Genomic DNA, 115,343 nt, shown 5'->3' with positions numbered 1-115,343 from the left:
TCTTCGCTGATCTCCACCTGCAGGTGGCCGTGGCGGAAGGCCTCGCGCATCTCGGTGAGTTTTTCCTCGCTCACCGGGTAGTAGCGGACCTGATCGAAAAACTTCAGCAACCAGGGCTCACCACTGTGGAACTGGGCGTTCTTCAGATGTTTGTTCCAGATCGGCAGGGTGCGACCCACCAGCTGGTAACCGCCGGGGGAATCCATGCCGTAGATGCACATGTAGACGCCGCCGATACCCACGGTGCCTTCGGCGGTATAGGTGCGCGCCGGGTTGTACTTGGAGGTCATCAGGCGGTGGCGCGGATCAATGGGCACCGCACAGGGGGCCCCCAGATACACATCTCCCAGGCCCAACACCAGATAGCTAGCACTGAAAATAATGTCGCGCACCTGGTCGGTGGATTGCAGGCCGTTGATGCGGCGAATGAATTCCACGTTGTTGGGCAGCCAGGGGGCATCCTGGCGAATGGTTTCCTGGTAACGGGTGACCGCATCCAGGGTGGCGCTGTCTTCGAAGGCCATGGGCAGATGCAGGACCCGGGAAGTCACGACCATGTCGTCCACACTGCCGATGGTCTGTTCACGGTCCAGCAGTGTGTTGACCAGGCGGTCCTGATCAAGGCGGCGGGAATCGTAATGGACCTGCAGGCTGCGTACCCCCGGAGACAATTCCAGAATGCCCTCCACCGGTGACGCCTTCAGGTTTTCCATCAGCGCATGGACACGCATGCGCAGGGCAAGGTCGAGCACGTTGTCGCCGTACTCGATAAGGATGTACTTGTCGCCGGCCTGCCGGTAGACGATCCGCGGTACATGACCGTTGGCATCTATCTCCGCCAGCATGGTGGAAGAGGTAAAGGTGTGGCTGTGATCGGTCACCGCCGGGTTGACCAGCGGAATCACACCCAGGTTTTCAATGGACGCATCCTGGGCGTCTTCCATGGCCTTGGCCTCGGCGAAGCTGATTGGCGAGAAGCGGATGCTGTCCCCGGGTTTCAACTGGCCCACTTTCCACAGCTCGGCCTTGGCGATGGTCACCGGGCAGACGAACCCCCCAAGGCTCGGGCCATCCTTGGTCAGGATGACCGGGAAATCACCGGTGAAATTGATGGAGCCGATGGCGTACTCGTTGTCGTGAACATTGGACGGGTGCAGCCCGGCTTCGCCGCCATCGGTACGGGTCCAGCTCGGCTTCGGACCCACCAGGCGAATGCCCAGTCGGTTGGAGTTGTAATGCACCTGCCAGTCGGCGTTGAAGAATTCTTCAATGGCATCTTCGCTAAAGAAATCCGGCGCCCCATGGGGGCCGTACAGCACCTTGATGTCCCATTGTTGCGGGTAGTCCGGGATCAATCCGTTCTCGACCGGGTGCGGCTCGGCCACCGGCGCCGGGGTGGGGCACCCCTCCAGCTGCGGCTGACAGATCGACAACACGTCACCCTTGCGCAGGGTGCGCCCACCGTGGCCGCCAAACTTGCCGAGTACGAAGGTGGATTTACTGCCCAGGTAGTCGGGGACATCAATGCCGTTGCGCACGGCAATATAGGTGCGGCAACCGTTTTCTACCTTGCCGGTGGTGAGGGTCTGGCCGGCCTTGACGGTGATGGGTTCCCACAAGGGTACGCTGACACCATCCAGTTGCGCCGGGCAGGGCGCACCGGTAAGTGCTACCACGGTATCGCAATGGAAGGTGAGCGAGGGCCCCACCAGGGTGGCTTCCAGGCCGGCGGCGCTGTCATGGTTGCCGACGATGCGATTGGCCAGACGAAAGGCAAAGTCGTCCATGGGCCCGGACGGCGGCACACCGATATCCCAGTAGCCGGCCCGGCCAGGATAATCCTGCACCGTGGTGTAGGTGCCTGGCTCGACAACGTCGAAGGCCCTGGGCGTATAGGTAAAGGTTTCCAGATAGCGAGTGGAAACGGTGCCGGCAATGACATTGTCGTCGCGCAGAATCTGGCGCAGATAGTCCAGGTTGGTGGCGATGCCCGAGAGGCGGGTTTGTGCCAGGGCGGTCTGCATCTTCTTCAGGGCGTCGGCACGATCACTGCCATGGACGATGACTTTGGCCAGCATGGGATCATAGTGAGGGCTGACCACGGTGCCGGTGTCCACCCAGCCATCCAGGCGGATATTGTCCGGGAAGCGCACCTCGGTGAGTTCGCCCGGGCTGGGCTGGAAATCTTTCAGCGCATCTTCGGCGTAGATGCGCACTTCCATGGAAGACCCCTGGCTGGTGTAGCTGTCATCCAGTGGCGGACGTTCGCCGCCGGCCAGTTGCAACATCCACTGAACCAGGTCCACGCCGAAGACGGATTCGGTGACGCCGTGCTCCACCTGCAGGCGGGTATTCACTTCCAGGAAATAGAATTCATCACGCTCGTCGTCGTAAATGTATTCCACCGTGCCCGCAGAGCGGTATTTCACGGTCTGGCCCAACCGCACCGCACTGGCGTGCAGTTGTTCCCGGGTCGCCTGTGGCAGATTGGGCGCCGGGGTTTCTTCCACCACTTTCTGGTTACGACGCTGCAGGGAACATTCGCGCTCGCCCAGGGCCAGCACGGTACCGTTACCGTCACCGAAGATCTGCACTTCCACATGGCGGGCCCGGGCCACAAAACGTTCGATAAAAACGCCGCTGTCAGAAAAGAAACTTTCCCCGAGCCGCTTTACCGACTCAAAGGCAGCGACCAGTTCGTCTTCGTTGTTGCAGCGGGACAGGCCGATGCCGCCACCACCGGCGGTGCTTTTCAGCATCACCGGGTAGCCGATCTGCAGTGCGGCCTGTTTGGCGTCGTCCAGGCTTTGCAGCAGGTCGGTACCGGGGGCCAGTGGCACGCCGGCTTTTTCGGCGATGGCACGGGCTTCATGCTTGAGGCCGAACTCGCGCAGTTGTTGCGGGGTCGGGCCCACAAAAGCGATGCCGTTGGCGGCGCAGGCTTCAGCAAACTCGGCGTTTTCGGAAAGAAATCCGTAGCCGGGAATAATAGCCTCGGCGCCTGTGTCTTTGGCGGCCTGCAGAATCAGGTCGGTTTTCAGATAACTGTCTGCGGCGGTCTGGCCGCCCAGGGATACCGCTTCATCCGCCACGCTGACGTGCTGGCTGTTGCGATCCGCCTCTGAATAGACCGCCACCGAGGCAATGCCCATCTGCTTCAGGGTGCGACAGATACGCACCGCAATTTCACCCCGGTTGGCGATCAGCACTTTCGTTAACATCAGAGGGACTCCTTCTTGTTCAGCGCGGCGATGTAGTTTCTCCAGCCGCCCAGTTCGGTAATGTCGGTGGCTTCGTCGATGGCCCAGGGCTCGCAGATAAATCCTTTCACCCAGCGGCCATCCACGGTTTCCAGGCTGCCAATGCCAAGGGGTGCAGGAATCAGCCCGACAAAGCTGCCGAAGTGTTCGATAGGCATTTGCCACAGTTCGATGGGAATGCTGTCTCCGCCGTCTTTTTCGTTGCGGATCAGCCCGGGTTTGGGAGGCACCGTGTTGGCCAGGGCATAGAGGCGATAGCAGGGAGCGGTGTGGGTGGCTTCCAGCAGCACCGCGTCGCGTTCCACCAGCTGACTGTTCAGTGGCATGCCGGTCAGGTGGGCACCGACCACCGCCACGGTGATGGAATCATCATGGTTATCGCTGGCGGCATTTTTTTCCGGTGCCGGCAGTGCCTGACCGGTGGCGCCGGCCTGCCAGGGCTGGTGCTGTTGCCAGCGCTGGCCGAATTCCGCCAGGGCATGGTCTTGCCAGGCGGGGGCAATCAGGGTGATGCCGCCGGGCAGGCCGTCGTCCCGAAAACCGCCGGGAAGGGCCAGGGCACACAGGTCCAGCAGGTTGACGAAGTTGGTCCAGGTACCCAGTTGGCTGTTCAGGGTGATGGGATCGTTGCGTACCGCGTCGCGGGTATAGATGCCCGGGGTGGTGGGTAGCAGCAGGGCATCCACACCGGCCAGCAGGTTGTCTGACTGACGTTTGAGTTCGGCCAGACGATATTGGGCGCGGAAACTGTCAACGGCGCTGATCTGTGCCGCCGGTTCCAGGATGTCACGGATGACCGGTAACAGGGCTTGCGGTGTTTCCTGCAACAGGGTGTCAGTGACAGAGAAACGCTCGGCTATCCATGGGCCCTGATACAGCAGGGCTGCCGCATCCTGCAGCACGGTGGTATCCACGGTAACCAGCTCGGCAAGACTGCTGAGGCTCTCCAGTTGTTGTTCCCAGAGCGCCTTTGCCTTGTGGTCACCGAACCAGGGCAGATCGTGGGGAATCCCCAGCTTCGGTCGTGCAGGCAGCCCGGTTTTCTGCCGTGACGGCGCCGGACGGCTGAAAGCATCGTCGCTATCGAACTGGCCGATAAGGCGGTAAATGGTCAGGGCATCTTCCACGTTCAGCGCAAACACGCTGACGCAGTCCAGGGTTCGGCACGCGGGCACCACGCCTCGGGTGCTGATGGCACCGCGGCTGGGTTTCAGTCCGACGATATTGGTAAAGGCTGCGGGTACCCGCCCGGAGCCGGCGGTGTCGGTGCCCAGCGAGAAGGGCACCAGCCCCAGGCTGACGCTCACCGCCGAACCGGAACTGGAGCCGCCGCTGAGGTAGTCGCCGTTGAACGGGTTGGGCACTTCCCCGTAAGGGGAGCGGGTGCCGACCAGTCCGGTGGCAAACTGATCCAGATTGGTTTTGCCCACCACAATCGCGCCGGCGTCGCGCAGCAGTCTGACCACGGTGGCGTCTTCCTGCGCTGTGTAGGCAAAGGCGGGGCAGGCCGCCGTGGTCGGCATACCGGCCACATCAATATTGTCTTTCACCGCGAAGGGAATGCCGTAGAGAGGCAGGGACGGATCCGTCAGGGTCTCGGCCTGGGCGACCAGGGAGGACTCGTCCAGCAGGTGAATCCACAGGGCGCGCTCGCTGTCGTGCAGCAGTGCCGCCAGTTGTTTCATGGCCTGTAGCGGGGTGAGGTCACCGCTGCGGTAGGCCGCCTGCCATTGTTGAAGAGTCCAGCCGATCATTCGTTTAGCACACCTGTTTGTATACAAGTTGGTATGCGGACTAGTGCAAACCCGGTGCCAAACAGACAGAAAAAATTTAAGTAATTGTTTTTACATAAATTAAATGTCGAAGGGCTGACCAGGTTGGTGGGATTTGTCAGGCTGGTGTGCGTCACGCTGATGCAGCTGCGCCGTAACAGTGCAAAAGGTTGCGTTGTGCAAGATGTCGCCATGGGCGACGGCGATGGCGGGAACAGGGAGGGGTTATTTCCGCTCTCGGCCTGGCTTTGGCAAAGTGAATCAAGGTGTCAGATCAAACAGGAGACGGATATGTCCTCGCGGGCTCTGGTCGTGGAAGGGGGTGCCATGCGCGGCATTTTTGCCGCCGGGGTGCTGGATGCCTTTCTGGAGAAAGATTACCGGGAGTTTGATTTTGCGGTGGGCGTATCCGCCGGTTCCACCAACCTGATCGGTTACCTGGCCGGAGATCATGGCCGCAACCGGCGCATCATTACCGACCATGCCTGCCGCCCGGATTTCATCAACTGGCAGCGCTTCATGGCCGGCGGTCATTTGTGTGATGTGCACTGGCTGTGGCATCAATCCTTACGGGATGTGCCGCTGAGTCTGGACCGGTATTGGCAATCGCAGACGCCGCTATGGGTGGTGACCACTTCCGTGGAGGATGGCGAGCCACGTTATCACCACGCGACGCCGGACAACCTGGACGAGATCATGACAGCGTCCTGTTCCATTCCTTTTGCCTACCGGCAATTTCCCACGGTGGACGGGCATCCCATGACCGATGGCGGGGTGGGCGATTCCATTCCCGTGCGCTGGGCCTATGAACAGGGCGCCAGGGATATCACCGTGGTGCTGTCACGGCATCAGGGGTATCGCAAGAAACCCAGCCCGCTGGCACCCCTGCTGAAACCCTGGGTCAGGGAAATGCCGGGGCTATATGCCGGTATGCGGAAACGCTCGCAAACCTACAATGACGCACTGGCGTTCATCGAGAACCCGCCCGAGGATTGCCGACTCACAGTGATTGCGCCAGACCGCGGCTTTCCGGTCAGCCGCTTGACCACCCATGGCCAAAAGCTGGAGCAGGGGTATTGGCAGGGGCATCAGGCCGCGTCGGTGATGTTGGGCGAGCCGCTTTTCGAAGCGGTGGGGTGAGGGCAGCCTGCAAAACAGCGCTGCCGGCAAGTCGTGTTGACTACCTGCTGCTATCCGACTCTTCACAGCGCCAGGTCCAGGCTTCCAGCTCCATGCGTTGAATGCCACGGTGATGGTTATCCATCAGAAAGACACGCCGGTCTTTCAATACCGCCCGGTTGCCGTCGGCTTTTTTGATGGCCTTGAGCAGTTTCTTTTTGGCGTTGTTTTCGATCCAGGCGTCGCTGAACAGCAAGCCCTGGAGTTTGCCGCCGGTTTCTATAGAGACAGTGTCACCGGGCTGGCAGCCGCTGGGGGGCGTTTTCAGGAGTAAGACCTTGTCAGCCTGACTGCTGGCGGCCAGAAGTAGCAATCCGATACTGAGCAGTCTGCGCATAGTGGCTCCTTTTTTGTTGTTATTCACAGGCCCGGCGCGCTTTTTCCACGTTTTCCCGCAGGTGTTGCGGGTTGATGGTGCCGGCGATGATACTGCCGACGCCGGCAGTGCCAAGGATCTTGTTCATGCTTTCCTGTACCGGGTCTTGTCCCTCGCTGCACAGGTGGCCGCTGGCAAAGGCCTTCTTGATAAGAATGCCCTTGTGGTGACTGGCGGCGTGCTCGATGACCGGCACTTCTTCGTCGTGGGCCAGGTTGTAGGTGACCATGGCCACGTCTGCTTGTCTGAGGGTGTCGATACCCCCGGCCACGGTTTTGGTAGACATGCCGGTGGCGCGGATCAGGCCCGACTTCTTCAGATCGTTGAGGGCATCCAGTGTGCCCCTCTCGAGAATATCCAGATCGTTCCCGTCCGAATGCACCAGCACGCAATCCAGGTAGTCGGTGTTCAGCCGCTTGAGACTGCGTTCCACCGAGGCACGCACATGTTGCGGGGAGAAATCGAAGTGGCTTTCGCCGCTATCATTATCGAATTCCTCGCCCACCTTGGTGACGATAACCCAGTGCTGGCGGTCCCGGAGCAGTTGCCCCAGTCGTTCTTCACTGCGACCGTAGGCTGGTGCGGTGTCGATCAGGTTCAGGCCCAGGTCCCGGGCCTGGGCGATCAAATCGATTACTGCCGCGTCATCGGGAATGGTAAAGGCACCGGGGTATTTCACGCCCTTGTCGCGGCCGATTTTCACTGTGCCCAGACCGAGGGCGCTGACGGTCAATCCTGTGTTGCCCAGCGGGCGCATGAAGGCCATGAAAGCTTCCTTGTTCGTCTTGCCGTAGGAGCGTCGCTGGCGGCGCGATTAACCACGCACGGAATCGCGCCGCCAACGACGCTTGCTCCTACGGAGGGTAATCAAAAACAGCGATGCCAGTACGGCACGCCCATGGGGGCTTTTTCCAGTGTTTCCGGCACCGTTAACGGTGCTCCTGGTTTCAGCCCGCTCTCTTCCACCAATGCCATCACTCTGTCGCCCAGGTCCGGGGCCAGGGTGAGCTTGGTGGGCCAGGCCACGATCAGGTTGTGATCGCGGTGGGCGTAGGCGTTATCCGGTTTTACCAGGGCCTGTTGTTTCGGTTCGGCCCGGGTTACGTTGAGAACGGCGAACTGGGCCTGACTGAAATCGAGCCAGGGGAACAGGTGTTTCAGTTCGTCGCGGCCAGCGGCCAGTTGTTCCTCATCGCTGCGTTCCACGCCCCGTTCCGCCAGGTCGCCGCCCAGATACCAGACCACCTTGCCGTCCGGGCAGTCGTGGGTGGTGACGGTGAGTACCGGTTTGTTGCTGGTGCCAACACAGTGAGCATAGAGGCGGTGGCCCAGATCGTGTTTCACCAGCAGCATTTTCAGTGGCCGCAGCTGGCTGTGTTCCTCTGGCAGCAGGCGGGCCTGGTGGGCGCCGTCCAGCAGTGCCGGGTTGCCATTGCCGGCGGACAGGATGGTCAACGTCGGCTCGATACGCTGGCCATTGACGGTCACCGCCTTCAATCCTTGCTCTCCCCATTCCAGAGAATCGCGTTCCCTGTCGAAGGCCAGCAGGCGTTCACGTACCGGCGCGGCCAGGGTGTCGATCAGTGATTCAGTGTTGATGACCAGATCATCCAGCTTGTAGACATTGCCCTTGAAGGCCTTGTCAGCCAACGCGGAGGGGAAATGGTCCCGCTTCAGCTTTTCGATGCGCCCGCGCAGCATCTTGCTGGCGAAGAAGTTGGTCATGCGCGAGGCCACTGAGCCACTGGACCACATGTGCTGGGTGTCGCTGAGTACCTGCAGCTGGCGCAGGTCCACCGGATCGTTGCCGGCCATGGCCGCACGCCAACGGTCCGGCATGGCGGCAATGGATTCCGATTCACTGGACAGATTGCCGCCCAGGGCATACTTGAGGCCACCGTGAATAATGCCCTGGCTGGCCAGGGTCTGGTCACCGCCCAGGGTGGCGGTTTCCAGCAGCAGGCACTGGTAACCGGCCGCGTTGAGTCGGTTGATCAACCACAGGCCGGCAATACCGCCGCCGAAGATCAGGATGTCGGGTTTCAGAGGGGAGTTGCTCATGGCTCACCATCGGAGAAAGTTGCCGCTATGCTAGCATAGACAGGTCGGGCGTCAGACGTCCGACGTCCGACGTCCGACACAAGAAGCCCTATGCGTATTTTTTATTCCGCCCTCTGGTATCTGCTGCTTCCCTTTCTGTTCCTGCGGCTGTGGCTGCGCGGGCGGCAGGCGCCGGCCTATCGTCAGCGCTGGAAGGAGCGCATGGCCTGGGGATACCGGCCCGGTACCCTGAAAAACAGTCTCTGGGTTCATGCGGTGTCGGTGGGGGAAACCCTGGCGGCGGTGCCGATGATCGAGCGGTTGCTGGCGGATTACCCGGATACGCCGCTGCTGGTGACTACCACCACGCCCACCGGTTCGGAGCGGGTGAAAGCCCTGTTCGGTGACCGGGTGACCCATGTGTATTGCCCCTGGGAGCTGCCCACGGCATTGAACCGTTTTCTGCGCGCTTTTGATCCGAAAACGGTGATCGTGCTGGAAACCGAGTTGTGGCCCAACCTGTGTGCGGCGGTGAAGCGTCACGGAGCCAAACTGATGCTGATGAACGGGCGGCTGTCGGAGAAAAGCTACCGGGGCTACCGCAAGTTTCCCCGTCTGGTGCGGCCCATGATGGCGCGCTTCGATGCCCTGGCGGTGCAGACCCCGGTGGAGGCGAAACGCTATGTGGCTCTGGGTGCCTGGCCGGAACGGGTCCATGCCATCGGCAGCGTGAAATTCGACATGAGTTTGGATGATGCTGTGCGTCAGGCGGCAGGGGATTTACGTGCCGCTATTGGCGAGCGTCCGGTGTGGATCGCCGCCAGTACCCATCCCGGTGAAGACGAGCCGGTGCTGGCAGCGCACAAGGCGTTGCTGGAAACGGCACCGCAGACCTTGCTGGTGCTGGTGCCCCGGCACCCGGAGCGTTTCGACGGCGTCGCCCAGTTGATCCGTCAGCAAGGGTTGGGGCTGGCCCGGCGAAGCAAACAGGACACCGTCACCGCGGACACCCAGGTGTACCTGGCTGATACCATGGGGGAGCTGTTGATGCTGTTTGGGGTGGCGGACGTGGCCTTTGTGGGCGGTTCCCTGGTGCCGGTGGGGGGGCACAATTTGCTGGAACCCGCAGGCTGGGGAAAGCCGGTTGTGACTGGCCCGCACCTGCACAACTTCACCGCCATCTCGGGGCTGCTGGATGACGCTGGCGCCCTGACCCTGGTAGAGGATGCGGATGCCCTGGCCATTACCCTGCAGGGCCTGTTCCGTAACCCGGCGCAACGCCAGCATCAGGGGCAGGCAGCGGCGGCGGTTGTCGAAGCCAATCGTGGGGCACTGGAGAAAGGGCTGGGGTTGGTCGGGAAATTAATAGTTAATAATGAATAATTAATAGTTTCGTGAGACAACGTTTTTTTATCCTGAAAGCAAAGAGGCCGCGCCCAGAGTTGGGCGCGGCCTCTTTGCTTTCAGCAGGGCATGCGCTGTAAGCGCGTCGTTATTAATTATTCATTATTAACTATTAATTGCTCTTTCAGTATCGCGCGTCCGGTACCAGGGCGTCGCTGCGGCCTTCCAGATCCGGCTGGTAGATGTTCAGGGTGTCGGTCTCTGACAGCCACTGGTTGATGGCCGCCAGGTCGCCCTGCTGCAGGTCGCCGGTGGTGGATTTCAGGGTCAGGGAGTTGATGATGTAGTCGTAACGGGCGTTGGCATAGTCGCGCTCGGCGGCGTACAGCGCCTGTTGGGCGTTGAGCACGTCGACCACGTTACGGGTGCCCACTTCGTAGCCGGACTGGGTGGCTTCCAGGGCGGAACGGGTGGAGCGGATCGCCTGGCGGCGGGCTTCCACGCGCAGGGCGTCGGCTTCCACGGTGCGGTAGAACGTGCGCGCCTGCTGGCTGATGTCGCGAATCGTCTGCTGGTACCGCTGGCCGGCGGCGTCGGCGAGCAGGGCCGCCTGCTTGCGCTGGCTGTTGAGGCCGCCACCGCGGAACAGCGGCACGGTTACTTCAATGCCGATAGTCTTTGAATTAGTGTCCGGTTGCGTCGAGTAGAATTGCGTGAGTTGATTGCCGGGATCGCCTCCCGAGACGCTTGGATCGGTATTGTGGTTGTGCTGATACTCAGCGAACAATTGAACCTTTGGAAGCATGGCCCCCAGTTGTCGGTCGGCCGTAAAACCCGCTGCTTTGGCGCTGTAGCGGGCGGCGAGAATCTGCGGATTCTGGTACGCGGCCTTATCGATCCAGGCATTCATTTTTGACGGTTGCGGCCCCTCCATCGGCAGATTGTCGCGCAACTCCGCCAGCGTCTCCCATTTACGACCAGTGAGTGTTTCTAACTGGTCGCGGGCGATATCGAATTCCTGCTCGGCGACGATCAGGTTCACCCGGGCCAGGTCGTAGGCGGCGCGCGCTTCTTCCACATCGGTGCTGGCCACCAGGCCCACGTCGAAACGTTCCTGGGATTGTTCCAGCTGCCGGCTGATCGCCTTCTCCTCGGCCTGGGCGGACACCAGGGTGTCCCAGGCGCGCAGCACGCCGAAGTAGCCCTGCGCCACGCGCAGCACGAAATCCTGGCGGGACTGGTAGAACTCGGCCTGGGCTACGGAGGTCAGCGACTTGGCTTCCTTGTAGCCGTAGAAGGCATCCAGGCGGAACAGCGGTTGCGTTAGCGTCACCGAGGTGGAACGAGATCTACCGTCTATCTCCAGGTCACCCGTCGATTCGTAGGTTTGGTTGATTTCCGAATGGCGGTGGCTGGCATCGATGGTCGGCAGCAGCGCGGCCCGCCCCTGTACCAGCGTTTCCTGATCCGCTTCCCAGGTCTGGCGGGCGGCGCGCCAGGTGCCGTCGTAGCTCCAGGCTGCGTTGGCGACTTCAGTAAGGTCAGCGGCCTGAACGGCACTGGCCAGTGAGGTAAGAAGAAGAACTAGGGGCGTTGCCGGGCTACGCTTCATTCTGGTGCACTCTTTTTGTGTGTCTGGTTAATCATTATGGTACTGGCAAGTACAGAAAATTAACACCGCCTGTTTGGGCCAGTTCCGCGGTTGTTCGGCTGTTGGGCGCTGGCGTATAGTGTCCGCCATTCCTGAATTTCTCTTATTTGCTTCTGGAGGCCGACGTGCCAGACGATCAGCGCCCCATCGCCAACGCCATTGACGAATCCTGCCAGCCTATCGCGGGTTCACGAAAGATCTATGTCACGGGATCGCGCCCGGACATTCGTGTCCCCATGCGAGAAATCCAACAGCATCCGACCCCATTGGCGGACGGAAAGTTCGAGGATAACCCACCGCTGTCGGTTTATGATACCTCTGGTCCCTATACCGACCCGGATACTCAAATCGACATCCGTAAAGGGCTGAATCCTATTCGGGCTGCCTGGATTGATGAGCGGGATGATACCGAGCAGCTGGCCGGGTTGACCAGCGAGTATGGCCGCAAGCGGGCCAACGACGTGGCCAAGGCCGGCCTGCGTTTTGAGCACACGCGCATTCCTCGCCGCGCCCGCGCCGGCAAGAATGTCAGCCAGATGCACTACGCGCGCCAGGGCATCATCACTCCCGAGATGGAATATATCGCCATCCGCGAAAATCAGCGGCTGCGTGAGCATCGCGAAGCGGGCCTGCCGGTGAACCAGCATCCGGGGCAGAGCTTCGGCGCGGCGATTCCGGCGGAAATTACCCCGGAGTTCGTCCGTGATGAAGTGGCTCGGGGCCGGGCGGTGATCCCCGTCAACATCAACCACCCGGAAATCGAGCCGATGATCATCGGCCGCAACTTCCTCACCAAGATCAACGCCAACATCGGCAACTCGGCGGTGACCTCTTCCATTGAGGAAGAAGTCTCCAAGATGACCTGGGCCACCCGCTGGGGCGGTGACACGGTGATGGACCTGTCCACCGGTGACAATATTCACGAAACCCGCGAGTGGATTCTGCGTAACTCGCCGGTGCCCATCGGCACCGTGCCCATCTACCAGGCGCTGGAAAAGGTCAACGGCGTGGCCGAAGACCTGACCTGGGAAATCTTCCGCGACACCCTGATCGAGCAGGCCGAGCAGGGGGTGAGTTACTTCACCATCCACGCCGGCGTGCTGCTGCGCTATGTGCCGATGACCGCCAACCGGGTTACCGGCATTGTGTCCCGCGGTGGTTCGATCATGGCCAAGTGGTGCCTGGCGCACCATGAGGAAAGCTTCCTCTATACCCATTTCGAAGAGATCTGCGAGATCATGAAGGCCTACGACGTGACCTTCAGTCTCGGCGATGGCCTGCGCCCCGGTTCCATTGCCGATGCCAACGACGAGGCCCAGTTCAGCGAGCTGCGTACTCTGGGTGAGCTGACCAAGATTGCCTGGCAGCACGATGTGCAGGTGATGATCGAGGGCCCCGGTCACGTGCCCATGCACATGATCAAGGCCAATATGGACGAGCAGCTGAAGCACTGTGGCGAAGCGCCGTTCTATACCCTGGGCCCGCTGACGATTGATATCTCCCCTGGCTACGACCATATCTCCAGCGCCATTGGCGCCGCCATGATCGGCTGGTATGGCACGGCCATGCTCTGCTATGTGACGCCCAAAGAGCATCTGGGGCTGCCCAACCGGGAAGATGTGAAAGAGGGCATCATTGCCTACAAGATTGCTGCCCATGCGGCGGACCTGGCCAAGGGGCATCCTGGCGCCCAGTTGCGTGACAATGCCTTGTCCAAGGCCCGTTTCGAGTTCCGCTGGGAAGACCAGTTCAATCTGGGGCTGGACCCGGACCGGGCGCGCCAGTTCCACGACGAGACCCTGCCCAAGCAGGCTCACAAGGTGGCGCATTTCTGCTCCATGTGCGGGCCCAAGTTCTGCTCCATGAAGATCAGCCAGGAAGTGCGCGATACCTATGGCGATGGCCGTGCCCAGGTCGCGCAGGCAGAAGCGGGGATGGAAGAAAAATCCCGGGAATTCCGTGAAAAGGGCAGTGCCCTTTACCATGAAGCCAATGAGTGATTTGACGCCGCCGTTTGGCCCCGATGACGTGGAAATCCTGGAGCGCGATACCCCGTTCCAGGGCTTCTTCCGGGTCGACACCCTGACCCTGCGCCACAAGCAATATAACGGTGGCTGGGGCAAGCCGGTGCGCCGGGAATTGTTCGTGCGTCCCCGGGCGTCGGCGGTGCTGCCCTATGACCCCCGTCGGGGTGAAATCCTGCTGGTGGAGCAGTTCCGGGTGGGGGCACTGGAGTGGCGGCAGTCTCCCTGGTGTCTGGAGTTGATCGCCGGCATCGCCGACAAGGACGGGGAAAGCGCCGCCGACCTGATCCGCCGCGAAGCCGTGGAGGAAGCCGGTATTACCCTGGGTGAAATGGAGTCCATTGCCGCCTACATGCCCAGCCCGGGTGGCACCAACGAACGTCTGCAGGTGTTTGTGGGGCATGCGGATCTTGCTGATGCAGGCGGCATCTTTGGTTGCCCGGACGAGGGGGAAGATATTCGTGCGGTGACCGTGCCGGTGGCCGAAATCCCCTCCTTGCTGGAATCCGGCCTGGTGGATAACGCGGCATCCCTGATTGCCTTGCAGTGGTTGCTGTTGCACCGCGACCGGCTGGATGCGGCCTGGGAAAGCGCATGAAGCGACGCGACCGCTACCGGCTGGATTTCCGCGCGCTGATGAGTCAGTGCGAGGAAAACTATGCCCGCATGTTGCCGCTGATGAATGCCATGGGAGAGCGCGACAGCATGAATGTGGAGCTGGGCCACAGCCACCACACCCACACTTTGCAGATGCGAGTGCTGGAGCGCTCCCCCTACACCACCACCGTGCGCCTGGAGGATCAGGAGTTACTGGATGTGCTGCCGGCATCGCGGCTGACGGTGCGGCTTTATCACGATGCCCGGCTGGCGGAAGTCACCGAGGCGCGCCCCTTCCGGCGGGTGAATGCCCGCTACGCCTACCCCAACCGCCATATGCACCAGCGTGATGAAAAAGTGCAATGGAACCGCTTTCTGGCCGAGTGGCTACGTCATGTCCATGATCATGGGCGCGATGGCGGTCAGGACTGGCGCCAGCGAGTGACCGGGAATTCCTGAATGCTGCCGGAATGCATGCGGCTGTAAAGAATTGCTAACCACTTCCTGATCTGGAACGTCTTTCCTAGAAAAGTGCCATCATCTTGGTTATAAGTGATTGAAGAGTATTGAGGGAATGCTCGGGAGGCGGTGTTTGGCCCCCCAAACGGGAATAATAAATCGAGGACGGGAGCGGGGATCTTGACGCAGCAGTTGCAGCCCCTTCGAGTGGTGCAGTTATCGGACTGCCATCTGTTTGCCGATACGCAAGGCAAGCTGTTGGGTCTGAATACCCAGTTCAGTCTGGAAAAAGTGCTGGAACTGATCCGTCGCGAGCAGCCCAGCCCGGACCTGATCCTGGCCACCGGGGATCTCTCCCAGGATGCCTCCTTTGAATCCTACCAGCGACTCGGTCAGGCCCTGTCATCGTTCAGCGCGCCGGTTTACTGGTTGGAAGGCAACCACGACAAACCGGCCCCCATGCTGCAGGCCCTGGATTGTGACCGCGAGCGTATGAGTCCCTGTGTGCTGGAGATCGGCAACTGGACCATTGTCATGCTCGACTCCACCATTCCTGGCGAAGTCCCCGGTGACCTGTTTGACGAAGACCTGAAATTTCTCGATGAGGCCCTGGCCAACGCCCGTGGTGAACACCTGATGGTCTGCCTGCATCACCATCCGGTGCCCATGGACTGCGCCTGGCTGGACACTCAGGTGGTGGGCAGCGCCGAGCAGTTTTTTGCCGTCATAGACCGCCACCCCCGTGTGCGCGCCATTATCTGGGGTCACGTGCACCAGGAATACGATGACCAGCGCAATGGCGTCCGCCTGCTGGCCGTGCCCAGTACCTGTGTGCAGTTCAAACCGAAAAGCGAAGACTTCGCCGTGGACGAGAGCAATCCCGGTTACCGCTGGCTGGACCTGTATCCGGATGGCCGCATCGACACCGCTGTCAGTCGGGTGGAGGGGATTACCTTTGAGGTGGACTTCAGCGTCAAGGGATACTGATTAATTGATAATTGAGAATGGATAATTGATAGCTAAAACCGTGAATCCTCAATTGATAATGGACAACTTGTCCGGGGCCTGAGAGGCTCTTTCGTTATCAATTATCCATTCTCAATTATCAATTGGCTCTTCTCATGTCGGTTCCCGAAACCTCTCTCATCTATATCCACGGCTTCAACAGCTCCCCGGCGTCCCACAAGGCGACCCTGTTGCGAGAGGTGTTCGAGCGCGCCGGTTGTCCGGAGCGGTTGCATGTGCCGGCGCTGCCGGTGGAGCCCAAGGCAGCCATGGCGGAGCTGGATGCGGTGATTGCCGGAGCGGGTCCGGTGGCGCTGCTGGGTTCGTCCCTGGGAGGGTTCTATGCCACCTGGCTGGCCGAGCACCATGATTTGCAGGCGGTAATCGTAAATCCTGCCGTTCGACCATGGCGACTACTGGACAAATACACAGGTATCCAGCATAACTATCACACCGGCGAGGCCTGGGAATTCAATCCGGCCTGGCTGGACGAGCTGAAGCGCTATGAAGTGCCGGCCATCAGCCAGCCGGAAAACCTGCTTCTGCTCACCCAGACCGGCGATGAAACCCTCGATTGGGAAGACGGCTGGGACTATTACGGGGACTGTCACCGCTATTGCGGCTTGGGTGGCAGCCACGGCTTTGATAACTTTGACGCCTTCATTCCGCTGATACTGCGGTTTTGTGGTATTGAAATACACGCCTGATGCCCGAGGCCAGACGCCAGACGCTTGATCTTGCCAAGCGTTCAGCGTCTGGCGTCATGCGTCTGGCGCTTCTGGAAAATCTATGGCCAATACGTATACGTCCGAAAATATTGAAGTGTTGTCGGGCCTCGACCCGGTGCGCAAGCGCCCGGGGATGTACACCGATACCTCCCGCCCCAATCACCTGGCCCAGGAAGTCATCGACAACTCCGTGGATGAAGCCCTGGCCGGCCATGCCAAATCCATCAAGGTCACGCTGCTGAAGGATGGCGGGGTGGAAGTGGAAGATGATGGTCGCGGCATGCCGGTGGACATGCACCCGGTGCAGAAAAAGCCTGGTGTGGAAGTGATCCTGTCCACGTTGCATTCCGGCGGCAAGTTCTCCAACAACAACTACCAGTTCAGCGGTGGTCTGCACGGGGTGGGCGTCTCGGTCGTGAATGCCCTGTCCACCAAGCTGGAGATCCTGGTGAAACGGGATGGCCAGCTGCACCGCATGGAATTCGGTGATGGCGAAAAACGCAGCGACCTGGAAGTGGTCGACACCGTCGGTAAGCGCAACACCGGCACGATTCTGCGTTTCTGGCCCGATGCCAAATACTTCGATTCCCCGAAGATTTCCGTGTCCAGGCTCAAGCATCTGCTGCGCGCCAAGGCGGTGTTGTGCCCGGGCCTGCTGGTCACCCTGGACAACCAGGTCAGCGGCGAAACCGACAGCTGGCAGTTCGCCGATGGCCTGATCGAATACCTGCTGGAATCCGGCCGGGGCTGGGAGCGGGTACCGGATGAACCCTTCAATGGCGCCATGAGCGCAGAAACCGAAGCGGTGGACTGGGCGGTGATGTGGCTACCGGAAGGTGGCGAGCTGGTGCAGGAATCCTACGTTAACTTGATTCCCACTCCCCAGGGGGGGACTCACGTGAATGGGCTGCGCTCTGGCTTGCTGGAAGCCATGCGCGAGTTCTGTGAGTTCCGCAACCTGCTGCCCCGTGGTGTCAAACTGACCCCGGAAGATATCTGGGACCGGGTTGCCTATGTGCTCAGTGTCAAGATGCAGGACCCGCAGTTCGCTGGCCAGACCAAGGAGCGTCTCAGTTCCCGGCAGACCGCCGCGTTTGTCTCCGGCGTGGTCAAGGATGCGTTTTCCCTGTGGTTGAACCAGCACACCGATGAGGCCGAGAAGCTGGCGGACCTGTGCATCAACAATGCCCAGAAGCGACTGCGCGCTGCCAAGAAAGTCACTCGCAAGAAAGTCACCAGTGGCCCGGCATTGCCCGGCAAGCTGGCTGACTGCACCAGCGACGACCCTTCCCAGAGTGAAATCTTTCTGGTGGAAGGGGACTCGGCGGGAGGCTCTGCCAAGCAGGCCCGGGACCGGGTCTACCAGGCCATCATGCCCCTGCGCGGCAAGATCATGAACACCTGGGAAGTGGATTCCGCCGAGGTGCTGGGCAGTCAGGAAATTCACGATATCGCTGTGGCACTGGGTATCGAGCCGGGCAGTGATGATCTGGGCGGCCTGCGTTACGGCAAGGTGTGTATCCTCGCCGATGCGGATTCTGACGGTCTGCACATCGCCACCCTGATCTGCGCCCTGTTCCTGCGCCATTTCCCGGCGCTGGTGAAGAACGGTCATGTGTTCGTGGCCATGCCTCCGCTGTACCGCATCGATGTGGGAAAGGACGTGTACTACGCCCTGGACAAGGAAGAGCGCGAAGGGGTGCTGGACCGCATCAAGGCCGAGAAGAAACGCGGCAAGGTCAATGTCACCCGCTTCAAGGGCCTGGGCGAGATGAACCCGCTACAACTGCGCGAAACCACCATGGCCCGGGACACCCGCCGGCTGGTACGTCTGGAAGTGACCGGCGGCGACGACACCCACCAGCTGATGGATATGTTGCTGAGCAAGAAGCGCGCCTCCGATCGCAAAATCTGGCTGGAAGAGAAAGGGAATCTGGCTGAGATCTGATTTTTCACCACAGAGGGCACAGAGTTCACAGAGATGAAAAGATAAATCTCTTCGTGCGCTCTGATCTCTTTGTGGTAAATCGAAGCAGCATTGGAAAGGAAGCCATGCTGGAAAACGATGAGCTGACAGGAACCATTATTGGCTGTGCTATCGAAGTGCACCGGCATATGGGGCCTGGTTTTATGGAATCAGTTTATGAGCGATGTTTGCTGCATGAGCTGAATCAGGCAGGACTGACTACAGTCTCCCAGGTTGCTATTCCTGTTTATTACAAGGGCTGCAAGCTGGAATGTGATTACCGCGTAGACCTGATTGTGGCAGGTCAGGTGCTGGTGGAGCTGAAAAGCGTAAAAGCGCTTTCTGATCTCCATGGTGCTCAGGTGATCACCTATATGCGACTGGCAAAGATCAGGAGAGGACTGTTGATTAATTTCAATGTCCCCAAGCTTGTTCACGGTATCAAACGCTTTGTAATTTGAATGTTTTTCCTCAGTGACCTCTGTGTCCTCTGTGGTAAATAAAAAAGAGCTGAAAAATGGCTGATGAATTTGAACGTTTTCCCTTAAGGGATTACACCGAAAAAGCGTACCTGGATTATTCCATGTACGTGATTCTTGACCGGGCGCTGCCCAATATCGGTGACGGCCTCAAGCCTGTGCAGCGGCGTATTGTTTACGCCATGAGTGAGCTCGGATTGAAGGCCACCGCAAAGTACAAGAAGTCCGCCCGTACCGTGGGCGATGTACTGGGTAAGTATCATCCCCATGGTGATTCCGCCTGTTACGAGGCCATGGTGCTGATGGCGCAGCCGTTCAGCTACCGCTATCCGCTGGTGGATGGCCAGGGGAACTGGGGTAGCGCGGACGACCCGAAATCGTTCGCTGCCATGCGTTACACCGAATCCAAACTGGCCCCCTATGCGGAAGTGCTGCTTTCCGAATTGGGCCAGGGCACGGTGGAATGGGTGCCCAACTTCGACGGCACCATGGACGAGCCCAAGCTGTTGCCGGCCCGTCTGCCCAATGTGTTGCTGAACGGCACCACAGGTATTGCGGTGGGCATGAGCACGGATATTCCACCGCACAACCTGCGTGAAGTGGCCAATGCCTGTATCCATCTACTCAAGGACCCGGGTGCCTCTCTGGATGATCTGATGCAGTACATCCAGGGGCCGGATTTCCCCACCGAGGGTGAGGTGATTACTTCCCAGAACGACATCATCCGCATGTATGCGGAAGGCAAGGGTTCACTCAAGCAGCGTGCCGTGTATGAGCGCGAGGAAGGGGACATCGTCATCACTGCCTTGCCCTACCAGGTGTCCGGCGCCAAGGTGCTGGAACAGATCGCCGACCAGATGCAGAAGAAAAAGCTGCCCATGGTCAGCGATCTGCGTGATGAGTCGGATCATGAGAACCCCACCCGCCTGGTGATCACACCGCGTTCCAACCGGGTGGATATTCCGCAGTTGATGAGTCACCTGTTTGCCACTACGGATCTGGAAAAGAACTACCGGGTGAACCTGAACATGATCGGCATCGATGGCCGGCCGCAGGTAAAAAGCCTGGATATGATTCTCAACGAGTGGTTGCAATTCCGCATGGTCACTGTGCGCCGGCGTCTGCAGCATCGTCTCGACAAGGTGTTGGAGCGCTTGCACCTGCTGGAAGGTTATTTGGTCGCTTACCTCAATATCGATGAGGTGATCCATATTATTCGTACCGAAGACGCACCGAAGCCGGTGCTGATGGAGCGTTTCGGTATTTCTGATCGCCAGGCGGAAGCCATCCTCGAACTGAAGCTGCGCAACTTGGCCAAGCTCGAGGAAATGAAGATCCGTGGTGAGCAGGATGAGCTCAACGAAGAACGGGAAAAGTTGGAAGAAACACTGGGGTCCACCGCCAAGATGAAAAAGTTGGTGGCCAAGGAACTGCAGGAAGATGCGGACAAGTATGGTGACGACCGTCGCTCTCCGCTGGTAGAGCGTGATGCGGCAACGGCGCTGGATGAAACCGATCTGGTCAGCGCCGATCCGGTGACCGTGGTGTTGTCCGAGAAAGGTTGGGTGCGTTCTGCCAAAGGGCATGATGTGGACGTGGTCGGCCTCAGCTACAAGGCCGGTGACAAGTACAAGGCTTCGGCCCAGGGTAAATCCAACCAGCCCGTGTGCTTCATCGACAGCACCGGCCGCAGTTACTCCCTGCCGGCCCATACCCTGCCCAGTGCCCGTGGCCAGGGCGAGCCCCTGTCCGGCCGCGTCAACCCACCCTCCGGGGCCAGCTTTATGGCGGCGGTGATGGGCAAGGAAAAGGATGCCTACCTGATGAGTACCGATGCCGGTTACGGCTTCGTGGTGCGCTACGGGGATCTGCTGGCCAACAAGAAGGCAGGCAAGACGGTGCTGTCGGTGCCCAAGGGCGCCAGGGTGCTGCCGCCGAAGCCGATTGCGTCCACCGAGGACGATCTGATTGCGCTGGTTTCCAACGAAGGCCGTCTGTTGGTGTTCCCGGTGAAGGAACTACCGGAGATGGCACGGGGCAAGGGCAACAAGATGATGTCCATCCCTGCTGCCCGGGTGGCCGACCGGGTGGAGTTCGTGCAGGACATGCAGGTATTGGGGCCGCAGGATGCCCTTACCATCCATGCCGGCAAACGCCACCTGACCTTGAAGGCCAGCGACCTGGAGCACTATTACGGGGAGCGGGGCCGCCGCGGTGCCAAGCTGCCGCGTGGTTTCCAGAATGTGGACCAGATGGCGGTGGAGCGTAAAGGCGAATAGTCTCACCTCATCACTGAGTAATAAAAAAACGGCACGCCTCAGCGTGCCGTTTTTTTTTTGCTTTGTCACGGCTCATACAGAAGCCAGGTTCGTCATGTGAAAGATGATTCCCATACCGTAAGGGTGCGCTGTGGGAAGCGATGCTTGCATCGCGAAGATGCCTGCCCCTTGTCCGACACACTTGCGTGATTGTGAGAAGCGGGTTTAATAACCTTGCTGACGGAGTAAAAAGAACAGGAGTGTGTGCATGGGTGCCACGATAACAGGCGTTATCACCGCAATATTGTTACTGCTGAATACGCTGGTGCTGATTGGCCCCATGATGCTGGTGGCGTTGCTCAAGGTGATTCTACCGGGCGCGCGAGCCCGCCAGATCTGCTCCTCTGTGGTTATGGGTATCGCTGAAACCTGGGCCGAGATCTGCAAGGGCATCTTTGCGCTGATGACGCCTACCCAGTGGGATATTCGCGGGGTGGAGGACTTGCGCAGTGATACCTCCTATCTGGTGGTCAGCAACCATCAGTCCTGGGTGGATATTCCTGCCCTGGTGCAGGCGTTCAATCGCAAGACCCCTTATTTCAAATTTTTTCTCAAGAAGGAACTGATCTGGGTGCCGTTTCTGGGGCTCGCGTTCTGGGCGCTGGATTACCCTTTCATGAAGCGTTACAGCAAGGCGTTTCTGGACAAGAATCCGCACCTGAAGGGCAAGGATCTGGAGATTACCCGGCAGGCCTGTGAGAAATTCCAGGGGATACCGGTGACGGTGGTGAACTTCCTGGAGGGCACCCGCTTTACACCTGAAAAACATCGCGATCAGCAATCCCCTTACCGGCATCTCCTCAAGCCCAAGGCCGGCGGAGTAGCGTTTGTGCTGGCCGCTCTGGGCGACAATCTGGATGCCCTGCTGGATGTGACGATTCTTTACCCGGAGGGAACTCCACCAGGGTTCTGGGACCTGCTTTGCGGTCGGGTGTCGCGGGTGGTGATCGATGTGCAGACCCGGGCCCTGGACCCGGCCCTGTGGCGCAGTGATTACCAGGAAGATCCGGTCTTCCGGGCGGAAATGCAACAGTGGGTCAGTGATCTGTGGGCGCAAAAGGATGCGCGTCTGGTGCAGATGGCAGAGCAGGAAAGGGGTAACAGGGCCCTGTCGGGGGAACGCGCCAGTAGCGAGTAACGCGCCGCGAAAGGCATTGCTCCCTCTTTCATGGGGCGAGAGGGGCAATGCCAGTCCGGTCTGTGCCTAGAAGCTCAGTGAGGCCGCCAGATAGGGGCCGCCCATGTCCAGATCCGCGTCCAGATCGCTGACATCATCCAGCTCCAGATCCATGTGCTTGTAACCCAGCTCCACGCCCAGCAGGAAATCCGAACGCCAGCCGATGCGAGCGGTCAGATCCCGTAAGGTGTTGCCATCGTAGCTGATGGTATCGATCTCGCCGCCCACATAGACGCCGGGCACCGGCAGGTTGAGCCGGCCGGAGGCATGCAGCATGGGCAGGGTTTCGTCGAAATTCTTGGTGGAACTGGCCAGCAGGCTGTCCAGGCTGATGCTGCCCTCGATCTTGCGGACGGTCAGCCCCAGATTCACTTTCAGGGCATTATCCAGCGGCGTGTAGTAGAGGGTGCCGTCGAGGATATCCAGATCAATGTCGGTTTCCACCTTGGTGTTGGCCACAAACAGCTGGCCATTGAACACAAAGGTCCGTTGCAGGCGGTTACTGGCATCATCAGAGAGATCCAGGCTGCGCACCCGCACATTGGGAATCAGCGGCACGGCATGCTCCACGCCCAGATAGAGCACTTGCTGGTTGGCTTCCTCAAAGCCCAGGTCGTCCTGCATATCGATATCTTCGCCACCGGACGCCACCGTGCCTTCAAACTCGGTGTCCCAGCTGTAACCCCCGGCGTAGACGGCAATGCCCGGTGCCGACCAGGCCAGGGGCGCGGCCAACAGGCCGGCAGCCAGCAGACTGATACGTTTCATGGAAACTCCTGCTTGTGGGTGAAAAGTCAGTATTGCAGGTCTGCAAGGGTGTCACCAAGTCCACAGGGATTCTGGTACCATGCCCACAACAATTACGATTTATTGGCCGGGGCCAGGCAGGTTCGCCCCGGCGCCTGCTGACAGTTACCTATGTTTCTAGATGAAATGCCCGGAAAGTTCCGCTATCCGGCTCCGGAAGATGCACAAGACAAGGACCTGCTGGCGGATATCCAGCGTAAGGGATGGCACCACTTTGCGGTGCCTGGCGGTGACGGGCAGCCCGGGTACACCTTCAGCGTGGGACATTTCCTCAACCTGAATCACCCGGAACTGATCGTGCTGGGGCTCAAGGATTCCCTGGCCAGCCGCCTGCTGGACAGCGCTGCAGTGCGCATTCGTGGTCTTAACAAGCCCTACCAGCCCTACCGGTTGTATAACGATATCGCCGATGGTCTGGAGGTCATGTTCCTGCCGGTGGCCTTTCCGCATTACAAGGAATACCTGGGCTTCGCCAACTGGTTTTACCAGAGCCTGCCGGCCCCGTATCCGGCCCTGCAGATGGTCTGGCCCGACCCCAAGGGCGTATTCCCGTGGCAGCCCGGTTACGATACCCGGTTCCATCGGGCCCAGCCCCTGCTGGGGGCGGCGCCGGCCTCCCCGTTAACCCAGAATCGTCGTTGAGTTTGGAGCGCAACATGGCCAACTCCCTGCAAGAACAATTGATGAAAGCCGGTCTGGCGGACCAGAAGAAGGCCCGCCGTGCCAAGCAGCAGAAGCGCCAGGAGGCCAACCAGGCCAAGCGTGGCGAGATTGAACTGGAAGACCCGGCGGAACGGGCCCGTCGCCAGCGGGAAGAAAAAGCCGAGGCGGACCGTCAGCGCGAAGCCGCCCGCAAGGCCGAGCGCGAGAAGAAAGAGATCGCCGCCCAGATCAAGCAGATGATTGAACAAAGCCGTCTGGACCGTCAGCACGGTGATGTGGCCTACCAGTTCGTGCAGGACAAGAAGATCAAGAAGGCCTGGGTTACCGCCAAACAGCAGGCCCAGCTGGAGCGGGGTCAGATTGCCATTGTGGCACTGGGCGATGGCTATGAGCTGGTGCCCACCGTGGTGGCGGAGAAGATTCGCCAGCGCGACGAGAATGCCGTACTACTGCTCAACGAGCGTGGCAAAAATGCCGTGGACGAGGATGATCCCTACAAGGACTTCCCGATTCCCGATGATCTGATGTGGTAGGGCGCTGAGCGCGAGCTATAAGCTACAAGCTACAAGCTACAAGCTACAAGCTACAAGCTACAAGCTATGCTCGGTTGGATGGGAAAGGTATGGGAAGTTCCCTGGTCCCGGTGCTTTCTACAAGGCTGCTGTAGGAGCGCCCTTCCAGGGCGCGAACCGCGCTTGCGCGGAAATCGCCCAACGGGCGATCAGGAATCTCAGCGTTCGACAGGCTTATCCAGATAATACCGGTTTCGTGCCACCGCCAACCCCATTCGCCATGCAAGCATGGCTCCAACAGGCGGTTGGGGTAACATCGTAGGGTGGATTAGCCGCAGGCGTAATCCACCTTCGTTTCTATTCCGTTCAGGCGCCAAGCCTGCCCCCTTGAACCAAACAGGCTAGAACCATGACCGCATCCACCAAACTTGGCGCCCGCCACTCCCTGGAAGTCATCAAGCCGATCCATAACGGGTTGCTGTTGGACGGCGGTTCGCTGGGCGAGGTGCTGTTGCCGTCCCGGGAAGTCGAAGACCAGAATCTCGGCCCCGGTGATAGTGTGCTGGTCACTCTGTACAGCGATGGCCAGGGCCGCCCCATGGCCAGTCTGCGTACCCCTCGCGTCCAGCACGGTCAGGTGGCGTCGCTGAAAGTGGTCTCTACCAGCAAGGTGGGGGCCTTCCTCGACTGGGGCATGCCCAAGGACCTGCTGTTGCCCTTTGCGGAACAGAAAGGACCGATTCGTGAAGGCGACTGGGTGCTGGTAATGGTGACCACCGACCGCGAAGGCCGTCTGCTGGCCAGCGCCCAGCTGGACCGGTTTCTTGACGATACCAGCGATGACTACCAGCAGGGTGATGAAGTGTCCCTGGTGGCAGCCCATGGCACGGATCTGGGATACAAGGTGGTGGTGGATAACCGCTGCTGGGGCATGATTGCCAAACAGGAGCTGCGTGCTCCCCTGCGGCCCGGTCAACGGGTCACCGGCTATGTGCAGCGCCTGCGCGATGATGGCAAGCTCAGCCTGTCACTGAATCCTCCCGGGGCATTGAAAAGCGAAGGGCTCAGCGAGCAGATCCTGGCCGCTCTGGAAAAGGCTGGCGGCGAACTGCCGCTGGGAGACAAGAGCAGCCCGGAGGATATCTTTGCGACTTTCCGCTGCAGCAAGAACGCCTTCAAGCAGGCCATCGGTGGGCTCTATAAGGAGCGTCGTATCGTGATTGACAAGCAATCTATCCGCCTGACACCCCAGGCCTGAGCCGACCCACTCCCCGGCAGTCATGGGCTTCCCTGAGTAACGTCAGCCACCAAGGTCGAATTCACCGCGGCCTGGATTCAGGCATCATGGCCTGAATAGTCGGAGTCTCTGAGCATGTTGTTAAGTCTCTATCTTATCGGCATCACCGCCGAAGCCATGACCGGTGCCCTGGCGGCGGGGCGGTTGCGCATGGACCTGTTCGGGGTGGTGATGGTGGCCTGTGTCACCGCCATGGGCGGTGGCTCCATGCGCGATGTGCTGCTCGGCCATTATCCGCTGGTGTGGGTGGCGCATCCGGAGTATCTGGCACTGACCGCCATGGCCGCGCTGATTACCACCTGGGTGGCGCCGTTGATGCGCCGTTTGCGGATGCTGTTTCTGATCCTGGATGCCATGGGGCTGATGGTGTTCACGGTGATCGGCGTGAAGGTGGCGCTGGATATGGGGCTGGCGGCGCCGGTGGCGATTCTGTCCGGGCTGATTACCGGTATCTTTGGCGGGGTGATTCGCGATTTGCTCTGCAACCGGGTGCCACTGGTTTTTCAGAAAGAATTGTATGCGGTGGTCTCGCTGGGCGCGGCCTGCCTGTATCTGCTGTTACTGCAGTGGCAGGTGGCGGCCTGGCTGGCCACGGCAGTGACGGTAACGGCGGGCTTTATGGTGCGCCTGCTGGCCATTCGTTATCAGTGGCATTTGCCGCGCTTCCACTACAACGTGCCGGAAGACTGAGGGCGTTTGTCTCGTGCCTGCTGCACCTGCTGGAAAATGTTTGTCGACGGAGTCATGAGGAGGCCATAAACCGTTGGTTTCGGGTATGCGGAGCCGGTAAGGTTTATGGCCACAACAGGAAGTGCAATCAATGATTAAGGAGCAAGGTATGAAGATGTTGCGAGTCGGGATCCTGGGTGTGTCCTTCTGTCTGGTGCTGAGCTCACCGGTGCAGGCGTTTGATCTGAAGAAGATGACGGACTCTGCCAATGCGGCGGTGAACAAGGCCTCCGAAAGTGCCGATGCGGGTATCAACAAGGCATCCGACACTGCCAATGAAGGGATCAACAAGGCCAGCGATTCAGCCAACACCACGCTGGACGGCGTGAATGGCGGCATGGCGGTATCCGGTGAAGCCAGGGCACTGGTCGATTCCCTTTCCTCGGAGCTGGGGGTTTCCGGTCAGCAGGCCGCAGGCGGTGCCGGAGCCTTGCTGGCCATGGCACAAAGCAACCTGTCCGGTGACCAGTTCAGCGGTGTGCTGAACAAGGTGCCGGGGCTGGGCTCTCTGCTTGGCGGCGGGGAAGGCGGCGGTCTGGCGTCATCCATGCTGGGCAATATTTCCAGCATGCAGGGTGTCACCAAGGCGTTCAGTGCCCTGGGCATGAGCCCGGAGATGGTCAGCCAGTTTGCACCGAAAATCCTGGGCTTTCTTGGTGATAAAGGTGTCACCGGGCAGGTGCTGAACAGCCTGAAAGGCTTGTGGGGCGTTTGATCGGTCCGCAGCCTTGACGGCCTGCTGGCGATGGCGCAGCTAGCATGCTGATTTTGCCAGAGGCGGTTTGATGGATTCCTTGTCACAGGTGGTTCTGGGTGCTTCGGTGGGCGGTGCGGTCATGGGCCGCACGCTGGGGCGCACAGCCTTGTTGGGTGGCGCCCTGCTGGGCACCTTGCCCGACCTGGATGTGCTGATCGATTACGGCGATGCGGTGGCCAACTTCACCGAGCATCGCGGTTTCAGTCATTCCCTGCTGGTGTTGCTGCCCGCCTCCCTGCTACTGGCCTGGGGGCTGCAGCGCTGGCGCCCGGCGATAAGTGTGTGGCGCTGGTGGGCCTTCACGGGTTTGTGTCTGCTGACGCACCCGTTACTGGATGCCTTTACCACCTACGGGACCCGCCTGTTTTGGCCGCTGGGGGATCCGGTGGCAATCAGCAGTATTTTCATTATTGACCCGCTGTATACCCTCCCCCTGTTGATTGGTGTCATTGTGGCACTTTGGCGCCCACCCGCCAGGCCGGCCCTGGCGGTGGGGCTGGCATTGTCCTCCCTGTATCTGTGCTGGAGCCTGGTGGCCCAGCAATGGATGACGCAGCGGGTGATGCCGGCGCTGGCGGAACGGGGCTTGAGTGAGGCGCCGCGTCTGGTGCAGCCCATGCCTTTCTCCACCCTGCTGTGGCGGGTGACGGTGCTGGGCGAACAGCAGCGGCTGGAGATCGTCACCGGCGTGCTGGATAACGGCGATGCCCTGACGGTGGAAACCTTTCCCCGTTCACCGCAGGATTACGCCCAGGCCATGCAGGTCCCGGCGGGGCGCAAGCTGGCCTGGTTTACCCGGGGCTTTATGGATGTGGAAGCCGGACCGGACCAGTTGCTGGCCACGGATATTCGCCTGGGCGTACCGGGTCTGCACCCCTTCCAGTTTGTGCTGGCGGAACAGCAAGAGGGCGTCTGGCAGGCTCTACCCAGTTATAAACTGCCTCGCCCCATGGCCAACCCCCAGGCCTGGCCGGCTCTGCTGGATCGCACTCTGTCCCGCCAGCCCATTCTTTGCCTGACAACGCTGGAAACCTTGCCGGCGGGAAGCGCCTGTCCATCGGTGAGGCCCTGACACCCGGCCCCGCTAGGCAACAGTGGTGATTACCAAAGATAAGGATGATGGGGGAGTGGTTGGGAGTTAACAGTTAACAGTGAATAGTTAACAGCGACGCGATTTGTGTGGGTTGTTTTTTCAACGCAAGAGGCCGCGCTCAAACTATGGGCGCGGCCTCTTGCGTTACAGATCAAACCCATCTTTTCACGCGCAACTGTTAACTGCTAATTATTTTCCCACCCCGCCAACACCAGCTTGCCGATCGTCTGCCCGCTTTCCAGTTTGCGGTGAGCGGTCTTCAGATTGTTGGCATTGATCGGCCCCAGTCCTTCGCTGACGGTGCTTTGAATGGTGCCGGCATCGACCAGGGTGCGAAGCTGGTCGAGTATCTGGCCCTGGCGAGGCATCTCGGCGGCGAACATGGCGCGGGTGAACATGAACTCCCAGCAGAAGCGGGCACTTTTCGGTTTCAGCGGGTTCAGGTCCAGGGGCGCACGGGCATCGACGATGGCGCAGATGCCGCCGAAGGGGGCCACGGCCTGACAGGCCGTGTGCCAGTAGTCATCCAGACTCTGTGTGACCAGAATGCCGTCTACCTGAGGGTGGCCAAGCAGCTCCAGTTGTGGGAGTAGATCCTTGCGGTAATCGACGATGTGATCCGCCCCCATGGCCTGGCACCAGTTGTTGGAGGTCTCACGTCCGGCAGTGGCAATCACGGTCAGGCCGAAATGGCGGGCGGCCAGCTGGATAGCGATGGACCCCACCCCACCGGCGCCGCCGATCACCAGCAGGCTTTTTCCCTCGCAGGCGCCGGGACGAAAACCGAGCTGGTCTTCCAGGGTTTCCCAGGCGGTCAGGGCGGTGAGTGGCAGGGCCGCGGCTTCCTGCATGCCCAGGCTATCCGGTTTCTTCGCCACCAGCCGCTCGTCCACGCATTGGTACTGGGCATTGCTGCCCTGACGCTGCAGGGCCCCGGCGTACCAGACCCGGTCACCACGTTGAAAGTTCTTGACCTCGGCGCCCACCGCTTCCACCACGCCTGCGGCATCAAACCCCAGTACCCGATAGCCACCCTGGTCCACCGGGCGCTGGCGCAGTTTGGTATCAATGGGATTCACTGACACCGCCTGCACCGACACCAGCAGGTCCCGGGGGCCGGGAGATGGCAGATCCAGCTGGATATCCTCCAGCGCGTGCACATCATCAATGGTTCTGGGTTGGTTGAAACCGATCGCTTTCATGCTTTGCCCCTACAACGTAAACACACAAGCTTTGGCCCACTTGGCAGGGCAGACTATGCCACAGTAAGTGAATTGTCGCCTTGCGACCGTCGCAAAAAAATCGAACGCTTCCGGGAGAGCACACGCATGAATTTTGAGGAATATCGTCAATTTGATGCCATGGGGCTGGCGGAGCTGGTGGCCAGGGGAGAGGTGAGCGCCGCTGAGCTGCTGGACACGGCCATCGCCAGGGCGGAGCAGGTGAACCCTTCCCTGAATGCGCTGATTATTCCCCTCTATGAACAGGCCCGGGAACGGGCCGCCGCACCGCTGCAAGGTCCGCTGGCCGGGGTGCCCATGTTGGTGAAAGACCTGTTCCAGGAAATGGCCGGTGCACCCTGCTATCAGGGCAATAAGGCGCGTAAGAAGCACGACATCCGCGCGGACCGGGATTCCACCCTGGTGGCGCGCTGGAAAGCCGCCGGGCTGGTGCCGTTCGGGCGGACCAACACTCCCGAGTTTGGCGCCAAGGGGATTACCGAGCCGGACTCCTATGGCCCGGCCCGTAACCCCTGGAATCTGGATCATACCCCCGGGGGGTCCTCCGGGGGGTCTGCGGCCATGGTGGCGGCGGGTGTCGTGCCGGTGGCCGGTGCCAATGACGGCGGTGGCAGCATTCGTATCCCGGCGGCCTGCTGTGGCCTGTTCGGACTCAAGCCCGGCCGCGGGCGTACCCCCTGGGGGCCCACCTTCACCGAAGCCATGCACGGCATAGCGGTGAACCATGTGCTGACCCGTTCAGTGCGCGACAGTGCCCTGTTGCTGGACCTGACCCATGGCGATGAGCGCGGCAGCCTGTTCCATATCGCGCCCCCGCAACAGTCCTATCAGGCGGCGGCTGCATCCCGACCCGGCACATTGCGGATCGGTTATTCCACGGCGTCGCCCCTGGGGACGCCGGTGGACGCAGAAGCAGTCAAAGCGGTAGAGAAAACCGTGGCCCTGCTACGGGACCTGGGCCATGAGGTGGTCGAGGCCGAACCGCAAATGGATGCCAAACAGATGTGCATGGACTGGCTCTCCGTCTGGTTTGGCCAGTGCGCCGCCGAAGTGGATGAAGTGAAGGCACTGACCGGCTGCGGTGATGACGGGTTCGAGCTGGATACCCTGGCCATTGCCGCCTTTGGCCGGGCGACGCCTGCCCATGAATACGTGAAGTGTCAGACCCGTTGGCAACAGTACATGATCGCGCTGGATACCTTCCTGGAGCAGTACGATTTCTGGCTGACGCCGACGCTGGCCATGCCCCCGGCACGAATCGGGGAAATGGCCACCCCGGGTTGGCAGCAGAGCGCTCTGAAAATGCTGCTCAAGGTGGGCGGTGAAAAACTGCTGATGAAGACCGGCATGATCGAGCAGATGGCGCTGGAAAATTTCAAGTACATGCCTTACACCCAGTTCGCCAATGTCACCGGGGTGCCGGCCATGTCGGTGCCATTGCACTGGTGCGACTCTTCGTCAGGAAACACCGGTCTGCCGTTGGGGTCCCAGTTCGTTGGTGGTCATGGCGATGAAGGCAAGCTGCTGGCGCTGGCGGCCCAGCTGGAAGAGGCGGCGCCCTGGTTCGACAAGGTGCCGATGTAGGCGCGAAACGGCGAGAAGCGAGTTACGAAGAGCCAAGGGCTTTTCGTAACTCGAACCTAGTCACTCGCTCGCTTCTGATTTTTGGTTATCGCCGCGGACCTGCACAGATCAGGTGGCGTAGGTTGGGGATATCGCGCCGCCAGCGATGGTGTCAGTGCATGGCTGCTGCCTGTGCCGCCGGCGAGCGTGCCAGGTAGGCCAGCGCCTGCTCCGTGTCCCCTTCGTGGATCGGGTGGAAACGGGGAGACAACCAGCGCAGAGTGGCGTTGACCAGGAAGGTGAAAGTGGGCACGTTCCGGGTTTGCTTGCCGGTCTGTTCCAGTTGCAGCAGTAATTTCGGGATCAGGGTGCGCCCCAGCTTGCGCACCTGGGGATCCGGGTCCTGACGTGCCAGGCTGCGACCCCCTTCGGAAATGAAGTAGATGAACAGCGGAAAGACGATGGCCATCAGCGCCTGGCGGCTCACGTAAAAGCCGAGCTGGGATTGGCACAGGTGCTCGAACAGATCGAAGGCAACGGTGCGGTGTTCCACTTCCTCGGCCAGATGCCATTTGAACAGGTCTACCATGGCCGGGTCGCCGTTCTGCTCCCAGGTGTCGTTGTCCATGGCCCACTGACCCAGTACGCCAGTGAAGTGTTCGATGGCCGCGATCAGCCCCACACGCAGTACCAGCCATTGCTTCTGAATCGCCTTGCGCTGCAGGAATGTGAGTCCGAAAGGTGCCTCCCCCAGAAAAGTGCCAAACAGCCATTCCACCCGCTGCACGTACTCATCCACGCTCAATCCATGGCGCTCCAGATAAAGCTGGGCCTTGCTGTGGGCCCGGGAATGCACAGCCTCCTGGCGGATAAACCCTTCCACGTCGGCGCGCAACTGATCGTCACTGACCAGCGGCAGGGCCTGGTTGTAGACCCGGCAGAACCACAGCTCTCCGGCGGGCAGCAGCAGGTGGATGCCGTTGATGATATGGGTGGAAAACGGATCATCCTTTAGCCAGTGCAGAGGCGTATTGTCGAAATCGAATTGCACACGGCGGGCTTTCAGTTGATGGCGCACAGGGCTATTCATGGCTGTTGTTCTCCCGTTGTTAAGGTCACACGTCATCAAATCAGGCGGTAATATCCAGACGCGCTACCTGCCGGGACAGTACCGGGGCAAAGCGGCTGAGTAGTCGGGTGGTCCAGGCTTCGGCTCCCACCAGGGACAGGGCCGGATTGCTTTGCACCGCATCGAAAATGGCGGCGGCCACCTGGTCCGGGGAGAAATTGCGGCGCTTGTACAAGGCGTCGGCTTTGGCGCGTTTTTCGGCCTGTTGCTCGTCGCTGAGGCCGGCGTAGACGGTGCTGTTGGCAATGCCGGTGGCCACAAAGCCGGGGCAAATGGAGCTGACGCCGATATGGTGTTCGGCCAGCTCCGCGCGCAGGCATTCGCTGAGCATATGCACGGCGGCCTTGCTGGTGGAGTAGGCGGTCAGCTTGCGGTTGGGGGCGAAGGCGGCGGCGGAGGCCACGTTGACGATGTGCCCCTTGCGATGGCCGTCAATCATTTGCCGGGCAAACAACCGCGAGCCATGGATCACGCCCCACAGGTTGACCTTGAGCAGGCGGTCCCAGTCCTTGGTGGACGTTTCCAGCATACCGCCGGCCATGCCGATGCCGGCGTTGTTGACCACAATGTCCGCACCACCCAGTTCTTTCTCCACCCAGTTGGCCAGCCGCTGCATGGCCTGGGCCGAGCCCACATCCACCTTGCGGGGCCAGGCGGTGGCACCCCGTTGCCGGGCCTGTTCCGCGGTGGCGTCGGCACTGTCTTCATTGATATCCACGCACACCAGATCGGCGCCTTCTGCGGCAAAGCGCAGGGCGGTAGCCCGGCCAATGCCGGAACCGGCACCGGTGATAACCGCCGTCTTGCCATACAGGGGCAGGCCCTGTCTTTCCGGACGAACGCGGGCATGCTGCAGGGCGCCAGGCATCTTGCCGCTTTCTACTCCGGCCACGAAATCGCCAATCCAGGCGGCGATGGTGTCCGGATGGCTCAGCGGTACCCAGTGGTTGGCGTTGATATCCCGGCGGTACAGTTCGTCCACCCACTCGTGCAGGTCCTCAAACAGCTGGGTCCCCACGTAGTTGTCACGGGTGGGCACGATCAGCTGGACCGGACAGGCCGCGTGGCGGTCTTGCGGGTTGATCAGCTTGTTGCGGAAGTTGGCGCGATACAGCTGCACCCCGTGTTTGCCATCCTTGCCCTGGGTGGGATTGGCGTCCGGCTCCTGCACGTTCTCGCGGTGTTTCAGGTAGCGGGGCCAGAGCTTGTCCAGGCCACCCTGCCAGGCACTTGGAGCCAGTACCGGCAGGTGAAAGAAACCGATATACCAGGAGCTGAGTGCCTGTTTGAACACCTTGGCCTTGGCGGAGGGAGACAGATTCAGCGTGCGCCGACGCATCCAGTGGCCCATATGATCCAGGCAGGGGCCGGAGATGGTGGTGTAGGATTTGATGCGGGCCTTGAGCGGCCCCTCGGCGGTGACCGATTCCCAGCTCTGAATAGAGCCCCAATCATGGCCCACCAGATGAAAATCCCGCCCGGGAAGGGTGGCGTCGACGACGGCCTTCAGGTCTGCCGACAGCAGCTCCATGCGGTAATCCGCCTGCTTGCGGGGCGCGTCGGAGGCACCGGCGCCGCGCACGTCATAACTGATCACGAAGTACTTTTTGGCCAGTCGCTCGGCCACGGGCTGCCAGACACTGTGGTTGTCCGGGTAGCCGTGAACCAGGACCACGGGGGGCTTGCTGCTCTCTCCGAAGGTATAAACCTGCAGATTTATACCCTGGCTTGCCACTGTTGTTGTGGTTGTCATGTTGTACTCCTGCCGGGCAATGGCGACGTTAAATCTAGACGACGTCAAGTTTTGTCGAATGTATCAGTGCCTAATGTAACGGTCAACGTGCAGGCAGTGACCACCGGGACCGTCAATTCGGTGCCGGTGGTCAAGAGGAGAAGGGAGTCAGTGGGAGGCAGGTGTCGGGGCGGCTCAGGCGCCCTGGCCCTGGGGCAACGGTGGCCACCAGTCCTGGATGGCGCCGTCTTGCCACACGGCCAGGTCGCCGAACTGCAGCAGCACGAATTCGCTTTGGGTGGGGCGCAGGAACAGCTGGTCGTCCACCTGCAGGGCGGTATCCGGGCTGCCGTTGAACATCATCTGGTTGGTGCTGTGGCCATAGACACCATTCTCGCGAATGCCCGCCGGTGACACCGGGGTGGCCTTCCAGTAACCGCCGTAGATGAAATAGGTCTGGCGGCGGTTCGGGTCCCAGCGTTGCCATAGCTCACCCAGCGGTAACGGTCCGGGCAGGTTCAGGCCGTCCCATTGCTTGAGCACTGGTGCGGCGATAAACACCGCCGGTTCGAAATCCGCCAGCAGGGGCAGATCAAAATCGCTGGCCTTGACCAGACAGGAGCCGGCGGCCAGTTCGTTGACCACGGTGCTGTCGTCGTAGAGGCCGACGGTGGGGCTGCCGCCGCCGTTGAAACACAGGGTCTCATTCCGGTAGGCGGGTGCCAGTTGGTAGAGGCGTTCGATAAAGCGTTGGTAGATGGCCTCGGTTTCCCGGTGGCCTTCCTCGGCGCTTTGAATAAAGGCGGGCAGCTTGCCCACGTGGGCGTCATAGCCCATGAAACCGCTGAAGCGAAGTCGGTCTGGGTGGGCCTGGATCAGGGCGATCATTGCATCGAGCTGGTTCGGGTCGGTGAGGCCGCCCCGGTGCAGCCCCACGTCGATCTCGAGATTGATGTTCAGGCGCCGGTCCAGATCGGTGGCCAGTTGCAGATATTGCTCCAGCCGCGGGCGGGAATCGATCAGCCATTGGAGTTGCCGCTCCGCATCGAAGGCGCTACCTGTTTCGCTGTAGAACTGTCGGGCGGCCTGGACCGGCATGGGCTTGCCCAGCAGCATGTCCACGCCGGGCTCTGCGTCGGCCAGGGCATTCATGAACGGCTGATGGAACACCATGACACGGTTGCTGCCGGTTTCGCGCATCACGGTCTGGACCATCGGCACACTGGGCAGGGACTTGGCCACGATACGCAGCGCGCAGCGGGGCGGCAGCATGGCTTTCAGGGTGTGGCAATTACGCACCAGCCGTTGCTGGTCCACCAGCATCAATGGCCGACCGGGCCCGTCTCTTTTCAGAGTGTCGTTGATGGCCTGGAAGTAGGGGGTATGCGGCGCCCCCTGATTCCCCGGGCGCAGCAGCCAGCCGCCGGCGGCGAGAGCGCCCAGCCCGATGAGAAATCCACGGCGTTTCATCCGGTTGCTCCAAACAGGGTTTGCAGGTGTTGGTTGAGCATCCTTCCCTGTGGGTCCAGTTCCCGGCGCACGGCCTGAAAGCGATCAAAGGCGGGATACAGCTCGCGCAGTTGCCGCTGGTCCAGAGTATGCAGCTTGCCCCAGTGGGGGCGGCCCGCATAGCGACGCAGGATCGGCTCCACGGCCGTGAACAGGGGCTGATAGTCCTGGGCGAAATATTGATGGATCGACAGGCTGGCGCCGGGGCGGTCGTGGTACATGGACAGCAGGCGATCATCGGCGGCCACATAACGGAACTCGATGGGGAAGAACACATTGATGTCCTGCTTGCGAATGGTCTCGCAGACTTCCTGCAGGCAGGCGATGCCGTCTTCCGCCGGCACGGTGTATTCCATCTCGTTGAACCGCACCGTGCGGCGGTTGGCGAACACCTTGTGGGCGGGGCCGGTATAGGTGCTGTCTTCCACAAACAGGGTGACCAGCTTCTGCAGGTTCGGGGTCAGCCAGCCAGCGCGCATGGCCACTTTGCAGACCAGCTCCAGCAGGTCGTTGCTGTCTTCCCGTTCGCTGCTGTCGGTGGGGTCATCAGTGATTTCCATGGTCTTGACGATGGCCTGTTCGCCCAGGGGGAAGGCAAAGAATTCGATGTGGCGAAAGTTGTCTTTTTCCCTCTCCACGAAATCCATGGCTTCCTGCAGGGGCAGGGTCCAGGTGCGCTCCTTGAGCCGGTAGGCAGGTTCCAGTCGAAAACCGATTTCGCTGACCACGCCCAGGGCCCCGACACTGCAGCAGGCGGCCAGAAAGGTGTCGCCGTCTTCCCGGGTCAGGCTCAGGGCCTCGCCGTCGGGGAGGATCAGCCGCAGGCTTTCCACCTGGCCGGACAGGCTCTGCAGGTTGCTGCCGGTGCCGTGGGTGCTGGTGGCAATGGCGCCGGCCAGGGATTGCAGGTTGATATCCGGCTCGTTGCTGAAGCTGTAGCCCAGGCCGTTGGCCTGGGCACTGGCCATGGCCAGTCGGGTGCCTCCACCGTAGGTGAAGATGTCGCCGTCCTGACCCCGCAGTCCTGCCAGGGCTTCCAGGGATACCAGGGTGTCATCGCTGGGTACCACGGCACTGAATGAATGGCTGCCGCCGAAGGGGCGAATGGTGCCGCTGCTGTCGCGCAGGGTCTGACGCAGTTGGGATTCGCTGGTGGCAAATACCAGGTTGGCCGGGTTGGCGCTCTGGTTGCCGGACCAGTTCTGCCAGGCTGGCGCCTTCCCGGTCTCAGCCAGCAGGGCCTGGGGGGCCAATGCCCCCGTGGCCCCGGCCGAGGCCAGGGCTTTCAGGAAACTGCGTCGGTCAATGGAATCTAACAAGGCCATGGTGCGTCCTTTTGTTATTTGGCACCATCGTACAAAAAATAGTTGGCAGTTGATAGTGGACAGTTGACAGTTACGCGGGTCGTGTCCGTATTCACTGCAACTCTACCAGCCGCGTCCGTGCGTTGAACGTGGCCTTGTGCTTTTGACGTGCATCCCGCTTTCAACTGCGTAGCTGTCAACTATCAACTGTCCACTGTCAACTGATTCCCAGGCTTTCCCACATCTCATCCACCCGCTGCTTCACTGCCGGGCTCATGCTGATGGCGCGGCCCCACTCCCGGTCGGTTTCGCCGGGCCATTTGCTGGTGGCGTCCATGCCCATCTTGGAGCCAAGACCGGATACCGGAGAAGCGAAATCCAGATAGTCGATGGGGGTGTTTTCCACCAGCAGGGTATCCCGGGCCGGGTCCATGCGGGTGGTCATGGCCCAGATCACGTCCTTCCAGTCGCGGGCGTTGACGTCGTCGTCGCAGACAATCACGAACTTGGTGTACATGAACTGGCGCAGGAATGACCACACGCCCATCATTACCCGCTTGGCGTGGCCCGGGTACTGTTTCTTCATGGTCACTACGGCCATGCGATAGGAGCAGCCTTCCGGGGGCAGGTAAAAATCCACGATTTCCGGAAACTGTTTTTTCAGGATCGGTACGAAGATCTCGTTCATGGCCACGCCCAGCACCGCCGGTTCATCCGGTGGCCGGCCGGTGTAGGTGCTGTGATAGATCGGATCACGGCGGTGGGTGATGCGCTCCACGGTGAAAACCGGAAAACGTTCCACCTCGTTGTAATAGCCGGTGTGGTCGCCGAACGGCCCTTCCTCGGCCATCTCGTCCGGATAGATATGGCCTTCCAGGACGAACTCGGCGCTGGCCGGTACCTGCAGGTCGTTGCCGATACATTCCACCAGCTCGGTTTTGGAGCCGCGCAGCAGTCCGGCAAAGGCGTACTCGCTAAGGGTATCCGGCACCGGGGTGACCGCGCCGAGGATGGTGGCCGGGTCAGCGCCCAGGGCCACTGCCACCGGGAAGGGTTCTCCCGGGTGGGCCTGCTGCCACTCCTGGAAATCCAGGGCGCCACCGCGATGGCTGAGCCAGCGCATGATCAGCTTGTTGCGGCCGATCAATTGTTGGCGGTAGATGCCCAGGTTCTGGCGTTCCTTGTTGGGGCCACGGGTGATCACCAGCGGCCAGGTCACCAGCGGACCTGCATCGCCGGGCCAACAGGTCTGGATCGGTAACTGGTACAGATCCACGTCGTCGCCTTCCAGCACCTTTTCCTGGCAGGGCCCGGAGCCGCGCAGCTTGGGACTCATGCTCAGCACCTTGCGGAATATCGGCAGTTTTTCCCAGGCATCACGCATGCCCTTGGGCGGTTCCGGTTCCTTGAGAAAGGCCAGCAGTTCACCCAGTTCGCGCAGCTCCTCAACGGACTCGCGGCCCATGCCCAGCGCCACCCGACGTTCCGTGCCGAACAGGTTGCCCAGCACCGGGGTGCCGAAGCCCACCGGGTTTTCAAACAGCAGTGCCGGACCGCCGGCACGCAGGGTGCGGTCGCAGATCTCGGTCATTTCCAGGTTCGGGTTCACCGGTGCGGTAATGCGTTTGAGCTCGCCAAGTTGTTCTAGCTGTTGCAGAAAGTCACGCAGGTCGCGGTATTTCATGACGTTCCTTGTTGTTTGGATAACCAGAAAGGTTGTGCCGCGAGTATAGCAGGCTGGGGGTGAGCGGCGAGTCGTGAGCTACACGCTACGCCTGGATTGGGAGAACCTGGAAAGTCCCCGCGCTTTTCCGAAGAACGGAAAAGACTCTCAGGTCGTTGAGTTCGGCGCCAATAAATAACCTGAGCACTTTGTTGGAGCTATGCAAGCATAGCTCCAACAGCGGCTATTAGTGGGCCCCAAAAAACAAACCCCCGCCGGGGCGGGGGTTTGTGTGTTGCGGGAAGCGCCTCTTATTTGCGCTTCATGGACTCGAAGAATTCCAGATTGGTCTTGGTCTGCTTCATGCGATCGATCAGGAATTCCATGGCACCGATCTCGTCCATGGGATGCAGAACCTTGCGCAGGATCCACATCTTCTGCAGTTCGTCCTCGCCCACCAGACGCTCTTCGCGACGGGTGCCGGACTTCTTGATATTCATGGCCGGGAACACACGTTTCTCAGCCACCTTGCGATCCAGGTGCAGTTCCATGTTGCCGGTGCCCTTGAATTCTTCGTAGATCACCTCGTCCATCTTGGAACCGGTGTCCACCAGGGCGGTGGCCAGGATAGTCAGGCTGCCACCTTCCTCGATATTACGGGCGGCACCGAAGAAGCGCTTGGGCTTTTCCAGGGCGTGGGCGTCCACACCACCGGTGAGTACCTTGCCGGAGCTGGGCTGCACGGTGTTGTAGGCACGGGCCAGACGGGTGATGGAGTCCAGCAGGATGACCACGTCCTGTTTGTGCTCTACCAGTCGCTTGGCCTTCTCGATCACCATCTCGGCCACCTGGACGTGACGGGCCGGTGGCTCGTCAAAGGTGGATGCCACCACTTCACCGCGCACGGTCCGTGACATTTCCGTCACTTCTTCCGGGCGCTCGTCGATGAGCAGCACGATCATGTGGGTTTCGGGGTTGTTGCGGGCGATGGACTGGGCGATGTTCTGGAGGAGCATGGTCTTACCGGCTTTGGGCGGGGCCACGATCAGGCCGCGTTGCCCTTTGCCGATGGGGGCCACCAGATCGATGACCCGGGTGGTGATGTCCTCTGTGGAGCCGTTGCCGATTTCCATCACCAGCCGTTCCGTGGGGAACAGGGGGGTCAGGTTTTCGAACAGAATCTTGTTCTTGGCGTTTTCCGGTTTGTCGAAGTTGATCTCGTTGACTTTGAGCATGGCGAAGTAACGTTCGCCATCCTTGGGAGGCCGGATCTTGCCGGAAATGGTATCGCCGGTGCGCAGATTGAAGCGACGGATCTGGCTGGGGGAGACATAGATGTCGTCCGGGCCTGCCAGGTAAGAGCCCTCGGCGGAACGAAGGAAACCGAAACCATCCTGCAGGATTTCCAGCACACCGTCTCCGTAGATGTCGGAGCCGTTCTTGGCAGCGCGCTTGAGGATGGAAAAGATCACGTCCTGTTTGCGGGTTCTTGCCAGGTTCTCGAGACCGAGTTCCTTGGCAATGTTCAGAAGTTCTCCAATCGGCTTCTGCTTCAGTTCAGAAAGATTCATTGGCGTCTAGTTTGGTGTCTTTGAATGAATTGAGAGGGTGCACTACGGGAGTGCAGCGATTGTTTTGACTATTCGAGTTGAGCATCCGGTTTATTCGGAATCTGGCCCGGCAAGCCTTAAAGGGGGCCATCAGGAATATAAAGGTAACCAGAGGTTCCGAAGGACTTGCTAAGGGGGTGCTTGTTGTAAGCTGGTTCTGGAATCTACCACCCGAACAACAGGCTGTCTAGTATTTGCGCGTGGTAAATAAAACGCCGTTCCCCCGCCTGGTGGCGGGGGAACGGACAGAGGGTGCGATCTGCTTAGAGGGTGCTGTCCAGGAATGCGGTCAGCTGGCTCTTGGACAGGGCGCCAACCTTGGTGGCTTCCACGTTGCCGTTCTTGAATACGGTCAGGGTGGGAATGCCGCGAACGCCATACTTCTTGGGCGTTTCCGGGTTGTCGTCGATGTTGATCTTGGCAATGGTCAGCTTGTCACCGTACTCGCCGGCCAGTTGCTCCAGGATCGGCGCGACCATTTTGCAGGGGCCGCACCAGGGTGCCCAGTAATCCACCAGCACCGGGCCGTCTGCATTGATGACCTGGGCTTCGAAGTCCGCGTCGGTCACGTTGATAATCTCGCCGCTCATTGAATTCTCCTGAAATAGGGGGTTAGCTGGCCCGACGGGCGGGCTGTTGCGATGGTGGATAATATCAGGTCGTGGGTGCTGAATTTCAAGCGAGTGAGTGAATTATCGCGGTAGAGTTTGCCTATGACACCGTAACGCCATGATATTCGGTTAGAATTCGGGACGTTTTTCAATTCTGCGTCTACCGGCAGCCTGCTAGGCTGGGCAGGGAAAGGGCAGTGGCCTTTCGGGAAAGGAGTGCATATGGAACATGGCGAGCATCTGGCGGCCATTGACCTGGGATCGAACAGCTTTCACATGGTCGTGGCCCGACAGGCCCACGGTGAGGTCCAGATTCTGGACGGTTTGTCCGAGAAAGTGCAGCTGGGTGCCGGTCTGGACCGGGATAACCGGCTGGACGGGGAGACCCAGGAACGGGCGCTGGATTGCCTGGGCCGGTTTGCCCAGCGCATTGCCGGGATTCCCCGCGGCAGCGTGCGTGTGGTGGGCACCAATACCCTGCGTCAGGCCCGCAATGCCCGGGAATTCATCGACCGGGCGGAAGCGGTGCTGGGCCACGACATCGAGATCGTGGCCGGCCGCGAAGAGGCCCGTCTTATTTACCTGGGTGTGGCGCACAGTCTGGCGGATGATGCCGGTCAGCGGCTGGTGGTGGATATCGGTGGCGGCTCCACGGAGCTGATTATCGGTGAGCGTTTTGAATCCACCGAGACAGAATCCCTGCACATGGGCTGTGTCAGTTTTGCCCAGCGCTTCTTTGCCGACGGCAGTATCAGCGAAAAGGCCTTTGACCGTGCCGTCACCGCTGCCCGGCAGGAGGTGCTATCCATCCACGCCAACTATCGCCGTCTGGGCTGGCAGCAGGCCGTGGGGGCGTCTGGCACCATCAAGGCCATCAGCCAGGTGTGTGTGGACAACGGCTGGTCAGAGACCGGCATCACCATGGAGGGCCTGAAAAAGGCCCGCAAGAAGGTGATCAAGGCCGGCAAGGTGGAGCAGCTGGATCTGAAGGGGCTGCGCGAGGATCGTCGGGCGATCTTTCCCTCCGGGCTGGCGATTCTCTATGGCATCTTCGAGCAGTTGAGCATTGATCAGATGGAAGTGTCCGGTGGCGCGCTGCGCGAAGGTCTCTTGTATGACCTGCTGGGTCGATTCGCCCACGAGGACGTGCGCGAACGCAGCATCCAGTCGCTGATGAGCCGCCATCATGTGGAGCGCACCCAGGCGGAGCGCGTCTGCGACACGGCCATGGGGCTTTACCGTCAGGTGGCCAAAAGCTGGCAACTGGAGGATGACGAGCTGGCGGACACCCTGCGTTGGGGGGCGTTGCTCCACGAGGTGGGCCTGGCGGTCTCCCATAGCCAGTTCCACAAACATGGTGCCTATCTGGTAACCAATTCAGACCTGCCCGGGTTTTCCCGCCAGGAGCAGCAGGCCGTGGCAGTGCTGGTGCGCGGCCACCGCCGCAAACTTCCTCTTTCTGCGCTCTCGGAACTGCCCGACGATGAGCAGCAGGGCCTGTTGCGGCTTTGCCTGGTGCTGCGACTGTCTGCCCGCTTGCACCATGCCCGCTGCGACGAAGTCATACCCGAGATGATTCTCAACGCCGAGGACACGACGCTCAGCCTGCGTTTCCCTCGTCACTGGCTGGAAGAGCATCCGCTGACGCTGGCGGATCTGGAGCAGGAACAGGACTATTTCCGCGCTGGCGGCTATGAGTTGAAGTTAATGGATAATTGATCACTCGCGGGAAAGGGCATCCCGTTCTGAAACACAAGAGGCCGCGCCCAAACGCTTGGACGCGGCCTCTTGCCTGCAAAGACAGCCGCGACGCCAATCTGCGCCGTTATCGACTATCCCTTCTCACATATCCGGGAAAAACTCAGCTTCCGCCCAGGGTTTCCAGCAAGGTCTGTTGAGCGATGAACACGGGCTCGCCATTCTCGGGTTGGGCGCGCAGGTAGCTGCCATCGGGTTGCAGTAGCCAGGCGCGGCTGTTGTCGCGCAGGTAATAGTGCAAGCCCTGTTCAATTACCTGGGCCTTGAGCACCGGGTCGTTGATCGGGAAGCAGGTTTCCACCCGGTTGAACAGGTTGCGATCCATCCAGTCGGCACTGGAGCCATACACCAGATCCTCGCCGCCATGGTGGAAGTGATAAATCCGCGTATGTTCCAGGAAACGTCCGATCACCGAGCGCACCCGGATATTTTCGGAGAGCCCCGGGATTCCGGGTTTCAGACAACAGATACCGCGCACGATCAGATCAATCTCCACCCCCGCCTGACTGGCCCGGTACAGGGCCTGGATGATCTTCTCTTCGGTGAGGGAATTGAATTTGGCAATGATCCGCGCCGGTTTCCCGGCGGTGGCTTGCTGCGTTTCAAAGTCGATCCATTCGATCAGTGACGGGTGCAGGGTAAATGGCGAATGCTTCAGCTGCTTGAGCCGCGCCGCCTTGCCCATGCCGGTGAGCTCCTGGAAGATCTTGTGCACGTCCTGGCAGATGCCTTTCTCGCAGGTCATCAGGCCGTAGTCGGTGTACAGCTTGGTGGTCTTGGTGTGGTAATTACCGGTGCCCAGGTGCACATAGCGTTTGATGCCATCGCCTTCGCGGCGCACCACCAGCAGCATCTTGGCGTGGGTCTTGTAGCCCACCACCCCGTACACCACGATGGCGCCGGCTTCCTGCAAGCGCCGGGCCCCTTCGATATTGGATTCTTCGTCAAAGCGCGCCCGCAGTTCCACGATGGCGGTGACTTCCTTGCCGTTACGGGCGGCGGTTTCCAGATGATCAAGGATTTCTGACTTGGTGCCGGTGCGGTAGAGGGTCTGTTTGATGGCCAGCACCTTGGGATCCCGGGCCGCTTCCGCCAGCAGGTTGACCACCGGCTGGAAGGATTCATAAGGGTGATGCAGCAGAATGTCGCCCTGGTCCATGGCGTCGAAAATGGTGTCTGCTTTTTTCACCGCTGGCGCCAGCTTCGGTGTGAAAGGCGGGTAGTGCAGGCGCGGGCGATTGACGCTGGTGAACATGCGCGCCAGGTTCACCGGGCCGTTCACCTCGTACAGATCAATCTCGGTCAGTTCGAACTGCTCCAGCAAATAATCAGTTAGGTGGCGCGGGCAGTTGTCCGCCACTTCCAGGCGCACCTCGTCACCATAACGCCGGGACAGCAGCTGCCCTTTCAGGGCGCTGGCCAGGTCTTCCACATCCTCGTCCACTTCCATGTCCGCATTGCGGGTGACCCGGAACTGGTAGCAGCCGGTGGCCTTCATGCCGGGGAAAAGATCCGACACGTGGGCGTGGATCATGGATGACAGGAACACGAAGTTGTCATCGCCGCTTTCACTGATCTCGTCGGGAATACGAATCAGCCGGGGCAGGGAGCGGGGTGCAGGCACAATGGCCAGGCCGGTGGAGCGGCCAAAGGCATCCTTGCCATCCAGTGACACGATAAAGTTCAGGCTTTTATTCACCAGTCGCGGGAACGGGTGGGAAGGATCCAGCGCGATGGGCGTGAGCACCGGATAGATCTGTTCGCGAAAATACTTTTTCACCCATTCAATCTGCGCTTCGGTCCAGTCTTCGCGACGCAGAAAGTCCACGCCTTCCTCACGAAGAGCCGGCAACAGGATGTTGTTGAGGATATGGTACTGGCGATCCACCGCTTCGTGGGTAATGCGGCTGATTTCCTTTAGCACTTCCTCGGCAAGCATGCCGTCAGGACCAGGCTGGCCGGTGTGGGTTTCCAGCTTGTTCTTCAGCCCGGCCACACGAATTTCAAAAAATTCGTCCATGTTGCTGGAAAAAATCAGCAGAAAATTCAGCCGTTCCATTAACGGATGGCTGTCGTCCATGGCCTGCTCCAGTACCCGCAGGTTGAACTGCAGCAGGCTCAACTCCCGGTTGAAATAGTAATCCGGGTTATTGAGGTCGATGGCGCTGTGTTCGCTGGCAATGTCATTCATGGCGTCGTCCTGACGGGACCGTTTTCGGGGTTCCCTATTGCATGACATTAATGTGACACGGCAATGACAGCCGAAAAAAGATTTTATGTTACCTGGCCGGAAAAGGGGCCCCTGAATTATGCCCAGCATACTTCAGTCCACGCTGATCATGCAGGGCTTCATGCAAAGGCTCCCCCGGGGGCTGTTCACATCCCGTCTGTGCTTCCTGCAGGCGCCCCTTTTTGCCGGGTTACCCGGTGCTGCAGAGTTGAATTAGGTTCGTAAGCGTTGATTTTGGCGTTGTCTGGGGCTTTTCAGCGGGTTACGGAATGAACTATAATGCGAATCATTCTTGTTATTGCTTGCCTTATTCTGGGAGTTTCTGATGAATTACCGAAATCGCGTGTTTTGGGGCACGCCGATGCTCGGCACCCTATTGCTGGTTGCCACCATTCCTGTTCAGGCCGATGAGGCCGACAGCCATGTTATTCCTGCCGTTCAGGTAAATGCCGACGTCCCTGAGGGTGAGGGCTATATCACCGAGGACCGGGCTGCCCAGTCGGGCAAGCTGGATGTGCCGGTGGAAAAGACCCCCTATGCCATTACGGTGGTAAATGAAGAGTTCATCAAGGATACCGGTGCCAAGAATGTTCAGGACGCGCTGGTGTATTCCTCCGGCGTCTATTCCGGTGCTTTCGGTTTCGATACTCGCGGCGACTGGGTGAAGGTGCGCGGTCTGGATGCCTCCGTCTATAAGGATGGCCTGCGTTCTGTTTATGGTTCCTACAACAGTGCCCGGCCCAACGTTTATGCCCTGGAAAGCATCGAAGTGCTCAAGGGACCGTCTTCCGTGCTCTACGGTCAGGCGGAATTGGGCGGGATCGTGAATACGGTGTCCAAGCTACCCAAACCGGAGAAGCAGGGTGAAATCTGGGCGCAGGTGGGCTCCTACGACCGCAAACAGCTGGCCGCCGATGTGACCGGCCCCATGTCCGAAGATGGCAAGCTGCTGTACCGCCTGGTGGCACTCAAGCGTGAAAGCGGTACCCAGGTGGATCACGTGGACGACAATGGCTTTGTGTTTGCTCCGTCCTTTACCTGGCTGCCCACGGACAGCACCACCGTCACCCTGTTGTTCAATGCCCAGGAAAACAATGGCGGCATCTCCGCCCAGTTTCTGCCGGCGGAAGGTACCTTGCTGCCGGGCGTCAAGGGCGACATTCCGGTGGAGACCTTTGTCGGTGAGCCGAGCTGGGACCGTTATGACCGTACCCAGAACGAAGTCACCCTGTTCGTGGACCAGCGTCTGACTGACAACTGGAACCTGGCGGCTACCGCCCGCCACACCAGTTCCGAGACGGAAACCCGGGAGCACTGGGCGGCCATTGGCGGTACCATCAGTGCCGATGGAACGATTGAGCGCACCATGCACATGGCGGATCGTGCCACCGATGTCAGCAACTTCGATGTGCGCCTGGAAGGCAAGATGGACCTGGGGGTGACCCGCCATACCCTGGCGCTGGGTGTTGATTATCAGGATGCCCTGTGGGAAGAGGGCAACTATTTCTCTGATGTTGTGGCAACATCCACGATCAACCTCTACAACCCCCAGTATGGCAATGTGGTCTACAGCGCCCTGGACCCGGAAGATCGTAACGATAATGCCATTCGCCAGACCGGGGTTTACCTGATTGACCATATGGAAATCGGCAATGTGGTGGTGTCCGGTGCCTTGCGCCACGACGAATCCACCAACAAGGTTTTCGTTGTGGATGATGCCAATACGGAAAGTGATGACAGCGAAACCACCGGTCGCCTGGGCCTGATGTACCAGTTCGATTTCGGTCTGTCTCCCTATGTGAGTTATTCCGAAGCGTTTGTGCCGAATCTGGGGACGAACGATGGCAGCAGCCTTGCGGCCACCACCGGTGAGCAGCAGGAAGCCGGGTTCAAGTATCTGAACGACGCGGGTGATCTGTCTGCCTCGGCGGCCTATTTCTATATCGAAGAAACCAATCGTGTGGTGCCTTCTCCCGGTCAAGACAGCGTTGAACAGGTGGGCGCCAAGTCCGAAGGCTGGGAAGTGGAAGTGAAGAAGCAGCTGGGCAACCTGGAGCTGCTGGCCAACTATACCGACCTGCGTGTGGTGGATGACCAGTCCGGTGAGCGCCTGCCCTATATCGCAGACCGACTGGCCTCTGCCTGGGGCAAGTACGAACTGGAAAACGGTCTGCGCTTTGGTGCCGGTGTGCGTTACGTGGGCGACAACGTGGGCTTTGATTATGCCGGCTCTGCGGATGGTGTCGGGGCTGCTCCCAAGGTACCTTCTGTCACCCTTTACGACGCCATGCTAGGTTATGCTGTCAACGACTGGGACTTCAGCGTCAACGTGCAGAACCTGACCGACAAGGAATACGTGTCCTGGTGTCGCGGTCAGTTCGCGACAACCGTGTATGACTGTGGCTACGGTGAGACCCGTACCGTTACCGCCAATGCCCGTTATCGTTTCTGAACGATTTCAGGGCAATAAAAAAGCCGGCGCATGCGCCGGCTTTTTTGTGTCTGGCTATTTTCTAGCCCTGGAAGATCCAGGATTGCTGGATGATGTCCAGCTCCTGCATCTCCTGGACAGTGGGAGCGCGGCCTTCCGCGCTGGCCAGGCTCGACAGGCTCAGGGTGGCGATCAGGATCAGAGTACGCATAACAACTCCCGGGGTCAGAGACCCGACACAAAGAAAGAATCGGCAGAAAACCCGGGAAGTGTATGCCAGGGCAGCAAGAAGACATTGGCCGGGCTGGCTGCTGTGCCTGCCCGACTGGTCAGTTTGTGAACAGAGACTAGCCAGCCCCGGCCAGTTTTTGCGCCGCCGCCTTGGCGAAGTAGGTGAGAATGCCATCGGCGCCGGCCCGTTTGAAGGCCAGCAGGGATTCCATCATTACCTTGTCCTGGTCCAGCCAGCCATTCTGGAAGGCGGCCATGTGCATGGCGTACTCGCCGCTCACTTGATAGGCGTACACCGGCACCTTGAACTCGTCTTTCACCCGGCGCACCACGTCCAGGTAGGGCATGCCCGGTTTCACCATCACCATGTCGGCGCCCTCGGCCAGGTCCAGGGCGATTTCATGGAGGGCCTCGTCACTATTGGCCGGGTCCATCTGGTAGGTGGTCTTGTCGGCCTTGCCCAGGTTGCCGGCGGAGCCCACGGCGTCACGGAAAGGGCCGTAGTAGGCGCTGGCGTACTTGGCGGAGTAGGCCATGATGCGAGTGTGGATGTGTCCGTTGGCTTCCAGTGCGTCGCGGATGGCGCCGATGCGGCCGTCCATCATGTCCGAGGGCGCTATCACGTCAGCACCCGCTTCCGCCTGGGACAGGGCCTGTTTGACCAGGGCTTCCACAGTGACATCGTTGAGCACGTAACCGCTGTCGTCGATGATGCCGTCCTGGCCGTGGGTGGTGAACGGGTCCAGGGCGCCGTCGGTGATCACCCCCATTTCCGGTACCGCCGCCTTGATGGCGCGCACCGCCCGCTGGGCCAGGCCATCCGGATTCCAGGCTTCCTGACCGTCCAGGGTTTTGACCTCCGCCGGGGTGACTGGAAACAGGGCCATGGCCGGTACGCCAAGCCTGGCCAGTTCCTCGGCTTCCCGGACCAGCAGGTCCACACTCATGCGCTCCACGCCGGGCATGGACGCCACTGTCTCGGTCTGGTTTTTTCCCTCCAGCACAAACACCGGATAGATCAGGTCGTCCACCGTGAGGGTGTTTTCGCGCATCAGCCGACGGGAGAAGTCGTCGCGACGCATGCGGCGCAGACGGGTGGCGGGCCAGGGAGCGCGGGTGACAGACATGGGGCGGAGTCCTCTAGTAACATGGGGCGCCCGACGCAGGCGAACAAAGGTTCCGTATCGGGCGGAATGACGAGAGTTTAGCAAGAGCGGTAGACGATGGAAAAACAGCCGGCCTTTCATCTGGCCTTTATGGTGAATGACCTGGAAGAATCGGCAGACTTTTACTGCCGTGTGTTGGGTGGCCGACGGGGTCGGGATGCCCCCAATTGGGTGGATATCGATCTGCATGGCCATCAATTGTCTCTGCACAAGGGCAAAGACCTGACTCCGATCCAGGGCTACAGTGAGGTGGATGGCCACCCGGTGCCCATGCCTCATTTTGGCGTGGTGCTGGATTTCCCCCGCTGGGAAGCCCTGGTGGAACGCATTTACGACAATAACTGGCCGTTCCTGCTCAAGCCCCGTGAACGTTTTGTGGGCCAGCCCGCCGAGCAGGGCACGTTTTTCGTGCAGGACCCCACCGGCAATACGCTGGAGTTCAAGGGGCTGCGCGAGATTGATCGCATCTTCGAGGTATAACCCCATGGGCCGCTGGCGACCAAAAGGGATTCTGGCTTCCAAGTACATCACCGCCGAAGGTTATAAAACGCTTAACGACGAGTTGCAGTATCTGTGGAAGGAAAAGCGCCCGGCGGTGACCCAGGCGGTGCAGGAAGCCGCTGCCCAGGGAGACCGGTCGGAGAATGCCGAATACATCTACGGCAAGAAGCAGCTGCGTGAGATCGATCGGCGGGTACGCTTTCTCAGCAAGCGCCTGGATGACATGACCGTGGTGGACCGCTTGCCGGAAGACCAGAGCCGGGTGTTTTTCGGGGCCTGGGTGGAACTGGAAAACGAGGAGGGCGAGACCGAAACCTATCGCCTGGTGGGCCCGGACGAGACGGATGCCAAGAAGCATTACATCAGCATCGATGCGCCACTGGCACGGGCCTTGCTGAAGAAACAGGTGGATGACGAGGTGGAAGTGCGAACCCCCACCGGTGAGCGTTGTCTGTTTATCAATCGCATCTGGTACGAGCCCCCTGGCAGCCGCGATTGAGCGTCGCCCATACAACCGGTAAGGAAGGCATAATCCATGAGCGCCAATCGCCGCATCTGGTTTTTTATTCGCAAGTCCCTGTTGGGTGGTCTGACCATCCTGCTGCCGATTTCCATCATCGTGTTTTTCTTCCGCTGGATTTACCAGACGGTGACGGAAATGATCGCCCCCTTTACCACGGTCTTTATCCGCGCCTTCGATCTGCCCAAGTTTGTGGCCGACTGGTTGTCAGTGCTGGCGGTGCTGGTGCTGTGCTTTCTGGTGGGGACCCTGGTGGCCACCCGTCTGGGAAGCTGGCTTTGGCAGCAGTGGGAAGAGAATGTGATGACCCGGCTGCCGGGTTACAAGACGGTCAAGGAAGTGATCGGCCAGTTGATGGGCAGCAGCAGTGACAGCCCGTTCAGTCGCGGAGAAGTGGCGCGGGTGTGGCTGTATGGCCGGGACACGGATGTGTCGGTGACGGCCCTGGTCACGTCACGACATGGGGATGGTCATGTGACGGTGTTCGTGCCCACGGGGCCCAACCCCACCAGCGGGTTTATCTACCACGTACATGAAAGCCTGGTGGAGCTGCACCCGGAAATCGGCGTGGAAAGCATGATGAAAACCGTGGTGTCCTGCGGTGCGGGCACGGCGGCCTTGTTCAAGACCGACAAGTCGTAGGAGCTACAAGCTACAAGCTACAAGCTACAAGCTACAAGCTACAAGCTACAAGCTACAAGCTACAAGCTACAAGCTACGCTGGTTGGATGGGGCAAGGCCAAAAGTTCCTCAGGTTCCGAGATATCTACGAAGCCGCTGTGGGAGCTATGCTTGCATGGCGAACCGCGCTTGCGCGGAAATCGCCCGCAGGGTGATCAGGCATTTCAAAACTCGACAGGTCTACCTAAAGCACTCCGCCAGGATGCTACCCCAACCCCATAGATCCCCTTGGGGGCAAGCATGGCTCCAACGGGGAAGGGGGATTCAGGCATTCACCGCCGCTGACGTCTCCCCCAGCGCCGCCTTCATGAAATCCCGCATGGCTTTCAGATAAAGCCCCTGATCCAGATGCAGCAGATGGTTGCCCGGGAACCAGTGCAGGTCGCAATGTCCCCAGTGCTGGTGCAGCAGGTGACTGTGTTTGGGCGGGGCGAAGCGATCGCCGGCACCGCCGATGACCATACGCCCTTTGGGCGGCACCTTGCATGGCCAGGTCAGGGGGGAATGCAAGGCGGTAATCTCGCGCAGGCCCTGCAGGTCCGTGCCGTAGACTTTTTTCATCAGGCCCACCTGCAGGTTGATCGGGAACCAGCTCTGCATCAGGTCCATGATGCTGACCAGTGGCACATTGGGGATGGCAAAGGCCAAGTCGTCTTCCAGTGCGGCCAGGAGTCCGGTGGTGTAACCGCCGAGAGAGATCCCCGTGGCGCCCATGGCCGGCGTGCCCTGGGCACGCAAATAATCCATGAACAGACGCAGGTCATGGATGGCATGGGCGAACGTTTCGTTGAGCAGGGCCATGCCCTGGCTGAAAAACTGTGCGCCGCTGAACGGGGCAAGGCGGCCCTTGCGGCGTCCATGGAACGGCAGGGTGTAGAGCAAGACATCGAAGCCCTGCTTGTAAAACCAGGGCAGCGCCAGCCAGCGGGTATTGAGCCAGTAGGGGTCGGCCACAAAGCCGTGGATCATGATCAGTGTCGGGCGCGGTTCGCCATGGTGACGCCAGTGCTGGGCCCAGGCGGTGCGGTTGCGGCGATGGCTCAGGTAACGGTCACGCAGCGCCGGGTTTCTGGGCTCGAAGGGTGAGCGAAAGCGCAGGGTATGGGCCTCACCATCCTCCGGCTGAAAGTGATAGGGGGCCACCGGAATACGTTCAATGTTTGCCGTCTGTGTGGGCCGGGTAAAGAACGTATTGGGATCGTCTTCCTGGAGAAAGGGGCGGTAAAAATCCACCAGCGCCCGTTCTTCCTTTTGCCGGGAGAGATTCAGTGTGGCGGGCAGGGCAGCGGCGCCGGCCATGCTGGCCAGCCCGGTCCGCGCCACTGTGTCGATGCCGGCGGTGTAGTCGATCCGCCAGCGGGTATCGTTGTCTGCCAGAAAGTGATCCGGCAGGGCATGAAAACCCGTGGGCAAAGTCTGCCACCAGGGCTGGGTAAGCCGGGGCAGATCCTCGTCGCAATAATCGTCCTGATGAATGCGGGGCAGTTCGGTCATGCCGCCTCCCTGTTGTTGGAATAATCAGTTAACGCCAGTGTTCAGGTGGCGGCAATGACCAAAAAAATCAGGCGGTGCGGATAAACTCGACCACGCGTTTCAGGTCCCGGTTGGCCTCCGGCAGGAAGGGAACCATGATGGGCCAGACATGAAACAGCCCCGACCGTTCGATCCATTTCACCCGCACCCCGGCTTTTTCCGCAGCCTTTCGAACCTGTTTGCCGTCGGCATAGAGCACCTCGTCGGTGCTGGCGGTAATCAGCATGGGGCAGACGCCCTGGTAGTCGCCCAGGCAAGGAGAGGCATAGGGGTGTGTCCGGTCCTCTTTGTTGGGGATGTAGATATCAATCACGGTGCGAATGATATCCGCGGACAACATGGCATCGCTGGGGTCCAGGGCGTCCATGACCTTGTCATCCGGTGACGCATTACTGGCCGGAGAAAACAGCACCGCACAGCGAGGCTGGGGCAAGCCCTTGTCACGGATGTGCAGCAGGGTGGCCAGGGTCAGGCCGCCACCGGCGGAATCCCCGGCGATGACGATGTCGCTGGGGTTCTTGCCCAGGGCCAGCAGGTATTCGTAGGCCTCCATGACCCGGTTCACGGCTTCCGGGAACGGGTGCTCCGGCGCAAACGGGTATACCGGCAGATAGACTTCGCCATGCAGCTGCTTGGCCAGGCGCCCGGCCAGGTTGTGGTAAGTCCGGGTTACCCCGCCGATATAGGCGCCACCATGCAGGTAAAGCACGGTGGTGGACGGATTGCTGACACTCAGGTGGTCACCCTCGAACCGGGGCTCGCGGATCTGCTTGAGTGTCACCTTGCGGGGCAGCAGGGTAACCGTTGGCGTGTTGTTAAACGCCTTGCGCAGGTGACGAACCAATTGCTCCTGGTTGAGTCCGTGGCGCTTGATGGTGCGGCGGGTCACCGCCTTGATGATTTTGGCCTGAATGCTCATGGGTTTTCCGTATTTGTTCTTTTTTCACTACGGTATGACGTTTTGCCAGACAGTAGCAGGGTTGATCGGGTCAGAACCGGGCTCAGGCCCGGCGTTTTTCCTGATTCGTAAACAGCGGGTTATGCTCGCCCAGGGCGGGACTGTCGCCATCCCGGGTCTGGGCGCCCACAAAGCGGATGGGTGAGCGCAATACCGGGCCCTTGTGGTTGTTCGTGACCAGACCGCGGGCCTGCACCTGTTCATTGGCCAGGGCCTCTTCCAGCGTGAGGATGCCGGACACGCAGGTGTCCTTGTGGGCGAGGCGCGCATCCCACTGATCCCTTGTGCGGGTAAGCAGAATCAGTTGAATGGCCCAGCGCACCGGCACCATCAGGCGGCGTAGTTTCTTCGGGTCGGCGGCCAGTTTGGTCAGGGCATCGTTGCCGCCGCTGGAAGATTGTGGTTTTTCACTGGAATGCCCCGATGTCTTTCTCTTCTTTCCGGTTTTTTTCTTCCAGAGAAATCCTGGCGTGATTTCCTTCAGGAATGCCATGAAGAACTTGGGCTCCAGGGAGCCCACGGCTAGGTACTTGCCGTCCCGGCAGCGGTACACGTTGTAGTTGGCCAGGGCGCCAGTGAGCATGTCCTTGCCACGGGGCTGGCTGTTGCCGTGCTGGTGGTGGGTGGCCAGGGCCATGCTCTGCAGCGCCAGGGCACCGTCCAGCATGGCCACATCCACCCAGCAGCCTTCGCCACTCTGACGGGCGCCCATCACCGCCGCAAGAATGCCGATGGCGCAGTTCTGGGCGCCGCCGGCCAGGTCGGCGATCTGCACGTTGGACATGGCCGGGCGTTTGCCGGGCAGACCGGTCTGGTCCAGCACGCCGGCATAGCCCAGGTAATTCAGATCATGGCCGGGGCGGTCTGCATAGGGGCCGGTCTGGCCGTAACCGGTGAGAGAGGCATAGACCAGTTGCGGGTTGATGGCCTTGAGAGTGTCGTAGCCACAGCCCAGCTTATCCATGACGCCAGGGCGAAAGGATTCCAGGACCACGTCAGCGCCTTTTACCAGTGCCTTGAACCGTTCCACGTCGTCGGGCTGGCGAAGATCCAGGGTCAGGGACTGTTTGCCCCGGTTGACGATATCGAACAATTCCGGGGACAGTTCCCGGGCATAATCGCCGCCATCCGGCTCCTCGATCTTGATTACCTCGGCACCCAGCTGGGCCAGGGTCAGGGAGCAGAAGGGGCCGGGCAGCAGCCGGGACAGGTCAAGGACCTTCAGGCCGTCCAATAGTGGGTTCATGGATTATCCTGTGGGTTGTGGCGGCAGCATTCCTTTGCATTGCCGGGTGGCAGTGCAAAGGAATGGAACCGGGCAAAAGAAAACCGAACGCCCGGAGCGGGCGTTCGGTATCGGGGACGTTACTGGCCTACGGCTTTGGCCAGCTCGTACTCCGGCGGCTGTTCCACACCACCGTCACCGGTGGCGCTCATGGCGGGGATGCCGCCGGCGCCGTAGTACTCATCCTTGGTGAACACATCCACCTCAATGGCCAGCATGCAGGCGGCGGTGGCGTCATTCAGCAGAGCCAGTTCCGCATCGCTGATCACACCTTGCTGGGCCGCCTCGGCAGCGATTTCCTCCACCTTGCCACGGCCCAGTTTGCGGGCTTTCTGGGCAGCGCGGATCTTGTTGCGAACCGGCTCGGCTTCGGTGGTCAGACGGAAGGCCTTGAGCAGGCGACCCAGACCCTCATCGCTTTCTTCCGGCATGTAGTTGCCGCCGACAAGGCGCTTGTACTGATCGCCGTAGCTTTGCAGAGCCAGCGCGGCCTTGTGGCTGAGCTGATCATCGGGCAGCTTGGCCAGCGGGTTCAGACCCAGCCAGATACGGCCCACGGTTTTCAGGATCACACCCACCGGGCCGCCGAAGTTTTCATAGATGCCTTCGAAGGCTTTCTGGATCTGGGTCAAACCGTATTCACCGGCATACTGCACCAGCGCCAGGTCTTCCGCCTTGCGGCCTTCGGCTTCAAAACGACGCAGGGCAGAGGTGGTGATGTACAACCAGGCAACCGCATCCGCATAACGACCGGTCAGGTTGCCACGGGCTTTCAGTTTGCCGCCCACGAAGAACATGGCCAGGTTGGTGAGCAGGCCAAAGCGGGTGGCGGCCCAGCCCAGACGACGGTAGATACTCTTGGTCTTCGGCTCCACATTCGGCACCTTCACGGTGAACCAGCCGCGGGTAACGCCGCGTACCAGGGTCATTACCATGCCGAGCAGGAACTGCACCATCCAGCCAGTGAGATTCTTGCGGAAGCTGGCCACGTCCTCGTTTTCCACGGCCTGGACAACCTTGTAGGCGTAGGGGTGGCAGCGGGTGGCGCCCTGACCGAAGATCATCAGGGTGCGGGTCATGATGTTGGCACCTTCCACGGTGACACTCACCGGGGCGGAGTTGTACAGGCGACCCATGGTGTTGTTGGGGCCCTGCATGACGCCGTAGCCAGCAGTCACGTCCATGGCATCGGTGCCGATCTCGCGGCCCATTTCCGTGGAGTAGGCTTTCATCACCGCGGACATCACCGGCGGCTGGATACCGTTGTCGACGGCGGAGCAACCGAATACCCGGGCAGCGTCAAAGGCGTAGGTCATACCCGCGGCCTTGCCGATCTTGTGTTCCACGCCTTCCATGCGACCCACGGGAATCCCGAACTGCTGGCGCACCATGGAGTAGGCGCCGGCAATCATGGCGCCGTGGCGTACACCGCAGACACCGGTGGCCGGCAGGGACACCATGCGTCCACCCGCCAGGGCTTCCATGAGCATCTTCCAGCCCATGCCGGTGTATTCCACGCCACCCAGCACGTTGCCGGCCGGCACGATCACATCACGGCCGACAATGGGGCCGTTGGGGAAGTGTTCACCGATGGGTTGGTGGTGGTCGCCGATGTGCAGGCCTTCAGTGCCCTTGGCGCCTTTTTCAATCAATACCACGGTGATGCCCGGCTCTTCACCCTTGCCCAGCAGGTTCTCCGGATCGTGCAGGCGCACGGCCAGGGAAATCAGGTTGGCCACCGGCGCCAGAGTGATATAGCGCTTGCGGAAATTCAGCTTGAATTTCACTTCGCCGTCATCGTCCTTGAACACCACCCCTTCCGCTTTCAGGGAGGCCGCGTCGGAACCCGCGGTGGGTTCGGTGAGGCCGAAGCAAGGAATGAAATCACCCTTGGCCAGCTTGGGCAGATAGTAGTTCTTCTGCTCATCGGTGCCGTAGTGACCGAGCAGCTCTGCGGCGCCCAGGGAATTGGGAATCACCACCATGGCGCTGAGCAGGCCGGAGTAGGAGCTGACCTTGGCCATGATGCAGGATTTCGCCTGGGTGGACATGGGCATGCCGCCGTATTCCTTGGCGATCTGCATGGCAAAGAAGCCATTGTCGGCCATGAACTTGAAGATATCGTCCGGCAGCTTGCGGGTACGGGACAGCTCATAGCTGTCGGCCATCTTCAGCAGCTCTTCCACCGGGCCGTCCAGGAATGCCTGTTCGTGGGCGGGGAGCTGGTCATAGTTTTCGGCGAGGATTTTTTCAAAGTCCACCTTGCCGCCGAAGAATTGACCATCAATCCAGACATCGCCGGCTTCCAGGGCCTGGCGTTCGGTGTCGGAAATCTGCGGGAGAATCTTGTTGTCCCGCATCCAGTTCATCACTTGTTGAAACATGCTGTGGTTCCTTTGAGGTTGTTAGGCCCTGCAGGGCAGGACGAACGTTTACGGGCGCGAACAAACAAGCGCCGGACGCTTACGGGTAAAAGCGTTGTTTCTTTTTCGCCATGTCTATCAATAGCGGAGCCGGTGTGAAGCGGTCGCCAAACTGTTCGGCAAGTCGCTCCAGAGTGCGTACCGAATTGGTAAGACCCAGGCTGTCCATGTACCGGAACGGGCCGCCGCGGAAGGGGGGGAAGCCCAGACCGAAGATGGCACCTATGTCGCCGTGCATGGGATCGCTGATAATGCCGTCCTGCAGGCAGTAGGCGGCTTCGTTGATCATCAGCCAGACGCAACGGCTGACGATTTCCTCGTCGTCCGCGTCCTTTTCCTGGCTCACATTCATCAGCTCGTAGAGCGCGGTATTCACCGGCTTTTCACCCTTGGCCTTGGCCACGCCTTCATAAATATAGAAACCGCGGCCACTCTTGCGACCCAGATAATCGTTTTCGATCATCAGGCCGGCGGCATCCGGTGACGCCATACGTTCACCGAAGGCCTTTTCCAGTACCGGGCCCACCTTGGTGCCCACATCCACACCCACTTCGTCGAGCAGGGTGATGGGGCCCACCGGGAAGCCAAAGCGCACCAGCGCCTTGTCCACGGCTTTTACATCCACGCCTTCTGTTAGCAGACGGGTGGATTCATTCAGGTAGGGCGCAAGAATACGGGTGGTATAGAAGCCCGGGCCGTCCTTCACCACGATCACGGTCTTGCCCTGGGCCTTGCCGAAGGCCACGCAGCCGGCGGTCACTTCCGGGGCGGTCTTGTCCGTGGTGATGATTTCCAGCAGGGGCATCTTTTCCACCGGCGAGAAGTAGTGCAGGCCGATCACGTTTTCCGGACGCTCGGCGGCACTGGCAATCTCGGTGATGGGAATGGAAGAGGTGTTGGAAGCAAAGACCGTGTGCTTGTTGCCGTTGGCTTCCACGTCCTTGAGCATCCTGTGTTTCAGGCCCAGGTCTTCGAATACGGCTTCCACCACCAGGTCCAGGCCCTTGAAACCGCTGTAATCGGCGGTGTAGGAAATGCGGCCCTGTTCGGTGCTGGCATCGGCGGCGCTCATGGCGCCTTTCTTGATGCGCTTGTTGTAGAACTCGCTGACGTATTTCACGCCGTGGGCCAGGCCTTTGTCGTCCCGGTCTTTCAGGCGTACCGGCAGCTTGGCCTTGTTGATGGTGGTCAGCGCGATGCCGGCCCCCATCAGGCCGGCACCGAGGACACCGACTTTTTCCATGTTCCGGGCTTTCACGCCGTCGGCCACAAAGGTCTCTTTCTTGAGGGTGTTGGTGGCGTGGAAGATGCCGCGCAACTGTTTCGACTGCGGTGACATGGCCAGCTCGCCAAACAGCCGCGCTTCAGTGGCGTACCCCTGTTCGATGCCGTCCTCGAAGCCCGCTTCCACCGCATCAATGATGGCTGGCGGGGCCGGGTAGAGGCCGTGGGTTTTCTTGGCGGTCTGTTTGCGGGCCTGATCGAAGACCATCTTGCGGCCCAGGCTGTTCTGTTCCAGCGCCGCTTTGGTAATGCCATCCTTGCTGAAGTAACTGGCAAAATTGACGCCGCTTTCTTCCTTGGCATCCGCCAGTTCCAGCGCCCGTGCCACGGCCCGGTCGTAGACCGCCACGGCTTCCACCACTTCATCCACCAGACCGATTTTTTTCGCCGGCTTGGCTTTCAGTTGCCGACCGGTGAGCATCAGGTCCAGGGCGGAGGCGATACCCACCAGACGCGGCATGCGCTGGGTGCCGCCGCCGGCGGGCAGCAGGCCCAGCATCACTTCCGGCAGGCCCAGTACGGTATCGCTGCTGCTGGCGGCGATACGGTAGGAGCAGGCCAGCGCCAGCTCCATGCCGCCGCCCAGGCAGGCACCCTTGATGGCGGCCACTACCGGGATATCCAGGTCTTCCAGTTTCTGGAACGTCTGCTGACACAGTATGGACAGGTCGCTCACTTCCTTGGCGGTCTTTGCATTTTCAAACAGCTTGATATCGGCGCCGGCCATGAAAGAGCCTGCCTTGGTGGAGTAGAGCACCAGGGCCTTGGGGGCGGCTTTTTCGATGTCGGCAAAGGCCGCGTTGAAATCGTCGGCGAACTCCGCTTTCAGGGTGTTCTGGGTATCGCCGGGCACATTGATTTCCAGTACGGCCACACCGTTATCCAGCGGTTTGAGAGTAAAGGCACGTTGTGTCTTGCTCATGGGAATCTCCTTGTTCCGCTGTTTATTCCGCTTCCAGCACCATGGCGGCACCGATGCCGCCGGCGGCGCAGGCGGTGGTCAGGGCCAGGCCGCCACCGCGACGCTGCAGTTCATACAGGGCCTGGCTGATGACGCGGGCGCCGGTGGCGCCGAAGGGATGGCCATAGGCGATGGAGCCGCCGTTCACGTTGAGCTTGCTGCGGTCCACTTCGCCCAGGGCGGCGAGGCCGGTCTGGCTGCGGACATAGTCGTCGTCGGCCAGCCCTTTCAGGTTACAGGCCACCTGGCCGGCAAAGGCCTCATGCATGTCCACCAGGGTCAGGTCGTCCAGGGAGAGGCCAGCACGAGCCATGGCCATGGGGGCGGCGAGCACCGGGCCCATGAGCAGATCGTCTTTCGGGGTGCGCGCGGCAAAGGCGTAGGAGCGGATGTAACCCAGCGGCTCGTAGCCCAGGGCCTTGGCTTTCTTTTCGCTCATCATCAACAGGGCGCCGGCACCGTCGGTGAGGGGGCTGCTGTTGCCGGCGGTGACGCTGCCGGATACCTTGTCGAAGACCGGTTTGAGTTTGCTGTAGCCGGCCCGTTCGGAGTTCTTGCGCACCAGGTTGTCGTCCTTCAGCGGAGTGGCCTTGGGCGGCAGGAAGGCGGTCATTACCTGCTTGTCCAGACGGCCTTCCGCCCAGGCGCGGGCGGCATTGCTGTGGGAGGCATGGGCCAGATCGTCCTGTTCCTGGCGGCTGATGCCCCATTTCTTGACCATTTTCTCGGTGCTTTCGCCCATGGTTTCGCCCACCGAGTATTCGGTAATGGACGGCGCCTGGGGCAGCAGGTCTTTGGCCTTCAATTGGCTGAGCAGCTTGATGCGATCTTTCATGCTCTTGGCAAAACTCACATCGCGCAGCACGGCGCTCAGTTCGGAGGACAGCGGCACCCGGGCGCAGCTGGTGGAGTCGGTGCCGCCGGCAATAGCCACGTCGGTGTAACCGGCGACAATGTTGTCGGCCACGCTGGCGGCGGTCTGGAAGCTGGTGGCACAGGCGCGGGTGATGGAGTAGGCGTCCACCGTATTCATCCCCAGCGCCAGGGCGATTTCCCGGGCGATAAAGGGGGCTTCCGGGATCATCACCGTCATGCCGAATACCAGTTGCTCGATATCGCGCTGGTCCAGGTTGTTGCGGGCCATCAGTTCTTTCACGACCATGGCGCCCAGGTCGATGGCGTTCAGGTCTTTATAGTGGGTGGCGATCCGGGCGAACGGGGTGCGCAGACCATCCACCACGGCCACGCGGCCGCTGCGGCCGGCCAGCTTCATTTTGCGAACAGGCATTCCAGACTCCTTGCAGGGGTTGCCGGTCACGGTGTAATTTTTATTACACAAAATGTGACATTGAATGGTGACAAAGTGTGTCGAGACTAGAAGGCTCTTGGCAGTGAGTCAACGTCGCAGCGGACGCTGTCTGACAGTGGTGTAATAATAATTACAGTGAAAGGAAATGAACCGGTGAAAAACGGGACGGCAGTGCTTCCCGAATCCCGCCAGGACCCGGCGGTGCGGCAGCGCATTGAATGGGCTGCCGTACAGGTGTTTGCGGATTCGGAATTCCATCAGGTGACGTTGCAGCAAATCGCCCGCGCTGCCCGCTGCAGCCTGCAGACCCTGTACCGTTACTACGGTGATGAGACGCAGGGAAGCAAAGAGGCGCTGCTCAGCGCCTGCCTGCATCACGGCCTGGAGCAACTGGCTGAGCGTATGCTGGATCACCTGGCCGGCATTGATACCTTCCGCGATCGGCTCAGCAAGGTGTTCTGGGTGGTGCTGGACTTTTTCGACCGCAATCCGCAGATGGGCCGGATGATGATCAACTCGGTGTACCCGGGCCGCTGGGGCAGCGATACCACCCCGGGGCAGCAGCGCTTGACCGAGCTGTTCCTGAGTGTGCTGCGCGAGGGTCAGGAGCAGGGCATCCTCAACAGTCAGGTGGCCACGCCGATCCTGCTGGACTTCTTTTACGGGGTCTTGTTGCGCATTTCCCAGATGCACCTGCTCCGGGGTCGCCCCGGCCGCATGGCGGATCAGCACGGGGTGCTGTTCGATATGCTGTGGCGTGCCATCACTGTGTAAGGGGCCATCGGGCCAATCGGAGTGGGTATGCTTGTGGTTTGCCTGGAGCTTTTCTATGTTGAGCAGCTCGCAGTAGAACAAAGAAGAGGTCACATATGCAGTCTGGCACGGTGAGCAGTAACGGAATCGAGCTTTTTTACGAGAGTCGTGGCCCGGAAAACGGGGAGCCCATTGTCTTTGTCATGGGGCTCTCGGCACAGATGGTGTTCTGGCCGGAACCGCTGCTGGATATCCTGGTTGAGCGTGGCTATCGGGTGATCCGTTTCGATAACCGGGATGTGGGCAAATCCACCCGCATTCGCAAACCGTTCAAGCAGGGGCCGCTGGTGGCGTTGCTGCGTTATACCGTGGGGATGTCGGTAGACAGTGCCTATACCCTGCACGACATGGTGGCCGACACCGTGGGGCTGCTGGATGCGTTGAACATCGAACGGGCGCATTTTGTGGGTGCCTCCATGGGTGGCATGATCAGCCAGTTGATGGCGGCCACCCATCCTGACCGGGTGCTGTCGTTGACCTCCATCATGTCCAGTAACAACAGCCCCTACCTGCCGTTACCAAAACCCGCCGCCCTCAAGACCCTGGTGGCCCCCGGAGTGAAGGTGGAAACGGAAGACCAGTTTGTGGCGTTTGGTCTGGAGATGATGGGCAAGCTGGCCGGCACCCTGCCCCAGGGCCGTGACGAACTGGAAGCCATGTATCGGGAGTGTTGGGCCCGCGGCATCAACCCGCGCGGGATTCGCAATCAGTTCCTGGCCGTGCTGGCCACTGGTGCCCTGACCAAACACCTTAAACAGATCCGCTGTCCGGCCACTGTGATCCACGGCGGCGCCGACCCGCTGATCCGTCCCGCCGGCGGCAAGGCCTCCGCCCGCCATATTCGCGGCGCCAAGCTGGTGATTATTCCCGGCATGGGCCACGACTTCCCGCCGTCAGCCATTGACCGGATTGGCGACCTGATTGCGGAGACGGCGGCCAGAGCGAATTCAGTGGCGCAGCCGGCGGTGGCGTAAGGGCAGTTGCAAGTTAAAAGTTGCAACGCGGGCGATCGTGTTGCGAGCTGAAAGGAAAGAGGCCACGCCCGGAAGTTGGGGCGGCTTTTTTATGGCTTCCCGTGCCGGGATTTCGCCGTAGGAGCGTCGCTCGCGGCGCGATAACCCAAAACCGGAAAAGATGGTTTACGGCAGAGCCCACAAAATTCACCGAGAAGAAGCAGGTTTTCTCTGTGTGTTCTGTGGAGAACGGTTTTTTTGATCCTTGCTCTGGAATCGCGCCGCCAGCGACGCTCCTACGGCGGGGCGTTCAGGCGCGGGGCCAGGGGAAGGCGATGATGTCGTGGATTTTGCCGCTGCCCTGTTGTGCCATCAACAGTCGCTCCACGCCCATGGCGACGCCGCTGCAGGCGGGCAGGCCGGCGTTCATGGCGTCGAGCAAATAGGGGTCGGCGTCCATGGGGTTCAGGCCATGTGCCTCACGCTGAATATTGTCCTGTTCAAAGCGTCGCTTTTGTTCTCCCGCATCGGTCAGCTCCTGATACCCATTGGCCAGTTCCAGGCCCCGATAATAGATTTCAAAGCGTTGCGCGACGGTGACACCATCGTTGTCCGTACGGGTCTGTGCCAGGGCGGCGGCCCAGCCGGGGAAGTCGGTGACCACGGAAAGCTGTTCAGCGGGAAGCGCGTCTTCTATCCGGGTGGCCATCAGGTAGTCCACGGCGGCGGTCTTGTTCAGGCCTTTCGGTGCGCCCCGGGATTCAGCATGGGCGATCAGGTCTGAATCATTGGCGGTGAGAGGGTCCAGGCCGGTGACGTGGCGGAACAGGTCGCGGAAGCGGTAGGTCTTTGAGTGGGCGTCGGGAAAGAGCTCGGCGAATAACGCCAGACATTCCTGCACCAGATCATTCAGTTCGAAGCCGGGCCGGTACCATTCCAGCATGGTGAATTCCGGATTGTGGCGGCCGCCGGCTTCGCCATCCCGGTAGGCTTTGCAGATCTGGTAGATGGCGCCGCTGCCAGCGGCCAGCAGCCGCTTCATGTGGTATTCCGGTGAGCTCTGCAAATAGCCGTAGCCGGGCACGGCGATGCACTGGATGTGCGGATCGCTGACGCCGAAGCGGGCCAGTTGCGGCGTGTCCACTTCCAGCACCTGGCGGGCAGCAAAAAAAGCGCGCACCGTGCTCAGCAGCTCGGCGCGCGCCTTGATGGCCGCCAGGGAGGCGGTGGGTTGCCAGTCGGTCACGACTAGTTCTTGATGCGACCCACGTAATCGCCGGTGCGGGTGTCTACCTTGACGATCTCGCCTTCCTGTACGAACAGCGGCACACGGACGACAGCGCCGGTGCTCAGGGTGGCAGGCTTGCCGCCGGTGCCGGCAGTGTCGCCTTTCAGGCCCGGATCGGTTTCCACAATCTGCAGTTCCACGAAGTTTGGCGGGGTGACGGACAGGGGTTCACCGTTGTAGAGGGTGACCTCGCAGATGTCTTCCTCTTTCAGCCACTTCTTGGCATCGCCCACGGCGGCATCGTCGGCCTGCTTCTGTTCGAAGGTGGTCTGATCCATGAAATGCCAGAATTCGCCATCGCTGAAGATGTACTGCATGGACACATCCATCACGTCGGCGCCTTCCAGGGAGTCGCCGGACTTGAAGGTGCGATCCCAGACTTTGCCGGTTTTCAGGTTGCGCAGTCTGACACGGCTGAACGCCTGCCCCTTGCCGGGCTTGACGAATTCGTTCTCGATGATGGCGCAGGGGTCGCCATCGAGCATCACTTTCAAGCCGGACTTGAATTCACTGGTAGAATAGTTGGCCATAAATGTTGTTCCAAAGGTTGATGTATGGCGTCGCAGAGGGTGCGGGGTTTGCTAATGTTTCATTTGCGTCTCTGTTGTGCCTGCAAGCGTACCAATCTAGGCACAAGGAGAGATGTTTGGTTTTATTCAAATGAACGACTTGTAACGACGAGTGGTGCGCTTGCAGGCACAACCCGAAGGGCTGGGCCCCTTTTTCCGCCCAGCTGCGTTGTCAGTCACTTACATATGAAAGACTATGCCGCACGCCTTCCGCCTTGCCGGACGAAAAAATGAACTCCAGCAGAGACGCAAATGAAACATCAGCAGACCCCCATGATAACGCAGGAAAGGGACGGTTGGGAGTTGCCCGGCTGGCAGCGCCAGCAGGCGGACCTGATTACTGATCCGGCGGAGCTTCTCGGCCTGCTTCAGCTGGAGGCGGAATCCCTGCCCGAGATGCTGGAAGCGGCGCAGGATTTCCCCCTGCGTGTGCCCCGTGGTTATGTGCGCCTGATGGAGCCGGGCAACCCGGATGATCCGCTGTTGCGGCAGGTGATGAGTGTGCCGGCGGAGCTGCGCGAGGAGGAGGGATACAGCAGTGATCCGCTGGAGGAAGCTGCCCACACTCCGGTTCCCGGTCTACTGCACAAGTACCATGGCCGCGCACTGCTGGTGGTCACCGGCGCTTGCGCAGTCCACTGCCGTTACTGTTTTCGCCGGCATTTTCCCTATCAGAGTCACCTCAGCGGCAAGCGTTGGGATCAGTCGCTGGAATGGCTGGCGTCACGCCCGGATATCCGCGAGGTGATCCTCAGTGGCGGCGACCCCCTGACCCTGAACAATCGCCGTTTACAGGAACTGCTGGCGGCGCTGGCGGAGATTCCCCATCTGCGTCGGCTGCGCATTCACAGCCGTACCCCGGTAGTGATTCCGGAACGGCTGGATGAATCGTTGCTGACATTGCTGTCGGCCCCCCGCTGGCAGACGGCCCTGGTACTGCATGCCAATCATCCCCGGGAAATCAGTCCTGCGCTGGTGGAGCGCTGCCGTCAGTGGCGGCGTGAAGGGATCACCCTGCTGAATCAGAGTGTGTTGCTTGCCGGAGTGAATGATTGTGTTGATACGCTGGAAGCGTTGTCGGATCGCCTCCATGAGGCGGGTGTGATGCCGTATTACCTGCATCAACTGGATGCCGTGCAGGGGGCGGCGCATTTTGCCGTGGCAGATTCGCGCGCTATGCAACTTCATGAGCAGCTGCGTGGCCGCTTACCCGGCTTTCTGGTGCCGAGGTTGTCACGGGAAGAGCCGGGGAAGCCGGCAAAGACCGTATTGGCGGGCTAGAGCATCCGTCTGTCGCTGCCAACACAACGTTTACAGGCTTGTAACGGTATCGTAAAGTCATGTGACGAAGGACACATGCAAAACAAGAACTAATACTTAATAACTAGAGGGAACCCTTAACAATTCCTTGCATAGCAAACGCTAAAGAAATCGTTAAGGGTTCCCTATCTGGGTGCCACCGGGATAAGGATTATCTTCAATGGAGCAACCAGCCCAGACGGTGCGCTTGAAACTGCCCGAGCAGGATTTGCCGCACCTGACACTTGGCGCTGATCAGCCGAAAAAGCTGCAACAGTGGGTCGACGCTCTCCCGATCATGAACATGGGGGAAACGGCTCGTCAGCTTTATCAGTTCATTCAGGAACTGAACCGGCTGCAAATCGATTCCAAACAGCGTTTCCAGTTGCTGGAAGTGGTTCGTCCTTCCATTTTGCATGTCAGTGATTCCCTGCAGAAACATTACCTGAATCAATCCCTGGTATTACCGGACAAGGCGCGGCGAGTGGCCAGTCTGGCTCAGGCCCTGCAAGGGCATCTGGCCAACGGCTATAAACTGGTGGCGGTGCGAGGCATGCGCAAGCTGAAGGACAAGGCAGTCCGGCGTGCGGTGACCATGGCAATTCATCGCGCCATCAGCGCCCTTGGCGATACCCTGTTGCGTTGTTATCAGTTGTATTTTCCCAGCCCTCGCCACCTGTGGCTGGAACTGCACCAGCTTTATCTGCTGGCGGAACTGCACGGCATTTCCGCGACGCCGGTGGATGATGAAAAAGGCAATTCCAGTATCCAGTCTGCCTATGCCCGTTGCTTGTTGCTGGCCACCGCCAAGCCCAATCAGTTACGTCAACAGGAACTGGCGGCCTTGTACAAGGCCGCATTCACCTGGGGGGACCTGATCGAGATCAAGACCGCCAGTGATGATGAAGACCTCTTCGTGTTCGACCTCCAGGCGGACCGTCCTCCCATTTACCGCACCCATGCCTCCCAGGCGACGGACAGCTGGCGCTATATCGATTCCGTCCGGCTGGTGCAGGCAATCAGTGCCTGGAAAGATGACCCCGAGGAGAGCGATCTGCAGGTTCCCAAAGGGCTGGATGAAAGCATGATGTCCCACCTGCAGCAGGTGTGGGGGGCGCTGACGGAGCGGGCCTTCAAGCGCATGGCTGAAAGCGGTGAGGTCGAACTGTGCTTCGGACTGGTGGGGGTGCACTATTTCCTTTCCGGCAAGGTGCCGTTTGAAACCCTGATTGAGCGAGGCAGCTTGTCGGTGATGGGCGAGGGGGAAGAAAACAATCCTTTCCTGCGCAATATCAAAGTCAGTAGCCGGCAAAAGCAGCAGAAGGAAGACCCCTGGGCGACGGCCTATCAATCCGACTTTCCCAATGAAACCATTGATATCGGCAAGCCGGATTCCTCCCTTCGCAGCGAAGCGACTTTGCCGGAGAGTTATCACTGCCAGAAGGTCAATGCCAGCCCCGGCGGCTATTGCCTGTCCTGGCAGGGGAATACGCCGAGCCTGATGCGTACCGGCGAATTACTGGGATTGAGGGACCACCCGGACAGCCACTGGATGCTGGCGGTGGTGCGCTGGGTGACCCAGCTACCCAACCATGGTGCCCGCTTCGGGGTGGAATTACTGGCTCCCGGGGGGCGGCCGGTGGCTGCCCGGGCTCTGCGCAAGCAGGGTGAAGACAGTGATTTCATGCGCGCCATCCTGTTGCCTGAGCTGGCCGGCGTCGGTCAGCCCGCCACCCTGTTGTTGCCCACGGTGGGTTTCAATGAGGGGGTCAAAGTGGAGCTGGTAGAGGCTGGCGAGCCCCGTCGTGTACAGTTGTTGCGTCGCACCCAGGGGGCGTCCGGGTTCAGCCAGTATCCATTCCGCGATATGGCAACCCCCACACCGGTGAGGCCGGCAAGCGATAATGATGAAGGGGATCTGGATTCCATCTGGTCCACTCTGTAAGGATTCAATGGGACGCGACGTTGCGTTTCTGACCCGTTATCAAGGCCACAGCGAGGATGCTGTGTGATGGTTTTCTGCCATTGGCCGGGCGGCTTTCCATAATCAGAAAAGACGGAAAAGAAGACGGCTTTCCCCGGAAAGGTCGGTCAGTTCTCTCTTTTTCTGTGGGAAAGTTGCCAAGACAAGGTTGTCAGGCACAATGGTAAGCCGTACGAAAACAGTATGAGTCGTCACACCATGAGCTATGCCCTGGACAATCTCCGCCTACTGATCGCCCATGATTCCCAAGATGAGGCCGAGCAGCTGATGAATATGCTGCGCAATGCCGGCCGGGCAACCCGGGCACAACTGGCCCTGGGCGAAGATGATTTGCTGCGCGCGTTGAAAGGTGGCGCCTGGGAGTTGATGCTGTGCAGGCCTTCCTTCGGCGATGGCAGTTTTGAATCTGCCATGGCCCACCTCAAGCGTTTGGGCAAGGCGGTGCCAGTGATCCTGCTGGAAAATACCTTTTCTGCCGAGACCGTAAAGGCGGCCCTCCAGCAGGGGGCCAGCGGCGTGGTGCCCGGTAATGACAGGGATATGCTTACCCTGATGGTGGACCGGGTGGTCGAGAACCTGCGTCTGCGCAAGGAGCTCCAGCACTCCGAGATTGCCCGTCACGATGCGGAAAAGCGGTTGGCCCTGTTGATGGATCAGAGCCGTGACGCCATCGCCTATGTGCTCGATGGCATGCATATTCACGCCAACGACAACTATGTGGAGCTGTTTGGCTATGAGAGCGCTGACGATCTGGCCGGCGTTCCTATCATGGACATGGTGTCGGCGGCGGACCATGACAAGCTCAAACAGCTACTGCGTAGTCGTGCCCAGGATGAAAGCCAGACCCAGGAACTGGAATGCAAGGGCGTCAATACCGATGGCGAAGAGTTTGATGCGTCCTTTACCTTCTCGCCCAGCACCTATGATGGTGAGGCCTGCACCCAGATCGTGATTCGCGCCGGCGGCGTGGACGAGAGCGAAATGCAGGAACGGCTCCAGGAAATGAGCCAGAAAGACCAGGTTACCGGCCTGTTTGCCCGCAAGTGGTTTATGGACCAGCTTGATGATGCGGTGGCCGAGGCGGCTCGCGAAGGGCAACTGGCGACGGTGCTGTATCTCCGCCTGGACGACTTTGAGCAACACCAGTCTTCGGTGGGTATCGATGGTGCCGATGATATTCTCCGTGCGGTTGCCAACTGGCTGGGTGGCCAGGTGGGAGATGCCAAACTGGCCCGGGTAGACGGTGAGGATTTTGCCGTCTTGTTGCCGGTTGCGGATACCGATGAGGCCGAGGCACTGGCCGAGAGTCTGCGCGCCGGTATTGAAGGGCTGATGCCGGAAGTGGCGGCCAAGACGATCCATGTGACGGCCAGTGTGGGGGTCGCCTTTGTTCGCGAGGATGCCCGCAGTGGCCAGGGCACCCTGACCACGGCACTGAAATGCTGTAACCAGGCCCAGCGGGAAAACGGTGGCCAGGGCAACAGCATCAAGGTGCATGATCCCATGGACGAGGTGGCTGCAGGCTCTTCCGAAGCCATTGTCATGTTGCTGCGTCAGGCGTTGGAGCAAGGCAGTTTCAAACTGCATTATCAACCGCTGATGAACCTTGAAGATGACAGTGAGCATCTCTTCGAGGTGTTTGTGGATCTGCCGCAGAAGCAGGGTGAAGCCATGGAAGCCGGGGAGTTCATGCCGGTGGCCGCTGAGCAGGGCCTGGTAGGCAAGATTGATCGCTGGGTGGTACTCAACGCCATGCGGGCGGCGGCTGCGATGAGTGAGCCCGTCAAGCTGGTGTTCAACATCAACGGGGGCTCCCTGGCGGATGTATCCCTGGCGGACTGGCTGCTCAAGGCCATGCGTGCGGCCAAGATGGATGGTTCACGGCTGACCTTCCAGCTAACCGAGGGCGATGCCACCACCTACCTGAAACAGGCGGGCGTGTTTGCCGAGAAGATGAAAAGTGCCGGTTGCGGTATCTCCATCAGTCGCTTTGGTGGCGGCCTGGATCCGTTCAAGCTGTTCCAGCATATTCCGGCCACCATGGTGAAATTCGAAGGCTCTTTCACCCAGGACGTGTCCAAGGCGGAAGGCCGCCAACGGCTCACCGATATCGTCAAACAGGTAAAAGAAAGCAACCGCAGGACCGTGGTAGGTTTCGTCGAATCCGCCGCCCAGATGCAGGCCCTGTGGAGCCTGGGTGGAGTGGATTACCTGCAGGGCTACTATCTGCAGGCACCGATGGATTCGTTGCAAATTCCGGAGTCGGCGTAGAAAGGCAATGAATAGTTAATAATGAATAATTAATAGTTGCGCGAAACAGCTTTGCCTTGTCTTTAAACATAAGAGGCCGCGCCCAAGCTATGGGCGCGGCCTCTTGCGTTTCAGAAAAGACAGACCAAAACCGCGAATTATTAATTATTAACTATTAATTGCTCTTAAGCAGCTCCGCCTGATCCTTGTCCCTGACCCCGATCAGATAGAGAATCCCGTCCAGGCCCAGGGTCGAGATGGCCTGTTCGGCGTTTTGTTTGACCAGGGGTTTGGCGCGGAAGGCGATGCCCAGGCCGGCTTCGCCGAGCATGGGCAGGTCGTTGGCGCCGTCGCCCACGGCGATCACCTGCTCCAGGCTGATGCCTTCCTGGGTGGCGATCTGCTTGAGCAGGTCGGCCTTGCGCTGGCCATTGACGATCTGGCCGACCACCCGGCCAGTGACCTGGCCGTTCTCGATTTCCAGCTCGTTGGCGTAGACATAGTCGATGCCCAGCAACTGTTGCAGCCATTGCCCGAACCAGGTGAAACCGCCGGACAGGATGGCCGTGCGATAGCCCAGGGCGCGCAGGGTGCTGATCAGCCGTTGCGCCCCTTCGGTGAGCTGGATGCGCTCGCGTACCCGCTCCAGGGCGCCTTCATCCAGCCCCTTGAGCAGGGCCACCCGGGCCTTGAAGCTCTCATTGAAATCCAGTTCGCCGCGCATGGCGCGCTCGGTGATTTCCGCCACTTCTTCGCCCACCCCGGCTTCCATGGCCAGCTCGTCGATCACTTCGGAACGGATCAGGGTGGAATCCATATCAAACACCACCAGACGCCGGTTGCGGCGGAAGGCGCTGTCCCGCTGGAAGGCGATGTCCAGGTTGCGTTCGTTGGCAATGTTGAGGAAGGCTGCACGCATGGCTTCGCCGTCCCTCGGTTCTCCGCGCACGGATATCTCGATACAGGCGCGGCTGTCCTCGTTGAGGGATTCTCCCTCCAGATGCACCCGGCCGGAGAGGCGGGCGATGCTGTCGATGTTGAGGCCGTTGTCTGCCACCGTGGCGGTCACGTCGGACAGTTGCTCAGCGGTAATCTTGCGCGCCAACAGGGTGATAATGTGCCGGTCCTTGCCCTGGCCGGCCACCCATTCTTCATAGCGGTCCTCATCGATGGGACGGAAGCGCACATTGATGTTCAGCTTGTGGGCTTCAAATAACAGATCCTTGAGCACCGCTGAGGATTCCGCGTCCGGCGGAGTTTCCACCAGGATACCCAGCGACAGGGTGTCGTGGATCACGGCCTGGCCGATATCCAGGATATTGAGCCGATAACGGGCCAGAATCCGGGTGAAAGCGGCGGTCAGACCGGGGCGGTCACTGCCGGATACCTGAATCAGAATGATCTCGCGCACGCATGGGCTCCCGGGGGCAAGTCTGGACAAGCGGAGCGCGGAAGCTGTGGCTCCCGCGAAAACCGCGTAAGGGTAGCAGAAATGGTACCGCATGCGGCAGTGTCTTGGGGGATCAGGAATTGGCGATGTTTTACATTGCCAATCGTCCGCTGATGCACCATCGCTGCTAAGGTTCGCCGATTCGGTCAACGCCCTGTTGGTTTGTCACGCTATACTGCGCGCGAGCGCAATACTACGGAATGCAACTCTATGACCCTGTGGGAACAATGGCGGCCATGGATTCGGCAACAGCGCAGCCTGCTGCGCGAGCTGATCCTGATGCTGCTGGCCATGCTGGTGGTCGGTGTCTATTTTCTTGAGCACTTCTCCGCGCGTCTGGAGCAGGAGCGCAAGATACAGCTGCAGGCGCTGGCCGAGCAGACCGCCCGCCGGGCGGCCGAGGCCCTGGCCAGCGATGATTCCATCAGCATTAACCTGATCGGCCGGGAAACCGTGCAGCTGGCCCCGGTGGCCGGTGTGCGTTTTCAGGATGCGGCCGATATCCAGGTGGGTCTGACCGGGGTGTCTCGTTCCGATCTGGTTATCTCGGTGCCGGTGGCGCTGCCCGATGGTGAGCTCGCAGGCACGCTGACCTTGCTGGGGGATACCAGTGCCCTGCCGCGCCAGCGCCTGGAGGCCGGATTTGTGCTGGCGGTATTGTGTCTGTTGCTGTTGCGAGTGGCGGCAGCGCTGATCCAGCAACGCCTGGTGCCAGCGCCGCCGGAACCTGCAGAAGCGGCTCCGGCAGAGCCGCCGGCACCGTCTCCGCTGGCCACGCCGGCATCAAGACAGGCACTGACCGAGCCCCTGCCGGAAGGAGCTGAGCCGCTGGCCCAGCTGCGCCTGAGCATCGTCAATTTCGAACACATTCGTCAGCGATATACCCAGGCGGCCATGGTCGAGGTGCTGGCGGATTATCAGCGGATTCTCGACAAGGTGGCAGGTATCTACGGTGGCCGGGTTGGCCAGAAGGTGGGGGACCAGGCCGGGCTGTTTTTCTACCAGGAGCCGGCGTCTCGTTGTGCCTTTTCGGCACTCTGTGCCGGTCTTCTGTTTCTGCGGGTGGTGCGCCTGCTGGCCCCGTTGCGCAAGCAGCAGGGCAAGCCGGCACTGGAGTTCAAGGCGCTGGTGACCACTGATGGAGACCAGCAGGAAGCCTGGTCCCTGTGCGTGGCCGGGGTGCCTGGTCGGCTCAATGTCCCGGAAGGGCAGTTGGCCGCCACCGAGCTGGATGTGAAAGCCCTGTATCAACCCGAGAAGGCCCAGGTGGTCACCGCCGGTGACCACAAGGTGCGATTACAGCCGGTGGAACAGCTGGCCCACCGCTACCAGAACCTGCTTCGGACTCAGGCGGAGACCTTGTTGTCCGAAGAGGGCGGCGAAGACGGATCCCCCAGCAGGTAGAGGCTCATGGCACGCTGCACCCGCTGGTTGAGATCCGGGATGCCGGTATTGCCGAACAGGCGATTGAATTCCAGGATGTAGGGGTGGCCATCCACCATGGCCACGTCGAACCCGGCATGGTTGATCCCCAGATAGCGAGCCATGCCTTCCACCAGTGAAATCGCATTGTCCGGCACTGTCAGGTCGGTGCGTACGCGCCCTCCCTGGCTCACGTTATTCAGGAAGCCCACTCCCTCACGCCAGTAACTGGCCACCACTTGTTCGCCGACCACCACCACACGAAGGTCGCGCACGATCGGTAGCAGCTTCTGGATATACAGCACGGATTCTCGCTCAGCGTAGTCCAGTAGTTGCTGACGGTTCTCGATGAGATAGACCCCCATGCCCTGGCTGGACCGGACCGACTTGGCCACAAACGGAAAGCGCCACTGGTCCAGAACCTGGGCGATGCCGTACTTGTCGGATGCCAGAATCAGCGTCTCCGGCACATGCTCCGGGCAGGCAGTCTGCAGGGCGCGGGTCATCTCCACCTTGTCATGACCGAGGTGGTAGCTACTCAGGCTGGGGAAGATCGGCCGCTTGAGCACGTAATGCAGGCTGTTGATCTGCCAGTAGCCCGGGAACAGCAACCAGTCCGCTTCCGCCAGGGCGTCGCGATGCTGGTTCATGTGTTCCGGCTTGATATACCGCACGCCGGGCAGACCCAGGGTGCGGAAAGGATCGAAAGTGATCAGTTTCACGGAGACGATCTCAGAAGAGGTGCGCTTTTTTAAGGTGCTTTGACCAGCCGGTCAATACCCTTTGTCGGGATTCGTCCTTGGCATGGACGGTGCGGGCGGCTAGCCTTGCCCGACAAATAATGATTGGGAGAGCTGTCGTGATCTTGCCGACACTGGAAAGTGATCTGATTCTGGTGACTCACACCGAATCGGTGATGGAAATTACCCTGAACCGCCCGGACAAACTGAACGCCCTCACCGGCGCCATGTACCGGGACCTGATTGCCCTGCTGAACGCGGCAGAGGAAAGCGACGACATCCGCGTGGTGCTGTTTGCCGCCGAAGGCAAATCCTTCAGCGCCGGTAACGACCTGGTGGACTTCCTCAATGCGAAACCCGGTGAAGTGGGCGAGGCAGCCAATTTCATCAAGGCCATCTATGCCTTCCCGAAAGTGGTGGTGGCCGCTGTGCAGGGTAATGCGGTGGGCGTCGGCACCACCATGTTGCTGCACATGGATATGGTGGTGGCATCCGAAGATGCCAAGTTTATTACCCCCTTTGCGGATCTTGGCGCGGTGCCGGAAGCCGGTTCTGCCAAGCTGCTGCCGGATTGGCTGGGCTACCAGCGGGCTGCCCGCATGTTGCTACTGGGCGAGCCCATGCTGGCACAGGAAGCCTTCGAGGCCGGCCTGATCGCCAAGGTCGTGAGCCGTGAGGAACTGCAAGCCACCGCTCGCGGCTGGGCGGCCACCTTGGCAAAGAAGCCGCCCCGGGCCCTGCGAGAGAGCAAGCGCCTGATGCGCCAGGCGATCAGCAAGCCGCTGCAGGATGTGCTGGAGGAAGATCTGGCGCTGTTTGGCGAGATGCTGCAGGGGGATGAGGCCAAGGCAGTGTTGGCGGCCATGGTGAACAAGAGCAAAGGGTAACAGCAGTAGCGGGAAGCGAGTTTCGAGACGCGAAAGGCAAATAAGGGTTTCCTGTTTGGTGTTTTCGCAACTCGAAACTCGGGCCTCGCGTCTGGTTGCTCGTCCTCGCTCCAGAGCGAGCAGCTAAAAAATCCCCGCATCCAACCCCGCCGCCAGATACATCCCCAACTCTTCCGCCTGTTGCTCGAAATCATCCTGCCAGTCCCCGCGCAGCACCATCGGGTCCTGCACCCAGTTCCAGCGCAGGCCGGTAACGATGCTTTCCACCGCCCGGCGAGTGCCGGTGCCGTCCTGGCCCGCGCGGATATAGAGGGCGCAGGGCAGGCCCTGCTTTTCTTCCAGAATCGGGTAGTAGCTTCGGTCAAAAAAATCCTTCAGGGCGCCACTCATGTAGCCCAGGTTTTCGGTGGTGCCGAGCAGGATGGCATCACAGGCCATCACATCCTCGGGCCCTGCTTCCAGCGGTGCCTTTACGGTCACGGACACGTTCTCGATATCCTCATGACCAGCGCCCCGGGCGGCAGCGTCACGGAGCTTCAGCGTGTTCGGTGAGGGGGCGTGGGCGACGATCAGCAGGTTTTTCATGGTCTCGCAATTCAACGCGGTCGATGATGCCAGCATATCAGTTTGGGCCGGGCTATCTGTAGGCGCGTCGCTTGACGCATGACAAGGCCCTAGCCACGAAGCAACGGTAGGAGCACCTCTTGAGGTGCGAATCCGAGCCTGGGCGAAGGAGGCGGTATGTCGATGGCAATGCATTCTGGAAGTACTGCTGTTTCATGCTGATTCTTTGCATTACGTCTTTTTCGCACCTGATACTCGCAGAGCACAGAGAGAGGTGCTCCTACAAGGGAACCATGGTTTGCGAGTGCGAGAGTTATGTCTCAACATAATTCAACGGCAACGCCGCCGTATCCACCACCCGCCGCATGACAAAGCTGGAATGCACACCACTGACCCCTTCGATGCGAGTGATCTTGTTGAGCAGGAAATGCTGGTAGCCATCGATATCCGGCACCACCACTTTCAGTAGATAGTCGGCCTCCTGGCCGGTGACCAGGTAGCACTGCTGCACTTCCGGGTAACTGGCGACCTTTTCCTCAAAATTGGCAAAGCGTTCCGGTGTATGGCGGTCCATGCTGATCTGGATGATCACGGTCAGGTCCAGGCCCAGTTTGCGTGCGTCCAGCACGGTCTCCCTCTTGAGAATAATGCCAGCAGCTTCCAGCTTCTGTACCCGCCGGGAACAGGGGGAAGGGGACAGCCCCACGGTTTCCGCCAGCTGCTGGTTGGTCAGCCCGCCGTTGTGCTGCAGCGCTTCCAGGATGCGCAGGTCGGTGCGGTCCAGTTTTGCCAATGCCTGCTTGCTCATGATTATATCCGTCCTGTTTTGCATTTTTTGCGCAATATTATTGCCAATAAAGCCGATTATGGATGAAAAAAGCAAGCACATTGCCGGTTTGCTGCCGTAAAGTATCTCTCGTGGGGCGATGATGCGAACCGTCAAAAGCGGGCCGCCACTCTTCGCTGCCATCCGTGCCTACCGGCGCGCTGATCGATACCCGAGATCACAGACAACGAGTTGTTAGTTCAATCCTGCCGACACCCTTCGGATTGGATTAGGAGTTCACCCGGGGGGCAGGCCATGCCCCTTTTTCGTTTGAGGATTCGACATGAGCTTTGATCATCGCAAATACCAGCCCTTTCCGGTCATCTACAAACCCGACCGTCGCTGGCCCAGCCAGCGTATCGAGAAAGCGCCGCTGTGGGCGGCGGTGGATCTGCGTGATGGCAACCAGGCGCTGATCAAGCCCATGTCCGTGGCGCAGAAGCGCCGCTTCTTCCAGATGCTGGTGGAGCTGGGTTTCAAGGAAATCGAGGTGGGCTTCCCCTCGGCCAGCCAGATTGATTTTGATTTCTGCCGGGCCCTGATTGAGGAAGACCTGGTGCCGGATGACGTGCACATTCAGGTGCTCACCCAGGCCCGGGAAGAATTGATTGCCCGTACCTTTGAGTCACTCAAGGGCGCAAAAAATGCCATCGTGCATATCTACAACGCCACCTCGCCCACCTTCCGCGAGCAGGTGTTCAGCGTGGACAAGGCCGGCTGCAAGACCATTGCCGAGCGTGCTGCCGGCTGGGTGAAAGCCTGTGCCGAGAAGCAGCCGGAAACCCACTGGAGCTTCCAGTATTCCCCGGAAACCTTCAGTGCCACGGAAACCGAATTCGCCATCGAAGTGATCGATGCGGTGAATGCGGTATGGCGCCCGGACCAGGGTCAGCGGGTGATCATCAACTTGCCGGCCACGGTGGAGGTGAGCACGCCCAATGTGTTTGCCGACCAGGTGGAACTGGTGCATGAAAACATTCAGCATCGCGAGCACGTGATCATCAGCGTGCATACCCACGATGACCGGGGCTGTGGTGTGGCGGCGGCGGAAATGGCTGTCATGGCCGGTGCGGATCGGGTGGAAGGCACCTTGCTGGGCAACGGCGAACGGACCGGTAACATGGATCTGGTCACCGCCGGGATGAACCTGTACAGCCAGGGCATCGATCCGCAAATCGACTTTTCGCGGATGAAGGAGATTGTTGCCCTGGTGGAGGAGATCACCGATATCCAGACCCACCCGCGCCATCCCTATGCGGGCGATCTGGTCTTCAGCGCTTTCTCCGGCAGTCATCAGGATGCTATCCGCAAGTGCCTGGCCCGCTATCAAGAGGGGGATATCTGGCAGGTGGCCTATCTGCCCATCGACCCGGCGGATGTGGGCCGTCGCTACGAGGAAGTGGTGCGGATCAATTCCCAGTCCGGCAAGGGCGGTGTCGCCCACGTGCTGGAGCGGGATTTCGGTATCGACCTGCCGCGCTGGTTGCAGCAGGAACTGGCCGGGGTGGTGCAGAAAGATGCGGAGGAAGATGGTGGCGAGATCACCAGCGAGCGGGTACATCGTCGCTTCAACAGTGATTACCTGAACGTGCCCATGGGGTGGATGTTGCGCTCCTATGACCTGAACCGCAGCAACGACCAGGTGCAGGCCCAGATCAGCATTGGCGATGCCAGCCAGCCGGTGACCCTGTTGTCCGGCCGCGGAGATGGGGCCATGTCGGCATTGGTGGATGCGCTCAACCGGCGTATCGGTGGCGAGGTGAAGGTAGTGTCCTTCGATGAGTATTCATTGGGTGACAATACCGAAGCCAACGCCATGGCCTGTGTGCGGGTGCAGGTGGGGGACACGGTGCAGAGTGCCGTGGCCACCGCGGCGGATACCACTGCGGCTGCCTTGCAGGCGATCCTGTCGGCGGTGGGCCGGGTACAGGAAGGCAGTGAACAGTTAATAGTGAATAGTTAACAGCGGCGCGGGCTCGCGTTGATTGAGCCGAGAAGAAGAAGCCGCGCCCCTGGCAGGGCGCGGCTTCTTGTTTTCGTGGGAGAACGGAGTTTGATCGGCCTAGCGTAGAAAAGCGCTTAACACCCGCCCCAGCAACTGTCGGGCATCCTCAAACCGTTGTCCGTCCGCCAGCATGCTGGCGCGGGGTTCCACCCAGGGGCCGTCGGCCAGATCCTCCGGGCAGGCATCGCACAGGGCGGCGGCATTGTCGGTCTGCAGCTCCAGGTGAAACTGCAAGCCCAGCACGTTATCCCCGTAACGAAATGCCTGATTGGCGCAGCCTTTGCTCTCCAGCAGGTGTACGGCGCCGTCAGGAATGGCAAAGGTGTCGCCGTGCCAGTGCAGCACCGGCGGGGCACCGGCAAACAGTTTGCCGATGCTGTCAGACTGGCCAGCGCTGGTGGGGTAGACCGGAAACCAGCCGATTTCCTTGTCCGGGTTGGCGGTTACCGGGGCGCCCAGCACGCGCGCTATCAGTTGCGCGCCCAGACAGATTCCCAGCACTTTCTTGCCCGCGGCGATGCTGTGGCGGATCAGGGCCTTTTCCGGCGCCATCCAGGTATGGTCGCAATCATCATCCGCTCCCATGGGGCCGCCCATGACGACCAATGCGTCAAACTCGCTGATGTCAGGGAGTGGGTCGCCCTGAAACAGCAGTGACCGGCTGATACTGACGTCACGCTCCCGGAACCAGGTTTCCATGGCGCCCAGTTGCTCGAAAGGCACATGGGACAGGTAATGGACACGCATGATCGTTCCCTCCAACACGCCAGCGGGCGGTTACAGTGCGATGGCCTGGAACCCGGCCAGGGGCTGGTTGTTGGCATCGAACAGGGTGAGCAACTCGCCGTCGATACGGAACTGGCGGGAGGCTTTCAGGGCCTGCAGGAAGGCCTGCTCTCCCTCCATGTCAGGACACGCCTTGCGGGTGGTGGCAATGGCGCCGAAGGACAGGCTGTCGTCGTCGTGCTGGTAGCTCCCGTTGAGACCATTGCAGCCGGCATGGCCGCGGACCTTGCCTTCGCTGTCCAGGGTCAGATAGGGCGCTTGCTGCGAGGCCAGGTCCAGGATCTCGTTGCCCAGAGCGCTGAGCTGCCAGCGGGTGTTGATCAGATCTGCGCCGGGCAGGCGGCAGTTGTCATTGCTGTTTTCCAGGGAAAAGCTTTCCACAATGATGCCATTCTGGGTGCTGCCTTCCTGCTCGTCGGGGATCTTGCGCAGCAGGCCGCTGACAGTGACCACGCGGGGTTGCAGGGGGTAGTTGCGGGCACCCCGGTAGGCGTCGATCAGGTCCTCGCGTTGGGGGCCAGCCAGCTGCAGGCGGCGATCGGTATTGCAGAGCATCAGGCTGGTGGTGCCGTACTGGTATACCAGAGCGCCGCGCAGGGTTTCGCTGGCGGTCATCACCGCACTGAGCGGCAGGGTGATATCCGCAAACTGGTTCTGGTTAACGGTCAGGGGGGTGGGCTCCGACTGGAAGAACAGGCCGCCATCGGAGAGGATCTGACTGCTCACCTGATAGGTGTTGCCCGCGGTCACTGCGGTGGCCGGGTAATAGAGGCGAAAAGGCACGCTGTCTGCGTCGCTGGTGAGGGGCATCAGCCGACGGATCACGGTGTTGTTGTCGCTGGAGAGCAGGGATACGGTCAGCACGGCCTTGTCGGGGAGCTCGCTCTCCACAGGCAGTTCCACCTTGCCACTCAGGTGGCCCACAGCGTTGTTGGCCCGTTGGTAGTCACCGCTGAACAGGGGGAGGGCGTCGGGGTCCTGCTCTTCGCTGGAAGGAGTGGATGAGGTCAGGCTAAGAGTATTCTGTTGCTGTTCGCCGCTGGCACTCTGGGTTTCTACGGCCAGTCGACTGTTATCCAGATAGCGGAAGGTGAAGGTGCCATCGTTGTTTTCCCAGGTCAGGCCCTGGCGTTGCTCGTCGGCGGGAAGATAAAAGTCACCGTTTTCTTCCAGCACCAGTATCTGTTCACCGTTTTGCCAGGCCCCCACCAGCGGATTGCCGGTTTCCTGGGTGGCCGGCGGTGAGACCGGAGTGCTGTCGTTGTCGCTGCAAGCCAGCAGGGTCAGGCTGGTCAGACAAAGTACTGCAAACTGCTTCATTGCGAGGTTCCTTGGCGGTGTTCCGGGTCAGAGGCGGGGGGCAGTGGCAGGTTGCCCGGGTCGGGAATGCGCACTATCGCCATTTGCTCCTGAATCCATTGGGCCCGTTGTTGGACGTAATCGGTGGGGCCCTTGAAATCGTAGTAGTTGGGGCGCGGCAGCATGGCTGCCAGTTGTGCTGCCTGGACCATGCTCAGGTCGGCGGCGCTGACCTGAAAATAATGTCGGGCAGCGGCTTCCGCTCCGTATATCTGGTGGCCCCACTGGGCCACATTCAGATAGAGCTCCAGAATGCGGCGTTTGCTCAGGCCCATTTCCAGCATCATGGCGATCAGGGCTTCCTGAACCTTGCGCACATAGCTGCGCTTGCCGGAGAGATACAGATTCTTGGCAAGCTGCTGGGTGATGGTGGAGCCGCCAGCCACCGGCTTGCCGGCTTCCAGATTGCGTTGCAGGGCGTAACGGATGCCCTGCCAGTCAAAGCCGCTGTGGCTGGTGAACTGGGCATCCTCGGAAATCAGTACCGAGCGCTTCAGGTAATCGCTGATCTGGTCGTAGTCCCGCCAGTATTGCTGTACCTGTCCCTGGGCCTTGGCCCGCTCCATATAGGCACTGCCTTGCGGGTTGTGGTGCTGCAGGCGCAGGACCTGTCCCAGATACCAGAGCTGGGACAGGGCAAAGGCCACGAACAGCAGGGCCAGGCATTGTAGGGCGCGGTAGCGGAGCGTCATGGTCTGCAAAGCCGGGTCGGCGATACTCCTTAGCGGGCCAGCAAGTAGCAAGCCGGACAAATGTTCGGGTCAGAGGCTCACTGATAGTCACCCAATTGTCGGTGAAAGTTCCGGCTTTGTCAGGTGATGCTGGCAAGTCCGTAGTGGCCAGTTCAAAAAGTGAGCAGGGGATAACAATAACCGACAACGGACGTGAACCATGCAGGCTTTGCTGATTGGGGCAGCCATGGGGGTGCTGGCCCTGGTGGCCATTTTATTCCGCCGCGAGCGGGCCGCCCGAACTGTGCTGGCGGCACGGGAAAAACGCTACCGTCTGACCATGGAGCATTCGGCCATCCCCATGGCGTTGATGGGGCCGGATGGCCGCTGGTTGGCGGTAAACCGGGCGCTTTGCCAGCTGAGTGGATATCGGGAGGAGGAACTGCTGCAGAGTTCTTTCCAGCAGTTGATCTATCCGGATGACCTGCAGAATGATCTGCAGCAACTGGGGTCGTTGCTGTCCGGTCGGGTCGACAGCCTGCGGCTGGAAAAGCGATATATCACCCGGACCGGTGAGCTGGTCTGGGTTCGCCTGTCTATTGCCGGAGTATCAGAGGACGGGCGTGTTCGCTATCTGATCGTTCAATGCGAGGATATCCAGGCCGCCAAAGAGGCGGAGCATGCCCTGGCAGAAAGCCGTCGTCAGCTGCAACTGGCTCTTTCCGCCGGCGGTGTGGGCATCTGGCAGTACAACACCGTCACCGGCCGACTGGACTGGGATGAGCGCATCTACGAGATGTATGGCGTCAAACCCGGGCAGGAGGGGGATGGCACCCTGAAAATCTGGTACGACCGCATTCATCCGGATGATCTGGCCCTGCTGCGCCCCCGTCTGCAACAGGTGATGCAGGCCCCGGGCGAGCTGGACGGCGAATTTCGCATCCTCACCCCTGCCGGGGAAGAACGTTATATCCGCGCCCGGGCGGAAACCACCCTGATCGGCCCGGACAAAATCCCGCTGATGGTGGGCACCAACTGGGATGTGACCGCCGAACGGGCCATGCAACATTCCCTGGCCCATGAAAAGGAAAGCCTGCGGGTGACCCTGAATTCCATCGCCGATGGGGTCATTGCCACGGATCATGATGGGCGGATTACCTTCATGAACCCGGTGGCGGAATCGCTTACCGGCTGGCGGGAAAGGGAGGCAGAAGGGGCCCCCGTGGATACCGTGTTGCAGCTCACCGATGAAGAGGGGCGACCGACGCGGACCAACCCCATCGCCGTGGCCCTGCGCGGCGGTGACATGTGCTTTCTGCGCGAGGATTGCTTTCTGCTGAGCCGCGATGGCAGCCGCTATGAAATCCAGGATTCCGCAGCCCCGGTGAAGACCGGCGACGGCGAAGTGAAAGGCGCGGTGATGGTGTTCCGTGATGTGAGCGCCCGCCGGGCCATGCAGAAAAAGCTCCGTTACCACGCCACCCATGACGCCCTTACCGGCCTGACTAACCGGCGGGAATTCGAAAACACCCTGCAACAGACTCTGGATGAAGGGGGGGTGGAACAGAGCGTCCTGTGCTTTATCGATCTGGACCGCTTCAAGGTCGTCAACGACACCGCCGGCCATGTGGCCGGCGATGCCCTGTTGCGAGAGTGCGCCCGGGTGATTGGCCGACAGATACGGGATGAGGATGTGGTGGCCCGGCTGGGGGGCGACGAGTTTGGCCTGCTGCTGCACAACTGCCCGGCAGACCGGGCGGTCCAGATTGCCGAACGCCTGATTGCCGCCCTGGGTGAGATCCGCTTTGCCTGGAAGGATTCTCTCTACGATATCGGTGCCAGCGTGGGGCTGGTGCAACTGGACGGCAACCTGATCAGCGTGGAAGAGGCCATGAGCCGGGCGGATGTGGCCTGCTATGCGGCCAAACACCGGGGCCGTAACCAGGTCTCCGTGTACACCCCGGATGACAGTGAGGCCTCTCGCCGGCACCTGGAGCTGCAGATGGCCGCCGGGCTGCGCGAGTCCCTGGAGTCAGACCGTTTTCTGCTCTATGCCCAGGAAATCCGTCCCATCGGGGGCGAAACCGCTGCCTCTCATTATGAGATTCTCCTGCGCCTGCGCGATCGCAACGGCGACATTCTCAACCCGGGGGCCTTTATCCCGGCGGCAGAGCGTTACCAGATGATGACGCACATCGACCGTTGGGTGCTCACCCAGCTGCTGGTGACGCTCAGTGACGAGCTGGCTGCGCTGCCCAATTTGCATCTGGCGGTGAATCTGTCAGCCACTTCCCTGGATGACCCCACCTTTATACCGTTCTTGGAGGATCTGCTCGATCGCAGCACGGTGGCGCCGGAGCGGCTGACCTTCGAGATCACCGAAACCACCGTGGTCAACCAGCTTTCCAGTGCCAGCGAATTACTGGCGCGGATTCGTGAGAAGGGCAGCAAGGTGGCCCTGGATGACTTTGGCAGTGGTTTCAGTTCCTTCAATTACCTCAAGCACTTCCAGGTGGATTTCATCAAGATCGACGGCAGTTTCGTCCGCAACCTGCTGTATTCCAGCGTTGACCGCACCATCGTTGAATCCATCAGCGAAGTGGCTCATCGGCTCGGGGTGAAAACCGTGGCGGAGTACGTGGAGGACATCGCCATGATTCCGGTGCTGCAGGAGGCGGGGGTGGATTTCGTACAGGGCTACGCCATAGGCCGGCCCCAGCCCCTGTCTCTGTTGTTCGAGCAGCTTGAAGGGTTGTCCCTGTCGCGCCACCGGCAACTGCGGCTGGTCAATCGGGACGCCTGATACGGCGAAAAAGCCGTTGGCACCTTGTGAACAAGGCGCCAGCAATCCTTTATGGCTTCTCGACCGGGGTGGGCGGTGTCAGGCTGTCATCCGCCTGCCACTTTTCCAGCTCCCGCGTCATGGAGGGCTGGGTGGTCTCTTTCTGCAGGTCCCGGGCCTGTTGCTTGAGCCGCCCGCCGGCATCATCGCTTCTGCTGCTGCCGCCGAGCCGGGTCTGCGGAACACTGCTCAGGCCGTCATAATCTACCCCGTAGTGATAGTCCTCCTCATAGACATCATCACCACGGATATAGTCGTAACCCTCGGCATGCACCATGCCGGCCAGCAGAATGGTCGCCATCAGTACGATTCGCACCATGGGTTTTCTCCCTGTCGCTGCCTTGCCGGGTGAGACAGATTGACCCGGGCCGGGTTCCTTCACCCGGCAGCCACTCCCATGACGGCATTCTTGAACTTTCAGATGTTGCGGGAGAGGTCGTGAAAGTCGGAATCATTCTGGGTGACCAGCTCAGCCTGTCCCTGCCCACGTTGCAGGCGCTGGACAAAACCCGCGACCGGCTGGTGATGGCGGAGGTGCCCGCCGAGGCCACCTACGTGGGTCACCACAAGCAGAAGATTGCCTTTATCTTCAGTGCCATGCGCCACTTTGCCGCGGACCTGCGCGAAGCGGGCTGGCAACTGGACTACCTTGCCTATGGCGAGCATGACCACACCAGCCTGCTGGATGTGCTGGTGCCGGTCTGTGAATCCGCCGAAGAGCTGGTGGTGACCCACTGCGGCGAATACCGTTTGCAGCAGCAGATTGAGGCGCAGTGGCCCCGCCAGTTGCCCTGTCCGGTCACCTGCCTGCAGGACAGTCGGTTTCTCTGCTCGCCGGCGTTCTTCCAGCGCTGGGCCAGTGGCAAGAAACAGCTGCGCATGGAGTTTTTCTACCGGGAAATGCGTCGCCACACCGGCCTGCTCATGGAAGGGGATGAACCGGTGGGTGGCCAATGGAATTTCGATGCCAGCAACCGCAAGGCCTACAAGGGGGAGGTCCCCTTGCCCGTGGACCTTTCCTTCCCCCGCGATGCCATCGACAGGGAGGTGCTGGCGCTGGTGGAGCAGGCGTTTCCGGAACACCTCGGCAACCTGACGGATTTTCGCTGGGGCACCACCGCCGCCCAGGCGCAACAGGCGCTGGCGCACTTTATCCAACAGCGCCTGCCGCACTTCGGTGATTTCCAGGATGCCATGGTCACCGGCGAAGACACCCTGTTCCACAGCCTGCTGTCGCCGTATCTGAACATTGGCCTGCTGGACCCGCTGGCGGTCTGCCAGGCCGCCGAGCAGGCCTGGTGGGATGGTCTGGCGCCGCTCAATGCGGTGGAGGGGTTTATTCGCCAGATACTGGGCTGGCGGGAATATGTGCGGGGAATCTACTGGCTGCTGATGCCGGATTACGCCGCAGAAAACCGGCTCAACAATCAGCGTCCACTGCCCGGTTATTACTGGAGCGGCGACACGCGCATGCACTGCATGTCGGAATCACTGCGCAACACGCTGGATCATGCCTACGCCCATCATATCCAGAGGCTGATGGTCACCGGCAATTTTGCCCTGCTGCTGGGGGTGCTGCCGGAGGCCATTTGTCAGTGGTACCTGGAGGTGTATGTGGATGCCTACGACTGGGTGGAGTTGCCCAACACCCTGGGGATGGTGATGCATGCGGATGGCGGCTATCTGGGTAGCAAACCCTACGCAGCGTCCGGCAGTTACATCAATCGCATGTCCGACTATTGCAAGCACTGCCAGTACAACGTCAAGACCGCCAGCGAATCGGACAGCTGCCCGTTCAACTCCCTCTACTGGCATTTCATTCATCGTCATCGCGGCCAGTTCCAGCACAACCACCGCATGCGGATGATCTATCGCAACCTTGATCGCATGGATCCCGCCAAGGTGAACGCCATGCTGGATCGCGCAGAGCAGTTGCTGGCAGACCCGGAGGCTCTGTGAGCCGCGGCTGGAAGGGCAACAAGGCGGCGCTGCCGGAGAAAACCTGCCCGGTCTGCCAGCGACCTTTCAGTTGGCGTCGCAAATGGGCGCGGCACTGGGAGCAGGTGGTGTACTGCAGTGAACGCTGTCGCCGTCAGGGGAGGCCACAATGATTACCGTGGTCTGGTTCCGGCAGGATTTACGCGTGGCAGACCAGCCGCTGCTGCAGCGGGCGGCCAGCCTGTCGCAGCCGGTGCTGGGCCTGTACCTGTTGCCCGATCATTGGTTGCAAGCGGACGCGGACGGCATGGATCGGCTGGGGTCGGCCAAGTCTGCCTTTCTGCTGGAAAGCCTCGACGATTTGCAGGCGCGGCTGGCCCAATTGGGGGTGGCCCTGCAGTGTCTGCGGGCGGACCCGGTGACCCTGTTTGGCCACTGGCATGCCAGCCAGTCTTTGCAGGTGGTGACCGCGGTGGCCCAGGCCCCGGAAGAAGCCGCCATGATTGCCGCACTGCGACAGGCCGGCATCCGGGTTGTCGAGGAAGAGACCCAGACCTTGCTTGCCGCCGAGGCCTTGCCCTGGGAAGGATCGTTCCCGGCCACCTTCAGCCGTTTCCGGCGCAAGGTGGAGAGCCGGGACGGCGAGCCGGTCACATCGCCGGACGGTCCTGCGCCGTCTCTTCTAGCCGCCCAACCCCTGCTGCCCCCAGCCTTTGCCGAACCGGCCCGCGAACTATTGGCGTTACGCTGCCAGCATTGGCAGCGAAACTCCCGGGACTACTTTTCCCTGAGCGGGGGAGAGCAGGCCGGTCTGCAGTGGCTGGAACATTATCTGTTTGAAACCCGCAGCGTGGACCACTACAAGCAGACCCGGAATCAACTGATCGGCGAACATTACTCCAGCCGTCTGAGCGCCTACCTGGCCTGGGGCAATGTGTCTGTGAGGCGGGTCTGGCAGCGCATTCTCGACTATGAGGCCGTTGAGGGTGCCAACCCGGGCAGTGAATGGCTGCGGGTGGAATTGCTGTGGCGGGAGTTTTACCACTGGTCGCTGCGGGAGCATGGGGCGCGGGTGTTTCAGTATGCCGGTCTCAATGACGAGGGACCGGGACAGCCAGAACCGACATCGTTATTGGCCCGGGAATACTGGCAGCGTTGGTGTCAGGCCGAGACCGGGCTCCCCTTTATCGATGCCAACCTGCGCGAACTAATGGCCACAGGCTATGCCTCCAACCGGGGGCGGCAGAACCTGGCCAGCTTCTGGGTGAACGATATGGGGCTGGATTGGCGTCGGGGCGCCCGCTGGTTTCAGCATTACCTGGTGGACGATGATGTGGCTTCCAACTGGGGCAACTGGGCCTACATCGCCGGCGTGGGGCACGACGCCCGTGGCGGTCGACGCTTCAGTCCCACCCGCCAGTGCCGGCAGTACGATCCCCGGGGCGAGCATCTGCATTACTGGTTGCCCGCCCTGCGGCCACTCTCTGCGCGTCAGTGTTTGTCACTGCATTTCACCTTTGGCCAGGCGGATCCGCTGCCCGATTACCCGGCGGCCATGCTGCCGCTCCCCGCTGCGGACCGGAAACTGGCATGACGGTGCAAGTGGTCTGGTTCAAGCGCGACCTGCGCGCACACGATCACGGCCCGCTGGCCCGAGCCTGCCGGGAAGGCCCGGTGTTGCCGCTGTATATCCTGGAGCCCGCGTACTGGCAGCAGCCGGACACCAGCCTGCGGCAATGGCGTTTTGTGGCGGAAAGCCTGCGGGATCTGCGCGGGCAACTGGCCCGGCTGGGGTTGCCGCTGTGGGTGGTGGAAGGGGAGGCCGTTTCCGTGCTGGCGGGTCTGCAACACCGGCTTGGTGACATGGTGCTGCACAGTCATGAGGAATACGGCGGCGCCTGGACCTACGCCCGCGACCGGGCCGTGAAGCAGTGGTGCCGGGAGCAGCGGGTGCCCTGGCATGAGGAAGCGCCTTTTGGCGTCCAGCGCCCCTGTCTGGACCGGGATCACTGGGGCGCCCACTGGCAGCAATTCATGACCCGTCCCCTGGCCACGCTGCCGTCCCGTATCCAGGCGGCAGTCCCCGCCGATCCCTGGCCGGATTTGCGCACTGCCCGAGGTGCAGACCGTTCCGACTGCCCGGGGCGTCAGCATGGTGGCACCGATACGGCGGAACCGGTCTGGCAGAGTTTTCTGGAGCGGCGGGCACGGGGTTATCGCGGTGGCATCAGTGCCCCGCAGAAAGCGGAGCACTGCGGCGCGCGTATCAGCCCCTATCTGGCCTGGGGCTGTCTGAGCCTGCGCCGGGTCGTGCAGGAGACCTGGGAAGCGCTGGAGCAGGAGGAGGATCCGGCCCTGCGAGCCGGTCTGTCCGCCTTCGAGTCACGCCTGTGGTGGCACTGCCACTTTATCCAGAAACTGGAAGACCAGGTGTCCATGGAGACCTGCAGCGTGCACCCGCTGTTGCGTAACCTGCGTGATGAACCGGGCAACCCGCAGTGGTTGGCGGCCTGGCAGAGCGGCCATACCGGCTGGCCGCTGGTGGATGCGGCCATGCGTTATCTGCACCACCATGGCTGGATCAACTTCCGCATGCGCGCCATGCTGGTGTCCATGGCCTGTTATCCGCTCTGGCTGCACTGGCGGCAACCGGCGTTGCATCTGGCGCGCCTGTTTGTGGATTACGAGCCGGGCATCCATTTTCCCCAGGTGCAGATGCAGGCCGGTGTCACCGGCATCAATGCGCTGCGCATGTACAACCCCACCTTGCAGGCCCGCAAACTGGACCCGGAGGGCACCTTTATTCGCCGTTGGGTGCCGGAGCTGGGCAAGGTCTCGTCCACCTGGATTCATCAGCCCTGGCAGATGGGGCCGCGCCAGCAACGGGACGCCGGCGTGGTGATCGGGCAGGATTACCCGGCACCGCTGGTGTGTTTCGACACGGCCGTGCGCGAGGCCCGTCAACGACTGGCCCAGGCCCGACAGCAGGCCGGTTTCCGGGACGAGAGCCGGGCCGTCAATCAACGCCATGGCAGCCGCCGGCGTCGCCCTCGCCGCGGCCGCAAGGCGGATGATTCCCAGCTGTCCCTGTTTTGAGAGGGCACGGTAGGTTCGTTAGATATTCCCTATCGCCATGATAAGAAGTTTCAAATTTAACTATCAGGGCAGATTCCCCATTCTATTGCTCGTCGAAACGAATCGATAAGCCAACCTAGGGAGTCTTAACCACATGGCACTGATCAACAGCGAAATCCAACCGTTCAACGCCACCGCCTTCAAGCAGGGCGAGTTTGTCGACATCTCCGAAGCGGATGTGAAAGGCAAGTGGGCCATCTTTTTCTTCTATCCCGCCGACTTTACCTTTGTGTGCCCCACCGAACTGGGTGATGTGGCTGACAAATATGACGAGCTGCAGAAGCTGGGCGTGGAAGTGTTCTCCGTATCCACCGATACCCACTTCACCCACAAGGCCTGGCACGACACCTCCGAGACCATCGGCAAGATCAACTACTACATGGTCGGCGACCAGACCGGCACCATCACCAACAATTTCGGTGTGATGCGTGAAGGTCAGGGCCTGGCAGATCGTGCCACCTTCCTGATCGATCCGGATGGCGTGATCCAGGCCATGGAAATCACCGCCGAAGGCATCGGCCGTGACGCCGACGACCTGATGCGCAAGGTGAAAGCCGCCCAATACGTTCGCAACCACCCCGGTGAAGTGTGCCCGGCCAAGTGGAAAGAAGGCGAGCAGACCCTGGCGCCTTCCCTGGACCTGGTCGGCAAGATCTAAACCAGTCCGTTGCCTCCCTGTCCTTCTCCCTCACCGGGAGGAGGGTTGGGGGCGCCCATCCCTTTGCACTGTCACCCATGAACAAGGAAAGGAACAGACATGCTCACGAATGACATCCTGCAAGCCCTGAAAGGCTATGCAGCCAACATGCAGAAAAAAATCACCTTCGTGCTGCAGACCGGTGCGCACGAAAAGCGCGATGAACTGGTGACGTTTCTCTCCGACATCGCCGGTGTCAGTGACAACCTGGCCTTCGAGGAACGGGACCTGGGTGATGCCCTGCGCAGCCCCCTTTCCTTCCTGCTGGAGGCGGACGGCGAGGACACCGGTATCCGTTTTTCCGGTATTCCGGCCGGCCACGAATTCAACTCCCTGGTGCTGGCGTTTCTGCATGCATCAGGTACCGACATCAAGCTGGATGACAGCCTGCAGCGCATGGTCGCCAACGTGAAAGACGACCTGCATTTCGAGGTGTTCATCAGCCTGAGCTGTCACAACTGTCCGGACGTGGTGCAGGCGCTCAATCAGTTCGCCTTGCTCAATCCGCGCATCAAGACTGAAATGATCGACGGCGGCCTGTTCCAGGACACCGTGAAGGCCCGGGACATCCAGGGTGTTCCCAGCGTGTACCTGAATGGCGAGCTGTTCGCCAATGGCAAGGTCACCGCCGCCGAGCTGATCGACAAACTGCTGGCGTTTGATCCGGCCATCGCCCAGGCAAGCGCCGGGGAAAAACTGCCGCTGCAGGACGTGACCGTGATCGGCGGCGGCCCCGCCGGCGTGGCGTCGGCCATCTACAGTGCCCGCAAGGGTCTGAAAGTCACCCTGATTGCCGACCGTATTGGCGGCCAGGTGAAAGACACCATGGATATCGAGAACCTGATCTCGGTGAAGAAAACCACCGGCCCGGAACTGTCCGGTGCCCTGCACGCCCACATGAACGAATACGATGTGACCGTGAAGGAACACCTGAAAGTGGCCGAGGTGCGCAACGGCCAGATCAAGACCGTGGTGCTGTCCTCCGGCGAGGAAATCGACACCAAGACCGTGATCGTGGCCACCGGTGCCAAATGGCGTGAGCTGGGTGTGCCCGGCGAGAAAGAGAACATCGGTAACGGTGTGGCCTACTGCCCGCATTGCGACGGTCCCTTCTTCAAGGGCAAGGACGTGGCGGTAATCGGCGGCGGTAACTCCGGTATTGAAGCGGCACTGGATCTGGCCGGCATCGTCAAATCCGTCACCGTGTTTGAATTCATGCCCGAACTGAAGGCGGACAAGGTGCTGGTGGACAAGGCCGAGCAGAAGGCCAATATCACCATTCACCGCAACGCGGCCACCCGTGAAATCAAGGCCAGCAACGGCAAGGTCAGTGCCATTGAGTATCAGGACCGGGCCACGGAAACCGTCCATGAATTGCCGCTGGAAGGGGTGTTCGTGCAGATCGGACTGGTGCCCAACAGTGATTTCCTGGACGGGGTAGTGGAACGCTCCCGCTTCGGCGAGATTGTGATCAATGAGAAATGCCAGACCTCAGAGGAAGGCATCTATGCCTGCGGCGATGTGACCACGGTGCCCTACAAGCAGATCGTCATTGCCATGGGCGAGGGTTCCAAGGCGTCCCTGGCGGCCTTCGAATATCTGATGACCCAGGGCGACCGTCTGGAAGACTTGTACGAAGCTGAGCAGAATCGCGACGCGCAACAGGATGCTGCCGTGGCCTGATCCTGCTGACGCTTACCGGTAGAACGAAAAAACCACCGCAAGCGGTGGTTTTTTCGTGTCCGGGGGTGGGGTTAACGCGGGTTTGCCAACAGCGTATAAGCGCCGGAGCCGCTTTGCGCTGTGACGCGCCAGCGGTAGGTACCGCTGCCCACCGAGCCGTTCAGGGTCGCCACGCCGTTCTGCGGCTGGGCGCTGCCCACCTGGGACCAGCTACAGCCGAAAAAGAGGAAGCAGCTACGTTGCTCCAGGGCCAGCGAGAAGGCACCACCGGCAGGGCTGTACAGGAAGGCTTCCACATTGCCGCCACCGTAGCTGAAGCCACCGGAAGGCAAGGTGACCGAGCTGCCATTCCCCAGGCTGCCCTCATAGCGTGTGCAGCTTGGGCAGGGGTTGCTGGTGTCCTCGCTGATCACGCCTTTATCAATGCTGGCGGTCTGGTTGGCGGTGTCGGTGACGGTCAGGGTCACGGTAAAGCTGCCGGCAGTGCCGTAGTCGTGACTGATTTGCTCGCCACTGGCCACGTTGCCATCACCCAGGGTCCAGTCCCAGGCCGCCACGCCATTGTCATCGCTGCTGCCGCTGGCATCGAACTGGCACACCGTGCCGCTGCACTGGGCGGTGAACGCGGCCGTGGGCAGGCGGTCCGTCACGGTACCGCCATCGTCTTCATCCACCTGCAACAGGCGATTGGGGGACTGGTTGCCCGCATTACTGATCATGCCGGTCGCACTGCCATCCACCAGCGCGGTGAAAACCTGCTGTGGGCTGGCACTGGGGTTGGCGGCCAGATACAGGGCGGCGGCACCGGCGGCGTGGGGCGCTGCCATGGAGGTGCCGTTCAGACGTGCGGTCTGGCTATCGGACTGATACCAGGCCGAGGTGATGTCGCTACCCGGCGCAAACAGATCCACACAGGCGCCGAAATTGGAAAACGAGGAGCGCTGGTCCGTGCGGGTGGTGGACCCCACGGTCAGAGCCTCGGCCACCCGGTTGGGAGAGCCGTTACAGGCGTTGGTGTTATCGTTACCGGCGGCCACCACCATGCTGACACCGGCGGCCACGGCGTTACGCACCGCAGTGTCCAGGGCGCTGGACGCGCCGCCGCCCAGGGACATATTGGCCACCGCGGGTTTGCGGTGATTGCCGGCCACCCAGTCCACCCCGGCGATCACGCCGGAGTTGCTACCGCTACCGTTACAGCCCAGGACACGCACGGGGGCAATCTTTGCCTGCTTGGCCACCCCGTAAACGGTGCCCACGGCGGTGCCGGCCACATGGGTGCCGTGGCCATTACAGTCGTTGGTGTTGGCCGGGTCCACGCTGCCGCCACCAAACAGGAAGCCGCCGCCGCTGCTGACGAAGTTACGGCCCGGGCTGACCCGCCCGCTGAATTCGGTGTGGCTGGCGCGCAGGCCGGTGTCGATCACATAAACGGTGACATCGTTGCCGGCGCTGTTGGGGTACTGATAGCTGCCGTCCAGGGGCAGTGCGGGCTGATCCACCCGGTCCAGGCCCCAGGTGGCATTTGCCTGGGTGGCGATGGCCTGCACCCGACGGTCCGGTTCCAGTCCGATCACTCCGGGCACCAGGCCCAGCAAGCTTGCCTGTAGATCCGTCAGCCGCACGGTCATGCCTGTGAGTGCATGCTGGTAGGTATAAATCACTTCGCCGCCACCCACGGTGGCCAGCAGGGTGCGGATGGCGGTGGTCAGATCGGTCACCCCCAGCTGCTCTATGATGTTCGGGGCCAGGGTCACAATATATTGATTATCAATGACCTGGTTCTGCGTTTGCGCAGCATATGATGGTGTGTCGTCGGCCCATACCGGGTTAAGCACACTGCCACCCAACAGCGCGGCCAACAGGGCGCCAAGACCTGTTTTCCTATGCATAAAATATCCCTCCAGAAAGTCGTGCCCCGACGCTAATCAGAACGCAGGTATCTCTCTATGGTGCCGCTGTATTTTTTTGTTGCGTTGAAACGGGTTCAGGCAGGCGGAGCCCGCGTGATAGCTGACGCGGGCCCGTTTTGTGATCTGGATGTGAAGGCGGAGTGAGCGGCAGGTTAAAGCAGGTTTCTCAGTGCGGATACGGTTTTCCAGGCCAGCATCTGCATCCGCTGGGAGTTCACCGAGGGGCGAGCCAGGCAGGCAAAAACCATATCTCCCACCGGCCAGATGCAGATGCAGCCTTCCCGGCAGCGGATAAAGATTTCCTCGCTGTGTCCCTGGCGTAGCCCGTCCAGCACCCGGTCGCAGGCCTTTTTCATCTCGAAGAACAGGGCGCTTTGCTCGTCGTAATCCAGCCCCTCACCGATATGCAGCACCGGCATGCCGTCACTGCTGATCAGCGACACCAGCAGGATGTCATCGGAGGAATCGTGAAGCGCCTGCAGGGGGGGAGTGAGGGTGCTGAGTTTCATTATTGTTATCTATCCGTGATGACCTAAAGAATCAGCTTAGCGATGGAGTGGCGGGAATCAAGGTTGTTCGGGCGATTTCGTCAGGCATGACAGAACAATGGGTATACCATCCTGATTCGCGGCGCCCCTAGGTCCAGTCGCGCAGTGCCTTTCTGGTTTGTCGCGTAACCACCTTTTGTACTCCCTCCAGAGCAGGCAGCTGACCGTACTGATCGCGGAAGTCATTGAGCCAGTTGTCCACTTCATCGTGGAGCCTGCCGGCCTGTTGCTGCACTAGGTTTTTTATGAGTCTGGGGGATACAGCAAGCTGCCCGGCAAAGGCCTCCCAGTGATTGTTGTGCAGGTTTTGCGGATCATCGAGGGTGCCCACCGGCAACGCCAGGCGATGACTCACGCGGGGAATGGCCAGCGTGCAGACAAGGTCATAGTAGGGTGCCAGTTGCCAGCCACCGTCCACAGCAAGCAGTGACAGATTCTTCAGGTGGCCGTCCGCATTGCCGGTCAGGGCATTAAAGACCTGCCAGTTCGCCAGTGCCCTTAGATCTTTTGCAGGCTGTACCGAATGTTCGCGCAGCAGATCGCCGACTTTCGTAAAGACCTGGGGGGACGTGGTGTACTTGTCGGCGCGGGATAGTCCTTGTGCCTGGCAAAGGTCTTCCTGGTGTGTCCGAACAACACGATCGCTTTGATGGCTTCGATCAAAACGCTGGCTGACCGAGAGCAGGTGGTCACCCAGGGTAACCAGTTCCACCGGTGCAGCGGGGAGTTCGAGCCGTGTCGCCAGGTACGTTGTATAGGCCTCGTAGAGCGGCACGTTTTTCAGATCCTGAACGGGCAATTTGAGGATATGCGTGGAGGGCGTTCCGGATGTTGGCAGAGAGAACAGCCACTTTCCGTTCACCCGGTTTGCTCTGACCGCCAGCTTGTCCTGAGCGCCGGCCAGCGACAGGCGTGGCGGTGTATCGCCAGTAACCCATTGTCCACGACCAGAGTGGATAGCCTCTTCCAGCAGGCTGTCTTCAAGGGGCTGCAGTGTCTCTGCATCGGCAGCAGGCGCCTGATTTTCCGGAAGCAACTGCAGGGCGCCAGCACAATCGCCCCCCAGTTTCTCGAGCAGCAGAAAGTCATCATCCGCCACACCCAGGCGGCGGACCAGACGATCCCTGGCTCCCCCTTCCGGTAGCAGGTTGGCAAAAAAATGATGCCCACGCAGGTCGGGAGGCAGAAAATCGCCGGTTTCATTCAATGGCAGTGAGCAGGAAATCGCCCAGCCGCTGGCAAGCCAGGCCTCGTCATAGACAAAGGCCATCTGCCGCGACGGCGTCGCAATAAGCCGGCCCACCCGCTGCTGGTCATACCAGACGGTCAATGCCTGACTCATGACGCCGGGTTCCTGCGTGGCCTGGCAAGTAGATCCACACCCACTAGCCGGGCCAGTTCCAGCGCCAGTCCCAGGCGGGCGGTGTCCTTGCCGCGCTCCAGCTCGGACACAAACCGGGGGCCCACACCGGCAATGGCGGCCAGCTCCGCTTGGGTCAGTCCCTGGTTTTTGCGGGCCTGGCGAATCTGCTGGCCGAAATCGGCGGGTGAGCGTACCAGAGAGTGGTCTTGATCCGGTTTCATGTGAATGACCTGAAATAATCCCGAGCGGTAACATTTACATGAATTGTGGGAATTTTCCATGCTTTATTACCGATCGGTAATAAATTGGCGAATTAACTGACTTGCCCCAGAAATAATCCCGATCGGGAATGAGGGAAAGAGGACGGGAGAGAGGGCATGCATAAGGGCTGCATAGCGGCCAGATGGGGGAGAGCCTGACGTGGGAAGCGAAGGCTCTCTGCCTTCGCTTTCTGTTTCAGAGGCTGGCTTGGCCACCGGGACGACATCCTGAATGACGGCTACCCGAAAACGGTACTGATCAGGTAGGCCGTATACCCCACATAAGCGGTCAGCAGTAATGCGCCCTCAATGCGGTTGATGCGACCTTGCCCCCGGAACCCGTAACCGATGACGAACAACGACAGGGTCAGCGCCGCCATGACCAGCATGTCCCGATTGAACACCTCGGGCCCTACCGCCAATGGCTGAATGGTCCCGGCGATCCCCACCACGGCAAGGGTGTTGAACAGGTTGGATCCCAGAATGTTGCCGAGAGCGATATCGTGCTCGCCCTTCCTGGCGGCAATGATCGACGACGCCAGCTCCGGAAGCGACGTGCCCACCGCGATAATGGTCAGGCCGATAATCAGGTCGCTGACCCCGAAACCATGGGCGATCTCTACCGCCCCCCAGACCAGCACGCGGGAGCTGACAATCAGCAGCACCAGTCCCGCCACCAGCCAGAAAATGGCCTGTCGCAGGGGCATGGCCCGCACGTCCAGTTCCTGTTCTATCTCGCTGGCCAGCGCATCCTCTTTCTTCTTCATCCCCTGCCAGATCGTCCAGGCCATCAGCGCACCAAACACACCGAGCAGCACCAGCGCATCAAGCCGTGTGATTTCGCCGTCCAGCAGCTGCCACGCGGCAAGGCCAGTGACCAGCGCAAGGATGGGCAGCTCCTTGCGCAGGACCTGCGAATGCACCGCGATGGGACTGATCAGCGCGGTAATCCCCAGGATCAGGGCAATGTTGGTGATGTTCGAGCCGTAGGCGTTACCCAAAGCGATGCCCGGATTGCCCTGGGAAGCCGCCAGCGCGGATACCACCATCTCCGGCGCGGAGGTGCCGAAACCGACCACCACCATGCCGATCAACAACGGTGGCATACCGAAATGGGAAGCGGTGGAGGCGGAGCCTTCCACAAAGCGGTTAGCGCTCCATACCAAGAGCAGCAAACCAACAGCGATAGCGGCAGTGGCCAGAACCATGGGGACAGGCGCTCCTTTAAGCATTGGTGGACAGACGGGTTGTGCCAGCCACTGGATGGGCAAGCGTTCACCGCTTGCTGCGCAAAGGACAGAAACCGAAGTGCGCTCCAAAGCTGTCAGTCTGCCCGCTAGCTTAAGGCTGAGAGGCGCCGGAATTAAAGCGATTAATGGAGTTTCGTCAGAGGCGGAGGCGCCCGGTGTCGAGACCGTATTGATTGCAACACAGTCAGCCGTCGCAAGCGCACCCCTTGCCCCGGGTGCAGCTGTATTTCCGGCTAATGCAGGAATCGCCGCAGGCTTTGCCTTTACGGCACACCTTGCAGCAGCCCGCCGCCATATCCGTATCGATGATATCCAGCAGGGAATGATCCGGGGTTAGCAGGTTTTCGATCACCGCAGGGTCGATGTGGGCGTCTGGCTGCTCCTTGGCCGGGTCGTTGGCAAAGAGAGCAGACGCGGCGAATACGAGGACGAATAGCAATACGGCTTTCAGGCTGACTGTAGGCATTTGTCTTCCCTTCCCGTGGGAGATTATCAGTCTTTATTGTGGGTTATGGATTGCGGGCTAGGAAGGAGGACGGCGTGCCCAATGATGTTTCTTATGGTCGTGACGAGGATGGAAGCGAGTTGACAAGATTAACAAAGAAAAAGGGCTACCCCTCGCGGGATAGCCCTTTTCTTTGTTTGGTGGAGCCGGCGGGAATCGAACCCGCGTCCGTCAGCAATCCATCTGCAGATCTACATGCTTAGCCATGTTTATTGATTTAAGCCTTCACAGCCCAACTGGCAGGACGTGAAAGCCGAGCCCCTAAGGGTTTTAACAGCGCCATCCGGGGCGGACTTTGCTGCGAGCCTGTGTTGCGATGCTCGCCGCTCTTCCCCACAGGCAGGGTCGATTGGCGATAAGCAGGGTTTAAGCTGCTAGTGCGTAAGAATCGTCGTTTGCGATTACTTTAGTGTGCCACAAATGTTTTACGAGACTCGTGACCTTCTCGGCATGCACCACAGAATTCAGTACCGGCGTCGAATCCAGGTCGGCCCCTGTGATGGTCTCATTGTAGGTGATGGGGGCGGTGAAGTCGATTAACAAGTGGGGGCGGAGCCGTTCCGAATCGACCATGTTGTGGGGGTAAACGGCATGAATAAGATTCGAAATGTAATCAGATTGTGAAAAGTGTTACCCGAATACACATCTCTTGTCTGACAATCAGACCCGGAATGCTTGTTTTGTCATTTTTCAGGCGCACTATACGAGTGTCACCGCGGCATTGTGTCATTGTCCGATGGTGAGGTTGAGCAAGCGATGCTCAGGTAGCCATAAGCCACCACGAAACATCCTGCTCAAAATTGTGTACCACACAATGGCTTTACAGCGAGCCTTGAAATAGACGTTATATGAAGGCCGCTGATCAAAGCATTGTCGTTCATTAAAGGAGAAAGATGATGAACACGATCTTTCGGTCAGCAGGGCAAGTTTCCGAGAAGGCACTGTCGCCTTTGAAGGCTCAGCCGCTGCTCTACAGAGCGTTGCAACTGGTATTCGCGCTGGCTGCGTATGCTGGCGGTGTGTACCTGGTGGAAATGGCGACGCCGGAAGCCCGTCTTCCGGTTGTACTGTTCGCCGTTTACTTCCTGCCAGCGGTGCTCCGCGCCTGGCTGCAGTTTTACTGGCAGCTGCGCGGCGACAGCCGGGCTCAGGGTGTAAACCCCCACCAGTCGGTGTAACGCCGTAACCGGTACAGTCTGAAGACAGTGTCACGCGTGCAGGGGGCGGCCCGTTAACCCGGGTCAGCCACCCTGCCGCATCAGACGCTGCTTCTGACGGTTCCAGTCGCGCTCCTTTTCGGTGGCGCGCTTGTCAAACTTCTGCTTACCCTTGGCCAATGCGATATCGCACTTGGCGAACCCTTTTTTCCAATACAGGCTCACCGGTACACAGGTGTAGCCCTCTTTCTGTACGCCACCAAAGATGCGCCCCAGTTCGCGACGGTGCAGCAGCAGCTTGCGGCTGCGTACCGGATCCGGATTGACGTGGGTGCTGGCGGTGATCAGGGGCTCGAAGCGGGCGCCGAACAGGAAGGCTTCTCCATCCTTTAACAGCACATAGGCTTCGGTCAGGTTGCCTTTACCGGCACGCAGTGACTTCACCTCCCAGCCTTCCAGAACCAGGCCGGCTTCGAAGTGCTCTTCCAGATGATATTCGTGGCGTGCCTTGCGGTTTTGCGCAATGGTGGCCGACGGCGCTTTGGCTTTTTTCTTGGCGTTTCCCATAGGCGGGCGATTATAGAGCATGCGTTTGGCGGCTGACAGGGCTTTGTCTGTCTGAGCGGGTGAGAGTTGTGACAGCCCCTTACTTGAGCCGCCCAGTTAAAAAAAAGACAATAGCGCCACGCTATCGAGGGTAATCCTGTTATGAAGCAAGAGATCAAGCCGGTCCATGGCATGTGGGCCAGCCGTTGGGTGTTTATTCTGGCGGCGACCGGGTCGGCCGTGGGCCTGGGAAATATCTGGCGTTTCCCGTATATCACCGGCGAGAACGGCGGTGGTGCCTTTGTGTTGCTCTACCTGCTTTGTATTGCGGTGGTGGGGATTCCCATCATGGCGGCAGAGGTAATGCTGGGTCGCAAGGGCGGGCTGAGCCCGATCAACTCCATGCGCAAGGTGGCGGCGGACAGCAAGGTAAGTCAGCGCTGGGCCGGCATTGGCTACCTGGGCGCGCTGTCGGCGTTTCTGATCCTGTCATTCTATTCCGCGGTGGCAAGCTGGGCGCTGTATTACGCCTGGGAAGCCGCGCGGGGTGTGTTTGAAGGCATTACCGCCACCCAGTCGGAAGCCCATTTCAACGATATGCTGGCCAACCCGGGTTTGCTGTTGGGATACCACACGCTCTTTATGGTGCTGACCATGGTGGTGGTGGCCCGGGGCGTGAAAGGCGGGCTGGAAAAGGCGGTGCAGATTCTCATGCCGCTGCTGTTCGTGCTGCTGGTGGTGCTGGTGGGGTACGCAGCCACCACACCGGGGTTCAACGAAGGGGTGAGCTTCCTGTTCGCCTTTGATTTTTCCAAACTCACCGGGCAGGCGATCATCGTGGCCGTGGGGCAGGCCTTCTTTACCCTGAGTCTGGGTATGGGCGCGATCATGGCCTACGGGGCCTATATGCCCAAGGCGGTGAAGGACAAGAAGACCGGTCGCAGCAAACCCGTGTCGATCATGTCCACGGTGGCGATCATTGCCCTGCTGGATACGCTTGTGGCGCTGGGTGCCGGTGTGGCCATGTTCCCCCTGTTATTCTCCAGCGGGCTGGAAGTGAGTCAGGGCCCGGGGATGATGTTTGTGACCCTGCCGCTGGCCTTTGGTCAGATGCCGGGTGGGCTGCTGTTCGGTTCCCTGTTCTTTGTGCTGGTGGTGTGTGCCGCCTGGAGCTCGTCCATCAGTCTTGGTGAGCCGGTGGTGGCCTGGCTGGTGGAGCGCGGGCTGAAGCGGTCAATGGCTGCGCTGGTTGTGGGCCTGGGGGCCTGGCTGCTGGGTGTGGGATCGGTGTTGTCCTTCAATGTCTGGAAAGACCATACCTTCCTGGTGGGCACCTTCTTCGACAATATGGAGTTCCTGTCCACTACGGTGATGCTGCCGCTGGGTGGGCTGCTGATCGCCATCTTTGCCGGCTGGGTGATGAAGGAAACCCAGGCGCGCAAGGAGCTGGCCATGCAGAACTTCAAGCTGTATCTGGTATGGCGGGCACTGGTGCGGATTTTCTCTCCGGCAGCGGTTGTGGTGCTGTTTGTCTATTCCATCTGGGCGACCTTTACGCCGGAGGAAGAGGCCCGGGCCGAAGAGCCTCCGGCTCAGGAGCAGACGGAGGCGGCCACTGGGGACGCGCCGGCACAGGCCTCTGCTGCGTCTTTGCCGGAAGAGGGTGGCACCGAAGTGCCCGTGGAGCAGGAGTCTCCCTGATGGCGGACGATGCGCGAATTCATGTGGAAGTGGCTTATGCCCTGCCGGACAAGCAGCGTCTGATTGGCCTGGATGTGCCGGAGGGTACCACCATGCTGGAAGCGGCCAAGCTGTCCGGTATTGAGGAGCAGTTCGAGGGGCTGGTACTGGACAAGGCGCCCATGGGGATTTTTGGCAAGGTGGTGGCCAATCCGGCTGGGCAGGTGCTCAAACCCGGTGAGCGGGTGGAGATTTACCGCCCGCTGCAGGCGGATCCGAAGCTGAATCGCAAGAAGCGGGCGGCGGAAAAGGCCCGTTGATCCAGGCTGTCAGGCTGCAGGCTGGCCCGGGTCGCTGGGTTCCTGGGGTTGGGTTTCCGGATCCGGGGCCTGTTGCTGGGTGGCAGGGGCCGGCTCCGGGGTGACGTCTTCCCGCTTGCGCTCTTCCAGTTTGCGCTGCAACTCCCGGTCCTGTTGCGAGCTGGTTTTCTTGCGGAAGTCGTCGATGACTTCGCCTTCGTGCCGGCTATAACTGCCGTTTTCGAAGTGCAACACAATCTGCTGACTCACGTTGTCGCCCTTGCCGGGGCGGTAGGTCATCAGATAAAACCATTTGTCAGGCGTGAAAGGGTCTACCAGGGTTGGGGCGCCCAGCACATAGCGCACCTGCTCCGGGCTCATGCCAGGCTGCAACTCGCCGAGCATTTCCTCGGTGACAAAGTTACCCTGCGGGATATCGATCCGGTAGACACCGGGAAAGCGCAGGCTGCTGCAGCCAGTGACGGTCAGCAGGGTTGTCAGAATGAGGGCAACTGGAATTCGTGGCATGGTTTTTCGACTTCACTAAGTGTTCGGGCGATAATACAGACTTGCAGTAGCGGTACAAGTTTCCCGCTTTTTTTCATCGCCCTGGATCTGGGGCGGCCCGGACTTGGGTCCGGCGCCGCGGTAAAGTGACGGATTCAGGGGCATCGCCACCTTTTGGCATATTGGAGCATACGCATTGGATAATCAGGATCTCAGAAAAGCGGGCCTTAAAGTGACCCTGCCGCGGGTGAAAATCCTGCAGCAACTGGAGAAGTCCGAAGAGCGCCACCTGAGCGCGGAAGACATCTACAAGTCGCTGATGGACGCCGGCGAGGATGTGGGACTGGCCACCGTCTACCGGGTACTGACCCAGTTCGAGCAGGCGGGCATGGTGCTGCGCCACAACTTCGAGGGCGGCTCCGCCGTGTTCGAGTTGGCGGACGAAGACCACCACGACCACATGGTGTGCATGGAAACCGGTCAGGTGATCGAGTTCATGGATGAGGTGATCGAGAAGCGCCAGCACGCCATCGCCGAGGAACACGGCTACGAAATCATGGACCACTCGCTGGTACTGTACGTCAAGCCGAAGAAGTGATCCCGCGCCCGGGCCCAGGTGGCCTGGGTAGGGTGGATTAGCCGCAGGCGTCATCCACCCTACGTGGTGCGCCGACGTTTGTGCGCTGCCTGGGCGCTGCCGGTTATCTGACCCTCTGCCCGCGCGCCGCTGTTAACGATTCACTATTAACTGTTCACTGCCTTTCTAGGCTGCCTGGGCCTTGCTCAGCATCTCTTTGGCGTGGTTGCGGGTGGATTCGGTGATTTCCACGCCGCCCAGCATGCGCGCCAGCTCTTCGATTCTCGCGTTGTCGTCCAGCCCCTGGATACGGGTGTGGGTGGTGTCGTCCCCCTGAATCTTGTGCACCTGCCAGTGCTGGTGACCCTGGCTGGCTACCTGGGGCTGGTGGGTGATGCACAGCACCTGGGCGTGGCCGCCCAGTTCGCGCAGCAGGCGGCCGACGATCTCGGCCACGCCGCCGCCCACGCCCACATCCACCTCATCGAACACCAGGCTCGGCACGGTCAGGTTGCGGGCGCAGATCACCTGGATGGCCAGGCTTACCCGTGACAGTTCCCCGCCGGAGGCCACTTTGCCAAGCGGTTTCAGGGGTTGGCCGGGGTTGGCAGAGAACAGGAACTCCACCTCTTCCAGACCATCGGCGCCAGGGGCGCATTCGCCTAGCTGGGCGTCCAGTTTGGCCGCTTTCATGCCCAGGGCGGTGAGCTGTTTCTGAACCTGCTGGGTAAGAGTCTGGGCGGCGGTGCGGCGGGCCTTGCTGAGCTTGCGGGCGCTGTCCATGTACTGCTGCTGGGCCGCAGCTTCTTGCTCAGACAGGGCATGCAGGTGCGCGTCCACATTGCCCAGGGCGTCGGATTCCGCCAGCAGTTGGCGATGGTGTTCCACCAGCTCTTCCGGGCGGATGCGGTGCTTGCGTGCCAGGGTGTAGCTCTGGCTCAACCGTTCTTCCACCTGGGCCAGGCGTTCCGGATCCAGGTCCAGCCGTTCCAGGTAATGCCGCAGGTCGTCGGCGGCGGCCTCCACCTGCAGGCGGGCAGACTCCACGGTGTCGGCAATGGTGGCCAGGGCTTCATCCTGATTGCGGGCCTCGTCCAGCCAGTGGCTGACCTGGCTCAGATGGTCGTTGCAGGTGCCGTCCTCGCCCTCATAAAGCGCGTTCAGGGACTGCTGGCAAGTACGAATCAGACTTTCCGCATTGCCAAGCCGTTGTTGTTCCTGTTCCAGCTGCTCCAGTTCGCCTTCCTGCAGGGCCAGACTATCCAGCTCTTCCAGCTGGAAGCGCAGCAGCTCCTCCTTTTCGTTCTGCTCGCGGGCCTGATTCAGGGCGTCGTCGTGGGCGCGGCGAGCTTTTTGCCAGGTGCGCCAGTGATCGCGGACGGTGTTGGCCAGCTCCCGGGCCTCGGCGAAGTTGTCGAGAAGCTGCCGGTGAGCGTCCTTTTTCATCAGTGCCTGGTGCTCGTGCTGGCTGTGGATGCTGATCAGCCGTTCGCCGAGCTCACGCACTTCCGCCAGGGGGGTGGGGGTGCCATTCACGTAGGCCCGTGAGCGTCCATCGGCACGCACGGTGCGGCGCAGCAGACACTGGTTATCATCGTCCAGCTCCCGGTCGGCCAGCCATTGGCGAGCGGCCGGGTTGTCGCTGAGATCAAAGGTGGCGAGCACTTCCGCCCGGTCATGGCCGTGACGGACAATGCTGGAGTCGGCCCGGTCGCCGAGGGTCAGGCCCAGGGCATCAATGATTACCGATTTGCCCGCCCCGGTTTCCCCGCTGATCACGGTGAGACCGTTTTCCGGCTCCAGCTCCAACTGGTCCACGGTGGCAAAGTGACGAACGCTCAAATGGGTCAGCATGGTATCTCTCCGAAACGGGCAGACAGTGTGGCGACTAGCGGTTGGCCGGGGCCTGTATTACCTGGGTGCCGGCCAGTAAGTCATGCAGGCAGCGGCGATCACCGCGGAAGATCATTAGCGGGTCAATCAGCATGATCAGATTGACGCCGGGCACCTGAGCCAGCACGTGAAACAGCAGGTAGCGCAGGCCATACAGTTTACCGACAGGCACCGCGTTCTGCTCCATGCCGACGATTTTCATGCCCAGCAGCCATTTGCCGATTGTCTGCTGGCGATTGAACAGCAGCCAGCCCTGCACGGCCAGGAAGATCACTTCGCCGACGATAAACCAGACCAGGGTGGTGGTCAGATCGAGCACGCCGCTATTGGCCATCATGTCGGCCCAGGCGCCGGAAAAAAACACGATGGGGGCAATAATGGCAAGCTGGACCAGGCCATCAATGAGGGCGCCGAAAAATCGGTGCCAGCGGCTGGCTAACACCGCATTGTCCGCCGACCGGTGAGGTGGCGCTTCGGCGGCGGGGCTCTGGTAGGGGTTGTTGCTGTCGGTCATGGTGACATCCTTGTGGTAACAACTGTTCGTTTGGTCAGTGTTTCCAATAGTAGGGGATTCCGGGCGTGAGTGTAAGCCCCGCTCAACTCCTGACGATAACCCTATATAATGTCGTCCTGATTTTCTGTTACATATACCGCTATGACGAAGCTGGATCTCAACGAACGCAAACAACGACTGCTGATGGCGCTGGTGGAGCGTCATATCCGCGATGGGCAGCCGGTGGGTTCCAAGACGCTGGCAGCGGGTAGCGGACTGACGGTGAGCCCGGCCACTGTCCGTAACATCATGGCGGAGCTGGAGGATCTGGGCGTACTGGCCAGCCCTCATACCTCTGCCGGTCGTGTCCCCACGGAACTGGGCTACCGGCTGTATGTGGATTCCTTGCTGGCCTCCAGTGTCATGGAGCGCCCGGATCACAAGTCCCTGAAAAAGGAGTTGCGCCAGCTGCTGGCCCCGGAGCAATCCCCCCAGGAGCTGATTGCCCAGGCGTCACGGACCCTGGCGGAGCTGACCCGCATGGCCGGGTTGGTGGCGGTGCCACGCCGGGAGGTGACCACCCTTCGGCAGGTGGAATTCTTGCCGTTATCGGGCAAGCGGGTGCTGGTGGTGCTGGTGGTCAACCGCTCCGAGGTGCAGAACCGCATCATTCATACCGATCGGGACTACGACGAAGCAGAATTGCGCCAGGCCGCCAACTATATCAATCACACCTATGGCGGCTGCGATCTGAACAGCATCTGCGATGGCCTGCTGAACACCATGAACGCGGACCGGGCGCAGATGGATGTGTTGATGCGTACTGCCATGGAGGTAGCCGACAAGGCCCTGCGCAGTGAGCCGGAGAGCTCGGATTATGTGGTCTCTGGCGAATCCAACCTGCTCAAGTCCGCGGAAGCGGACAATCTGCATCAATTGCGGGACCTGTTCGACGCCTTTAATCACAAGCGCGATATCCTGCATCTGCTGGAGCGCTCCATGAAGGCGGACGGGGTGCAGATTTTCATCGGCCGGGAATCCGGCTTCCAGCCGTTCGAGGATTACTCGCTGATTTCCGCCCCCTACAAGGCGGATAACGGCCCGGTGGGCGTCCTCGCCGTGGTCGGCCCCACGCGCATGGATTACGAAAAGGTCATTCCCACCGTGGATATCACCGCCAAAATCCTTTCGGCGGCCCTGACCCAGCTTTAACCTCAGTTGACAGTGGACAGTTGATAATTGACAGCTGCGCGGGCGAGGTTGTTGATTTTGGAACGTATGAGGCCGCGCCCAGGCTTATGGGCGCGGCCTCTTGCGTCTCAGAAGCTGACCGGGCTTATCCCGCGACGCTGTCAACTGTCCACTATCAACTGTTAACTGCCTTCCTCCCCCTTGAATCCCGCCCGTTTGTTCCCATATCTTTGCCCGCTTTCCTGGAAAAGCCCGGATTGGGATGTGGAGTTAACAATGAGTGAGCAGGAAAAAGACCCGAAAAACGCCGAGCCGCAGGTAGAGACTGCCGAAGAGCAGCAGGCGGCCCAGGCTGAGGCTGCCAATGCGGAAGCCGAGGCCCCTGCGCCTGAGCAGCCCTCGGCTGAAGAACAGCTGGCTGAAGTGGAAGCTGAGCTGGCCAAGGTGAAAAAAGCCCTGGGTGAGGCGGATATCCGTGCCCAGGCGGAAATCCAGAATGTGCGCAAGCGCGCCGAGCGGGATGTGCAGCACGCCCACAAGTTCGCCCTGGAGAAATTTGCCGGCGATCTGCTGAGCGTGGCGGACAACCTGGAGCGTGGCCTGGCTGCCCTGGATGCCAACGACGATGCCCTGCAAGGCGCCCGTGAAGGTATCGAGCTGACCCTCAAATCCCTGCTGGATGCCTTTGCCAAGTACAACCTGGAGCAGATCAGTCCGTCGGACGAGCCGTTCAATCCCGAGTTGCACGAGGCCATGACCATGGTGCCGGTGCCCAATGTGGAGCCCAATACCGTGATTGAGGTGCTGGAAAAAGGCTATCAGCTGAATGGTCGCCTGATCCGTCCGGCCAGGGTGGTGGTCAGCAAGGCTGCCGAGTAAGCAAAAAGGCACTCTGGCCCCTTGAAACGGCATGAAGCACCGCCATATAGAGGCCAGACGAGTTGACAATTCAACTGCCCGGTTTGCCGTCAGGGAACCGGCTGGTGTGAAGGAGAAAGAGAGACATGGGTAAGATTATCGGTATTGACCTGGGTACGACCAACAGCTGTGTGGCCGTACTGGAAGGGGATAAAGCCAAGGTTATTGAAAACGCTGAAGGCGCGCGTACCACGCCGTCCATCATCGCCTACACCGACGACAAGGAAACCCTGGTCGGTCAGTCTGCCAAGCGTCAGGCGGTGACCAACCCGGAAAATACCCTGTACGCGGTGAAGCGTCTGATCGGCCGTCGCTTTGAAGACAGCGTCGTTCAGAAAGACATCAAAATGGTCCCCTACAAGATCACCAAGGCCGACAATGGCGACGCCTGGGTGGAAGTGAAGGGCGAGAAAATGGCGCCGCCGCAGATTTCTGCGCAGGTGCTGAAGAAAATGAAGAAGACCGCGGAAGACTATCTGGGTGAGGCCGTTACCGAGGCCGTCATCACCGTGCCCGCGTACTTCAACGATTCCCAGCGTCAGGCCACCAAGGATGCCGGTCGCATCGCCGGCCTGGACGTGAAGCGTATTATCAACGAGCCCACCGCGGCTGCCCTGGCCTATGGCCTGGACAAGAAAGGTGGCGATCGCACCATCGCGGTCTACGACCTGGGTGGGGGTACCTTCGATATTTCCATCATCGAGATTGCCGAAGTGGACGGCGAGCACCAGTTTGAAGTGCTGGCCACCAACGGTGACACCTTCCTGGGCGGTGAGGATTTCGACCTGGCGCTGATCAACTTCCTGGCGGATCAGTTCAAAGCAGATTCCGGTATCGACCTGGGCGGTGATCCGCTGGCCATGCAGCGTCTGAAGGAAGCGGCCGAGAAAGCCAAGATCGAGCTGTCCTCCGCCGAGCAGACCGAAGTGAACCTGCCGTACATCACCGCAGACAGCACTGGTCCCAAGCACCTGGTGGTGAAAGTGACCCGTGCCAAGCTGGAATCCCTGGTGGGTGACCTGGTGAGCCGTTCTCTGGAACCGTGCAAGACGGCACTGACTGATGCGGGCGTGAAAACTGCCGATATTACCGACGTGATTCTGGTGGGTGGTCAGACCCGTATGCCGCTGGTGCAGAAGAAAGTGACCGAGTTCTTCGGCAAAGAGCCGCGCAAGGACGTGAATCCGGATGAAGCCGTTGCCATGGGCGCTGCCATTCAGGGTGCGGTACTGAGCGGTGATGTCACCGACGTGCTGCTGCTGGACGTGACGCCGCTGACCCTGGGTATCGAAACCATGGGCGGTGTGATGACGCCGCTGATCGAGAAGAACACCACCATCCCGACCAATGCGTCCCAGGTGTTCTCCACTGCGGATGACAACCAGACCGCCGTGACCGTGCATGTGTTGCAGGGTGAGCGTAAGCAGGCGGCACAGAACAAGTCGCTGGGCCAGTTCAACCTGGAAGACATTCCGCCGGCACCGCGCGGCATGCCGCAGATCGAAGTGACCTTCGACATCGACGCCAACGGTATTCTGCACGTGGGCGCGAAAGACAAGGCCACCGGCAAAGAGCAGTCCATCCAGATCAAGGCCTCCTCCGGTCTGACCGATGAGGAAATTGATCAAATGGTGAAGGACGCCGAAGCCCACGCGGACGAAGACAAGAAGTTCGAAGAGCTGGTGCAGACCCGCAACCAGGCGGACCACTTGGTGCACGCCACCAAGAAGACCCTGGAAGAGGCCGGTGACAAGGCCACCGACGAAGAGAAGGAAGCCATCACCAAGGCCGCTGACGAGCTGGAAGCCGCCGCCAAAGGCAGCGACAAGGATGACATCGAAGCCAAGATCAAGGCGCTGTCCGAGGTCTCTGCGCCGCTGGCCGAGAAGCTGTACGCCGAACAGGCGCAGCAGGCCGAGGGCGCTGCCGATGCGGGAGCCGGTCAGCAGAAAGCGTCCGGTGATGACGTGGTCGACGCCGAGTTTGAAGAAGTGGACGACGACAAGAAGAAGTAAGCCGTCGGACATCCCGGTGCCGCGCCCAGGCGCGGTAGCCGGGAGATCCGCGCAACTTCTTTATTGCCGGCGACCTGCCGGCGTTTTTGTGTGACGGGACTGATTCAAAAAGGCCCACTATGTCCAAACGTGATTATTATGAAGTGCTGGGGGCGTCCAAGGATGCCAGTCAGCAGGATTTGAAAAAGGCCTATCGACGTCTGGCCATGAAATACCATCCGGACCGTAACCCGGATGATCAGGAGGCGTTGGCCAAGTTCAAGGAAGCCAAGGAAGCCTACGAGGTGCTCGCCGATGAGCAGAAGCGGGCAGCCTATGACCAGTTCGGCCATGCCGGTGTGGATGGCCAGGCCGGTGCTGGCGGAGCCGGCGGCTTCGGCGGGGGTGGCTTTGGTGACATCTTCGGCGATATTTTCGGCGACATCTTCGGTGGCGGCGGCGGTGGTCGTCGTGGCCCGGCTCGGGGTGCGGATCTGCGTTATACCCTGGAGCTAACCCTGGAACAGGCAGTGCGCGGCTGCGAAGAGAAAATTCGCATCCCCACCTGGGATAGCTGCGAGGTCTGTCACGGCAGTGGTGCGAAAGAGGGGGCCCAGCCAGTTACCTGTAACACCTGTGGTGGCATGGGCCAGGTGCGCATGCAGCAGGGTTTCTTTACCGTGCAGCAGACCTGCCCAACCTGTAAGGGTGAGGGGCAGATCATCAAGGACCCCTGCACTAATTGTGGTGGCCAGGGCCGGGTGCAGAACACCAAGACCCTGTCGGTGAAAATCCCTGCCGGTGTGGACACCGGTGACCGGATCCGTCTGGCGGGGGAAGGCGAAGCGGGTATGCACGGTGCCCCGGCCGGCGATCTGTATGTTCAGGTGGCAGTGCGCGAGCACGATATCTTCCAGCGCGATGGGGCCAACCTGTTCTGCGAAGTGCCGATCAGTTTTGTCGATGCCACCCTGGGGGGGGAGCTCGATGTGCCCACCCTGAATGGCAAGGTGAAACTGAAAGTCCCGGCGGAAACCCAGAGTGGCAAGCTGTTCCGTTTGCGCGGCAAGGGGGTGACTCCGGTGCGCGGCGGTGGCCCGGGGGATCTGCTCTGCAAGGTAGTAATCGAAACACCGGTGAAACTGTCCGGTGAGCAGAAAGACCTGTTGCGCAAATTCCAGGAATCCCTGGAAAGCGGGGGCAATCGCCATAACCCGCGCAAGAGCAGCTGGTTCGAAGGGGTGAAGCGTTTCTTCGACGCCAAATAATCCTTTCTCCCAGCCTGATAAAAAAGCCCGGTGCCCCAAGCCCGGGCTTTTTTTGTGGTGATCAGGCAATAGTCTGAAATTTGACCGCTTTCGTTGCCGCTTTATCCCTCCCTGCGATATTGTGCATAAAAACAACAATAACAGAGGTAATCATGGCTGCGCGGCGACTGGCAGGGATGCTGGGGACTATGTTGTGTTGTCTTCCCCTTTCTTTATATTCGGCGCCTGTGGATCAGGCTCACCAGCGTGCACGGGCTACCTTTGCCCAGAAGGCGCCGCTGGCGCTGGATGATCAGGTGCTGGATGCGCCCTGGGTGTCGGCGCCCTTCGAGGCTTCCGCGTACACCTACACCTTCGATGAAATTCGTCAACACTGGTCCATCTTTATGCGGGGCCTGGGCATCCCGTTCCCGTCGCCGGACTACTTGAAGGTACGTTATCAGCGGTTCCCCTCCCTCTATCGGGATCTGCGTTACCAGGATGACAACTGGGAGCAGCACAGCCGCAATGTGCTCGAGGTCTGGCAGGCCTTTTTCCGGGGCGACTTCCGCCATGCCCGCGAGCTCGGCAAACGCTATGGGGGGTATGCCCGGGTGCCGGGGCTGGTGGCGCAGATTATCTATGCCACCTACCTGGCGCCGAGCCACACCGAGAAACAGCAGCTGCTCCAGGAGGCCATTGATCAGATGGCCTGGTTTGGTGAGCAGGTGGCGATCCTGCCGGGGGAAGAGTCCCTGACAGCGGATTACTGCATGCTGCGTCTGGGGTTTGGTTATGCGGTGGCGCGGCTGGCGGAGGATGAGTCGGTGCCGGCCACATTGCAGCGTAATTACGCGGCCATGGTGATCAATGCAGCTACCGAGATTCTGGCAGTGGAGCCGTCCCATCCGTTGGCGCTGTCGCTGAGCGCCGCCTTTGAGGCCAATGTGCTGCGCCGGGTGGGCAAAGCGGCGGGCAGGCTGACACTGGCGGCGGATAGCGAGGATGCCACGCAGCCTTTTGAGTTGTCGCTGGCGGCAGTGCCGGATCTGGCGATTGTGCGGTATGAGTATGCCAACAGCCTGCTTTATACCTACCAGGATGAGGCTGCGGGGCGGGCGTTGGCACAATTACAGAAGGCCGCCGATTTGCCAGCACGGTTTTCCATGGAGTGGCTGGATCGGGCCTATGCCCGCAAGCGCCTGCAGGAGGTGCAGGCCTGGCGTGACAGCGGTATGAGTTTCCGGCGTTTTGACCGCAAGCGGCGCAAGTTCATGCGCAAGGAGAACATCAATCTCTACGCGGTGACCCGCCCGCCCTTTCTGGTAGACTAGCGGCCTTCAGTCGTTTTGCTGTGGCCGGGCTCGAAGGAGTCTGCCGCAGTGCAATTTCCAAGGAAGTAGCATGAAAGTAGGCATTATCGGTGCGGCCGGTCGCATGGGCCGGATTCTGATTGAGGCCACTCTGGCCAACCCGGATACCACGCTGGCAGCGGCGGTGGATGTGCCCGGTTCCAGTCTGATCGGCGCCGATGCCGGTGAGCTGGTGGGGCAGGAAGCCAGCGGCGTGCGGCTGGCGGATGACCTGAACAAGGTGGTCAGGGATGCCGATGTGTTTATTGACTTTACCGTGCCGGAAGCCACTGCCCGCAATGTGGAAATCTGCCGCGCGGCGGGCACCAAGCTGGTGATCGGGACGACCGGGCTGGATGAAAACCAGAAGGCTGCCCTGCGGACAGCCAGTGAAGAGATCGCCATCTGCTTCGCGCCCAACTACTCCATTGGCGTGAATCTGTGCTTCAAGCTGCTGGAAACCGCCGCCCGGGTGATGGCGGAAGAAGCCGACATTGAAGTGATTGAGGCCCATCACCGTCACAAGATCGACGCGCCCTCCGGTACGGCGCTGCGTATGGGAGAGGTAGTGGCCCAGACCCTGGGGCGTGACCTGAACGAATGCGCCGTCTATGGGCGTGAAGGTCGTACCGGTGAGCGCGATCGCCAGACCATCGGTTTCGAGACCATTCGTGCCGGGGACATTGTTGGCGATCACACCGTCATGTTCGCCGCAGACGGCGAGCGAGTGGAAATCACCCACAAGGCCTCCAGTCGCATGGCCTTTGGTCGCGGGGCGGTCCGGGCCGCAGCCTGGCTGGCCAGCCACGACAAGGGATTGTTCGACATGCAGGATGTGCTTGGTCTGGCGGGTGAAAGCGCCGGCTGGGGCAAGGCCTGAGAAAGCCCCGGGGGCTGCCAGCGGTCGGTTGCGCCCGGCAAAGGGTGACATTTGCCGGCTGAGCCCCTAAAATAGCGCGCAGCCCGTGATGGGCGTGCGGGGCACTGATGACGAATTTCATGAAAAAGCGAGGTGGAGCAATCCATCTCGCTTTTTTGCGAATGTGCCCTGCCGCATATCTCCCTATATTCTTACCAGCCTGGAGGTTGCGTTGACGGTTCCCGCCATTCTCGCTCTTGAAGACGGAAGCATCTTTCGGGGTGTTGCTATCGGTGCCACGGGTCAGACCGTGGGTGAAGTGGTGTTCAACACCGCTATGACCGGCTACCAGGAAATCCTTACGGATCCCTCCTACGCCAAACAGATTGTGACCCTGACCTATCCTCATATTGGCAACACCGGTGTGACGCCCGAGGACGAAGAGTCCGCGCAGATCTGGGCGTCCGGCCTGGTGATTCGCGATCTGGCCATGACGGTCAGCAACTGGCGTAGCCAGCAGTCCTTGCCGGACTACCTGCGCGACAACAATATCGTGGCCATTGCGGAGATCGATACCCGCCGCCTGACCCGTATCCTGCGGGACAAGGGTGCCCAGAACGGCTGCATCCTTGCCGGCGATAACCTGGATGAGTCCAAGGCACTGGAAGCGGCCAAGGCCTTCCCGGGGCTCAAGGGCATGGATCTGGCCAAGGAAGTCACCGTCAGTGATGCCTATACCTGGACCGAGTCCACCTGGGATCTGGAAAAAGGCCACACGGAGGGCGTCGATAGCCGCTTCCATGTGGTGGCCTATGATTACGGCGTCAAACGCAACATCCTGCGCATGCTGGTGGAGCGCGGTTGCAAGCTCACGGTGGTGCCGGCACAGACCCCGGCCGCTGACGTGCTGGCCATGAATCCTGATGGCATCTTCCTGTCCAACGGCCCCGGTGATCCGGAGCCCTGTGATTACGCCATCGAGGCCATCAAGGAGATTGTTGCCACCGGCAAGCCGGTGTTCGGTATCTGCCTGGGCCATCAGCTGCTGGCGCTGGCCAGCGGGGCGAAAACCATGAAGATGGGCACCGGCCACCACGGTGCCAACCACCCGGTGAAAACCCTGGCCGATGACACGGTGATGATTACCAGCCAGAACCATGGTTTTGCCGTGGATATGGACTCCCTGCCCGACAATCTGAAGGTGACGCATGTGTCCCTCTTCGATGGCACCTTGCAGGGTATTCACCGCACCGATGTGCCGGCCTTCAGTTTCCAGGGGCACCCGGAAGCCAGCCCGGGTCCGCGAGACTGCGCGCCGCTGTTCGATCATTTCATCGAACTGATGGAAGCGAAGAGCCAACAGTAAGCCAGAGCCAGACCCGGCATCGCCGGGTCCCTGATGCAGCCATTTACGTCTGACGGTTAGTGAACTATGCCGAAAAGAACTGACATACAAAGCATTCTCATCATTGGCGCTGGCCCGATTGTCATCGGCCAGGCCTGTGAGTTTGACTACTCCGGTGCCCAGGCCTGCAAGGCCCTGCGTGAAGAGGGGTTCCGGGTCATCCTGGTGAATTCCAACCCGGCCACCATCATGACCGACCCGGCCATGGCCGATGCGACCTACATCGAGCCGATCACCTGGCAAACCGTGGCCAAGATCATCGAAAAGGAGCGTCCGGACGCCCTGCTGCCCACCATGGGCGGGCAGACCGCCCTGAATTGCGCGCTGGATCTGGACAAGCACGGCGTGCTGGCCGAGTTCGGTGTGGAAATGATCGGCGCCACCCAGGATGCCATCGACAAGGCGGAAGACCGGCATCGTTTCGACCAGGCCATGAAAGCTATCGGGCTGGAATGCCCGCGCTCTGCCATCGCCCACAACATGGAAGAGGCCAATGCGGCCCTGGAAGATCTGGGCTTTCCTTGCATTATCCGGCCCAGCTTCACCATGGGCGGTTCCGGTGGCGGTGTTGCCTATAACCGGGAAGAGTTCGAAGAAATCTGCCAGCGCGGTCTGGACCTGTCGCCCACCAACGAGCTGTTGATCGACGAGTCCCTGCTGGGCTGGAAAGAGTACGAGATGGAAGTGGTCCGCGATAAAAAGGACAACTGCATCATCGTTTGCTCCATCGAAAACTTTGACCCCATGGGCGTGCACACCGGTGACTCCATCACCGTGGCACCGGCGCAGACCCTGACCGATAAAGAGTTCCAGATCATGCGCGACGCCTCCCTGGCGGTGCTGCGCGAGATCGGTGTGGAAACCGGCGGTTCCAACGTACAGTTCGGGGTCAACCCGGACAACGGCCGCATGGTAGTGATCGAAATGAACCCGCGGGTGAGCCGTTCTTCGGCGCTGGCGTCCAAGGCCACCGGCTTCCCGATTGCCAAGGTGGCCGCCAAGCTGGCGGTGGGTTACACCCTTGACGAACTGCAGAACGAGATCACCGGCGGCAAGACTCCGGCCTCTTTCGAGCCGTCCATCGATTACGTGGTTACCAAGATTCCGCGCTTCAACTTTGAAAAGTTCGCCGAAGCCGACGCGGTGCTGACCACCCAGATGAAGTCCGTGGGCGAAGTGATGGCCATTGGCCGCAACTTCCAGGAATCCGTACAGAAAGCCCTGCGCGGTCTGGAAACCGAGTCCGTGGGCTTTGATCCCAGCGTGGATCCGTCCGCGCCGGATGCCCGCGAGCAGGTGGCCCAGTTGCTGGCCACGCCGGGCCCCGAGCGGATCTGGATCGTCGGTGATGCCTTCCGGGTCGGTATGACCGTGGATGATGTGTTCAATATCACCAAGATCGACCGCTGGTACCTGGTGCAGATTGAAGATCTGGTGCGCGCCGAGCAGCAGCTGGCAGCCACTACCTTCAGCGACCTGAGCCGTGACAGTCTTTACGCACTCAAGCGCAAGGGGTTCTCCGATGCCCGTCTGGCCCAGCTGCTGGGGGTGAAGGAAGCGGACGTGCGCGGCAAACGCGAAGAGCTGGGTGTGCAGCCCATCTACAAGCGAGTGGATACCTGTGCTGCGGAATTTTCCACCGACACCGCCTACATGTACTCCAGCTATGACGAAGAGTGCGAGGCGAACCCGTCCGACCGTGACAAGATCATGGTCATCGGTGGTGGCCCCAACCGGATCGGTCAGGGGATCGAGTTTGATTACTGCTGTGTGCACGCCGCCTTCGCCATGAAGGATGACGGTTACGAGACCATCATGGTCAACTGTAACCCGGAGACCGTGTCCACGGATTACGACACTTCCGATCGCCTGTATTTTGAGCCGGTGACCCTGGAAGACGTGCTGGCCATCGTCGCCAAGGAAAAACCCAAGGGTGTGATCGTGCAGTACGGCGGCCAGACGCCGCTGAAGCTGGCCCGTGCCCTGCAGGCCGCCGGTGTGCCCATTATCGGTACCCCGCCGGATGCCATTGACGAGGCAGAAGACCGGGAGCGTTTCCAGCAGATGGTCAACAAGCTGGGCCTCAAGCAGCCGCCCAACCGTACCGCCCGCTCCATGGAAGATGGGGTGCGTCTGGCGGAGGAAATCGGTTACCCGCTGGTGGTGCGTCCTTCCTATGTGCTGGGTGGTCGTGCCATGGAAATCGTCTACAGCGAGGCCGAGCTGCGCAACTACATGATGAACGCGGTTTCCGTGTCCAACGACTCGCCGGTGCTGCTGGATCGCTTCCTGGATGACGCCATCGAGGTGGACGTGGATGCGGTCTGTGATGGCACCGACGTGGTAATCGGCGGCATCATGCAGCATATCGAGCAGGCTGGCGTGCACTCCGGTGACTCCGCCTGTTCGCTTCCGCCGTACTCCCTGGACGAAGAGGTGCAGAACGTGATGCGCCAGCAGGCCGCCGATATGGCGCTGGAGCTGGGCGTGATCGGCCTGATGAATGTGCAGTTCGCCGTCAAGAGCGGTGAGGTGTATGTTCTGGAGGTGAATCCCCGTGCATCACGGACCGTGCCCTACGTGTCCAAGTGCATCGGCGTGTCTCTGGCCAAGGTGGCCGCCCGTTGCATGGCCGGCACCAGCCTCAAGGAACAGGGCTTCACTGAAGAGGTCAAACCGCAGCACTACTTCGTGAAGGAAGCGGTCTTCCCGTTTGCCAAGTTCCCGAAGGTAGACCCGATCCTGGGCCCGGAAATGAAATCCACCGGGGAAGTGATGGGTGTGGGTGCCACCTTTGCGGAAGCCTTTGGCAAGGCGTCCCTGGGTGCTGGCGAAAAACTGCCGGAAAAAGGTACCGCCTTTATTTCCGTGCGGGAAGTGGACAAGCCGGCGGCCATTGATGTGGCGCGTATGCTGATCGAGCGTGGATTCAACCTGGTGGCTACACGCGGCACCGCCAAGGTGATCAGCGACGCTGGTCTGGAAGTGAAAGTGGTCAACAAGGTGCTGGAAGGGCGTCCGCATATCGTCGACATGATCAAGAATGACGAGATTGCCCTGATCGTGAACACCACCGAGGGCAAACAGGCGATTCGTGATTCCTTCGCCATCCGTCGCTCTGCCCTGCAGCACCGGGTGTTCTATACCACCACCATTACGGCGGCCCATGCGGTGTGTCAGGCGCTGGGTATCAGTGGCGAGCCGACGGTTCGCCGCTTGCAGGATTTGCACGCCCAAATGCAGTAAATCGTCCCATGGAGCGCTCGGAGCCGAGTGCTCCGGGCGGTTTCCATAAAAAGACGAGGACAACTATGCAACGCATACCAATGACCGCCAAAGGGGCCGATGCCCTGCGTGCG

General features: G+C 60.4%; 95 protein-coding genes and 1 other RNA gene (2 of these 96 cut by a window edge). 51 read left to right on the top strand and 45 right to left on the bottom strand.

Annotation, left to right across the window (positions count from 1 at the left end; translation table 11 throughout):
* Together uca and atzF are read right to left on the bottom strand one after the other, a co-directional pair.
* Positions 1 to 3,221, bottom strand: the 5' portion of a protein-coding gene (gene uca, locus C4S63_RS13515) for an urea carboxylase (RefSeq protein WP_103917876.1). It extends 403 nt beyond the left edge of the window; 3,221 of the gene's 3,624 nt are visible here — the first part of the coding sequence; it begins with the start codon at positions 3,219 to 3,221; its stop codon lies beyond the left edge, outside the window.
* On the bottom strand, positions 3,221 to 5,014 hold the full coding sequence (gene atzF / locus C4S63_RS13510) for an allophanate hydrolase (protein ID WP_103917875.1): 1,794 nt from the start codon (positions 5,012 to 5,014) through the stop codon (positions 3,221 to 3,223). The genes uca and atzF overlap by 1 nt, the downstream gene beginning before the upstream one ends.
* Before the next feature lie 309 nt (positions 5,015 to 5,323).
* On the opposite strand from atzF, the gene C4S63_RS13505 reads away from it, so the two are divergent.
* The gene (locus tag C4S63_RS13505; RefSeq protein WP_062817172.1) at positions 5,324 to 6,172 is read left to right on the top strand and encodes a patatin family protein; all 849 of its coding nucleotides are present in this window, start codon (positions 5,324 to 5,326) and stop codon (positions 6,170 to 6,172) included.
* A gap of 40 nt (positions 6,173 to 6,212) precedes the next feature.
* Here C4S63_RS13505 and C4S63_RS13500 read toward each other — a convergent pair whose 3' ends face one another.
* The 3 genes from C4S63_RS13500 to C4S63_RS13490 all read right to left on the bottom strand — a co-directional run bounded on the left by C4S63_RS13500 (position 6,213) and on the right by C4S63_RS13490 (position 8,648).
* Complete coding sequence (locus tag C4S63_RS13500; protein ID WP_062817171.1) at positions 6,213 to 6,548, bottom strand: hypothetical protein; 336 nt, start codon at positions 6,546 to 6,548, stop codon at positions 6,213 to 6,215.
* A 19-nt stretch (positions 6,549 to 6,567) separates the two neighbouring features.
* The gene (locus tag C4S63_RS13495; protein WP_103917874.1) at positions 6,568 to 7,353 is read right to left on the bottom strand and encodes an aldo/keto reductase; all 786 of its coding nucleotides are present in this window, start codon (positions 7,351 to 7,353) and stop codon (positions 6,568 to 6,570) included.
* Between the two features lie 101 nt (positions 7,354 to 7,454).
* Positions 7,455 to 8,648, bottom strand: a complete 1,194-nt coding sequence (locus tag C4S63_RS13490) for an FAD-dependent oxidoreductase (RefSeq protein WP_103917873.1) — start codon at positions 8,646 to 8,648, stop codon at positions 7,455 to 7,457.
* Positions 8,649 to 8,738: 90 nt separating this feature from the next.
* On the opposite strand from C4S63_RS13490, the gene waaA reads away from it, so the two are divergent.
* The gene (waaA, locus tag C4S63_RS13485) at positions 8,739 to 10,010 is read left to right on the top strand and encodes a lipid IV(A) 3-deoxy-D-manno-octulosonic acid transferase (protein WP_103917872.1); all 1,272 of its coding nucleotides are present in this window, start codon (positions 8,739 to 8,741) and stop codon (positions 10,008 to 10,010) included.
* A gap of 145 nt (positions 10,011 to 10,155) precedes the next feature.
* On the opposite strand, the gene C4S63_RS13480 is transcribed toward waaA, so the two are convergent.
* Positions 10,156 to 11,583, bottom strand: coding sequence for a TolC family outer membrane protein (locus C4S63_RS13480; RefSeq protein ID WP_103917871.1), 1,428 nt, complete (start codon positions 11,581 to 11,583; stop codon positions 10,156 to 10,158).
* 164 nt (positions 11,584 to 11,747) lie between these two features.
* On the opposite strand from C4S63_RS13480, the gene thiC reads away from it, so the two are divergent.
* From thiC to C4S63_RS13435, 9 genes are all read left to right on the top strand, one after another.
* Positions 11,748 to 13,622, top strand: coding sequence for a phosphomethylpyrimidine synthase ThiC (thiC, locus tag C4S63_RS13475; protein WP_103917870.1), 1,875 nt, complete (start codon positions 11,748 to 11,750; stop codon positions 13,620 to 13,622).
* A complete protein-coding gene (locus tag C4S63_RS13470; protein WP_103917869.1) occupies positions 13,615 to 14,244 on the top strand; it encodes an NUDIX domain-containing protein in 630 nt (209 codons plus the stop codon). Before thiC ends, C4S63_RS13470 begins: the two co-directional genes overlap by 8 nt.
* A complete protein-coding gene (locus tag C4S63_RS13465) occupies positions 14,241 to 14,702 on the top strand; it encodes a DUF1249 domain-containing protein (RefSeq protein ID WP_062817164.1) in 462 nt (153 codons plus the stop codon). Before C4S63_RS13470 ends, C4S63_RS13465 begins: the two co-directional genes overlap by 4 nt.
* A gap of 180 nt (positions 14,703 to 14,882) precedes the next feature.
* Positions 14,883 to 15,689: a 3',5'-cyclic-AMP phosphodiesterase gene (gene cpdA, locus C4S63_RS13460; RefSeq protein WP_063509855.1), complete on the top strand. Its 807-nt coding sequence runs from the start codon at positions 14,883 to 14,885 to the stop codon at positions 15,687 to 15,689.
* A gap of 134 nt (positions 15,690 to 15,823) precedes the next feature.
* A complete protein-coding gene (locus C4S63_RS13455) occupies positions 15,824 to 16,414 on the top strand; it encodes a YqiA/YcfP family alpha/beta fold hydrolase (RefSeq protein WP_103917868.1) in 591 nt (196 codons plus the stop codon).
* Between the two features lie 82 nt (positions 16,415 to 16,496).
* Positions 16,497 to 18,383 (top strand): DNA topoisomerase IV subunit B, encoded by a 1,887-nt coding sequence (gene parE, locus C4S63_RS13450; protein ID WP_103917867.1) that lies wholly within the window; start codon positions 16,497 to 16,499, stop codon positions 18,381 to 18,383.
* A 104-nt stretch (positions 18,384 to 18,487) separates the two neighbouring features.
* Positions 18,488 to 18,862, top strand: coding sequence for a GxxExxY protein (locus C4S63_RS13445; protein WP_200819545.1), 375 nt, complete (start codon positions 18,488 to 18,490; stop codon positions 18,860 to 18,862).
* Positions 18,863 to 18,918: 56 nt separating this feature from the next.
* Positions 18,919 to 21,159 (top strand): DNA topoisomerase IV subunit A, encoded by a 2,241-nt coding sequence (gene parC, locus C4S63_RS13440; RefSeq protein WP_103917866.1) that lies wholly within the window; start codon positions 18,919 to 18,921, stop codon positions 21,157 to 21,159.
* A gap of 247 nt (positions 21,160 to 21,406) precedes the next feature.
* Positions 21,407 to 22,336, top strand: a complete 930-nt coding sequence (locus C4S63_RS13435) for an acyltransferase (RefSeq protein WP_103917865.1) — start codon at positions 21,407 to 21,409, stop codon at positions 22,334 to 22,336.
* 66 nt (positions 22,337 to 22,402) lie between these two features.
* Here the strand turns inward: C4S63_RS13435 and C4S63_RS13430 are convergent, their stop codons facing one another.
* Positions 22,403 to 23,143 (bottom strand): TIGR04219 family outer membrane beta-barrel protein, encoded by a 741-nt coding sequence (locus C4S63_RS13430; protein ID WP_103917864.1) that lies wholly within the window; start codon positions 23,141 to 23,143, stop codon positions 22,403 to 22,405.
* Between the two features lie 150 nt (positions 23,144 to 23,293).
* Here C4S63_RS13430 and C4S63_RS13425 point away from each other — a divergent pair, with 150 nt between their 5' ends.
* The 6 genes from C4S63_RS13425 (at position 23,294) to C4S63_RS13400 (ending at position 28,212) form a co-directional block, all read left to right on the top strand.
* Positions 23,294 to 23,824, top strand: a complete 531-nt coding sequence (locus tag C4S63_RS13425) for a DUF4262 domain-containing protein (RefSeq protein WP_062817157.1) — start codon at positions 23,294 to 23,296, stop codon at positions 23,822 to 23,824.
* 14 nt (positions 23,825 to 23,838) lie between these two features.
* Positions 23,839 to 24,378 carry a DUF2058 domain-containing protein gene (locus C4S63_RS13420; protein ID WP_062817156.1) on the top strand — a complete coding sequence of 180 codons (540 nt, stop codon included), beginning with the start codon at positions 23,839 to 23,841 and terminating at the stop codon, positions 24,376 to 24,378.
* A 388-nt stretch (positions 24,379 to 24,766) separates the two neighbouring features.
* Positions 24,767 to 25,615 carry a S1 RNA-binding domain-containing protein gene (locus C4S63_RS13415; RefSeq protein WP_103917863.1) on the top strand — a complete coding sequence of 283 codons (849 nt, stop codon included), beginning with the start codon at positions 24,767 to 24,769 and terminating at the stop codon, positions 25,613 to 25,615.
* 114 nt (positions 25,616 to 25,729) lie between these two features.
* Complete coding sequence (locus C4S63_RS13410) at positions 25,730 to 26,344, top strand: trimeric intracellular cation channel family protein (RefSeq protein WP_062817154.1); 615 nt, start codon at positions 25,730 to 25,732, stop codon at positions 26,342 to 26,344.
* A 148-nt stretch (positions 26,345 to 26,492) separates the two neighbouring features.
* Positions 26,493 to 27,098, top strand: coding sequence for a DUF2780 domain-containing protein (locus tag C4S63_RS13405; RefSeq protein WP_103917862.1), 606 nt, complete (start codon positions 26,493 to 26,495; stop codon positions 27,096 to 27,098).
* A gap of 70 nt (positions 27,099 to 27,168) precedes the next feature.
* Entirely contained in the window at positions 27,169 to 28,212 is a 1,044-nt protein-coding gene (locus C4S63_RS13400) for a metal-dependent hydrolase (RefSeq protein ID WP_103917861.1), read from the top strand.
* A 206-nt stretch (positions 28,213 to 28,418) separates the two neighbouring features.
* Here the strand turns inward: C4S63_RS13400 and C4S63_RS13395 are convergent, their stop codons facing one another.
* Positions 28,419 to 29,435 (bottom strand): zinc-binding alcohol dehydrogenase family protein, encoded by a 1,017-nt coding sequence (locus C4S63_RS13395; protein WP_103917860.1) that lies wholly within the window; start codon positions 29,433 to 29,435, stop codon positions 28,419 to 28,421.
* Between the two features lie 126 nt (positions 29,436 to 29,561).
* Here C4S63_RS13395 and C4S63_RS13390 point away from each other — a divergent pair, with 126 nt between their 5' ends.
* Positions 29,562 to 31,058 (top strand): amidase, encoded by a 1,497-nt coding sequence (locus C4S63_RS13390; RefSeq protein ID WP_103917859.1) that lies wholly within the window; start codon positions 29,562 to 29,564, stop codon positions 31,056 to 31,058.
* Between the two features lie 151 nt (positions 31,059 to 31,209).
* Here C4S63_RS13390 and C4S63_RS13385 read toward each other — a convergent pair whose 3' ends face one another.
* From C4S63_RS13385 to trxA, 7 genes are all read right to left on the bottom strand, one after another.
* Positions 31,210 to 32,127, bottom strand: coding sequence for a metal-dependent hydrolase (locus C4S63_RS13385; RefSeq protein WP_103917858.1), 918 nt, complete (start codon positions 32,125 to 32,127; stop codon positions 31,210 to 31,212).
* Between the two features lie 40 nt (positions 32,128 to 32,167).
* Complete coding sequence (locus tag C4S63_RS13380) at positions 32,168 to 33,919, bottom strand: SDR family oxidoreductase (protein ID WP_103917857.1); 1,752 nt, start codon at positions 33,917 to 33,919, stop codon at positions 32,168 to 32,170.
* Positions 33,920 to 34,093: 174 nt separating this feature from the next.
* Positions 34,094 to 35,368 (bottom strand): alanine racemase, encoded by a 1,275-nt coding sequence (locus C4S63_RS13375; protein WP_103917856.1) that lies wholly within the window; start codon positions 35,366 to 35,368, stop codon positions 34,094 to 34,096.
* Positions 35,365 to 36,732, bottom strand: coding sequence for a D-arabinono-1,4-lactone oxidase (locus C4S63_RS13370; protein WP_103917855.1), 1,368 nt, complete (start codon positions 36,730 to 36,732; stop codon positions 35,365 to 35,367). The genes C4S63_RS13375 and C4S63_RS13370 overlap by 4 nt, the downstream gene beginning before the upstream one ends.
* A gap of 196 nt (positions 36,733 to 36,928) precedes the next feature.
* Positions 36,929 to 38,395, bottom strand: a complete 1,467-nt coding sequence (gene ubiD / locus C4S63_RS13365) for a 4-hydroxy-3-polyprenylbenzoate decarboxylase (RefSeq protein ID WP_103917854.1) — start codon at positions 38,393 to 38,395, stop codon at positions 36,929 to 36,931.
* Positions 38,396 to 38,685: 290 nt separating this feature from the next.
* Positions 38,686 to 39,945: a transcription termination factor Rho gene (rho, locus tag C4S63_RS13360; RefSeq protein ID WP_062817139.1), complete on the bottom strand. Its 1,260-nt coding sequence runs from the start codon at positions 39,943 to 39,945 to the stop codon at positions 38,686 to 38,688.
* Positions 39,946 to 40,247: 302 nt separating this feature from the next.
* Complete coding sequence (trxA, locus tag C4S63_RS13355; protein WP_062817138.1) at positions 40,248 to 40,574, bottom strand: thioredoxin TrxA; 327 nt, start codon at positions 40,572 to 40,574, stop codon at positions 40,248 to 40,250.
* Positions 40,575 to 40,817: 243 nt separating this feature from the next.
* Between trxA and ppx the strand changes: the two genes are divergently transcribed.
* Positions 40,818 to 42,314 (top strand): exopolyphosphatase, encoded by a 1,497-nt coding sequence (gene ppx / locus C4S63_RS13350; RefSeq protein WP_103917853.1) that lies wholly within the window; start codon positions 40,818 to 40,820, stop codon positions 42,312 to 42,314.
* A gap of 142 nt (positions 42,315 to 42,456) precedes the next feature.
* On the opposite strand, the gene ppk1 is transcribed toward ppx, so the two are convergent.
* Positions 42,457 to 44,544, bottom strand: coding sequence for a polyphosphate kinase 1 (gene ppk1 / locus C4S63_RS13345; RefSeq protein WP_063508301.1), 2,088 nt, complete (start codon positions 44,542 to 44,544; stop codon positions 42,457 to 42,459).
* 364 nt (positions 44,545 to 44,908) lie between these two features.
* Between ppk1 and C4S63_RS13340 the strand changes: the two genes are divergently transcribed.
* On the top strand, positions 44,909 to 47,035 hold the full coding sequence (locus C4S63_RS13340) for a TonB-dependent siderophore receptor (RefSeq protein WP_103917852.1): 2,127 nt from the start codon (positions 44,909 to 44,911) through the stop codon (positions 47,033 to 47,035).
* A 61-nt stretch (positions 47,036 to 47,096) separates the two neighbouring features.
* On the opposite strand, the gene C4S63_RS17585 is transcribed toward C4S63_RS13340, so the two are convergent.
* Both C4S63_RS17585 and hemB read right to left on the bottom strand, forming a co-directional pair.
* The gene (locus C4S63_RS17585; protein WP_255409085.1) at positions 47,097 to 47,225 is read right to left on the bottom strand and encodes a hypothetical protein; all 129 of its coding nucleotides are present in this window, start codon (positions 47,223 to 47,225) and stop codon (positions 47,097 to 47,099) included.
* A 136-nt stretch (positions 47,226 to 47,361) separates the two neighbouring features.
* The gene (hemB, locus tag C4S63_RS13335) at positions 47,362 to 48,372 is read right to left on the bottom strand and encodes a porphobilinogen synthase (RefSeq protein ID WP_062817134.1); all 1,011 of its coding nucleotides are present in this window, start codon (positions 48,370 to 48,372) and stop codon (positions 47,362 to 47,364) included.
* A gap of 96 nt (positions 48,373 to 48,468) precedes the next feature.
* On the opposite strand from hemB, the gene C4S63_RS13330 reads away from it, so the two are divergent.
* The 3 genes from C4S63_RS13330 to C4S63_RS13320 are packed head-to-tail and all read left to right on the top strand — an operon-like array spanning position 48,469 to position 50,074.
* Positions 48,469 to 48,891 carry a VOC family protein gene (locus C4S63_RS13330; protein WP_103917851.1) on the top strand — a complete coding sequence of 141 codons (423 nt, stop codon included), beginning with the start codon at positions 48,469 to 48,471 and terminating at the stop codon, positions 48,889 to 48,891.
* Between the two features lie 4 nt (positions 48,892 to 48,895).
* Positions 48,896 to 49,411, top strand: a complete 516-nt coding sequence (gene greB, locus C4S63_RS13325; RefSeq protein ID WP_103917850.1) for a transcription elongation factor GreB — start codon at positions 48,896 to 48,898, stop codon at positions 49,409 to 49,411.
* 36 nt (positions 49,412 to 49,447) lie between these two features.
* Positions 49,448 to 50,074, top strand: a complete 627-nt coding sequence (locus tag C4S63_RS13320) for a DUF502 domain-containing protein (RefSeq protein WP_062817131.1) — start codon at positions 49,448 to 49,450, stop codon at positions 50,072 to 50,074.
* Between the two features lie 303 nt (positions 50,075 to 50,377).
* Here the strand turns inward: C4S63_RS13320 and C4S63_RS13315 are convergent, their stop codons facing one another.
* From C4S63_RS13315 to fadI, 6 genes are all read right to left on the bottom strand, one after another.
* Positions 50,378 to 51,607 carry a S9 family peptidase gene (locus tag C4S63_RS13315; protein ID WP_103917849.1) on the bottom strand — a complete coding sequence of 410 codons (1,230 nt, stop codon included), beginning with the start codon at positions 51,605 to 51,607 and terminating at the stop codon, positions 50,378 to 50,380.
* Positions 51,608 to 51,674: 67 nt separating this feature from the next.
* Positions 51,675 to 52,565 carry an alpha/beta hydrolase gene (locus tag C4S63_RS13310; protein ID WP_103917848.1) on the bottom strand — a complete coding sequence of 297 codons (891 nt, stop codon included), beginning with the start codon at positions 52,563 to 52,565 and terminating at the stop codon, positions 51,675 to 51,677.
* Positions 52,566 to 52,647: 82 nt separating this feature from the next.
* A complete protein-coding gene (locus tag C4S63_RS13305; RefSeq protein ID WP_103917847.1) occupies positions 52,648 to 53,850 on the bottom strand; it encodes a CaiB/BaiF CoA-transferase family protein in 1,203 nt (400 codons plus the stop codon).
* 119 nt (positions 53,851 to 53,969) lie between these two features.
* Entirely contained in the window at positions 53,970 to 56,273 is a 2,304-nt protein-coding gene (locus C4S63_RS13300) for an acyl-CoA dehydrogenase (protein WP_062817127.1), read from the bottom strand.
* Between the two features lie 79 nt (positions 56,274 to 56,352).
* On the bottom strand, positions 56,353 to 58,518 hold the full coding sequence (gene fadJ, locus C4S63_RS13295) for a fatty acid oxidation complex subunit alpha FadJ (protein ID WP_103917846.1): 2,166 nt from the start codon (positions 58,516 to 58,518) through the stop codon (positions 56,353 to 56,355).
* Positions 58,519 to 58,540: 22 nt separating this feature from the next.
* Entirely contained in the window at positions 58,541 to 59,845 is a 1,305-nt protein-coding gene (gene fadI, locus C4S63_RS13290) for an acetyl-CoA C-acyltransferase FadI (protein WP_103917845.1), read from the bottom strand.
* Between the two features lie 174 nt (positions 59,846 to 60,019).
* Here fadI and C4S63_RS13285 point away from each other — a divergent pair, with 174 nt between their 5' ends.
* Positions 60,020 to 60,640, top strand: coding sequence for a TetR/AcrR family transcriptional regulator (locus tag C4S63_RS13285; RefSeq protein ID WP_235000023.1), 621 nt, complete (start codon positions 60,020 to 60,022; stop codon positions 60,638 to 60,640).
* 95 nt (positions 60,641 to 60,735) lie between these two features.
* Positions 60,736 to 61,653 carry an alpha/beta fold hydrolase gene (locus C4S63_RS13280; RefSeq protein WP_062817123.1) on the top strand — a complete coding sequence of 306 codons (918 nt, stop codon included), beginning with the start codon at positions 60,736 to 60,738 and terminating at the stop codon, positions 61,651 to 61,653.
* Positions 61,654 to 61,942: 289 nt separating this feature from the next.
* Here the strand turns inward: C4S63_RS13280 and epmA are convergent, their stop codons facing one another.
* Together epmA and efp are read right to left on the bottom strand one after the other, a co-directional pair.
* Positions 61,943 to 62,878 (bottom strand): EF-P lysine aminoacylase EpmA, encoded by a 936-nt coding sequence (epmA, locus tag C4S63_RS13275; RefSeq protein ID WP_103917844.1) that lies wholly within the window; start codon positions 62,876 to 62,878, stop codon positions 61,943 to 61,945.
* Between the two features lie 2 nt (positions 62,879 to 62,880).
* On the bottom strand, positions 62,881 to 63,450 hold the full coding sequence (efp, locus tag C4S63_RS13270; RefSeq protein ID WP_062817121.1) for an elongation factor P: 570 nt from the start codon (positions 63,448 to 63,450) through the stop codon (positions 62,881 to 62,883).
* A 291-nt stretch (positions 63,451 to 63,741) separates the two neighbouring features.
* Between efp and epmB the strand changes: the two genes are divergently transcribed.
* The 3 genes from epmB to C4S63_RS13255 all read left to right on the top strand — a co-directional run bounded on the left by epmB (position 63,742) and on the right by C4S63_RS13255 (position 69,043).
* Positions 63,742 to 64,770, top strand: a complete 1,029-nt coding sequence (epmB, locus tag C4S63_RS13265; RefSeq protein ID WP_235000022.1) for an EF-P beta-lysylation protein EpmB — start codon at positions 63,742 to 63,744, stop codon at positions 64,768 to 64,770.
* A 199-nt stretch (positions 64,771 to 64,969) separates the two neighbouring features.
* A complete protein-coding gene (locus tag C4S63_RS13260) occupies positions 64,970 to 66,733 on the top strand; it encodes a hypothetical protein (RefSeq protein ID WP_063510046.1) in 1,764 nt (587 codons plus the stop codon).
* Positions 66,734 to 66,955: 222 nt separating this feature from the next.
* Positions 66,956 to 69,043 (top strand): EAL domain-containing protein, encoded by a 2,088-nt coding sequence (locus C4S63_RS13255; protein ID WP_235000021.1) that lies wholly within the window; start codon positions 66,956 to 66,958, stop codon positions 69,041 to 69,043.
* Positions 69,044 to 69,197: 154 nt separating this feature from the next.
* Here the strand turns inward: C4S63_RS13255 and serB are convergent, their stop codons facing one another.
* On the bottom strand, positions 69,198 to 70,433 hold the full coding sequence (serB, locus tag C4S63_RS13250; RefSeq protein WP_103917842.1) for a phosphoserine phosphatase SerB: 1,236 nt from the start codon (positions 70,431 to 70,433) through the stop codon (positions 69,198 to 69,200).
* Between the two features lie 249 nt (positions 70,434 to 70,682).
* Between serB and C4S63_RS13245 the strand changes: the two genes are divergently transcribed.
* Positions 70,683 to 71,876 (top strand): hypothetical protein, encoded by a 1,194-nt coding sequence (locus tag C4S63_RS13245; RefSeq protein ID WP_063525864.1) that lies wholly within the window; start codon positions 70,683 to 70,685, stop codon positions 71,874 to 71,876.
* On the opposite strand, the gene C4S63_RS13240 is transcribed toward C4S63_RS13245, so the two are convergent.
* The gene (locus C4S63_RS13240) at positions 71,819 to 72,616 is read right to left on the bottom strand and encodes a RimK family alpha-L-glutamate ligase (protein WP_103917841.1); all 798 of its coding nucleotides are present in this window, start codon (positions 72,614 to 72,616) and stop codon (positions 71,819 to 71,821) included. The genes C4S63_RS13245 and C4S63_RS13240 overlap by 58 nt on opposite strands.
* Before the next feature lie 137 nt (positions 72,617 to 72,753).
* Here C4S63_RS13240 and C4S63_RS13235 point away from each other — a divergent pair, with 137 nt between their 5' ends.
* Positions 72,754 to 73,521: an enoyl-CoA hydratase-related protein gene (locus C4S63_RS13235; protein WP_235000020.1), complete on the top strand. Its 768-nt coding sequence runs from the start codon at positions 72,754 to 72,756 to the stop codon at positions 73,519 to 73,521.
* Positions 73,522 to 73,644: 123 nt separating this feature from the next.
* Here C4S63_RS13235 and C4S63_RS13230 read toward each other — a convergent pair whose 3' ends face one another.
* On the bottom strand, positions 73,645 to 74,106 hold the full coding sequence (locus C4S63_RS13230; protein ID WP_103917839.1) for a flavodoxin family protein: 462 nt from the start codon (positions 74,104 to 74,106) through the stop codon (positions 73,645 to 73,647).
* Between the two features lie 292 nt (positions 74,107 to 74,398).
* Positions 74,399 to 74,893 (bottom strand): Lrp/AsnC family transcriptional regulator, encoded by a 495-nt coding sequence (locus C4S63_RS13225; RefSeq protein WP_062817113.1) that lies wholly within the window; start codon positions 74,891 to 74,893, stop codon positions 74,399 to 74,401.
* A gap of 301 nt (positions 74,894 to 75,194) precedes the next feature.
* On the opposite strand from C4S63_RS13225, the gene C4S63_RS13220 reads away from it, so the two are divergent.
* The gene (locus C4S63_RS13220; protein ID WP_103917838.1) at positions 75,195 to 76,874 is read left to right on the top strand and encodes a 2-isopropylmalate synthase; all 1,680 of its coding nucleotides are present in this window, start codon (positions 75,195 to 75,197) and stop codon (positions 76,872 to 76,874) included.
* Between the two features lie 99 nt (positions 76,875 to 76,973).
* Here the strand turns inward: C4S63_RS13220 and C4S63_RS13215 are convergent, their stop codons facing one another.
* From C4S63_RS13215 to mtgA, 3 genes are read right to left on the bottom strand one after another with little or no spacing between them, the layout of a single operon-like run.
* Entirely contained in the window at positions 76,974 to 77,663 is a 690-nt protein-coding gene (locus C4S63_RS13215; RefSeq protein ID WP_103917837.1) for a type 1 glutamine amidotransferase, read from the bottom strand.
* A gap of 30 nt (positions 77,664 to 77,693) precedes the next feature.
* Positions 77,694 to 79,022, bottom strand: coding sequence for an META domain-containing protein (locus C4S63_RS13210; protein ID WP_103917836.1), 1,329 nt, complete (start codon positions 79,020 to 79,022; stop codon positions 77,694 to 77,696).
* A complete protein-coding gene (gene mtgA / locus C4S63_RS13205; RefSeq protein WP_063509267.1) occupies positions 79,019 to 79,753 on the bottom strand; it encodes a monofunctional biosynthetic peptidoglycan transglycosylase in 735 nt (244 codons plus the stop codon). Before mtgA ends, C4S63_RS13210 begins: the two co-directional genes overlap by 4 nt.
* Before the next feature lie 199 nt (positions 79,754 to 79,952).
* Here mtgA and C4S63_RS13200 point away from each other — a divergent pair, with 199 nt between their 5' ends.
* The gene (locus C4S63_RS13200) at positions 79,953 to 82,535 is read left to right on the top strand and encodes an EAL domain-containing protein (RefSeq protein ID WP_103917835.1); all 2,583 of its coding nucleotides are present in this window, start codon (positions 79,953 to 79,955) and stop codon (positions 82,533 to 82,535) included.
* A 49-nt stretch (positions 82,536 to 82,584) separates the two neighbouring features.
* Here the strand turns inward: C4S63_RS13200 and C4S63_RS13195 are convergent, their stop codons facing one another.
* The gene (locus tag C4S63_RS13195) at positions 82,585 to 82,893 is read right to left on the bottom strand and encodes a hypothetical protein (RefSeq protein WP_103917834.1); all 309 of its coding nucleotides are present in this window, start codon (positions 82,891 to 82,893) and stop codon (positions 82,585 to 82,587) included.
* A gap of 119 nt (positions 82,894 to 83,012) precedes the next feature.
* Between C4S63_RS13195 and C4S63_RS13190 the strand changes: the two genes are divergently transcribed.
* The 6 genes from C4S63_RS13190 to ahpF all read left to right on the top strand — a co-directional run bounded on the left by C4S63_RS13190 (position 83,013) and on the right by ahpF (position 90,027).
* Positions 83,013 to 84,533, top strand: a complete 1,521-nt coding sequence (locus C4S63_RS13190) for a cryptochrome/photolyase family protein (protein ID WP_103917833.1) — start codon at positions 83,013 to 83,015, stop codon at positions 84,531 to 84,533.
* Positions 84,530 to 84,685, top strand: coding sequence for a DUF2256 domain-containing protein (locus C4S63_RS13185; protein WP_082810873.1), 156 nt, complete (start codon positions 84,530 to 84,532; stop codon positions 84,683 to 84,685). The genes C4S63_RS13190 and C4S63_RS13185 overlap by 4 nt, the downstream gene beginning before the upstream one ends.
* Complete coding sequence (locus C4S63_RS13180) at positions 84,682 to 86,106, top strand: DASH family cryptochrome (RefSeq protein WP_200819544.1); 1,425 nt, start codon at positions 84,682 to 84,684, stop codon at positions 86,104 to 86,106. The genes C4S63_RS13185 and C4S63_RS13180 overlap by 4 nt, the downstream gene beginning before the upstream one ends.
* Complete coding sequence (locus tag C4S63_RS13175) at positions 86,103 to 87,608, top strand: FAD-binding domain-containing protein (RefSeq protein WP_103917832.1); 1,506 nt, start codon at positions 86,103 to 86,105, stop codon at positions 87,606 to 87,608. The genes C4S63_RS13180 and C4S63_RS13175 overlap by 4 nt, the downstream gene beginning before the upstream one ends.
* Positions 87,609 to 87,741: 133 nt before the next feature.
* On the top strand, positions 87,742 to 88,305 hold the full coding sequence (gene ahpC, locus C4S63_RS13170) for an alkyl hydroperoxide reductase subunit C (RefSeq protein ID WP_062817103.1): 564 nt from the start codon (positions 87,742 to 87,744) through the stop codon (positions 88,303 to 88,305).
* Positions 88,306 to 88,404: 99 nt separating this feature from the next.
* The gene (gene ahpF, locus C4S63_RS13165) at positions 88,405 to 90,027 is read left to right on the top strand and encodes an alkyl hydroperoxide reductase subunit F (protein ID WP_103917831.1); all 1,623 of its coding nucleotides are present in this window, start codon (positions 88,405 to 88,407) and stop codon (positions 90,025 to 90,027) included.
* Positions 90,028 to 90,098: 71 nt separating this feature from the next.
* On the opposite strand, the gene C4S63_RS13160 is transcribed toward ahpF, so the two are convergent.
* From C4S63_RS13160 to ssrA, 7 genes are all read right to left on the bottom strand, one after another.
* Positions 90,099 to 91,919 (bottom strand): S8 family serine peptidase, encoded by a 1,821-nt coding sequence (locus C4S63_RS13160; RefSeq protein WP_103917830.1) that lies wholly within the window; start codon positions 91,917 to 91,919, stop codon positions 90,099 to 90,101.
* Positions 91,920 to 92,092: 173 nt separating this feature from the next.
* Entirely contained in the window at positions 92,093 to 92,449 is a 357-nt protein-coding gene (locus C4S63_RS13155) for a roadblock/LC7 domain-containing protein (RefSeq protein ID WP_103917829.1), read from the bottom strand.
* A 127-nt stretch (positions 92,450 to 92,576) separates the two neighbouring features.
* Entirely contained in the window at positions 92,577 to 93,830 is a 1,254-nt protein-coding gene (locus C4S63_RS13150; RefSeq protein WP_103917828.1) for a HipA domain-containing protein, read from the bottom strand.
* Positions 93,827 to 94,072, bottom strand: a complete 246-nt coding sequence (locus C4S63_RS13145) for a helix-turn-helix domain-containing protein (RefSeq protein WP_103917827.1) — start codon at positions 94,070 to 94,072, stop codon at positions 93,827 to 93,829. The genes C4S63_RS13150 and C4S63_RS13145 overlap by 4 nt, the downstream gene beginning before the upstream one ends.
* A gap of 278 nt (positions 94,073 to 94,350) precedes the next feature.
* Positions 94,351 to 95,319 (bottom strand): calcium/sodium antiporter, encoded by a 969-nt coding sequence (locus C4S63_RS13140; RefSeq protein WP_103917826.1) that lies wholly within the window; start codon positions 95,317 to 95,319, stop codon positions 94,351 to 94,353.
* A gap of 226 nt (positions 95,320 to 95,545) precedes the next feature.
* Complete coding sequence (locus C4S63_RS13135; RefSeq protein WP_103917825.1) at positions 95,546 to 95,827, bottom strand: hypothetical protein; 282 nt, start codon at positions 95,825 to 95,827, stop codon at positions 95,546 to 95,548.
* A 177-nt stretch (positions 95,828 to 96,004) separates the two neighbouring features.
* Positions 96,005 to 96,361: a transfer-messenger RNA gene (gene ssrA / locus C4S63_RS13130) on the bottom strand.
* Positions 96,362 to 96,759: 398 nt separating this feature from the next.
* Here ssrA and C4S63_RS13125 point away from each other — a divergent pair.
* On the top strand, positions 96,760 to 97,044 hold the full coding sequence (locus C4S63_RS13125) for a hypothetical protein (protein ID WP_062817097.1): 285 nt from the start codon (positions 96,760 to 96,762) through the stop codon (positions 97,042 to 97,044).
* Positions 97,045 to 97,107: 63 nt separating this feature from the next.
* Here C4S63_RS13125 and smpB read toward each other — a convergent pair whose 3' ends face one another.
* Positions 97,108 to 97,590: an SsrA-binding protein SmpB gene (smpB, locus tag C4S63_RS13120; protein ID WP_062817096.1), complete on the bottom strand. Its 483-nt coding sequence runs from the start codon at positions 97,588 to 97,590 to the stop codon at positions 97,108 to 97,110.
* 141 nt (positions 97,591 to 97,731) lie between these two features.
* On the opposite strand from smpB, the gene C4S63_RS13115 reads away from it, so the two are divergent.
* Together C4S63_RS13115 and C4S63_RS13110 are read left to right on the top strand one after the other, a co-directional pair.
* Positions 97,732 to 99,270 carry a sodium-dependent transporter gene (locus C4S63_RS13115; protein ID WP_103917824.1) on the top strand — a complete coding sequence of 513 codons (1,539 nt, stop codon included), beginning with the start codon at positions 97,732 to 97,734 and terminating at the stop codon, positions 99,268 to 99,270.
* Positions 99,270 to 99,569, top strand: coding sequence for an RnfH family protein (locus tag C4S63_RS13110; RefSeq protein ID WP_062817095.1), 300 nt, complete (start codon positions 99,270 to 99,272; stop codon positions 99,567 to 99,569). The genes C4S63_RS13115 and C4S63_RS13110 overlap by 1 nt, the downstream gene beginning before the upstream one ends.
* A 9-nt stretch (positions 99,570 to 99,578) precedes the next feature.
* On the opposite strand, the gene bamE is transcribed toward C4S63_RS13110, so the two are convergent.
* Positions 99,579 to 100,076: an outer membrane protein assembly factor BamE gene (gene bamE / locus C4S63_RS13105; RefSeq protein WP_082844804.1), complete on the bottom strand. Its 498-nt coding sequence runs from the start codon at positions 100,074 to 100,076 to the stop codon at positions 99,579 to 99,581.
* Between the two features lie 175 nt (positions 100,077 to 100,251).
* Between bamE and fur the strand changes: the two genes are divergently transcribed.
* Complete coding sequence (gene fur, locus C4S63_RS13100; protein WP_062817094.1) at positions 100,252 to 100,653, top strand: ferric iron uptake transcriptional regulator; 402 nt, start codon at positions 100,252 to 100,254, stop codon at positions 100,651 to 100,653.
* A 165-nt stretch (positions 100,654 to 100,818) separates the two neighbouring features.
* On the opposite strand, the gene recN is transcribed toward fur, so the two are convergent.
* Positions 100,819 to 102,486: a DNA repair protein RecN gene (gene recN, locus C4S63_RS13095; RefSeq protein ID WP_103917823.1), complete on the bottom strand. Its 1,668-nt coding sequence runs from the start codon at positions 102,484 to 102,486 to the stop codon at positions 100,819 to 100,821.
* A gap of 34 nt (positions 102,487 to 102,520) precedes the next feature.
* A complete protein-coding gene (locus C4S63_RS13090) occupies positions 102,521 to 103,039 on the bottom strand; it encodes an RDD family protein (RefSeq protein ID WP_103917822.1) in 519 nt (172 codons plus the stop codon).
* Between the two features lie 141 nt (positions 103,040 to 103,180).
* Between C4S63_RS13090 and hrcA the strand changes: the two genes are divergently transcribed.
* From hrcA to greA, 9 genes are all read left to right on the top strand, one after another.
* The gene (hrcA, locus tag C4S63_RS13085; RefSeq protein ID WP_062817091.1) at positions 103,181 to 104,230 is read left to right on the top strand and encodes a heat-inducible transcriptional repressor HrcA; all 1,050 of its coding nucleotides are present in this window, start codon (positions 103,181 to 103,183) and stop codon (positions 104,228 to 104,230) included.
* Between the two features lie 255 nt (positions 104,231 to 104,485).
* A complete protein-coding gene (gene grpE, locus C4S63_RS13080) occupies positions 104,486 to 105,088 on the top strand; it encodes a nucleotide exchange factor GrpE (protein ID WP_062817090.1) in 603 nt (200 codons plus the stop codon).
* 125 nt (positions 105,089 to 105,213) lie between these two features.
* Positions 105,214 to 107,142 (top strand): molecular chaperone DnaK, encoded by a 1,929-nt coding sequence (gene dnaK / locus C4S63_RS13075; RefSeq protein ID WP_062817089.1) that lies wholly within the window; start codon positions 105,214 to 105,216, stop codon positions 107,140 to 107,142.
* A 119-nt stretch (positions 107,143 to 107,261) separates the two neighbouring features.
* A complete protein-coding gene (gene dnaJ, locus C4S63_RS13070) occupies positions 107,262 to 108,389 on the top strand; it encodes a molecular chaperone DnaJ (protein WP_103917821.1) in 1,128 nt (375 codons plus the stop codon).
* Between the two features lie 152 nt (positions 108,390 to 108,541).
* Entirely contained in the window at positions 108,542 to 109,702 is a 1,161-nt protein-coding gene (locus C4S63_RS13065; protein WP_235000019.1) for a hypothetical protein, read from the top strand.
* 70 nt (positions 109,703 to 109,772) lie between these two features.
* Positions 109,773 to 110,600, top strand: coding sequence for a 4-hydroxy-tetrahydrodipicolinate reductase (gene dapB / locus C4S63_RS13060; RefSeq protein WP_062817086.1), 828 nt, complete (start codon positions 109,773 to 109,775; stop codon positions 110,598 to 110,600).
* 211 nt (positions 110,601 to 110,811) lie between these two features.
* A complete protein-coding gene (carA, locus tag C4S63_RS13055; protein ID WP_103917819.1) occupies positions 110,812 to 111,945 on the top strand; it encodes a glutamine-hydrolyzing carbamoyl-phosphate synthase small subunit in 1,134 nt (377 codons plus the stop codon).
* Positions 111,946 to 112,011: 66 nt separating this feature from the next.
* Positions 112,012 to 115,230 (top strand): carbamoyl-phosphate synthase large subunit, encoded by a 3,219-nt coding sequence (gene carB / locus C4S63_RS13050; protein WP_063509471.1) that lies wholly within the window; start codon positions 112,012 to 112,014, stop codon positions 115,228 to 115,230.
* Positions 115,231 to 115,295: 65 nt separating this feature from the next.
* Positions 115,296 to 115,343, top strand: the start of a protein-coding gene (gene greA / locus C4S63_RS13045; protein WP_082810870.1) for a transcription elongation factor GreA. It continues 429 nt past the right edge of the window; the window shows 48 of its 477 coding nt (coding positions 1–48); its start codon is at positions 115,296 to 115,298; the stop codon falls past the right edge of the window.

The sequence above is a fragment of the Alcanivorax sp. DSM 26293 genome, assembly GCF_900107995.1.
Classification (GTDB): Bacteria; Pseudomonadota; Gammaproteobacteria; order Pseudomonadales; family Alcanivoracaceae; genus Alcanivorax.
Note: the sequence above shows the minus strand (reverse complement) of the source record. Positions and strands in the feature narration are given on the sequence as shown.

Coding starts and splice junctions, on each gene's coding strand:
- C4S63_RS13180 (WP_200819544.1), top strand. CDS start 84,682: ATGATTACCGTGGTCTGGTTCCGGCAGGATTTACGCGTGGCAGACCAG.
- hemB (WP_062817134.1), bottom strand. CDS start 48,372: ATGTCTGTCACCCGCGCTCCCTGGCCCGCCACCCGTCTGCGCCGCATG.
- C4S63_RS13155 (WP_103917829.1), bottom strand. CDS start 92,449: ATGAAACTCAGCACCCTCACTCCCCCCCTGCAGGCGCTTCACGATTCC.
- C4S63_RS13315 (WP_103917849.1), bottom strand. CDS start 51,607: ATGACCGAACTGCCCCGCATTCATCAGGACGATTATTGCGACGAGGAT.
- C4S63_RS13490 (WP_103917873.1), bottom strand. CDS start 8,648: ATGAGCAACTCCCCTCTGAAACCCGACATCCTGATCTTCGGCGGCGGT.
- bamE (WP_082844804.1), bottom strand. CDS start 100,076: ATGCCACGAATTCCAGTTGCCCTCATTCTGACAACCCTGCTGACCGTC.
- C4S63_RS13470 (WP_103917869.1), top strand. CDS start 13,615: ATGAGTGATTTGACGCCGCCGTTTGGCCCCGATGACGTGGAAATCCTG.
- C4S63_RS13340 (WP_103917852.1), top strand. CDS start 44,909: ATGAATTACCGAAATCGCGTGTTTTGGGGCACGCCGATGCTCGGCACC.
- C4S63_RS13410 (WP_062817154.1), top strand. CDS start 25,730: ATGTTGTTAAGTCTCTATCTTATCGGCATCACCGCCGAAGCCATGACC.
- C4S63_RS13200 (WP_103917835.1), top strand. CDS start 79,953: ATGCAGGCTTTGCTGATTGGGGCAGCCATGGGGGTGCTGGCCCTGGTG.
- C4S63_RS13320 (WP_062817131.1), top strand. CDS start 49,448: ATGAGCGCCAATCGCCGCATCTGGTTTTTTATTCGCAAGTCCCTGTTG.
- greB (WP_103917850.1), top strand. CDS start 48,896: ATGGGCCGCTGGCGACCAAAAGGGATTCTGGCTTCCAAGTACATCACC.
- C4S63_RS13125 (WP_062817097.1), top strand. CDS start 96,760: ATGATGAACACGATCTTTCGGTCAGCAGGGCAAGTTTCCGAGAAGGCA.
- C4S63_RS13220 (WP_103917838.1), top strand. CDS start 75,195: ATGAGCTTTGATCATCGCAAATACCAGCCCTTTCCGGTCATCTACAAA.
- carB (WP_063509471.1), top strand. CDS start 112,012: ATGCCGAAAAGAACTGACATACAAAGCATTCTCATCATTGGCGCTGGC.
- ahpF (WP_103917831.1), top strand. CDS start 88,405: ATGCTCACGAATGACATCCTGCAAGCCCTGAAAGGCTATGCAGCCAAC.
- C4S63_RS13255 (WP_235000021.1), top strand. CDS start 66,956: ATGAGTCGTCACACCATGAGCTATGCCCTGGACAATCTCCGCCTACTG.
- grpE (WP_062817090.1), top strand. CDS start 104,486: ATGAGTGAGCAGGAAAAAGACCCGAAAAACGCCGAGCCGCAGGTAGAG.
- C4S63_RS13145 (WP_103917827.1), bottom strand. CDS start 94,072: ATGAAACCGGATCAAGACCACTCTCTGGTACGCTCACCCGCCGATTTC.
- atzF (WP_103917875.1), bottom strand. CDS start 5,014: ATGATCGGCTGGACTCTTCAACAATGGCAGGCGGCCTACCGCAGCGGT.
- C4S63_RS13245 (WP_063525864.1), top strand. CDS start 70,683: ATGACCCTGTGGGAACAATGGCGGCCATGGATTCGGCAACAGCGCAGC.
- ubiD (WP_103917854.1), bottom strand. CDS start 38,395: ATGAAATACCGCGACCTGCGTGACTTTCTGCAACAGCTAGAACAACTT.
- C4S63_RS13465 (WP_062817164.1), top strand. CDS start 14,241: ATGAAGCGACGCGACCGCTACCGGCTGGATTTCCGCGCGCTGATGAGT.
- C4S63_RS13110 (WP_062817095.1), top strand. CDS start 99,270: ATGGCGGACGATGCGCGAATTCATGTGGAAGTGGCTTATGCCCTGCCG.
- C4S63_RS13305 (WP_103917847.1), bottom strand. CDS start 53,850: ATGAACCCACTATTGGACGGCCTGAAGGTCCTTGACCTGTCCCGGCTG.
- C4S63_RS13405 (WP_103917862.1), top strand. CDS start 26,493: ATGAAGATGTTGCGAGTCGGGATCCTGGGTGTGTCCTTCTGTCTGGTG.
- trxA (WP_062817138.1), bottom strand. CDS start 40,574: ATGAGCGGCGAGATTATCAACGTGACCGACGCGGACTTCGAAGCCCAG.
- ppk1 (WP_063508301.1), bottom strand. CDS start 44,544: ATGAATGACATTGCCAGCGAACACAGCGCCATCGACCTCAATAACCCG.
- C4S63_RS13380 (WP_103917857.1), bottom strand. CDS start 33,919: ATGACAACCACAACAACAGTGGCAAGCCAGGGTATAAATCTGCAGGTT.
- ppx (WP_103917853.1), top strand. CDS start 40,818: ATGGAACATGGCGAGCATCTGGCGGCCATTGACCTGGGATCGAACAGC.
- hrcA (WP_062817091.1), top strand. CDS start 103,181: ATGACGAAGCTGGATCTCAACGAACGCAAACAACGACTGCTGATGGCG.
- C4S63_RS13175 (WP_103917832.1), top strand. CDS start 86,103: ATGACGGTGCAAGTGGTCTGGTTCAAGCGCGACCTGCGCGCACACGAT.
- waaA (WP_103917872.1), top strand. CDS start 8,739: ATGCGTATTTTTTATTCCGCCCTCTGGTATCTGCTGCTTCCCTTTCTG.
- dapB (WP_062817086.1), top strand. CDS start 109,773: ATGAAAGTAGGCATTATCGGTGCGGCCGGTCGCATGGGCCGGATTCTG.
- C4S63_RS13505 (WP_062817172.1), top strand. CDS start 5,324: ATGTCCTCGCGGGCTCTGGTCGTGGAAGGGGGTGCCATGCGCGGCATT.
- C4S63_RS13445 (WP_200819545.1), top strand. CDS start 18,488: ATGCTGGAAAACGATGAGCTGACAGGAACCATTATTGGCTGTGCTATC.
- C4S63_RS13330 (WP_103917851.1), top strand. CDS start 48,469: ATGGAAAAACAGCCGGCCTTTCATCTGGCCTTTATGGTGAATGACCTG.
- C4S63_RS13480 (WP_103917871.1), bottom strand. CDS start 11,583: ATGAAGCGTAGCCCGGCAACGCCCCTAGTTCTTCTTCTTACCTCACTG.
- C4S63_RS13500 (WP_062817171.1), bottom strand. CDS start 6,548: ATGCGCAGACTGCTCAGTATCGGATTGCTACTTCTGGCCGCCAGCAGT.
- C4S63_RS13370 (WP_103917855.1), bottom strand. CDS start 36,732: ATGGCCTTGTTAGATTCCATTGACCGACGCAGTTTCCTGAAAGCCCTG.
- parC (WP_103917866.1), top strand. CDS start 18,919: ATGGCTGATGAATTTGAACGTTTTCCCTTAAGGGATTACACCGAAAAA.
- C4S63_RS13430 (WP_103917864.1), bottom strand. CDS start 23,143: ATGAAACGTATCAGTCTGCTGGCTGCCGGCCTGTTGGCCGCGCCCCTG.
- C4S63_RS13395 (WP_103917860.1), bottom strand. CDS start 29,435: ATGAAAGCGATCGGTTTCAACCAACCCAGAACCATTGATGATGTGCAC.
- C4S63_RS13160 (WP_103917830.1), bottom strand. CDS start 91,919: ATGCATAGGAAAACAGGTCTTGGCGCCCTGTTGGCCGCGCTGTTGGGT.
- C4S63_RS13280 (WP_062817123.1), top strand. CDS start 60,736: ATGCAGTCTGGCACGGTGAGCAGTAACGGAATCGAGCTTTTTTACGAG.
- C4S63_RS13495 (WP_103917874.1), bottom strand. CDS start 7,353: ATGGCCTTCATGCGCCCGCTGGGCAACACAGGATTGACCGTCAGCGCC.
- C4S63_RS13390 (WP_103917859.1), top strand. CDS start 29,562: ATGAATTTTGAGGAATATCGTCAATTTGATGCCATGGGGCTGGCGGAG.
- dnaJ (WP_103917821.1), top strand. CDS start 107,262: ATGTCCAAACGTGATTATTATGAAGTGCTGGGGGCGTCCAAGGATGCC.
- C4S63_RS13090 (WP_103917822.1), bottom strand. CDS start 103,039: ATGACCGACAGCAACAACCCCTACCAGAGCCCCGCCGCCGAAGCGCCA.
- mtgA (WP_063509267.1), bottom strand. CDS start 79,753: ATGACGCTCCGCTACCGCGCCCTACAATGCCTGGCCCTGCTGTTCGTG.
- C4S63_RS13195 (WP_103917834.1), bottom strand. CDS start 82,893: ATGGTGCGAATCGTACTGATGGCGACCATTCTGCTGGCCGGCATGGTG.
- C4S63_RS13310 (WP_103917848.1), bottom strand. CDS start 52,565: ATGAGCATTCAGGCCAAAATCATCAAGGCGGTGACCCGCCGCACCATC.
- C4S63_RS13455 (WP_103917868.1), top strand. CDS start 15,824: ATGTCGGTTCCCGAAACCTCTCTCATCTATATCCACGGCTTCAACAGC.
- C4S63_RS13420 (WP_062817156.1), top strand. CDS start 23,839: ATGGCCAACTCCCTGCAAGAACAATTGATGAAAGCCGGTCTGGCGGAC.
- epmB (WP_235000022.1), top strand. CDS start 63,742: ATGAAACATCAGCAGACCCCCATGATAACGCAGGAAAGGGACGGTTGG.
- C4S63_RS13215 (WP_103917837.1), bottom strand. CDS start 77,663: ATGCGTGTCCATTACCTGTCCCATGTGCCTTTCGAGCAACTGGGCGCC.
- C4S63_RS13135 (WP_103917825.1), bottom strand. CDS start 95,827: ATGCCTACAGTCAGCCTGAAAGCCGTATTGCTATTCGTCCTCGTATTC.
- recN (WP_103917823.1), bottom strand. CDS start 102,486: ATGCTGACCCATTTGAGCGTTCGTCACTTTGCCACCGTGGACCAGTTG.
- C4S63_RS13115 (WP_103917824.1), top strand. CDS start 97,732: ATGAAGCAAGAGATCAAGCCGGTCCATGGCATGTGGGCCAGCCGTTGG.
- C4S63_RS13385 (WP_103917858.1), bottom strand. CDS start 32,127: ATGAATAGCCCTGTGCGCCATCAACTGAAAGCCCGCCGTGTGCAATTC.
- parE (WP_103917867.1), top strand. CDS start 16,497: ATGGCCAATACGTATACGTCCGAAAATATTGAAGTGTTGTCGGGCCTC.
- C4S63_RS13435 (WP_103917865.1), top strand. CDS start 21,407: ATGGGTGCCACGATAACAGGCGTTATCACCGCAATATTGTTACTGCTG.
- C4S63_RS13415 (WP_103917863.1), top strand. CDS start 24,767: ATGACCGCATCCACCAAACTTGGCGCCCGCCACTCCCTGGAAGTCATC.
- fadI (WP_103917845.1), bottom strand. CDS start 59,845: ATGCCTGTTCGCAAAATGAAGCTGGCCGGCCGCAGCGGCCGCGTGGCC.
- C4S63_RS13065 (WP_235000019.1), top strand. CDS start 108,542: ATGGCTGCGCGGCGACTGGCAGGGATGCTGGGGACTATGTTGTGTTGT.
- C4S63_RS13210 (WP_103917836.1), bottom strand. CDS start 79,022: ATGAAGCAGTTTGCAGTACTTTGTCTGACCAGCCTGACCCTGCTGGCT.
- rho (WP_062817139.1), bottom strand. CDS start 39,945: ATGAATCTTTCTGAACTGAAGCAGAAGCCGATTGGAGAACTTCTGAAC.
- dnaK (WP_062817089.1), top strand. CDS start 105,214: ATGGGTAAGATTATCGGTATTGACCTGGGTACGACCAACAGCTGTGTG.
- C4S63_RS13425 (WP_062817157.1), top strand. CDS start 23,294: ATGTTTCTAGATGAAATGCCCGGAAAGTTCCGCTATCCGGCTCCGGAA.
- C4S63_RS13150 (WP_103917828.1), bottom strand. CDS start 93,830: ATGAGTCAGGCATTGACCGTCTGGTATGACCAGCAGCGGGTGGGCCGG.
- C4S63_RS13375 (WP_103917856.1), bottom strand. CDS start 35,368: ATGAAACGCCGTGGATTTCTCATCGGGCTGGGCGCTCTCGCCGCCGGC.
- C4S63_RS13300 (WP_062817127.1), bottom strand. CDS start 56,273: ATGTTTCAACAAGTGATGAACTGGATGCGGGACAACAAGATTCTCCCG.
- C4S63_RS13225 (WP_062817113.1), bottom strand. CDS start 74,893: ATGAGCAAGCAGGCATTGGCAAAACTGGACCGCACCGACCTGCGCATC.
- efp (WP_062817121.1), bottom strand. CDS start 63,450: ATGGCCAACTATTCTACCAGTGAATTCAAGTCCGGCTTGAAAGTGATG.
- C4S63_RS13400 (WP_103917861.1), top strand. CDS start 27,169: ATGGATTCCTTGTCACAGGTGGTTCTGGGTGCTTCGGTGGGCGGTGCG.
- C4S63_RS17585 (WP_255409085.1), bottom strand. CDS start 47,225: ATGCGTACTCTGATCCTGATCGCCACCCTGAGCCTGTCGAGCCTGGCC.
- ahpC (WP_062817103.1), top strand. CDS start 87,742: ATGGCACTGATCAACAGCGAAATCCAACCGTTCAACGCCACCGCCTTC.
- smpB (WP_062817096.1), bottom strand. CDS start 97,590: ATGGGAAACGCCAAGAAAAAAGCCAAAGCGCCGTCGGCCACCATTGCG.
- C4S63_RS13140 (WP_103917826.1), bottom strand. CDS start 95,319: ATGGTTCTGGCCACTGCCGCTATCGCTGTTGGTTTGCTGCTCTTGGTA.
- C4S63_RS13230 (WP_103917839.1), bottom strand. CDS start 74,106: ATGAAAAACCTGCTGATCGTCGCCCACGCCCCCTCACCGAACACGCTG.
- C4S63_RS13260 (WP_063510046.1), top strand. CDS start 64,970: ATGGAGCAACCAGCCCAGACGGTGCGCTTGAAACTGCCCGAGCAGGAT.
- fadJ (WP_103917846.1), bottom strand. CDS start 58,518: ATGAGCAAGACACAACGTGCCTTTACTCTCAAACCGCTGGATAACGGT.